The sequence below is a fragment of the Flavobacterium lacustre genome, assembly GCF_027474525.2.
Taxonomy (GTDB): Bacteria; Bacteroidota; Bacteroidia; order Flavobacteriales; family Flavobacteriaceae; genus Flavobacterium; species Flavobacterium lacustre.
In genome coordinates, this window is record NZ_CP114882.2 from 1,556,235 (window position 1) to 1,671,577 (window position 115,343).

Consider the following 115,343-nt stretch of genomic DNA (forward strand, 5'->3'; position numbering starts at 1 on the left):
GAGTGAAAAAGGAATTTTTCCTCCGTATGCATGGCATCTTCATAATCGCCAAAATGAGGTAACAAATGGGTACAGAAATATTCTAGAACGGCTAAACATTCGGTTCTTGAAGTAGGCCAATTAAAACATTCTTCCTTTATATTTCCTATAGTTTGTATTCCTGCGTGTTTAATTTCGAGCAGAATTTCCGTTACATTTGTATTAAAATTTTTCTCTTTAGGTACGGGAATTTCACCTTTGTATTTTTTGCGATTGTCGTGGTCAAAATTCCATTGATTGCCTTCCGGGGTTGACCCATTCATGAGCAAATGGTGTTTTTTGCGCATATTGCGATAGAAATTTTCCATCAACAATAATTTCTTTCCTTTATAAAAAGTGGCAAGTTCATCACATGTTGTATAGAAATGTTCCGAGTCGAATGCTTCGGTTGGTATTTTTAGATTTGAAGCAATTGTTTTGAGTTGTAAATCAAGTCGGTATTCATCAGGAAGTTGATATTCAAATTTTTCGATTTGTTGTTTTTCGAGGCAAACTGTAATGATTTTTTCCAGATTTTGCGGATTGTTTTCATCTGTAATTTGATAATAAATGACTTGATGTCCTTTTGATTTCAAGGTCATTGAAAAGTTTCGCATTGATAAAAAAAAGGCCACTACTTTCTGGATATGATGTTTTGTATAGGTAGCCTCTTGAAGCATTTCTGCTAGTACATACACAACATTTTCATCAACTTCATTGAACCAAGAGTGATTTGAGTTAAGCTGATCGCCAAGTATTAATCGTAATTTTTTCATTTTTTTTAGAAAAAAGATTTCGTTGGAACTTCTTTTCGGGCATATTGAAAACGGTCTACTAATTTGGGTAAACAATACCCATCAAGTCCGTTCAATGCCACAACATTTCCTTTGTCAATTTGCAACCAACCGTCTTTATGTTCTAAATCTTCGTTGAAGAATAAATGTTCTATTGACGCTATAATATGAATTGTATCATTTTCCTTGATGTAATATTCATTTATATACTTGCAATACAATTGAACCGGACTTCCTTTTACGAAAGGAATTTGAATGTTGTTTTTATATTCTTCCTCCAGATTGGTTTTGTCAAATTCAGAAATTCCAAGTTCATAATTTGCAGAGGTGTGATGTGCATCGGCAATCATATCAACAGTAATGTGATTCACGGTGAAAAAACCAGTTTCTCTTATGTTTTTGTAGGTATCTCGCGGAACGGTTGTTGGTCGCATTATAAATCCAATCAGCGCAGGATTGCTTCCTAAATGGGTTATGCTACTAAAAATAGCGACATTAGATTTTCCGTCGATAGATTTTGTTGCGAGTAAATTAGCGGATTTATATCCTGTACAAGAATTGATTAAATTCAGACGTTCAATTTTTTCCATTTGGGAAATATCGTCTCTTGAAATGTGTTTCATGTTATTTAAATTTAAAACAAATATACTTTTTGTTTAATAAAATATGTTATTTATTAAACAAAATAAATGTATTTTTAAATCCTTTTAAATTTTAGGTTGTAATCCATTAGAAAACAAATAGTTTAAAATAACTACTAAATCCTATATATTTGTTAATCAAAACGTATTCAAAATGAAAAAAATGAAAAAAGTACTTCTCGGTTTACTTGCTGTTGTTGTTCTCCTTGTGTTGGGGTTATGCATTTATGGTTTTTATTTGAAACCCAAATACGAAGGCGAAGTACAATTGAAAAATATTGAGAAAGAAACAACCGTTTATTTTGATGAGTTTGGTGTGCCACACATTTACGCTGATAATTCAAAGGATGCTATGGAAGCTTTGGGTTACGTACATGCGCAAGATCGATTGTGGCAAATGGAGTTGATGCGTCGTATAGCACCCGGACGATTATCAGAAATTTTTGGTTCGGTTGCCTTGAAAAACGACACCTTTTTTGCAGGATTAGGAATCGAAGAAGCTTCGGCTGTAGCAATTGCAGCTTTGGATAAAAAAAGTCCAAGTTACCAATTGACTTTGGCTTATCTTGACGGAATAAACCAATATATCGAAGAAGGAAAAACGCCTGTTGAGTTTCAGTTAATTGGTGTGAAGAAAGAAAAATTTACCTTAAAAGATGTCTATAATATTTTTGGATATATGTCTTTTAGTTTTGCCATGGCGCAGAAATCAGATCCGTTATTAACAGATATTCGGAATAAATACGGAATCGATTATCTCAAGGATTTTGGTATTGATGGTTCTTTTAACACAACTCGAATTAAAAATGCCAAAGAAAAACCACAGGAATACAGTGCCATCGCAAAATCGATTGCTTCACTTTTAGAACAATCGCCAATTCCACCTTTTATAGGAAGTAACAGTTGGGTAATTGCGCCCGAAAAAACGAAAAATGGAAAAGTGATTTTTGCCAATGATCCACATATTGGATTTTCGCAACCGGGAACTTGGTATGAAGCACATTTGGTAACGCCGGATTTTGAATTGTATGGCTGTTATTTGGCGGGAACTCCATTTCCTTTGTTAGGACATAACAGGGATTATGCGTATGGTTTGACGATGTTCGAAAATGATGATATTGATTTGTATCAGGAGGAAAACGATGCAAAAGATGCTAAAAAATACAAAACACCAACAGGTTTCAAAGATTACGAAATCAGAAAAAAAATTATAAAAGTAAAAGATACTTCGGATGTGATTTTGAATCTAAAAGTGAGTCGACATGGTCCAATTGTAAATGATTTGATAGATGGTTTAAATAAGAATCAACCGGTGGCTTTGTCTTGGATTTATACGCAACAGCCCATACAGATTTTGGACGCTGTTTATATTCTTTCACATGCAAAAAATAAAGATGAATTTCATAAAGGAGTCGCGCTCATTGCTGCACCCGGATTGAATGTAATGTATGGCGATGCCAAAGGAAATGTGGCTTGGTGGGCAACGGGTAAATTGTATAAGCACAATGAAGGTGTAAATACCAACTTTATTTTGAATGGTGCCAACGGACATGATGATATTACAGAATATTTGGATTTCTCCAAAAATCCTTCGGCAGTAAATCCAGATTGGAAATATGTGTATTCGGCAAATAATCAGCCGGAACCAATAGACGGATTTTTGTATCCTGGATATTATCTTCCAGAAGACAGAGCCAGAAGAATTATGCAATTATTAGATCCAAAATCCAATTGGGATAAAGAAGCGGTGAGTAAAATGATGTTCGATAATACTTCGGCAGTTGCTCCAGAGGTGGTTCAAGAATTGATTTCAACTGTAGATTACAACGCTCTTTCTAAGAATGAAAAAGAAGCGATTACTATTTTGAAAGCTTGGAAAGGTTCTAATAATCTGGAAGATGTTGCGCCAACGATTTACAACAAATGGATTTATTTGTACTTAAAAAATACTTTTGAAGACGAATTAGGTTCGGCTAATTTTAAGCAGTTTTTAGGAACTCATATTATGAAGCAAATAATTGCAAAACAAATGGCAAATGAAAATTCACTTTGGTGGGATAATATAGCTACCAAAGGAAAGAAAGAAACCAGAAGTCAAGTGCTGTCGAAATCTTTCAAAGAATCTATTTTAGCTTTAGATAAACAGTTGGGTAATTCCGTTTCAGGTTGGACTTGGAATAAAGTCCACACTTTAGAACATCAGCATCCTTTGGGGAAAGTGGCCGCTTTAAGACCTTATTTTAATGTTGGCCCATTTGCTGTTTCGGGATCAACGGAAGTGATTAATAATTTGTTTTTTGATTTTACCGAAGATGGAAAATATGTGGTTAAAGGCGGTCCTTCGACTCGAAGAATCATTGACTTTTCGGATGTTGAAAACAGTTGGAGTATTTTGCCAACAGGACAATCAGGAAATCCGCTTAGTTCACATTATAATGATCAAGCGGAACTTTATAATGCTGGAAAATTCAGAAAGATGAAAATGAATAAAGAAGAAATTATAAAAACGTCAACAAAATTGGTTTTTATTCCACATTAATCTGTCCACAGAAAGCTGTTGATTTTAAAAAGACAACCACAAAAGATTTTAATTTGTGGTTGTCTTTTTTTACTTTTTAAAAATAAAGTAAACCGCTAAAACCAAAAATAGTAACCCAACAGCGTGATTCCATCTAAAGGTCTCATTTTTAAAAAAGAGTAAGGAGAAAACAACAAAAATGACCAAGGTGATTACTTCCTGAATTACTTTGAGCTGCATTAATGAGAATGGACCACCGTTTCCTTCAAAACCAATTCGGTTAGCGGGTACCTGAAAGCAATATTCAAATAAAGCCAATCCCCAACTAATTAGGATTATGCTGATTAATCCGGCGTTTTCAAACCATTTCAATTCTTTGAATTTAAGATGACCATACCATGCCAATGTCATAAAAAGGTTTGATAAGACTAAAAGTCCAATAGTAGCGTAAGTTTTCATTTTATTTTTTAAGCATTTTTGATAAAATACCAAATGCACCTCGAATAAAAGAGGCGCTGGTAACAACTTTTAAAACTGATTTTGTGACAACACTAGCGGTACTTGGTTCGCTGTTTTCCTGCTTTTGGTCTTGCGTTTCAGAAACTTGCTCTTGAGCAACAGCAATTTTTTTGATGAGCATTTCATAAGCACTTTCACGATCAATAACCTCGCTATATTTTTTTACAAGTTTCGATTTTGAATTAATTTCCTGAATTTCACTTTCAGTCAAAATGTCCATTCGGCTCATCGGTGCACGCATCATTGTGGCTACCAGAGGTGTTGGAATTCCTTTTTCGTTCAAAGCCGTAACTAATGCTTCTCCGATACCAAGACTGGTAAGCACTTCGTCCGTTTTATAATACTCTGATGTTGGGTAATTATCAGCCGTTTGTTTGATAGCTTTTCTGTCATTAGCGGTAAAAGCTCTCAAAGCATGTTGAATTTTTAATCCTAATTGCGCCAAAACGCCGCTGGGAATGTCCATTGGATTTTGAGTAATAAAATAAATACCAATTCCTTTGGAACGAATTAATTTTACAATAGTTTCAATTTGTTCCAATAATGCCTTACTGGCTTCGTTAAAAATCAAATGGGCTTCGTCTATGAAAATGACTAATTCCGGTTGGTCAGAATCTCCTTTTTCTGGCATTTGTTGGTATATTTCGGCCAAAAGACTCAACATAAATGTCGAGAATAATTTGGGTTTGTCCTGAATATCAGTAAGGCGAATGATATTAATATATCCTTTTCCGTTTTCATCAATGCGCATTAAATCATCAATCTCAAAAGACTTTTCGCCAAAAAATAAGTCGGCACCTTGTTGTTCTAGTTCGATTATTTTTCTTAAAATTGTTCCCGTCGTTGCAGTAGAGATTTTTCCGTAACTAGCGGTGATTTCGTCTTTTCCTTCTTCGGTAATATAATTGATGACTTTTTTAATGTCTTTTATATCTAATAAAGGAATTGTGTTGTCATCGCAGTATTTAAAAATTACTGAAATCACTCCGGCTTGAGTATCATTTAAATCTAAAATCCGAGAGAAAAGAACTGGTCCAAATTCGGATATAGTCGCTCGTAGACGTACGCCGTTTTGCTCTGATAAAGTCAGTAACTCAACTGGAAAACCGGAAACGTGATATGGAATGTTTATTTTTGCGTGGCGTTCCGTGATAAAAGATTTTTCTTCTCCTTCTTTTGCAATTCCACTAAAATCACCTTTAATATCCATCATCAAAACAGGAATTCCAAACGAAGATAATTGTTCAGAAAGCACCTGAATAGTTTTTGTTTTTCCGGTTCCTGTGGCTCCGGCAATTAACCCATGGCGGTTTAATGTTTTTAAAGGTATTTTTACAGGAACATCTGCAATTGCCTCGCCATCAAGAATTGCTCCGCCAAGAATAATGCTTTCTCCCTTAGAAAGGTACCCATTTGTAATGTCTTCAATAAATGTTGTTTTTGTGCTCATAGTAATTTGAATTTAAAGACGCTGCAAGATATTATTCTTATCTTGAAAGTGATGGTTTATTATAATAACCGTAAAATTGAACCTTATTTATTGTTAATAGTTAAAATATTTATCTCTTTAGTTTTACCCCTTTTTATTGAGGGATTATTCTAATAATCATCCAAATCGTGTTTTATTGGTATTAAAAAATTAATTTACTTGAGTTTTTTCAAATAAATCCCGTCAAATAAATCCCGACTCATTTTTCTTTGAATAAAATTAACTATAATTAAATTAAAAAAAGTTTTTTTATTTGAACTAAAAATATAAATTTGCTCTACTACAAGTTTATTTAAACATAAAATAAAATTATTTAAAACTATTAAAATTAAAAAAAAATGGCAAACGTTAAAAAAGAAAGCAGTTCAAACGGAGGAGGAATGATTTCAGGAATCATCATTGTAGCATGTATTACAGTTGGATGGATAATATGGAATTTCATCATGGGTGCAGGGTCAAATTTTGAAGGCGGAGTAAATACAGGTCATCCACTACCAGGAAACTATTTGGCAATGGTATACAAAGGAGGTCCAATTGTACCGATATTATTAGGATGTTTATTGATGGTAATTGTTTTTTCTTTCGAAAGATATTTTGTTATCTCTAAAGCTTCAGGAAAAGGAAGTTTAGATGTTTTTATGAAAAAAGTACAAGTAAGCATCAATGGTGGTAACATCGACGAAGCTATCGCTGCTTGTGACAAACAACAAGGTTCAGTTGCAAATGCAATTAAATCTGCTTTGGTAAAATACCAAGATGTGAAAAAAGAAGGTTTTGATAGCGAAGTAGCTTCAGAAATGATTCACAAAGAAATCGAAGAGGCAACTTCATTAGAAATGCCAATGTTAGAAAAACACATGACTATTCTTTCTACATTAGTTTCTTTAGGAACTCTTGCAGGATTATTAGGAACAGTAACAGGGATGATTAAAGCGTTTGGTGCATTAGCATCTTCAGGTACTCCAGATCAGGCTATGCTTGCAAACGGTATCTCAGAAGCACTTATCAACACTGCAACAGGAATTTCTACTTCTGCTTTAGCAATTGTTATGTACAACCTGTTTACTTCAAAAATTGATACTTTAACTTACTCTATCGACGAAGCAGGTACAGCAATTGTAAATACTTACAGAAAATACAGAGGAAGTTTAAAATAATTAATAATAGTTTATTAAATGATATCGCTTTTTAGAGAAGTGTACTCATTGATAAATATTAAAAAAAAACAATAAATGGCTAAAATAAAAATGTCCAAAAAGGCAGCGTCTATTGATATGACTGCCATGTGTGATGTAGCTTTTCTATTGCTTACTTTCTTTATTTTAACTGCAACAGCTAAAGTACCTGAAGCATTGCCGGTAGATACACCGCAATCTACAAATAGTGCAAAATTACCAACATCAGATTTGGCGATTATCACTATTGGTAAAGGGAAAGGGGTAGTATTTTATGATCTAAAAGGGAGAGAAGTTCGTAAAAGAGCTCTTGAATTGATGGGGCAAAAATATGGAGTTACTTTTACAGAAGATGAGTCTGCTAAATTTGCTTTAATGGATGATTTCGGTGTTCCTTTAGAGAACCTGAAAAGTATCATTGCAATGAAAGCTGCTGACAGAAGTAAAGCAGATCAGCCGGGTATACCAAAAGATTCTTTAAATAATCAATTGGCAGAATGGATTCAGAATTCTCGTATAGCAAATATTGAGCTTAACGATAAAGAGTTACAATTTGCTATCAAAGGGGATGCTAAAGAGCAGTATCCTGCGATTAAGAAAGTGATGGATGTCTTGCAGAATCAAAAAATCAATAATTTTAATTTAGTTACGGGTTTACGATCTAAGAATTTTTAATTAAAAAATATACACTAAAATGGCTGAATTAAATACCGGCGACGGTGGTGGTGGCAAAGGTGGAAAAGTAAGAAGTAAAAAGCAAAATTCAAAAGTAGATTTAACTGCTATGGTGGATTTGGCATTCTTATTGATTACATTCTTTATGCTTACGACAACGTTGTCTAAACCTCAATCCATGGATTTGGCTTTGCCAGATAAAGAAACTGATAAAGATCCTACTAAAAAAGATGTTAAAGTTGATGAGAATCGTACAATGACAATTTTAATGGGTGAAAACAATAAATTAGTTCGTTACGTAGGGATTTTAGCGACTCCTGTTGCAGGAGGAGCTCCTAAAGATTTTGCTTATGGTAAAGAAGGAATTCGTAAAGAATTAATTGCTAGAAAGAAATTAGTTCTTGCTTATTCTACTGCAAAAGGAAAACCAAAAAATGGAATCATTGTGATTATCAAACCAGGTAAAAAATCCAACTATCGTAACCTTGTTGATGTGTTAGATGAGATGGCTATTGTAGGAGTTGATACTTATGCAATCGTTAATGAAATTTCTCCAGAAGAACAAAAATTGTTAGAAGGAAAATAAGAGCAATCTTATGACTCAATAACCTAATAATTATTAAAAATGAAATTAGATATATATAAAAAGCAGTGGCTTGATATCGTATTTGAAGGTCGTAACAAACTTTACGGAGCTTATGAGTTACGAAAATCAAATCCAAAAACGATGTGGAGATCACTTGTGATAGGATCTTTAATTTTTGCTCTTACTGTAAGTGCACCAATGATTGCTAATTTACTTCCGGATGCATCAGCTGATGATGAAGCTTTGAACGTAAAATTAACTGCAATCAAATTGCCACCTAAGAAAGAAAAACCAAAAGAAAATCTTCCACCACCTCCACCACCTCCACCAAAAGTAGATCAAGTGAAATTTGTGAAGCCAGTAGTGGCAAAAGCAGAGGAAGTTACAGAAGAACCGCCTAAAATCACCGAGATTAAAGACAAGAAAATTGGTAGTGAAACAATAAAAGGTGATCCAGATGCTGAATTAACTGTTGAACCTGTTGGTACAGGTACAGCAGCGGTTGTAGAAGAAGTTGATAACACGATTTATAATACTGCTGGTATTGAAGTGAAACCTGAATTTCCAGGTGGAATGGAAAAATTCTATTCTTATGTAGGTAAGAATTATCAAGCTCCCGAAGAAGAAGGTTTAAAAGGTAAAGTTTACGTGACTTTCGTTGTTGAAAAAGACGGATCTTTGACAGATATTAAAGTAATCAGAGATATAGGTTACGGAACAGGAAAAGAGGCTATACGCGTTTTAAACAAATGTCCTAGATGGAATCCAGGAGAGCAAAATGGTAAAAAAGTTAGGGTACTTTACTCTCTGCCTATTACTATTCAATCTGCAGAATAATGATTAAAAACTTAATTGATAGTTTTCAGAAGAAATCGCTTAAAGGGCGATTTCTTCTCGTTATAGGAATTTTGTTTTTTCTCATTTATTTAGTTTTAGGTTTATTTATTATCTTTATGAAGAATTTCCCAATTCAAATGCAATATGGGTATAGAATAGCTTTTGGTGTTGTTCTTATTGTGTATGCATTTTTTAGGTTTGTGCGAATTATTAACGATAATAATGATTAGACTATGAAAAATTATGCAAAATTCTCGTATTTTATTGCCGTATTAGTGGTTGTTATGTTTTTTGCTTGCAACCAGTCAAGTAATTCAAAAGACAATAAAGAAACTATACTTAAAGGAACTACAACTGTTTTAGTTGATGAAACATTAAAGCCAATAATCGAAGATCAAATTGAAGTGTTTGAGAGTAGGTATGTTGGGACCACAATTAACTTGGATGCTAAATCTGAGAATGAAGTTATTCGGGCACTTGTTAAGGATACAGCGAGTATAGCTATTTTATCAAGAACATTGACCAGTGACGAAATGAACGTTTTTGCAAATAAAAAAATTACCCCAAAAGTAACCAAATTTGCTACAGATGCCGTCGCTTTCATATCCAGTAAAAATACTAATGATACTTTAGTTGCGTTAAATGATATAGTTGCTTTCATGCAAGGCAAACCTGTAACGGCTATCAAAGGGTTGGTTTTTGATAATCCAAATTCAAGCACAGTTAGGTATATGAATGCATTAGCTGGAATTAAATCAATTCCTAAAACAGGCGTTTTTTCATTTAAAACTAATGATGAAGTTATTAAGTTTGTTTCCCAAAATGAAGGTATGATTGGAATAGTTGGCGTTAATTGGTTGTCACAACCTACACCAGCGATGAAAGAGGTTGTTGATAAAGTGAATATATTGAGTGTAAAAGGGAAGTTAGATTCAAACTATTATTCTCCTACTCAAAATAATATTGCAGAAGGAAAATATGCTTTGGCACGCGATTTGTATATTATCAATTGTCAGGGGTATTCTGGTTTAGGAATGGGGTTCGCTTCTTTCGTAGCAGGAGACATCGGTCAGAGAATTGTTTTGAAATCAGGATTGTTGCCTGTTAGAATTCCTCCAAGAAAGCTTAATATCAGAAAAGAAATCAACAATGATAAAAAATAAATTAATTATATTAAAGATGAATAAATTTAAAATTTTTGGAATAGCTCTTATGGCTGCGGTATCCGTTGGTCATGCTCAAGATATAAACCAAGCAAAAAAGGCAATTGATGCCGAACAATTTGAAAAGGCAAAATCGATATTAAAATCTATTATTCAAGCAAAACCATCTAATGGAACAGCTTCGTTTATTTTAGGGAATGTATACCTTACACAAAGTGTTGAGGATTCAGCCAAGATTTATTTTAATAATGGATTGAGCGCTACTGAAGGAGCTAAACTAAATTATATTGGTTTAGGTCAAATGGATTTGGACAAAAATGATGTTACAGCTGCTCAAGCTAAATTTCTTTTGGCAACAAAAGATATGAGAAAAAAAGATTTTGAAGAGTATGTATATGTGGCAAGAGCATACATGAATGCTGCAAAACCGGATTATAAAAGCGCAATTGCTATTTTGAACCGTGCTGTTGTTAATAATTCTCAAGATGCTCAAGTTCAGTTAGCATTAGGAGATGCTTATTATGGTGATAGTAAGCAAAATGAGGCTTATGTTGCTTATAGAAATGCTTTTCAAGCAGATAATACTTTGCTAAGAGCCAAAATGCAATTAGGTGTTTTGTTGAAAGGAGCAAAATCTTATGATGAAGCTTTGAAAGCCTATAATGAAGTAATTGCAATAAATCCAAACTACGGTCCAGTTTATAGAGAACTTGCAGAAACGTATTATAAAATTGCTAGAAATAAACCATCAAAAGCTCCTGAGAATTTAAAAACTGCTATTGGTTATTACGAAAAATACATGACTCTTACCGATTATTCTATTCACTCTAGAATGCGTCGTGCAGATTTTCTTATCCTTGTAAAGGATTATGCCGCTCTTGAAGTTGAAGCAAATAAGATGATTGAGTTAGATAAAGTTAACCCTAGAATCTTTCGTTATTTAGGATATGCTGCTTATGAAAACGGAAATGTTGATGTAGCTATTAAATCATTGGAAAGTTTTACATCTACGCCTACAAATAAAATAATTGCTAAAGATTTTTTATATTTAGGATTATCTAAAATTAAAAAAGGAACTAGTGCTGACGGTTTGACAATAGATCCAGCTGCTTTTGAAACAGGATTTGCTGATATCAAAAAAGCTATAGAAATGGAACCTTTGGCAGTTGAGGATTTAAACGAAATTGGTAAAAAATTATTTAGTCAGAAACTTTATAAAGAAGCTTCTCTTGTATTTGAACTTGGAGCTAATAATCAAGAATCTAAAAATTATTTAGATGATAATGTTTATTACGGTTTAGCGCTTTATTATGCTAATAACAAGAAAGATGCAGTTTTAGATCCTATCGCTTTACAGAAAGCAGATGACGCTTTTGCTAAAGTTTTGGTAGCATCTCCAACGTATCATGAAGCATATCTTTTTAGAGCCAGAGTTAATAGACTGCTTGAAAAAGATGATTTAATGACTGGTTTTTACCAAGAGTATGTTGCTAAAGTTACTGAAAAAGGTGCTGAAGAATTAGCAAAACCTGCTGTGAAAACTAAGTTTATCGAATCTTATAATAATATCGCAGCCAGTTATGCAAATACTGATAAAGCTAAAGCTATTGAGTATTTCAATAAAACTTTATTGTTAGATCCAACAAATGCTTATGCTACTGCTTCTTTGAAAACATTGAAGTAATTCAACTCTAATTTTATAAAAAAAACCGATAGTTTTATTAACTATCGGTTTTTTTGTTTTTACAAGATTCGTGTGATGGTTTGATTGAAAGTAATTATGTTTATTGATAGCCAATAAGCATTTTCTAATTAACTATCTTTGCGCTTTAAATTAAAAAAATGTTATCAAAAGAAATACAATTAGAAGTCAACAAAGGAGCGATGCTTCCATTAATGGAAGAGTTTTATACGATTCAAGGGGAAGGCTTTCATACGGGAACTGCTGCTTATTTTATAAGAATTGGAGGTTGTGATGTAGGTTGTCATTGGTGTGATGTAAAGGAAAGTTGGAATGCTGAATTGCATCCTCCAACGAGTATTGATTTAATTGTTGCTAATGCAAATAAATATGCGGATACAGTTGTGGTTACAGGTGGAGAACCTTTGACTTGGAACATGACATTATTAACACAGCGGTTAAAGGAGCAAAATTTGAAAGTTCACATAGAAACTTCCGGCGCTTATCCGCTTACTGGATCTTGGGATTGGATTTGTCTTTCGCCAAAGAAAAATAAATTACCTACTCAAACCGTTTATGATAATGCTCATGAGTTAAAAGTTATTATCTATAATAAACACGATTTTATTTTTGCCGAGGAACAAGCCGAACAAGTAAATAAAAACGCTATTTTATTTCTTCAGCCAGAATGGAGTAAAAAAGAAGAAATGACACCACTTATCGTTGATTATGTGATGAATAATCCCAAATGGCGAGTGTCGTTGCAAACACATAAATATTTAAATATCCCTTAAAAAATTAAAATCCCAAATAATATTATTTGGGATTTTTTTTTAAATAAGATAATGAATACTAATTTATAGCCAATTTTTTCTTTTTTTTAATTCGGTTATATGTGCTAAATGATGGTTTCCGTGCCAGGCATAAGTTCCTATAATTTCCTTTAGTTGAAATTCTGCATTATGTTCTGGATGAATAAAAGATTTGTTTAAATCAGTTTCGCTTAAACTTTTCATCAAATAAGCCAATCGGAAATGGAGTCCTTCTAGGAAAGATAGAGTTGGTTGAATCGGCATAGTCAGGTTATCATGTAATTCTGCCCAGCGATCTTCATAATAAAATTTTATTATTGGTTTTTCTTCAGTTAATGTCCATTTTATTCTCATGAAACAATTCATGTGACTGTCTGCACAATGTTGGATCACTTGGCGAATGGTCCAGCCTTCATTGCGATATGGTGTGTCAAGCTGTTCTTCTGATAAATGCAGAACTTCTTTTTTTAATCGCTCGGGAAAACTGCTTATTTCTACTATTTTTTCTTCTAGATAGCTCTTCGAATAACAATCTGGCGCTATAAATTTTCCAATAGGATATTGTAATTTTTCTAATACAGCGTTTTCCATTTTCTAAATGATTTAATTTATTTTTTAGATTGAAAGTTTAGCAAGATAATCGTAATGTTCGCCTTCAAGAATCATTTCACAATGCAGTCCATTGGCGAAAGCTGCATTTTGTAATGTATTATAGTCTAGATATAGCCAAGGAAATTCCTCTTCTTTCTGGTTTTTGTACCGCAGAGTAAAAGTCAATTCACCATAATAACCATCTCCGGGAATCCATTTACCTCCATCTTCATCGTCATCAAACATATATAAAATATCGGATGAGTCTATAAGAATTTGACCATTTGGATTTAGTAAATTTTTTAATTTTTGCAAGAATTTTGCAGTTTGTTTGAGTGTGCCAAAAATACCTGTTCCATTCATCAATAATAAAATGGTGTCATATTTTTCATTTTCTAATACCATTATATCTTGCACTTTTGCATTTTTCAAACCACGAAGAGTGCAAGTCTGAATTGCGTTTGGTGAAATATCAATTGATGTAACCTCCAGATTTCGATCGTTTTGTAACGTCAAACTATGGCTTCCGGCACCACATCCTACATCTAGAACCCTGCCTTTAGAAAGTTGCAAGGCTTTTTGTTCGATTAAAGGCATTTCGGCATAGGAGCGAAATAGGTAAGCTACTGACATTTCATCTTCATCAGAAATAGAGGTTTCAGTAATTAAATCTTCGGGAGAATTATTAGTTTGATAATCGAGTATGGCTTTTCCAAAAAGGTCTTTCATTGTTTTTTGTTTAATGTTTAGAGTTTAAAGGTTACTTTTGTGGTTCAACTTTAAACTTTAAACTTGAAACCACCTTTAAACGAATTAGGAAAACTAGCCAAAGATAAGCATATCGAAAACAAAAAGTATTTTGATAAGCTGAAAAAGAAGACGCCAAAGAATATTGATTATGTTATGCAGGAATTGCATGATACTGAATTTAAAAAAACAGATTGTTTACAATGTGCTAATTGTTGTAAAACTACAGGGCCGTTATTTACTTCAGCAGATATTGAGCGAATTTCAAAACATTTGCGTCAAAAACCACAGCAGTTTATTGAACAGTATCTTCGTATTGATGAAGATAAAGATTATGTATTGCAGAACGTTCCCTGTACATTTCTTGATAATGATAATACATGTTTTATTTATGATGTGCGTCCAAAAGCATGTAGAGAATTTCCCCATACCGATAGGAAAAAGTTTCAGCAAATAGCAGACATCACTTTAAAAAACATTCCAATTTGTCCCGCGGCGTATAATATTGTAGAAGAAATGAAGAAGAAAATGCCTTTTTAGAAATTTAAAAATGTATCGCTTCTTGTTTTTTTAGCTCATTGGGATAAATCAAGTATTTAGCTCTAGTGGTTTTAAACTCTTCTAAATTGGTTCTCCAACCTTTTCTTATTTTTCTTTCGGAGATGCCTTCCTCAATTTGCTCTTGTAGTTTTTTGGTACCTGCCAGTTTTGTAAAGAATGGATTAAAGAATTTAGTTTTATCTTCTGTATTTTCATAGGCTTTTATTAGCCACTTTAATTCTAATTTATGCACTTTTGAATGTGTAGATAAATCTTCTCCAAAACATTCAATGCCGTTGTAAACAGGATTTTTGGCTCCTGAATTAGGTTTTGGAGTGAAACTAAAATCGCTTTTTGGTAAGTAAGGAGAACCGTATATCTGGAATTGTTTTTCTGTTCCGCGTCCAACGCTCACATTTGTTCCTTCAAAAAAGCATAAACTAGCATATAAATTTATGGCTTGATCGTTAGGTAAATTTGGAGAAGGCTTTACAGGTAATATGTAAGACATTTTTCTGTTGTAATAAAGGCAAGGAATAACGGTGAGCTTACATTCAATGCTGTCTTTTAACCATTTTTCGCCGTTTATCATTTGTGCATATTCGCCTATTGTCATGCCATGTAAAACCGGAATTGGATGCATTCCTACAAAACTGCTGTATTCTTTCTCTAATAATGGTCCGTCTACAATATTTCCATTAGGATTTGGTCTGTCAAGAATTATAAGCGGAATATTGTTTTCGGCGCAAGCCTCCATTACATAATGTAAAGAAGATATATAGGTATAAAATCGGGCGCCAACATCTTGAATGTCAAAAATCATAAGGTCAATTCCTGATAATTGCTCACTTTTTGGTTTTTTGTTGTCGCCGTATAGTGAAATGATTGGCAAGCCAGTTTTATAATCTTTACCATCAATTACAAGTTCGCCTGCATCAGCTGTACCACGAAAACCGTGTTCGGGAGCAAATATTTTTTCGACAGCTATATTTTTTTCTATTAGAAAATCGATCAGGTGTTTTTGTTCTTTTTTACCCCAAATGCCATTTAACTTCTCTTGGATTAAAATAATTCCGGTTTGATTGGTTACAACTCCAATTTTTTTTTCCTTTAATAAAGGTAAATATGCTTCATAGTTATCTGCGCCAGTTTTACTCGAATGGGTATAATTAGCCTCACTCATTAATAATTCTTCTTCTGAATATAAAGCGCTGACTGCTACTGAATCGTGAATTGATTCGTTGGTAGTTCCTTTTTTTCTGTTCAAAGCGCTAGTACAAGAGACTAAAATTATCAGTAGAAATAAAAAAAGCAGTAATTTTTTTAAAATTGGAAACATATATAAGATTAATAAAATTAATGTCAATTAGTGTAATTCGTGTTTTAGCTGTATTTTTGACACAAGCGAATCAAATCCAAAAATTAGAAACCTATCAATTTGAATTTAGAATATTTTATTGCTAAACGACTCATAACTGCTAAAGATTATAAAAGTAGTATATCTTCACCAATTATAAAAATTGCGATTTCGGCAATAGCCATCGGAATGGTAATGATGATTGTTTCGGTTGCAACAGGAATTGGTTTGCAACAGAAAATCCGTGAAAAAGTTTCTGCTTTCAATGGACATATTATTATCTCTAATTATGATAACAATCAATCCGAAGTTACTTTGGCTCCAGTTTCTAAAAACCAAGATTTTTATCCAAAGTTCACATCAGTTTCTGGAATAAGCCATGTTCAAGCTATAGCCAGTAAAGCGGGCATCATAAGAACTGAAACGGCTTTTGAAGGAATAATTTTCAAAGGTGTAGGTAAAGATTATCAGTGGGATAATATAAAAGAATATTTGGTTTCGGGTAAATTGCCTAATTTGAATAACGAAGTCAATCAAGAAGTATTGATTTCTCAGTTTCTTGCCGATAGGCTTAACTTAAAAGTAGGAGATGCATTCAATACTTTTTTTATTAAAGAAAATCAAAATCAACTGCCCAATATACGAAGATTCAAAATCACGGGCATCTTTAACTCAGGATTTCAAGAATTTGATGCAACCTATATAATAGGAGACATTCGTCATATTCAACGAATCAATAAATGGACTTCGAACCAAATTGGAGCTTTTGAAGTTTTCGTGTCTGATTTTGATGAGATAAAAAGTAAGGGAGAAGAGGTATACGAACAAACAGCTTCCACATTAGATAGTAAGACAATAATTGAGAAATACAGTTATATCTTTGAGTGGCTTCAATTATTTGATTTTAATATTATCGTTATTTTAGTTGTCATGATACTCGTCGCGACCATCAACATGGTAGTTGCGTTGTTAGTTCTTATTCTTGAACGAACTCAAATGATAGGAATTTTAAAAGCTTTAGGCGCTAATAATTGGTCAGTCAGAAAAATATTTCTTTATAATGCTTTTTATCTTATAGTGAGAGGATTGGTTTGGGGCAATAGTATCGGTGTTTTATTATTGTTAGTTCAGGAGCATTTTGGGATTATCAAACTCAATCCCGAAAATTATTATGTAAATCAAGCTCCAGTATATCTTAACCTCGGTTATATATTAGTGTTAAATTTACTGACCATCACAGTTTGTTTCTTAGTGTTGTTAATTCCTTCCTATATAATAACCAAAATTTCTCCAGTAAAAGCTATTCGGTATGATTAGATTTTTCTAGGAGCTATTTCCTGCTATCCGTTACAATCTTATGTGCCGAACGCCGGCACATAAGGATTTTCACTTCTATCGGGGCTAGGGTATTTGTTTTTATTAAGAATCTCCTTTTATAAAAAACGCCTTTTCTTATATATAGAATAACTTTTTCAGAATATAAATCCTTCAATCACGACCTAATTAGACGTTTTTAAATCAAACACAATCACCAAAACAGGCAAAAACTGATCAAATTGTCAAAAATACCTATGTCTAATTCATAAAATGGCAAAAAAGACATTCTGTAAATATCAAAAAGTCAGTGAATTAAAAAATACAATAGAAAAAAGGATTAAAAATGTTTGTAAAAGCGGATAAAGGTGTTACTTTTGCACCCGCAACAGCGCATAGGTTCATTAATAAGTTGACAAGTAAAAGGAATAAAACTAGAAGATTTATTTTCTAAAAAAGATTCAAAAAAGCTTGTAGAATTAGAAAAGAGGTTGTAGTTTTGCACCCCGCAAACGGGCTAAGTTCATTGAGAGACTGATAAGGGAAAGAGGAGAAAAGGGGATTAAAATAATCTCAAAAAAACTTCAAAATTTTCTTGCCAGTTAAAAAGATAATTTATACTTTTGCACCCGCTTCGAGAAACACGCTAAGTGAATTGAGAAGGGAAAAATAAGATAAGACACGTTCCTAGACATATTGAATTGACAGCCGTTTTGAAAGAGATTTCAAAACAAATAAAATAAGAGTAATAGAATCGATAGATTTGAAAAAACCACTAGAATTTGAGTCGAATAAATAAAGAGAGAAGATTTATCTAATCTCAAACAATATACGATGAAGAGTTTGATCCTGGCTCAGGATGAACGCTAGCGGCAGGCTTAACACATGCAAGTCGAGGGGTATAGTTCTTCGGAACTAGAGACCGGCGCACGGGTGCGTAACGCGTATGCAATCTACCTTTTACAGAGGGATAGCCCAGAGAAATTTGGATTAATACCTCATAGTATAATGAGTTGGCATCAACACATTATTAAAGTCACAACGGTAAAAGATGAGCATGCGTCCCATTAGCTTGTTGGTAAGGTAACGGCTTACCAAGGCAACGATGGGTAGGGGTCCTGAGAGGGAGATCCCCCACACTGGTACTGAGACACGGACCAGACTCCTACGGGAGGCAGCAGTGAGGAATATTGGACAATGGGCGCAAGCCTGATCCAGCCATGCCGCGTGCAGGATGACGGTCCTATGGATTGTAAACTGCTTTTGTACAGGAAGAAACACTGGTTCGTGAACCAGCTTGACGGTACTGTAAGAATAAGGATCGGCTAACTCCGTGCCAGCAGCCGCGGTAATACGGAGGATCCAAGCGTTATCCGGAATCATTGGGTTTAAAGGGTCCGTAGGCGGTCAGATAAGTCAGTGGTGAAAGCCCATCGCTCAACGGTGGAACGGCCATTGATACTGTCTGACTTGAATTATTAGGAAGTAACTAGAATATGTAGTGTAGCGGTGAAATGCTTAGAGATTACATGGAATACCAATTGCGAAGGCAGGTTACTACTAATGGATTGACGCTGATGGACGAAAGCGTGGGTAGCGAACAGGATTAGATACCCTGGTAGTCCACGCCGTAAACGATGGATACTAGCTGTTGGGGGCAACTTCAGTGGCTAAGCGAAAGTGATAAGTATCCCACCTGGGGAGTACGTTCGCAAGAATGAAACTCAAAGGAATTGACGGGGGCCCGCACAAGCGGTGGAGCATGTGGTTTAATTCGATGATACGCGAGGAACCTTACCAAGGCTTAAATGTAGATTGACCGGTTTGGAAACAGATCTTTCGCAAGACAATTTACAAGGTGCTGCATGGTTGTCGTCAGCTCGTGCCGTGAGGTGTCAGGTTAAGTCCTATAACGAGCGCAACCCCTGTTGTTAGTTGCCAGCGAGTCATGTCGGGAACTCTAACGAGACTGCCAGTGCAAACTGAGAGGAAGGTGGGGATGACGTCAAATCATCACGGCCCTTACGCCTTGGGCTACACACGTGCTACAATGGCCGGTACAGAGAGCAGCCACTGGGTGACCAGGAGCGAATCTACAAAACCGGTCACAGTTCGGATCGGAGTCTGCAACTCGACTCCGTGAAGCTGGAATCGCTAGTAATCGGATATCAGCCATGATCCGGTGAATACGTTCCCGGGCCTTGTACACACCGCCCGTCAAGCCATGGAAGCTGGGGGTGCCTGAAGTCGGTGACCGCAAGGAGCTGCCTAGGGTAAAACTGGTAACTAGGGCTAAGTCGTAACAAGGTAGCCGTACCGGAAGGTGCGGCTGGAACACCTCCTTTCTAGAGCTTTAGTGTTAGCTTAATGCACGCTAAAGAAAGAAGACGAAAAGACTATTGGAAACAAAAAAGGACATTATATTACTCTTGCTGTTAGTTCAAATAATACACGTTAGAGACGTTGCAAAGCAGCGGCTTTATTTTTAAGAAAAGAGTGTCTCGTAGCTCAGCTGGTTAGAGTACTACACTGATAATGTAGGGGTCGACAGTTCGAGTCTGTCCGAGACAACTATTTTAGACTTAAAAAAAGGAAATTTTAGAAGTATGAGTATGAATTACTGTAATTCAAAATTCAACATTCATAATTTAAAATTAGAAATGGGGGATTAGCTCAGCTGGCTAGAGCGCCTGCCTTGCACGCAGGAGGTCAACGGTTCGACTCCGTTATTCTCCACAATATGCTGAAATAAATTCAGCATAAAAGTTCATTGACATATTGAGATAAGAAATAATAAAAAGTAGAAAGCATTTTTTGCTTGTTTATCATTAGACAAGTAAAAGAAACGGCACATTTTAATTAATGTGTTGGTACAATAAGCAAAATAAGGGCGTATGGGGGATGCCTTGGCTCTCAGAGGCGATGAAAGGCGTGATAAGCTGCGAAAAGTTACGGGGATTGGCACACACGATACGATCCGTAAATACCTGAATGGGGCAACCCACTATGTTGAAGACATAGTACACCGATAGGTGGGCAAACCCGCTGAACTGAAACATCTAAGTAGGCGGAGGAGAAGAAAACAAAAGTGATTCCGTAAGTAGTGGCGAGCGAACGCGGATTAGCCCAAACCAGTGTTGTTACGGCAATACTGGGGTTGTAGGACCACGATATTTGTTGCGGATAGAATTAGAATCTACTGGAAAGTAGAGCCAAAGAAGGTGATAGCCCTGTATAAGTAATAGAAGATAACGATAGTGGTATCCTGAGTAGGGCGGGGCACGTGAAACCCTGTCTGAATTTGGCGGGACCATCCGCTAAGGCTAAATACTCCTGAGAGACCGATAGTGAACCAGTACCGTGAGGGAAAGGTGAAAAGAACCGTGAATAACGGAGTGAAATAGATCCTGAAACCATACGCTTACAAGCGGTCGGAGCCCTTTCGTGGGGTGACGGCGTGCCTTTTGCATAATGAGCCTACGAGTTAACGTTGCTGGCAAGGATAAGTGGTTAAGCCACGGATCCGTAGCGAAAGCGAGTCTGAATAGGGCGCTTTAGTCAGTAGTGTTAGACGCGAAACCGTGTGATCTACCCATGGGCAGGATGAAGCTGTGGTAACACATAGTGGAGGTCCGAACCGGTTGACGTTGAAAAGTCTTCGGATGACCTGTGGGTAGGGGTGAAAGGCCAATCAAACTCGGAAATAGCTCGTACTCCCCGAAATGCATTTAGGTGCAGCGTTATGCGTAAAGTTATATAGAGGTAGAGCTACTGATTGGATGCGGGGGCTTCACCGCCTACCAATTCCTGACAAACTCCGAATGCTATATAATGTTTCATAACAGTGAGGGCTTGGGTGCTAAGGTCCAAGTCCGAGAGGGAAAGAACCCAGACCATCAGCTAAGGTCCCCAAATATATGTTAAGTTGAAAGAACGAGGTTTGTCTGCCCAGACAGCTAGGATGTTGGCTTGGAAGCAGCCATTCATTTAAAGAGTGCGTAACAGCTCACTAGTCGAGCGGACGAGCATGGATAATAATCGGGCATAAACATATTACCGAAGCTATGGATTTGTAATTTATTACAAGTGGTAGGGGAGCATTCTAACAGGGTAGAAGGTGTGTTGTAAAGCATGCTGGACTGGTTAGAAAAGAAAATGTAGGCATAAGTAACGATAATGCGGGCGAGAAACCCGCACACCGAAAGACTAAGGTTTCCACAGCTATGCTAATCAGCTGTGGGTTAGTCGGGACCTAAGGCGAACCCGAAAGGGACAGTCGATGGACAACGGGTTAATATTCCCGTACTAGTTATTACTGTGATGGGGTGACGGAGTGATGAAAGCGCCGCGAACTGACGGAATAGTTCGTTGAAGTACCTACCTATAAGCTGCGCAGGCAAATCCACGCGGCTTGGGGAAATACGATAGTACTCGGAGTCTTCGGACAAAGAGATAGTGCGCCTAAGGGCTTCCAAGAAAAACCTCTAAACTTCAGGTAATAAGTACCCGTACCGCAAACCGACACAGGTAGTCGAGGAGAGAATCCTAAGGTGCTCGAGAGATTCATGGCTAAGGAATTAGGCAAAATAGACCCGTAACTTCGGGAGAAGGGTCGCCAGCAGCAATGCTGGCCGCAGTGAAGAGGTCCAGGCGACTGTTTATCAAAAACACAGGGCTCTGCAAAATCGTAAGATGAAGTATAGGGCCTGACACCTGCCCGGTGCTGGAAGGTTAAGAGGAGATGTTATCTTCGGAGAAGCATTGAATTGAAGCCCCAGTAAACGGCGGCCGTAACTATAACGGTCCTAAGGTAGCGAAATTCCTTGTCGGGTAAGTTCCGACCTGCACGAATGGTGTAACGATCTGGACACTGTCTCAGCCATGAGCTCGGTGAAATTGTAGTAACGGTGAAGATGCCGTTTACCCGCAGTGGGACGAAAAGACCCTGTGCACCTTTACTATAGCTTAGTATTGACCTTGGATAAATGATGTGTAGGATAGGTTGGAGACTGTGAAGTGGCGTCGCTAGGCGTTGTGGAGTCATTGTTGAAATACAACCCTTTGTTTATCTGAGGCCTAACCCCCAATCGGGGGGACATTGCTTGGTGGGTAGTTTGACTGGGGTGGTCGCCTCCAAAAGAGTAACGGAGGCTTCTAAAGGTTCCCTCAGTACGCTTGGTAACCGTGCGTAGAGTGCAATGGCATAAGGGAGCTTGACTGAGAGACATACAGGTCGATCAGGTACGAAAGTAGAGCATAGTGATCCGGTGGTTCCGCATGGAAGGGCCATCGCTCAAAGGATAAAAGGTACGCCGGGGATAACAGGCTGATCTCCCCCAAGAGCTCATATCGACGGGGGGGTTTGGCACCTCGATGTCGGCTCGTCACATCCTGGGGCTGGAGAAGGTCCCAAGGGTTGGGCTGTTCGCCCATTAAAGTGGCACGCGAGCTGGGTTCAGAACGTCGTGAGACAGTTCGGTCTCTATCTACTGTGGGCGCAAGAAATTTGAGTGGATCTGATTCTAGTACGAGAGGACCGAATTGGACAAACCTCTAGTGTATCTGTTGTCACGCCAGTGGCATGGCAGAGTAGCTACGTTTGGAAGGGATAAGCGCTGAAAGCATATAAGCGCGAAACCCACCACAAGATGAGATTTCTTTTAAGGGTCGTGGGAGATGACCACGTTGATAGGCTATAGATGTAAAGGCAGTAATGTCATAGTCGAGTAGTACTAATAACCCGTAAGCTTATGTACGCTTTTCCTGCCGAGCAATCGGCAGGAAGAAACTTTCTTAGGTCCTGAATCAAGTTCAGGATAAACTTTTTATTTTCTTTATCTCAGTATGTTAAGATATTTGCTCGACGCAAGAGCAGTCCAAAGACGAAAGTCAACAGTCCAAAAGGCAACTTTAGACTTTAAGACCTTCGACTTTAGACTAACAACCTTAAGGTGGTTATTGCGGCGGGGCTCACCTCTTCCCATCCCGAACAGAGTAGTTAAGCCCGCCTGCGCAGATGGTACTGCAGTTATGTGGGAGAGTATGTCGTCGCCTTTCTTTTGAAAGCCTATCTGAAAAGATAGGCTTTTTTGTTTTATAGGAACGACGTGTTCGGCTAAAGCCTCGGTTCGTCGACTTTCTTTTGAAAGCCTATCTGAAAAGATAGGCTTTTTTTGTTTTTAATAAGTATTTAAATACCTGAAGCACACTGGGATTCCTCCTCTTACTATCAAATGTCGACTTTCTTTTGAAAACCCTATTCCTATCGGAATAGGGTTTTTTGTTTTATAACTGTATTTTATCTCATTGCGTTTTTCATTCTTTCTAAATGCTATCGTTCGAGAGAACAAGCTGCAATAATCTTCTGAAATGATACTTGTTTTGCTTCGAAAAAAAAATGAATCCTAAATAGCACCGAATTCTTTTAGATAAAAACGTAGCTTGATTATTTTAGATCGCAAAAAAAAGGCTTAAATTTAATTTAAGCCTTTCCCTTTAGTAGATATTTCTATATTATTTGTTCTTGTCTTTTCTCTTTTTATCTCTCGTTTTTGCTTTACTACTATTGCTCTGTATCTTTTGTTTCTTCTTATTCTTCTGTTTTTCGTCTTATTTTAATTTTTGGATTCTCTTTGTTTCCTGTTATTACTAATGTAATACCGATGATTCCTAAAGACGGTAATCCTAATCTCATTTTGAGGTTTAATTTACCATCAAAGCTTGTAGTATTTTCTTGTCAGAAATATAAATATATAATTTGCTTCTCCCTTTTTATTGATTTTGATCAATATTTATTAATTTGTTAAAAATCAGACTTCGAACATTGATTCCAAAAGAGATTTCTTTGGCAGTAATGAATTTTTCTTTTTCATATGGAGCCGAATCTTTAAGATTAAAACCATTCAAGTCCAATGTTAAAGAAGGGAAATGGTGGAAAAATGAAACATTAGCATTAGAATAATCAAGCTCCCCATTTAGTTTTGTATTTGCATATTTTTTAATTTCTTCTTTTATCTTATCGGAATATACAAATGGAGTGATGAACATTAAGCTAATTATACTGCTAAAAGTAATCCCAGATATTTAAGTATTTTATAAAATATTGATTTGTATTTTGGGGGTTGGCATCAAAAAAGGGGGATTAAATTATGGTCTTATTTAAATTCGAAATTTACATATTATTATAAAAATTGTCAAATATAATTATTGAATAATTTTCTCTTTTTTCATCATATAGAATAGTTTAACCATGAAAATGATTGTTTACATTTTTTTAAACTTTGCTTGATGTTTCTTTTAGTTATTGTAGTAATATTATTATGTTTGCATCTCGTTCTTTAGTGCATATATAACTTAACATAAAAAATCAGTTGTAGTAAATCAAATTTTTAGCGATCTTCAATTGTATTTTTTGTAGGTGTTTTACTTGTGTGCATTGTCTTAGTTACCTTTTCTTTTAATTGTGAAAATTTAGTTAAAATTTTAATTTACTTGATGGAAATAAATGCTTATTTTTATTTTTTTTAAAATTTTTAATATTTTTTTTGAAATTATTAATCATTATTCCTATTAACAACAAAATAAGTTCTATGAAAAATAAATTACTTTTATTTTTACTCTTTCATTTATTAATCGGCAACCAATTAATTGCAAAAAGTTTTGAAGATGTCGTATCTATAAGAAAAATAGATTTTGATTCATCAATAACGATTCATTCACTTGATTCTATCAAAAAGAATAAAAAGAAATTAAGAGCCTCCAGAGTTAGAGCAGTTTTGCCTCCTCCAGTAGTGATTGCTGGAAGTTCTTGCGGGAATGGTGTTAATTCAGTTCAGGTTAACCTCTATGCGAATGGAGTCAATACTGGTGAAACAATAGAGTGGTATGCAAGTCAGGTTTCGGTGACACCTATTTTTACGGGTAGTAATTTTAGTCCAAGTATCGTTAAAACCAGAACGTATTATGTGCAGAGTAAATCTGGTGCTGATACTAGTATTAGAGTTCCTGTAGTTGCATCAGTCTATAGTACTCCGCCCGCAGTAACTTTGACAGTTTCACCTGAGAATAATATTCAAAATCCATTGTGTTTGGGCACTTCAGTAACTTTTACGGCAAGTGGTGGAGCTGATTTGTTTGAGTTTTCAGTTGATGGTGTTGTGAAACAAGCGATGTCAACCAGTAGAATATTCACAACAAATACATTGACTAATGGTCAGGAAGTTAGTGTACGTTCAAGATATGCTATAAGTTTAGATGGTACAATTACTGAAAAAGCATGGGGTACTGATCCTATGGAAGATAATTTTCTCTCTGCAGCTTTGTCGCCAAACGCATCCGGAGGTTATTTAAATTCTATAAAAATCAGCCCAACAGAAGATAAATTAGTTTTTGGTATAGCGGGAAAATTAATTAACAACAGAAGCATATTGTTGTTTTTAGATACTAAATCAGGCGGATTTCCACTTTCAGATTATGGTACTGACGGAGATCCACTTGCTCAGTTTAAGGCATTTAATTTATTTAATAAAAATCCAAGTACATTTGATTCTTATTTTGCAGCAGATTATTGTATAGCTATTACAACTGATGCCGGCGAAACGAATTATTATGCTGATATAATTGAATTAAAATCTGGGAATTCTATAAAAACATCTTTGGGTAGCGCAGCAACTGGATTGCCTTCGGCCTTGATGGGTATTAATAAGAATAATACAGGAATTTCAGATTATAGTTTAGGTTTTGAAATAGAGGTTTTGAAGGCACTGATTGGTTATACAACAGGTGATATCAAGTTTTTTGCATTGACCATGCAAGATGGTGATTTATCAAATTATAATGTTACTAATTCTTTTTTAAGTCCAGAAAGAACAAGTACTTTAGATTATGGAAGTGGTGCTGTTGATTATAATCTAAAAGATCCAAATTCGGTAATTGTTTCTGCATTGGCATTGACTCCTTGTTATTCAGAATCAAATATTACAATGAATTTTGTTGATAACCCAACTATCGCTACTGTTGGAGGAAATCAGTTTAAATGTGGATTGACTAGTGATGCCCTTGGGGGTAATACACCTTCTGTTGGTATAGGCGCTTGGACATTAAAATCCGGACCAGGGACTGTTAATTTTAATGATAGTTCAAGTGGTTCTTCTACGGCAACGGTTAGTGTTGAAGGTATTTATGTTTTTACTTGGACAATAACGAGCGGTGCTTGTATTGCTTCGTCAGCAGATGTAACTGTAGAATATAAGGTTACTCCACCACCAATAGTTGATGAAATTACGCAGCCTACATGTGCTGATAATTCGGGCAGTGTATTATTCAGTGGTTTACCTGAAGGTGCTTGGACAATAACTCCATCAATTGGAAGTGCAGTTTCTGGAACAGGAACAACATATGAATTCAAAAATTTGTTGGCCGCAACTGATTATACATTTACAGTTACAAATCCAAATACGAGTTGTACATCTGAGCCTTCAATACAAGTTACTATCAATGCTGTTCCGTTGCCACCGGTAGTTCCAACTACAGTAAGTTTGGTTCAACCGACTTGCGCAATTCCAAGCGGTACGATAACAATAACCACACAGTCCGGAGTAGAGTACAGTTTAGATGGTACTACTTATCAAGAATCAAATGTCTTCGGTTCATTGGCACCAAAAAACTATACATTATATGTAAGAAATAGTGCTGACGCTACTTGCGTTACGCTTTCACCAACTCAGGTTACTATCAATGCCGTTCCATTGCCACCGGTAGTTCCAACTACAGTAAGTGTAGTTCAACCGACTTGCGCAATTCCAAGCGGCACGATAACAATAACCACACAATCGGGAGTAGAATACAGTTTGGATGGTACTGCTTATCAAGAATCAAATATTTTCGGTTCATTGGCACCAAAAAACTATACATTGTATGTAAGAAATAGTGCTGACGCTACTTGCGTTACGACTTCGCCAACTCAGGTTACTATCAATGCTGTTCCATTGCAACCAGTAGTTCCAACTACAGTAAGTGTAGTTCAACCGACTTGCGCAATTCCAAGTGGCACGATAACAATAACCACACAGTCCGGGGTAGAGTACAGTTTAGATGGTACTACTTATCAAGAATCAAATATTTTCGGTTCATTGGCACCAAAAAACTATACATTATATGTAAGAAATAGTGCTGACGCTACTTGCGTTACGACTTCGCCAACTCAGGTTACTATCAATGCCGTTCCGTTGCCACCGGTAGTTCCAACTACAATAAGTTTGGTTCAACCGACTTGCGCAATTCCAAGCGGTACGATAACAATAACCACACAGTCCGGAGTAGAGTACAGTTTAGATGGTACTACTTATCAAGAATCAAATGTCTTCGGTTCATTGGCACCAAAAAACTATACATTATATGTAAGAAATAGTGCTGACGCTACTTGCGTTACGCTTTCACCAACTCAGGTTACTATCAATGCCGTTCCATTGCCACCGGTAGTTCCAACTACAGTAAGTGTAGTTCAACCGACTTGCGCAATTCCAAGCGGCACGATAACAATAACCACACAATCGGGAGTAGAATACAGTTTGGATGGTACTGCTTATCAAGAATCAAATATTTTCGGTTCATTGGCACCAAAAAACTATACATTGTATGTAAGAAATAGTGCTGACGCTACTTGCGTTACGACTTCGCCAACTCAGGTTACTATCAATGCTGTTCCATTGCAACCAGTAGTTCCAACTACAGTAAGTGTAGTTCAACCGACTTGCGCAATTCCAAGTGGCACGATAACAATAACCACACAGTCCGGGGTAGAGTACAGTTTAGATGGTACTACTTATCAAGAATCAAATATTTTCGGTTCATTGGCACCAAAAAACTATACATTATATGTAAGAAATAGTGCTGACGCTACTTGCGTTACGACTTCGCCAACTCAGGTTACTATCAATGCCGTTCCGTTGCCACCGGTAGTTCCAACTACAATAAGTTTGGTTCAACCGACTTGCGCAATTCCAAGCGGTACGATAACAATAACCACACAATCCGGAGTAGAGTACAGTTTAGATGGTACTACTTATCAAGAATCAAATGTCTTCGGTTCATTGGCACCAAAAAACTATACATTATATGTAAGAAATAGTGCTGACGCTACTTGCGTTACGCTTTCACCAACTCAGGTTACTATCAATGCCGTTCCATTGCCACCGGTAGTTCCAACTACAGTAAGTGTAGTTCAACCGACTTGCGCAATTCCAAGCGGCACGATAACAATAACCACACAATCGGGAGTAGAATACAGTTTGGATGGTACTGCTTATCAAGAATCAAATATTTTCGGTTCATTGGCACCAAAAAACTATACATTGTATGTAAGAAATAGTGCTGACGCTACTTGCGTTACGACTTCGCCAACTCAGGTTACTATCAATGCTGTTCCATTGCAACCAGTAGTTCCAACTACAGTAAGTGTAGTTCAACCGACTTGCGCAATTCCAAGTGGCACGATAACAATAACCACACAGTCCGGGGTAGAGTACAGTTTAGATGGTACTACTTATCAAGAATCAAATATTTTCGGTTCATTGGCACCAAAAAACTATACATTATATGTAAGAAATAGTGCTGACGCTACTTGCGTTACGACTTCGCCAACTCAGGTTACTATCAATGCCGTTCCGTTGCCACCGGTAGTTCCAACTACAATAAGTTTGGTTCAACCGACTTGCGCAATTCCAAGTGGCACGATAACAATAACCACACAGTCCGGGGTAGAGTACAGTTTAGATGGTACTACTTATCAAGAATCAAATATTTTCGGTTCATTGGCACCCAAAAGCTATACATTATATGTAAGAAATAGTGCAGATGCAACTTGCGTTACGACTTCGCCAACTCAGGTTACTATCAATGCTGTTCCATTGCAACCAGTAGCTACGATTAGCAGTATAGTACAGCCAACTTGTGCTGTGCAATCAGGTACTATTGTGATTACACAACAAACGGGAATGGAATACAGTTTAGATGGTACTACTTATCAAGGATCAAATACTTTTACGGGATTAATACCAGGTAGCTATACTTTATATGTAAGAAATAGTGGAGATCATACTTGTGCAATAGTTTCTTCTTCTGTTGTGACTATTAATGCCGTTCCTACTCCGCCAATTGCGCCAACCCTGTTTAGTGTGGTACAACCAACTTGTGCTATACCATCCGGTACAATTACTATAGTGACTCAAACCGGAGTAGAATATAGTTTAAACGGGACGACATATCAGACGAGTGAAATGTTTTCAGGATTAGTGCCTAATACGTATACATTATATGTTAGAAACATTGCAGATCATACTTGTTCTGTTCAAAGTGTATCTAGTGTATTAGTTGATGCACTTCCGCCATTACCTGCAGTACCAACTTTGGTACAGATAATTCAACCTACCTGTTTAGAGCCTACAGGAAGTATTGAAATTACTCCTCAATCAGATGTTCAATATAGTATTGGAAATGGTTATCAAGACAGTAATGTGTTTGAAAACGTAGCGCCAGGAAATTATATATTAAGTGTTCGATTTACAAGTAGTATAGCTTGCATTTCTTCCGGGACTTCACAAACAATAAATCCAGTTCCTCCACAAATTCAATTTGAAACAATTGAGGATTGTGATAATAAACAATTCACTTTAACAGCAAGTCCATTAGAGAATTCATATGATCCTAATACTGTTTCTTATGTATGGACAGATAAAAATAATGTTTCAGTAGGAACGAATTCAAATGTTTTGAATGTGTCTGAAGCAATTGAGTCTTCTTTAGAAACGGAAACTTTTCCATTAGAATATACTTTGACTATTACCTCTGCAAGTACAGGTTGTGAAACATCAGAGAAAGTAACCGTTGAGTCTATTTATTGTAATTTACAAAAAGGGATTTCGCCTGACGGTAACGGATTAAATGACTATTTTGATTTAAGATTAATGGATATCAAAAAACTAGAAATATTCAATAGATATGGTATAAAAGTGTACAGTCAATCTAATTATACAGATCAATGGAAAGGTCAGTCGGATAATGGCAATGAACTTCCAAGTGCTACTTATTATTATGTGATAGAAATGAATAACGGACAATCAAAAACAGGTTGGATTTATCTAATCAGAGAAAAATAATAGCTTAATATATTTATGAAGATCTTTATGTAGCTCTTCAAAAAACAAAAAAAATAGATATGAATAAAATATTTTTAACTTCTCTGGTAGTTGTCTTTATGACTTTCATGGATGTGCAAGCACAACAAAATCCTCATTACACACAGTATATGTATAATATGAATGTCATAAATCCAGCTTATGCAGGATCTAAAGAAAGTATTTCTTTTGGACTTTTATACAGAAAACAATGGGTAAATATAGAAGATGCGCCTACAACATTTAGTTTTTCCGGACATACGCCAGTAGGAGATAATGTAGGAGTTGGTTTGTCGTTAATTTCAGATAAAATCGGACCGGTAACAGAGCAGAATGTTTTTGGAGATTTCTCTTATACCTTAAAATTAGGAGATACTCAGCGATTAGCATTTGGTTTGAAAGCAGGATTTTCATTTCATAAAGTAGGATTAAGGGACATTCAGTCGAGTTTGCCAGATCCTTCAGAAGGTATTTTTGGAGAAGATATCAGCGATACTTCTTTAAATTTAGGAACAGGTGTTTTTTATTATACCGATAAATATTATGTTTCCTTTTCGGTTCCTAATATGATAAAATCAGCGCATTTAGATTATAACGGGAGAGAATATGGTTCTGATGTGTCACATTATTTTTTAACGGCAGGTTACGTATTTGATGTTAATTATGAATTAAAATTCAAACCTTCTTTTATGTTGAAATCCGCATTTAATGTGTCACCTTCGCTAGATGTTTCGGCTAATTTTTTATACAAAGAAAAATTTGAATTGGGAGCCACTTATCGATTAGAAGACAGTTTTGGAGCTATGGTGAATTTTGTTGTAACACCTGAATTGCGTATCGGTTATGCATACGATCATATCGTTTCAGATTTGAATAGGACTTCGCCGTCTTCTCATGAATTTATTGTTTTGTATGATTTATTTGTGCCAAAAAAAGTTTCACGTTCACCAAGGTTTTTTTAACATCAAAATTAATAGTTAATGAAAATAAATACGATACTATTGTTTTTTGTGGTTGCTGGATTTTCTCTTAGCGCACAAAATAAAAGTACAAAAGGCGCTGATAAATTAGTTGAAAGATACGAATACGTTCAGGCTGTACAAGAATATTTGGCTTTGGTTGAAATCGGAAAATCAGACGGATATGTTCAAAAGCAATTGGGGGATTGTTATTATAATATGCACAATACAGTTGCGGCCGAAAAGTGGTATAGCCAAGCGGTTAAAACCAATCAAGCCGCAGAAACATATTATAGATATGCTCAAGTGCTTAAATCAAACGGGAAATATGCAGAGGCTAATGAGCAAATGAAAGCTTTTGCCACGATGGTGCCAAACGATCAAAGAGCCAAAGAATTCATAGCAAATCCGGATTACCTTTCGGAGTTAATCAATAAAGAAAAACTTTTTGAGGTGAATAAAATTTCACTGAATTCAAATCGATCTGATTTTGGCGCAGTGCTTTACGGAGACGTTCTTTATTTTGCAAGTGCCAGAAATGAAAGTAATAAAACTTATGGATGGAATGACGAGCCTTTTTTAGATATTTATCAATCTACTTACAACGAAAATAAAAAATATTCAGAGCCAATTCCTGTAACAGAATTAAATTCAACTTTCCATGAGGGGCCTTTGACAATGACTAAAGATGGGAACACCATTTATTTTTCGAGTGAAAGTCTAAAAGATAAATTATTTGAGAAAGACAGTGCCAAAAAATTAAAATTTGGTCAAGTAAATCTTTATAAAGCAAGCAAAGAAAATGGAAAATGGGGAGCAATTACTCCGTTACCATTCAATAGTAAAAGCTTTTCAGCAGGTAATCCGTCAATAGATAAGGAAGGCAAAACCCTTTATTTTGCCTCTAATATGCCAGGTTCTATTGGAGGAACAGATATTTGGAAAGTGGCTGTAAATGCTGATGGAACTTTTGGAACTCCAGAGAATATGGGAGATAAAATAAATACTTTTGGAGACGAAAATTTTCCATTCATCACAGAAGATGCTATTTTATATTTTTCGTCTAATGGGTTAGCCGGTTTTGGAGGATTAGATGTCTTTTCTGTAGATTTAAATCAAAATGGAGCGCCTAGTAACATTGGTAAACCTGTAAATACTGAAAAAGATGATTTTGCATTTACATACAATAAAGAAAAAAATATTGGTTATTTATCCAGTAACAGAGCTGGAAGTGATGATATTTACAGCACAGTTCCAGTATGTAAAGGGCAAGTGCTAACGGTTGTACAAAATGCAAAAACTGAAGCACTTATTCCGAATTCTAAAGTAGTTATCCTAGACGAAAACGGAACCGTTTTAGACACTCAATATTCTAATGAAAAAGGAGAAGTGCTTTATGATTTAGAATGCCAAAAAGCATATGCAATAGAAGTTTATAAAGATGGTTTTGTAACCGGAAAATTTCCAATAGCAAAATTAAAAGGAGGAAAAGTGTTCATTAATGCTGTTGTGACTCCAATAGAAGTGATTGTAACGGAGACTGAAATTGTTTTGAAACCTATTTATTTTGAAAATGATAAAAGTACCATTACAAAATGGGGTGCGGCAGAGCTGGATAAGTTGGTTTACATAATGTCCCAAAATAAAAATTTGATTATTTATGCTAAATCGCATACGGATTTCAGAGGAACGAATCAATATAATTTGAAGCTTTCAGATCGAAGAGCAAAATCGACAGTTCAATATATAATCTCAAAAGGAATTGATGCCAGCAGAATATCAGGAAAAGGTTTTGGAGAATCAGATCCAAAAGTAAACTGCAAGAAATGTTCTGAAGACGAACATACATTAAACCGACGTTCAGAGTTTATGATAGTTAAATAGTAAACGTAAAATTTAAAAACAAAAGAGGATGTTCGGTAAAACATCCTCTTTTGTTTTTAATAGGTATGATATCAGTATTTATTTATCCATGTACGGTTTCATTTTTTCCGTAATTTACAATGATAGAAGTTTCAAAGTCAATCCATGCGGCCCAACGTTTATCAACATCAATATTATCAGCATATTTTCTGGCAAAGCCCAAAAAAGTAGTGTAATGACCCGCTTCAGAAATCATGAGATCACGATAGAATTTAGCCAATTCCGGATCTTTAATATTTTCAGATAATACTTTAAATCGTTCGCAACTTCGTGCTTCGATCATGGCCGAAAACAATAATCGGTCACATAACGCATCTTTGCGGCTCCCGTCTTTTTTCATGAATTTAAAAAGTTCATTTACATAATGATCTTTTCGTTCACGGCCTAAAGTCAATCCTTTTTTCTTGATTAATTCATGAACTAATTGCAAGTGGTCTAATTCTTCTTTGGCGATGATTAACATTTCGGTTACTAATTCTTCCAGTTCAGAGTTATAGGTGACGATACTAATCGCGTTTGAAGCCGCTTTTTGTTCGCACCAAGCATGGTCGGTAAGTATTTCTTCGATATTCGATTCAACGATGTTTACCCAGCGTGGGTCTGTAGCTAATTTTAATCCTAACATGATATTGGAATTTGTTGTGTGACAAAATTAGTGTTTTCTACTCTATTTTCTCTTCAAATGATACGATTGCCATCAAAATAGTATTATTTTGCAAATAGAAATTTTATACAATTATGAATTCAGTTCGAAAGCTTTTAATTATTGGTTTTGTTTGGCCAGAGCCCAATTCATCGGCAGCAGGAGGAAGAATGATGCAATTGATTTCGCTTTTTAAAGCAAAAAGATTTCATATTACGTTTGCGAGTCCAGCTCAAAATAGCGATTTTATGGTTGATTTAGCTGAATTTGGAGTTGAAAAAAAGACTATTGAATTAAATAATTCGAGTTTTGATATTTTTATAAAAGAACTGAATCCTACAGTGGTTTTATTTGATCGTTTTATGATGGAAGAGCAATTTGGTTGGCGTGTAGCCGAAAATTGTCCGGATGCTTTACGATTATTAGATACCGAAGATTTACATTGTTTGCGTTTGGCAAGACAAAATGCATTTAAAGAAAATCGAGACTTTTTAACCTCCGATTTACTGTCTGAAGAAGTAGCGAAACGAGAAATAGCCAGTATCTTACGCTGTGATTTGTCTTTTATGATTGCTGAATTTGAGATGGAATTACTAGAGTCCGTTTTTAAAATTGATAAAAATATTCTGTATTATCTACCCTTTTTAGTTGAGCCGACGCCAATTGAATCTCTTCAAAAATTACCGGCTTTTGAAGAACGAAGCAATTTTATTTTTATCGGAAATTTTCTTCACGAACCCAATTGGAATGCGGTTCAGTATTTGAAAGAAATAATTTGGCCTTTAATTAAAAAACAAGTTCCGGGAGCTGTTTTACATGTTTATGGCGCTTATCCTTCACAAAAAGTTTTGCAATTGCATAACGACAAAGAGGGTTTTTTAATAATGGGTCGTGCGCAAAATGCTCAAGATGTAGTCAAAAAAGCCCGTGTTGTTTTGGCGCCTTTGCGTTTTGGCGCAGGTATTAAAGGAAAATTATTGGAAGCCATGCAATGTGGAACGCCAAGTATAACGACGAATATTGGTGCTGAATCTATGCATGGTAATTTGCCTTGGAATGGTTTTGTTACAGATGATGTACAAGTTTTTGCAGATAAAGCAGTACAATTGTATCAAGACAAATCCATTTGGCTAAAAGCCCAAGAAAATGGTTTTGAAATTATAGAAAAACGTTATTTTAAATCCTTGTTTGCGGATGATTTTGTCAAGCATATTTTAAAAGTTCAAACTCATTTAAAGCAACATCGACTGAATAATTTTATGGGATCACTATTGCAACATCATACTTTGACCAGTACAAAATATATGTCGCGGTGGATTGAGGAAAAGAATGGGAAAGGTTAGGAGTTTCAATCAATTATTTCATTATATCTCATCAATCAATTCGGCAACAATTCGTCCTGATTTCATTGCTGCGTTTATCGAACCGTTCAATAAATGATCTCCGCAAATAAATAAATTGTCGTTTATTTTAATTTGGGAATTAGGCACTTCATTGGATACATTTTCTTGATTTGGTAGCGCATAATTGATGCGATAGGTTTTTAACATTTTCCAATCTTGTACTTGGTTTCCGTACCATTTTTTAAGTTCGGTTTTCATATTTTCGGCAAGAGTTGTATCGTCAATTGCTGGAATACCGTTGTATGATATGGAAATCAAAACCTTTCCTATTGGTGCATATTTATTCGAGATATTGGACATTACTGTCAAATTATTGACCCATTTTTTATCGGTGGAAGCATTTAAAACCACAACCGCTTTTTTGGTAGGAGCTATTTTGGCTTCAAAATAAACATTGGTCACTTGATGGAAGTTTTGTTTTGTTTTCGAAATGTAATTCCCAGCAAGTCCGATAGCTTCTGTAGCAATAACTATTTTATCCGCTTCAAGAATTGTTCCGTCTTCACAAATAATTTTGTTCTTTTCGATTGCGTTAACTTTTACGTTGTATTGAATTGAATTTGCAGGCAGCATCGCCACCAATTGTTTAGGAATTTCTTCCATACCCAATTCTGGAATAGCAGCATCGCCTTCGGAAAACATTTTCATTACAAAATCAAACATATTGCTCGATGTTTTTAAATCGTTTTCCAGAAAAATGCCCGAAAAGAAAGGTTTGTAAAAACGGTCAATCATTTTTTGACTGAAACCATACTTTTTGAGTTGAGAAATAGTATCGACTTCAAGTTGTTTGAATACATCAGAAACGGCAATTTTAACCAATTTATTTTTCAAAAAAAAGGTGTTTATTTTATCTTTTAGAGAACCAACGGGCGCAAATAATGTTGCAAATGTTGCCGTTGGGCGCCTAAATGGATCGGCAATTTCGAATTGTCCTTTATCATAAAGTACAGTTGCGCCTGGTAAAAATCGTTTTAGATTTAATTTTTTATAATCCAACAACGCTTTGGTTTCGGGATATTCAGTCAATAATACCTGAAAGCCTCTATCGAGTTGAAAACCATCAATTATGTCGGTTTTGATTCGTCCCCCAGCACGTTCACTTGCTTCAAGAATTTGAACGTTGTATCCTTTTTGATATAAATAAACTGCTGCGGTTAAACCTGAAATCCCTGCGCCTATAATTGTGATGGTTGGTTTCATTGTTTGGATTTGAATGAGGTTTCAAAATTAAGGATTTTAACTCTTGAAAAATCAAAAATCCCGTTCTGATTGTTCAAAACGGGATTTCTATTATAAAGTTACAAGCTATTTAAGCAAGCATTGTAACTGGGTTTTCAATATATTGTTTCAATGTTTGTAAAAATTGTGCTCCGGTTGCTCCGTCAATTGTTCTGTGATCGCAAGCTAAAGATAACATCATAGTATTTCCTACTACAATTTGTCCGTTTTTTACTACTGGTTTTTCTACAATAGCTCCTACAGAAAGGATGGCAGAATTCGGTTGGTTGATGATAGAATTGAATTCTGTAATACCAAACATTCCAAGATTAGAAACCGTAAAAGTACTTCCTTCCATTTCGGTTGGCAGTAATTTTTTGTTTTTTGCTCTTCCTGCAAGATCTCTAACGTTTCCTCCAATTTGTGAAAGACTCATAGCATCTGTAAAACGCAGTACAGGAACTACTAATCCGTCTTCAACAGCTACAGCTACACCAATATTTACATGATGGTTTATGATTATAGCATCTTCTCTCCATTGAGAATTTATTTTTGGATGTTTTTTCAAAGCTAATGCGCAAGCTTTTATTACCATATCGTTAAATGATACTTTTGTATCAGGAACGCTGTTAATGATAGCTCTGGATTTCATTGCTTCATCCATAGTTACCTCAATTACTAAGTTGTAATGTGGCGCTGTAAATAAAGATTCTGCTAAACGCTTCGCAATGATTTTACGCATTTGCGAATTCTTGATTTCTTCAGTGAAAACTTCTCCTGCAGGAACAAATACTTTTGGCGCAGCCGCAGTTTCTGTTTTTCCTGAAGCTATAGTTGTCGTTGCTGGAGTAGTAGCAGTTTGTGGTGTAAAGTTTTCAATATCGCTTTTTACGATACGTCCATTTTCTCCAGAACCTTTTACTTGAGTTAATTGAATTCCTTTGTCACTTGCAATTTTCTTTGCTAATGGTGATGCTAGAATTCGTTGTCCGTCAGTTGATGCTTCTTGAACAATTGGAGCTGCTTTTTCATCGGGTGCTGCTTTCGCTTCTTCAGTTGCAACAGCAGCTTGAGGTGCTCCTCCGTTTGTGTAATTTTCGGCAATACCGGTGATATCAGTTCCTGCAGGTCCTATGATAGCCAAAAGACTGTCAACAGGAGCAGTATTTCCTTCCTGGATTCCTATGTATAATAATGTTCCTTCATTGAAAGATTCGAATTCCATTGTTGCTTTATCGGTTTCAATTTCAGCAAGAATGTCTCCTTCGGCAACAGTGTCGCCTACTTTTTTTAACCAAGTGGCTACAGTTCCTTCAGTCATTGTATCGCTTAGGCGAGGCATAGTGACAACAACAACTCCTTTTGGTAATGCAGAAGCTGCTGGTACAGTAGTTGCTTCTTCTTTTTTAACTTCAGTTGCAGGTGTTGCTTCAGCTGAGGCAGCTGCTTCTGGTTTTCCGGCTATTAATGCTGAAACATCTTCGCCTTCATTTCCTATAATTGCCAATAAAGAATCTACTGGTGCAGTTTCTCCTTCTGGGATGCCTATGTATAAAAGTGTTCCTTCATTAAAGGATTCGAATTCCATGGTTGCTTTGTCAGTTTCAATTTCTGCAAGGATATCTCCTTCGCTGATTTTGTCTCCTACTTTTTTTAGCCAAGTTGCTACCGTTCCTTCTGTCATCGTATCGCTCAAACGAGGCATTGTAATAATTGTTGCCATAATAGATTTTATAATTTATGAGGTAAAAATGGGTAGTCTTCTTGTGCGTACACTACATCGTATAATTGTTGAATTTCAGGATAAGGTGATTCTTCTGCGAATTTCACACATTCTTCCACTAAATCTTTTACCCTTTGGTCAATTACTTCAATTTCAGCTTCGGTTGCATATTTTTGATCTATAATTACATCTAAAACTTGTGTAATTGGATCTATTTTTTTGTATTCTTCCACTTCATCTTTCGAACGGTATAATTGTGCGTCAGACATAGAGTGACCTCTATAACGGTAGGTTTTCATTTCAAGGAAAGTTGGTCCGTCACCGCGACGCGCTCTTTCGATAGCTTCTGTCATAGCTTCAGCCACTTTTACAGGATTCATTCCGTCAACTGGTCCGCAAGGCATTTCGTATCCTAAACCTAATTTCCAAATATCAGTATGGTTTGCTGTTCTTTCTACTGATGTTCCCATTGCATAACCGTTGTTTTCAACGATAAAAACCACAGGAAGTTTCCATAACATAGCCATGTTAAAAGCTTCATGCAAAGAACCTTGTCGTGCAGCACCATCACCAAAATAGGTCATGGTAACACCGCCTGTTTCAAAATATTTATCTGCAAAAGCTAATCCAGCTCCTACAGGAATTTGTGCACCTACAATTCCGTGACCACCATAAAAACGGTGTTCTTTTGAGAAAATGTGCATAGAACCGCCCATTCCTTTTGAAGTACCGGTTACTTTTCCTAAAAGTTCGGCCATTACGCGTCTTGGATCTACGCCCATCCCAATTGGTTGCACGTGGTTTCTGTAAGCCGTAATCATTTTGTCTTTAGTCAAGTCCATAGCATGTAATGCTCCAGCTAATACAGCTTCTTGACCGTTGTATAAGTGTAGAAATCCTCTAACCTTTTGTTGTATGTATAATGCTGCAAGTTTGTCTTCAAACTTTCTCCAAAGGAGCATGTCCTCATACCATTTTAAGTAAACTTCTTTTGTAACTTCTTTCATCTGAATAGTTTTCTTTTGCTAAAGTGTTATTGTGTTATCAATTGTGACCTATAACGCAAAATAGTTTCCTCCCACAAATTTGCGAAAGGCAAAAATAAGACATTCCAACTAAGAAGTAAAATTTATAAGCTAGTTTTTGGGTTTTTTACAAGAAGTTTTTGTCAAACATAAAAGGAAGTAAGTTTTTTAGGGATGCTGATTTATAAATAGCACCGATTTCTCCCATGAAATATATTTCAATAGGGGTGTTTTGTTTTATTTCGTATTCGGCAATAGATTGCCTGCAGGAACCGCATGGCGGAATTGGAGTAGTAGTTTTATTATTATCTGAAGCAGCGGTGATTGCCATTTTTAAAATTTTGGCTTCCGGATAGATTGCTCCTGCTTGAAAAATAGCAACCCGTTCCGCACAAAGTCCCGAAGGATAGGCGGCATTCTCTTGATTGGAACCCAAAACTATTTTTCCGTTGTCTAAAACTAATGCTACACCAACTCTAAATAAGGAATAAGGAGCATAAGCATTTTTTCGTATGGCAACGGCTTGTTGCATTAAATCTTGAATGTCAGTTGGTAATTCCTGAACGGAATCGAAAACGGAGAATTGTGTGGTTATTGTTATTTCTTTCATTATTGTTTAAGGAAAAAAAATCCAAATTTTGGTTTGTCAAAATTTGGATTTTCATACTATAAATTAGTGTTTATTAATATTCGTCATATTTATCTCCAAAATTGAAGGTCAATGAAAATCGAAGTGTGTTTTCTAAAGGGTTTTTTACTTTAGAAGCTGAAAACAAATAAGAAACATCTACTTTGATGGTAGTGTATTTAAAGCCTGCTCCAAGGGAGAAAAATTGTCTTGCTCCTTTTTCCGGGCTTTCATGAAAATAGCCCATGCGCATGGCAAATGAATCTTGGTATAAATATTCAGCACCTAAGGCGTAGGTGAATTCTTTTAATTCTTCGCTCATGCCGTCTGGCGCATCACCAAATGATTTTAGCACTCCTGAAGTCCAGCCGATAGATTCATAATCAGATTTTGCTATTGTGGAATCTTCGGAATCAACAATTCCATCTCCATTTAAATCAATTCCTCTTTGTGGCGTTGGAACTAATAATTTGTTGAATTCAACATTTACGGCTATTTTATTGAAATCATCAAAAATGAAATCAAAACCGGTTCCAATTTTTAAATTTGCCGGTAAAAAATTGCTGTTAAATTCTGAATTGTCATAACTGATTTTTGGTCCTAAATTCTGAATGTTAAAACCCGCTCTCCATCTTCCGTTAAAGTCAGAATAAGCAATTTCTTCCGATTGAAAGAATCCAGCAACATCTACCGCAAATGAATTTGCAGCCGAAGCATCATTGTTGTCAGCAGCGACTTTTAAGTTTGAACGAATATATCTTCCTGCTACGGCCATCGAAAATTTTTCGCTTAATTTTAAGGAATAAGATCCGTCAAATGAAAACTCATTTGGAGAAACTATCCTTGGATCGTCAAAGGCATTTTCGCGTAATTCAATTTCGCCTAATCCAAAATAACGAAGGGTTCCTGCAAAGGCACTTTTTTCATTAATTCGATTATAGTAGGTTATTTGCCCTAATGAAATATCGTTTACTAAGTCTGTTAGGTAAGGAGTGTAGCTTATAGAAAATCCTTGTTTGTCTATTGCAAATGCATATTTTGCAGGATTCCATTGTTGTGAAAAAGCATCGGCAGAGGTTGCAACACCCATATCAGCCATACCTGCAGCTCTTGCATCGGCAGCAACTAATAAGAAAGGAACTCCGGTCGTGATCACTCGGTCTTGTGCTTTTGCCAAAGAAATAATAAATAAAAAGACAAAAAGTAATTGGATTTTCTTCATTCTAAAAAAGAGATTTATTAAACAAATATAGTATAATATTAAAGTATTACAAGTTTTTCAAACTTTTCACTTTTAGTGTTGGTCAGGCTTGATTTAACGGTTAGTTTATATACGTAAACGCCTTTTCCTAATCGGTCTCCAAAATCATCTTTACCGTCCCAGGTAATTTCTTTTGATAAAAAACCTTCGGTTGTAATGATTTGATTTTTAGTCCAAACCACTTTTCCGGTTATTGTAATTACTTGAACCTGAACATCCAAAGGCTCAAAAGGCCTGTTGTGTGTAAACCAAAATTCAGTGTAACTAACAAATGGATTGGGATAATTTAAGACATGTGTCAAAGTTATTCCGTCATCTCCAACGACTATAAATTGTATCTCGGCAGTTATCGGATTATTGTACACATCCCAAGCTTTGAAGGTGATTGTGTGTAATCCTACTGTTAAATTCCGCAAAGGAAACCGAAGTGTTCCATTTGTATAATCATCTAAATCGGTTTGGTAATAATCATTTAATATAAAAGGATTACTCACATCACCGTCTAAAACAGCAACAATATCATGACCTATTCCGCTGGCTGTATTTATGCCGCTTTCATCTTCAAGAAATGCTACCAGAAAAGGAGATTCATTAGTTGTTCCGCCGGAAACAAAATTTTCATCGTTCATATATAACTTCACTCTTGGATTTATATTGTCTGCGATGGCATTTTCGTTTATCCCTCCTACTTTTATAGTTATATCATGTCCCGTTTGATTGTCTAATTGCTGATTGTTTTTAGCATAAAAGCTTATTTTTCCGTTTGCTACCGGAACTCGAATATCTCTGGGAACTACAAAACTGAATTCAAATTGGCCATTGGTAACCGATGCATTTCCTCTGAAAATAGTTTCGCCAAGCGTTGTAAACGGTATTGCAGGGCTGTTTCCGTCATTGTTTAAAGTTGTTCTTGAAATTGTTTTGTCAAAAACAGCAGTGGCGATTTCGCCATTATAATTAGGTAATGAATTGTTATTTTCATCTGTTATTTCACCCGTCAACTTCATTTTTGCCAATGATTTGAAATCATCAATAGGTTGCGAAACTGGAATGTCATTTACTTTTGTAAGTCTTATTTTGGGTTTGGCTATGGCTAACATTAAAGCAGGATCGCCAATATAAAAAACGACATTGGTAGACGAATTTGGATTACTGTTTTTGGAAATTCGTAAAGCTTCCGCGATAGATGTGTATTGATTGGAATCGTAGGACAATAAATTTTTTGAAAGTAAGTCATTAAAATTTTCGGCGCTATATTGTCCAATGGCACGAATGGTTGTAATCATTGCGATTGCACCGCCTTTTGGATTCCAATACGTATATTCTCCGGCGGTTGGCCGGGATGGATTGTCAAAACGGGAGAATTCACAGGTGATTGTTATAAATAAAGGATATTTATATTGATTGCTTAGATTTTGTCCGTCTGATTTTTCCCAAATTCGTTCTGCCGATAAGCCATCTTCCCCGCCATGACCTAAATAATTGAAGATTAAAGCCCCTTTTTCGAAAGCATTAAAGAAATCCGTTCGCGCTTTCGGATATCTGGAACCTCCGGCAGAAGCTTCCTGAACATAAGAATCTAATATGATTTTATTGACGTTCAAAAATGGTTTTTTTACAGTAATAAGGTCGGCTAAACTATTTTGTCGGTCTTGCAAAGATGCGTCCGAAGCAATATCAGAATCGTCACAAACTATTGCGAGGTTATTTCTCCAGCTTCCATAAGATTTTGCATCATGATATTCGATGACTTTGTTGACCATTTCATCGGCTTGTTTGCTGTCATTTACCAGCATTCGACCTACTGCAATATCAATTCCTCCAAAATAAGAAATGATATTTCCTTCATTGCTATCCATTAATCCAAAGAAATCATCAGACGCAAAAGAAGCTTCTCCTGATGTATTACTGTTTAAAGAATGATAAATAGGAACAATATTGCTGTTATTTTGTATTCTGTTTTTAAAATCATAGGAAGCGTCACCAAATAGATTGACATATTTTAGTTTTTTTTCAGATGAAGATCCATTTTCGTAAATGTATTTGACGCAATTTCTTATAGCCGAAACATCTTGTTTTCCAGACGAAAACTCTTGATAAATAGATTCGAGCGTGATTACTTTGACGTTCAGGTTGGAGTTCGTACGATGAAAATTAGCCAGTTTTTCGGCTTGTGTTGTTAAAAAAGCGGGAGAAATAATTACATAATCAATGTCTTGAAATTGGCCTGCTGCGTTTTTAAAAAGTGTTCCTTTTAGATTTTGATTGGTAATTTTAGATTTATTTTCTTTTAAAGGAATGTAATAATCGGATGCGTCAAGGGCAATGTATTTTCTAAGTTCTCCCAGATTTGCTTTGAATGAAAAAGAACTCTGATTTTGATTTTCTACTTTGGTTACGTTGTAAATATCAGTAATATCCCAGATTTGGTTGATTCCTGCAGCATTAGAAATAGTATAATTGGCTATTTCCAAACTTGAATTTGATAAGTCGTATTGAAAATGAAATTGTTTTCCGTAGCCTTGTAATTTTCTTTTGGCGATAAGCCTGATGTTATCTAAATATCCTTTAGAACCCGGAACGCCGTTGTTGTTGTAGGTTAGTTTTATTTTAATATTTTCAGCTCCATTAAACGAGGTGTTGTTGGGTAATGAACTTAAATTGAATTCTACATCAGAATTCGGATTTAGTGCTGAAAAGGATAAAGTTCCTACTTCTTGTCCATTTGCGGAAGCTACGAAAGATGTTGGGGTAAAGGCTGCAGAAGCTCCCGTAATCATTATTTTAACCGGCGTTGAAGTATCGAAATTCGGGAAGTTAAATTCAAAATCTTGTTCTTGGTTAATATCAAATGATTCGCCAAACCAACGACGTCCTAAATGAGCAATATTTACAAGGTCTAATTCATGGTATTGATGATCGTCAAAAGTAGATAAAGTTAAAGTACTGCTTCCGGAAGGTTGCGTCATCTCTGCGATTCTTTTTCCATCACCGCCTTGTGCCGTTACATAATAATAGGATTTTGTGTCATACAAGTTGGTGTTCGTTTGGCTTTCTTCGTTCCAAGTGTCGATTCCTTCTGCGTAAAAAAGGATGTAATCCTCATTATTAAAAATTCCGTCTTCTTCTCCTATTATAGTAATGGCATTTTCGGTCAGATCAGATGGGTAATAGGTACTGTTCAATAAAGGAAGCATTCTTCCTCCGTTACCGTAAATTTTTATTTTTTGTGGATTAATTCCGTTGATGTCAAGGCCTAATTGTTGTAAAAAGCTTCTGGAGATTTTATAAACTCCTGATTTTTCGATGTAAAAACGATACCAATCGCCCGATGCTAAAATAGAATTTGACAGGGCAGCGGTACTCTTAAATGGTTCAGAAATTCTGGAAGTGTTAGGAATTGTTGTATAAGAGAAAGATTTAATTCGTTTGTATCCAAAATCGTCTTTTAGTATTGGCGAAAGCGTAAGAAAAAGTTGTTTTACATCTCTGGACAAGTATGTTTTTAAAGATTCGTTAGTTTTTTTTGGAATATTTTCTAAAGCTAAATCACCAAGTTGATCGATAGTGATGGTTTCATAAACAATGTTGGTAACTTGTATGCTGTTTTCATTGAAAGCATTCGATTCAGAAAGTTTCAAGGTATAAAACAACATTTTTTTATTAGGGTCATAATCATAAGCATTCCCATAAAACTGAGGAATGTTCATCTTAAAATCGCCAAAAGCCATTTCTTTTTTTTCAAGCCATTCTATACTAATATCTCCTTTAATTTGAGCAAAAGAAATAAAAGGAATCAGGCTTAAATAAACTAAAAGTAGTTTTTTCATTGTTTTTTTAACGGGATTAAGCGCGAATTATTACTGCGAGTAAAAATAAATTATTTAGTATAATAGTAAATAATAAAAAGTATAAATTTGCGTTCGTGTAATGTGATTGGTTTTCTATAATCAGATTATGCAAATTTATTCAAAAAATGTTGTTGCAGTTAATGGTTAATTATTATATTGCGGCACCAAAAATTATTACCTACCAAAGAGTATGAAAGTAAACAAAATTATGGCCTTTCGATTGATGTTGTCAATGATGTTGATTGTAGGTTTTGCAAGTTGTAGCAAAAAATCCAATTCAAAAGGCTCTTCCAGAGCTACAGGATGGAATGTAGACAGTAAAAAAGCGGGCTCAAATAAGAAGCAAGAAGCAGGACCAGGTTTGGTTTTTGTTGAAGGTGGAACTTTTACTATGGGTAAAGTTCAGGATGATGTAATGCATGATTGGAATAATACGCCAACTCAGCAACACGTTCAGTCTTTTTATATGGATGAAACTGAAGTAACCAACTTTATGTACTTAGAGTATTTAGATTGGTTAAAAAAAGTATATCCTCCAACAGAAGAAAATTACAAAGACATATATGAAGGCGCTTCTCCTGATACTTTGGTTTGGAGAAACAGATTAGGGTATAATGAAACAATGACAAACAATTATTTGAGACATCCGTCATATGCGGATTATCCTGTAGTTGGGGTAAACTGGATTCAGGCAGTTGAGTTTAGCGATTGGAGGACCCAACGTGTAAATGAAGCTCTTTTGGAAAAAAACGGATATCTTAAAAAGAATGCAAAAACATTAGAGGTAACTGCAGAAAGTAATTTTGATACCGAAACTTATTTGAATTCACCAACATTAGCTTATGGTGGGAATGAAGAGATTGTTTTGAAAGGAAAAAAAGGAGCAAGAAAAACTCCAAAAGCCGGGAAAGATGGTAAAGTAGTTGAAGCAAAAAATATATATGCACAACGTTCTTCAGGAATTATTCTTCCTGAATACAGACTTCCAACAGAAGCAGAATGGGAATATGCTGCTGCCGCTGATGTAGGTCAAAGAGAATACAACATCTATAAAGGTCAGAAAAAATATCCTTGGTCTGGAGATTATACTCGTTCCGGTAAAAGACAAAGTAAAGGAGATCAATTAGCCAATTTCAAACAAGGAAATGGTGATTACGGCGGAATTGCAGGTTGGTCTGATGATGGAGCTGATATTACAGATGCTGTTAAAAAACATCCGGCAAATGATTTTGGTTTATATGATATGGCAGGTAACGTAGCAGAATGGGTTCAAGATGTTTACAGACCTATTATCGATAATGAAGCGAATGATTTTAACTATTTTAGAGGAAATCAGTACACCAAAAATAAAATTGGATCCGATGGTAAAGTAGAAATAGTTACTAAAGAAACTATGAATTATAAAACTTTAAGTAACGGTAAAAAAGTTGCAACTAGTTTTCCAGGCCAAATTGCACAAGTCCCAGTTGATGAAAATGAAACTTATTTAAGAACAAATTTTGACAAAAGTGACAACGTAAACTACAGAGATGGTGATAAACAATCATCCAGATATTATGATTTTGGAGCTTCAGAATCTGCTAATGAAAAACAAGATAAGATTATGTACAATTCTCCTAAACACAATGTTACTACAGATAGTTTAGGTAAAATGGTTAGAAAATACGACAAGTCAAGTAAAAGAACTACTTTAATCAATGATGAGGTTCGTGTTTATAAAGGTGGATCTTGGAGAGACAGAGCGTATTGGTTAGATCCAGCTCAAAGAAGATACTTCCCACAAGATATGGCTACAGATTATATCGGATTTAGATGTGCAATGTCTAGAGTAGGGCCAAAAGCTGATAAAAGAAGATCAGCAAGAAATTAATATTTTTATATAATTGTAATAAAAGCCCTTTCATTAGGGCTTTTATTTTTTAAATCACTTTTCGTATGGATATTACTTACATTCATAGTTTGTTTTTGAAGTGTCAATCCGTTTCGATTGACACTCGTAAAATAGAAGCAGACTCTTTATTTGTCGCCATCAAAGGAGAAAATTTTGATGCGAATACTTTTGCTAAAGAAGCTTTAGAAAAAGGAGCGGCATATGTTATCATTGACAATAATGATTATTATATTGACCAAAGAACGATTCTGGTAGATGACAGTTTAATTGCATTACAACAGTTAGCAAAATTTCATCGGGAATATTTGAAATTACCAATAATTGCATTAACGGGAAGTAACGGAAAAACCACAACTAAAGAATTGATTCATGTGGTACTTTCAAAAAAATATAAAACAAAAGCAACTGTAGGGAACTTGAATAATCATATTGGAGTTCCTCTCACTTTATTGTCTTTTAATTCCGAAACTGAAATTGGGATTGTAGAAATGGGTGCTAATCACAAAAAAGAAATTGAATTTTTATGCGAATTAGCAAAACCGGATTATGGCTATATAACTAATTTTGGGAAAGCGCATTTAGAAGGTTTTGGAGGTGTGGAAGGAGTTATTGAAGGGAAAAGTGAAATGTATCTTTACCTTTCGCAAAACAACAAACAGGCATTTATAAACTTAGAAGATCCCATTCAAGTTGAGAAATCTAAAACATTGCAATCCTATTCTTTTGGAGTTAATAAAGCAGAAGCCAATGTGAATATTTCTGCTGTCAGTGCCAATCCTTTTGTCGTAATTACATATTCTGACATGACGATTTCAACCCATTTAATTGGACTGTATAACGCTAATAATATAAATGCCGCACTTACAATTGGTAAGTATTTTGATGTTGCTGACACAGCGATTAAACAAGCTCTGGAAAGTTATATTCCGGAAAATAATCGCTCCCAACTTTTGACAAAAGGGACTAACCAAATTATTTTGGACGCCTATAATGCGAATCCTAGTAGTATGGCGGTTGCAATTGAGAATTTTGTTCAGCTAGAAAACCCTAATAAGATTATGATATTAGGGGATATGTTCGAATTAGGACAAGAAAGTGCTGTTGAGCATAAATCTATAGTAAGTTCGCTTTTAAATCAGGAAAAGGTTGTGTGTCACTTTGTGGGAGCTGCTTTTTTTGCGAATAAAATCAGTAAAGATAATTTTAGTTTTTACGAGAATTTTGAGTCTTTTTCGGCGTATTTAAAAGAAACAAAAATTGATAATAGTACTATTTTAATAAAGGGTTCCAGAGGAATGGCTTTAGAACGAACATTAGATTTCTTGTCATAAAAATAAAATAAGCGCAATAAAAACGCCATCTTAGATAAGATGGCGTTTTTGTATTAAATACTCATTAAAAAACCAATAAGGTTCTCTTTTTTGTTCAGATTTAATTTTTTTCGTAATCGATAACGCGCTAATTCCACACCGCCATTCGAAATATTCATGATTTCTGCAATTTCTTTCGTAGACATATTCATTAATAAATAAGTCGATAAATCCAGTTCCCGAGGAGAAATTGTCGGATATTTTTCTTTCAGTCTTTTCAGGAAATCAAAGTGTACGTTCTTGATGTGTTTTTCTAAATCTTTCCAGCTTTTATCGGTATTTACTTCTTTTACAATGCTTTTGTTGAGCTTGTTAAATTGAAATTTAGTCGATTCATCAAAAGAGTCTACATTAATGTCTTTGAGTTTATGAATAATTCCATTTAGGATTTTATTCTTTTTTACTACTTGTAGCGTGTTGTTAACTAGTTCTTTATCTTTTGATAGGATTTTAATTTGGAGTTTGTCACTTTTTAACCGTTCGATTTCTTTTTCTAAATCATATTGTTCTTGTCTAATTTTTGACTCTCTTTCTAAATAAAGCCTTCTTTGTTCTATAGTTTCGTAATATTTGTTTTTTCGGATCTTCATTTTTATTCGTCTTCGAATGTAATGTGTAGTTACTATAATAAGTATTAAGTAACATAAATAGGCTATAAAATGTCTGTACCAAGGTGGTGAAATTGTAAAAAGAACCTGAGTTGCATCGGATTGAATTCCATAGCTGTTTCTTGCTTTTAAACTCATTTTATAATCACCCTCTCTTAAGTTTGTATACTCTTTTATAGCAATAGGGGACCAGTTGCTCCATCTGTCATCAAAACCTTCTAATTGATATGAAAACTCAATATTGTCTAAGTTTTCATAGCTGGGAGAAGAAAAAGTGAACTTTACTCTATTTGATTTATAAGGGATTTTTTGTGATTCAATTTTGTTTTGGCTATTGCCAAAGATTAAGGTGTCGCCTGGAAATGAAAAACTTCGTATGAATGCAGTTGGTTTTTCAACAGAATTTTTCAACAGTTTAGAATCATAATGAGCTAATCCATCTGTTAATCCAATAAACATATTCTTTGGGTCAATGGTGTTAATAGACATGTAATTGTTGACTAAATTACCAGTTAAACTCGAAAAAGGGGCCAAAATATTTTTGTATTTTCCATCGGTAGTTTTTGATAAAACTCCTAATGATTCTTTAAAAATATACCAAATATTTCCTGCTGAATCCTGTGATAAAGAATATATTTTCGGGATATTTTTAAACAATGTTGTTGTTGTTTTGTCTTCAAAAAATAAATCCTGATCTTGAGAGTATTTATAGAAACGATTGTTCGTTTGGAAATAAACAGTATTATTTAGAGTTTGAATGCTGCCAATCCCTTTAACTGTATTAGATAGGTTTGAGTATGTTTTTATAGTGTTGAATTTTTTTAAATCTCCTGAAATATCCATTTGATAAATTAAATCATCCTTTTTTAACCATAAATAAGAGTTATCCATTTCGAAAGAGCTAGATGGTTTATCAAAACCGGCGATTTGATTTCGGAATTTCAAGCCATTTGCTCCTTTTTCAAAAACAGCAAAACCATTGTAATTAGAACCAATAATGAGATTAGGTTGATTTGGGATTTTTTTGAAACCAAAGTAACCTCTGCTATCAAGGGTTTTAACGGAACGGTTGTTCTCAATTATCAGAGCACCATTGTTATTCCCGCAAATTAATTGCCCGTCAATCACCTGAATATTCCACGCCTGACCGGTTGTTCCTTCTACTAAAGAAAAATTATCTTCTCTGAAAGGCGTGTTCCATACATGGTAAAAAACACCTTGATTGGTGGCGACATACAAATTTCCTTTATGAACCACAGAGGCATATACCGTACTAATGTCGTAACTGAAACCAAAGTAAGTGAAAGGTGAATTTTCATTTATAAAAGCAATACCATTGTCAAGACCAAGCCAGAGATTATTTTTATTATCTAAAAAAGAGGTTAGTACTGTGTTGTTCTGAAGTCCTTTTTTATGGTTAATGTGTTGAATTATTTTTCCATTGGTGTCACAAATAATAATTCCATTCAAAACAGAATTTAATACAATAAATTTGTCTTTGATGGTTACACCTCCCAGTGAGCTGTTTTTCTTGATAAAAGTATTTGCTTCTGTATTCCAAGGAATTGCTTTTTCATGATTATATACAAAAAGCCCTTTGTTTAGAGTAGCAATAAGTAGTTTGTTTTCAGGTAAAGGAAACATACCCCAAATTTCGGTATTATTGAAAGCTGTTGTTCCTTTTAGCGGGTATAATTTACCATTTTTATATTCGACTATTCCTGCAGAAATGTCTTGTAGGTAAAGATGGTTTTTTACCTGAAAGGAGAATTGGAATCGATTGGGTGCTTCAACTATTTTTAGTTTATTGTTTTTATAAATGTAGATTCGTGCAAATGACTGAAAGATAACTTCGTTTTTGAACAGGTGTATTTTCCAAATAAAATCAATTATCTTTTTTTTGTTCACCATTTTTGATAGGGAAACGTATTCTAGTTTTCCTTTTGAATTTGTTTTGAAGTATCCAAATTCGCTGTAACCTCCTATGAAAATTTTTCCGGAAGAGTCAATTTTTACACATCGAGTATCTGGAGAATTGGGCAAAGGATATTTACGCCATGCTGATCCGTCAAATTGGAATAAACCATTGTTATTGGCAAAATATAAATTTCCGTTTTGATCTTGATCAATATTCCAGTTTTGGGTGCCTCCTTTATAGTCCGTTCTTTTATAATTTCTTATTTCAGGAAGTCCAATGTTTTTTACTTGACCTAAAAAAGGTGTTGTAAATAACAATAATATTAGAATGTTTAATTTTAAATGACGCATAATTAAGTTCAAAATGTAATAGTTTGATTTGTAAGCGAAAACGTTTTTGTTTAAGCAAAGATTACTAGAATTTCCTCTTTTTTTATTTAAAAATTAATTTCGAAAGCTAAATTACTCGTTTTTTAGGAATGTAGGGTTTGTTTTTAAAAAAAACGTTTTCGTTTATAACATAAATTTAAAATTAAAATATTGTTAATCAATTTATTAAAATTTATTTGATGTGTTTTTGTAAAGCTTAAAAATAAAGTTTGATGTGTTTTTGTAAGGAATTTTTAATGCTAAAAGTGAAATAATAATTCTATCATTGCATTAAATTACTAATTAATTAACCAAAATTTTAGAAAAATGAAATTATCAAAATTACTTATTTTTTGTTTTTTATCTGTTCTATTCTCAGTTTATGGGCAAGCACAAGATGTTTCCATAAAAGGGAAAGTAATAGACGAGAGCGGATTACCCATTCCGGGAGTAATCATTCTAATTAAAGGGACTACCAAGGGAGCATCTTCGGACTTTGATGGAAATTTTGAAATAAAGGCTGCTTCAAACGGTACTTTAGTATTTAGTTATTTGGGATATACTTCTGTTCAGGAGCCTATTAACGGAAGAACTAATATTAATGTTAAACTTCGTGCAGAGACACAATCCTTACAAGAGGTTATAGTCAATGTAGGTTATGGAACTCAAAAGAAGAAAAATTTAACTAATGCAGTTTCTACAGTCAAGTCGGATGTGTTTGAAAATCGTCCTATTTTATCTGTTGCTCAAGCCATACAAGGTAATGCTGCAGGTGTAAATGTTGTTCAAACTTCCGGGAAACCTGGAGCAAGTTTTGATGTAAGGATTAGAGGACTTAGTTCTATAAATTCTGAAAACTCACCTTTATATGTTGTTGATGGAATCCAGACTAAAGATATTTCTGGTATAAATACAGAAGATATTGTGGATTTATCCATTTTAAAAGATGCTACTGCAACAGCTATATATGGTGTTAACGGCTCATCTGGTGTGGTAGTTATTACAACCAAAAAAGGAAAATCAAATAAAAATGATTTTCAATTTAGTTCTTATCTAGGTTTATCAAAAGCTGTAAGCAATGTAGATGTTTTAAATTTAACAGATTATAAAACATTAATAAATGAAATTAATCCAAGTTATTTAACAACTGCTAATGATGCAAAATATGCAGGAATAAATACGAATTGGCAAGATGAAATTTTGAGAACTGGTATTGATCAAAATTATAATTTTTCATATGCTGGAGGTACTGATAAAGTAAAATTCTACGGAGCTTTAGGATACCAAGTGGTAGAGGGAATAATAAATCCATCAAAATATAACCGGTTTTCTGGGAAAATAAATATGAATGCTACTCTTACTTCATGGTTGAAAGCAGATGTAAGCATGAATGTTATTCAATCGGATGGTTCTTATATTAGTGATAATAATAGTGTAGGACAAGGTGGTGCAGTTATGAGTGCTTTAGTGACACCTTCATTTTTACCTATTTGGGGTTCTCAATTAAATATTAGAGAAACAAATACAGATGGGTCTTATAAAGATGGATATAAAGATGGTCAATATGCAGAAAACCCCTATCAATCAGGATGGGAAAATCCAGTTTCATTATTGTCAAGAAAGAATACAACAGCTGTAAACAGATATTTGAGCAGTGTTAGTTTTGATGTTAATATTTTGAGTAATTTGGTTTGGAAGCCAATGGTATCTTTTGATTTGACAAGATCAAATAACGTTCAGTTTGTAGATCCATATAGTAATGTTTGGGGAAGAAATGGAGATGACAACCCTGATTCTGACAAAGGAAGAGGGAGTAATACGGTAGATAATAATAATAATTGGAATTTTGAAAATACTTTAAACTATACATTGAAATTTGATGATTCAGAATTAAATGTATTAGGAGGTATGTCAATGCAGAAAAATAATTATACTAAAGAAGCCAATTCTGGAACTGGTTTTTCTGTAGACCAAACTAGTTATGATATTAATGCTGCCGAAAATAAATCTTTCGAAAGTAGAGAAAATGAAGTAAGAAGCCTTTCTTATTTTGGTAGAGCAACCTACAATATTAAAAACAAATACATTTTGAATGGTGTATTTAGAGAAAGTGGAGCATCTCAATTGGCATCTAATCATAAATGGGGATTTTTTCCGGCAGTTTCTGCCGCTTGGATTGTTTCTAATGAAAATTTCTTGAAAGATGTAAGTACTATAAGTGAATTAAAACTTAGAGGTGGTTGGGGAAAAACAGGTAATTTATCAGGATTACCAGCCTATTCAAGCTTTGATTTAAATTATACAAACCCTTTGACAAATGCTACAACATTAGATCAAATAGGGAACCCTGATTTGAAATGGGAAACAACTACTGATATTAACTTAGGGGTAGATTTAGGATTATTTGAAAATAGAATAAGATTTGTAGCAGATTTATATAAAAAGAATACAAAAGACTTGCTTCAAATAATTTATTTCCCAGGTTTCACAGAGCCATATTATTATAATGCTGGAGAGATTGATAATAAAGGATTGGAATTAGGTTTAAATACAAGAAATTTTACAGGTGATTTTAAATGGAATTCTAGTTTTAATATTTCATTTAATGATAATAAAGTAGTTAAATTAGGGTTACTTAAAAAATTACCGTTTCAAAATTTAACTTCAGTTGGAGAAAGTGTAATTCTATTAACAGAAGGAAGTGCTTTAGGAAGCTTCTACGGTTATAAAGTGGATAAAGTTGATTCCACTACTGGTACATTATTGTACAAAGATATTAATGGAGACGGAAAAGTTACTACTGATGATAGAACTAACATAGGAAATCCTAATCCAAAATACACATTTGGTTTCAGTAATGATTTTAGCTACAAAGGATTTAGTTTAGATGCTTTAATTACGGGTTCACAAGGTGGAGATGTTTTCAATGCTTCAAGAATGGATTTAACGTTGATGAATAATTATAACAATCAATCCACGGAAGTAATAAACAGATGGACTACTCCAGGTCAAATTACAGATGTTCCAAAAGCTAATGACTCGAATGCTTTACACGTTTCTGACCGATTTGTAGAAGATGGCTCTTATATCCGATTGAAAGCCGTTACATTAGGGTATCAATTTAAATTGGAAAAATTGAAATTAAATTCAATAAAAGTATATGTAACAGGACAAAACTTATATACAATAACTAATTATAAAGGATTTGACCCAGAAGTTGGAGCTTTTAATAATGCTACAGGTATTGGTCAAGGCATTGATTTAGGAACATATCCTCAAGTTAAAACATTTGTTTTTGGACTAAAAGCCAATTTTTAATACTAAAATATAAATACTATATAATTATGAAATTATTTAAAAATTATTTAAAAATATTCTCGGCATTGATGATGTTGTTTTTAACATCCTGTTCAGATTATTTAGATACAGAGCCGATTACAGAAGAAGCAACTTCACTAAATAATGATATTGTAATAAAAGATGCTGCTGCTGCCGAATCTAGAATGAATGCAGTATATGGAACTTTTGGTTCCGGTTATTGGCAATTGGATTTTTTATTGGCTGGAGACGGACAATCTGATAACGCTTATATGGGCGCAGACAACCCTGCAATATTTCAATATGAAACCTATGAAATGTTGTCTACTAATTCCCAAATGAAAGGCGATTGGAATGATCTGTACAACAACATAAACACTTGTAATATCGTGATTAATTATGTTAATCAAGCAACAGATTTAAGCGCAACCCGAAAAAATGAAATGATTGGTGAAGCTTCGTTGATAAGAGCTTTAAATCATTTTCAAGCAGTCCAATTATGGGGTGATTGCCCAATTGCAAAAGAAGCAATCTTTTCAATTTCAAGCGAGAATTTTGATGAAGCATTTGACGCACTATTTCCAGCAAGAAAACCAGTTGCCGAAGTATATGCACAAATCATTGCCGATTGTTTAATTGCAATCGAAAAAGCACCAGATGCTTCTAACAAATTTAAGGCAAACAAAATGGCGGCCAATGCTCTTCTTGCAAAAGTATATGCTACGATGCCAAATCCTGATTGGGCAAAAGTAAATCAGTACTGTGATGTGGTAATTGGAGGTGGTTATACACTTTTACCAACTTTTGATCACCTTTTTGACAGTGCACACGAAGGAAATGCAGAATCAATCTGGGAAGTTAATGGAGACGGATGGGGCAGTCCAATCGGTGCTTGGAACACTTTCATGTTTTTAGGAACAGATTGGAAAAAATTCAATGCGCCTTCTCATACTTTAGTTGAAGCTTTTGCGAATAATGGCGATACTCAAAGGTTGGCATCTACTGTTACCAGAGCAAAAGTTACTTGGTCTGACAATTATTGGGCTTCAGCAGATTATCCTTTTGCCTTTAAAATGAGAGATACGAATGGTAATCAAAACTTCTATATTGCACGTTTAGCGGATATTTTATTATTGAAAGCTGAAGCTTTAGTAAGTACTGGTGATGTTTCTGGTGCTATGTCATTAGTAAATCAAGTTAGGGCTAGAGCTGGAATTGCTTCAATTAGCGCTTCAACTCAATCTGATGCAGTAGATAAAGTTCTTGAAGAACGATTAATGGAATTAGCTTTCGAAGGGGATCGTTGGTTTGATTTAAAAAGAATGGGTAAAGCGATTCAATTATTATCTCAACAAAAAGACGGTAATGGAAATGTTTTACCTTTTGCATCCAATATTAATCAAAATAGACTTTTATGGCCTATTCCTCAAGATAAATTAGATGCTAATGCACTATTAACTCAAAATCCTGGATACTAATAGTAAATCAGCACTTTAATATAAGATGCTAAAATAAGCTCGGGACAATCAAAAAGTCCTGAGCTTAATTTTATAACGATAACATTTATAAAGTCTTAACGAAGAAATTAAAGAGATAAAAATGGAAATGTTACTTATAGATATACAACATCAGGTATACTACTCGTGTTATATATGTATCTGCATACAATTTAGACCGTTTTATTTTTTTTCAATATTTTAGATTAGAGTTTTTAAATATTGGGTAGTGCGTTTGTTTAGTTAGTTCTTCATAAGGAGCTTCTATTTGTAGTTGGGTAGAAGCTTCAATGAAGAATATTAATTGTAATTTTAAAGAATGAAAAAATCAAAACAAGGAATTATTTCTGTAGTTTTTGCCCTGATAAGTTTGTTCTCTTATGGTCAAAAATTAAAATTAATGACCTACAATATTAGACTTGATGTAGCCAGTGACGCAGAAAACGATTGGACACATCGAAAAGATTTTTGTACTTCCCAAATTCAGTTCTATGGACCAGATATTTTTGGAGTCCAAGAGGCAAAACCCAATCAGGTAATTGATATTGAAAATGCTTTACCAGAATACAAGAATGTCGGTATAGGAAGAGAAGGCCTTGGCAAAGGGGAATCTTCCAATATTTATTATAAAAAAGAACGATTTTCGATACAAGAAAGCAATACATTCTGGCTTTCTGAGACCCCAAATCAAATTTCTAAAGGATGGGATGCCGCCTTCAACAGGGTTTGTACCTATGCGCTTTTTAAAGAGTTGAAAACAAAAAAAATGTTTTGGGTTTTTAATACGCATCTGGATCACATGGGGGAAGAAGCAAGAACCAAAGGAATTGAACTGATAGTTTCAAAAATTAAAACCTTAAATACAAAAGGATATCCGGTGTTTTTTATGGGAGATTTTAATTCGGAACCTAACGAAGACAGAATTTTGTCATTAAAAAAAATAATGAATGATAGCCGCGAAGTGTCCCATGAAAAACCTTTTGGACCATCCGGAACTTTTAATAATTTTAATTATAACGAACCGGTTACCAAGTTAATCGATTACATTTTTGTTTCTAAAGAAAATGGTATAAAAGTAAAAAAATATGCTATTTTAACCGATTCAAAAAATTTACATTACCCATCGGATCATTTTCCGGTTTACATTGAAATTAATTTTAAATAAAAATATGAAAAATAAAAATAATAGTACAAAGGTTTTTCTTATTGCTGTTTTATCAGTCATTTTAGTCCAATGTTCGCCTGCTACTGATCCTGTAAAACAGAAGCCTACAACTCCAGTAGTTACCAATCAAGTTGATTTTTGGTTGACCAAAGGAGACCAATCCTCTCGTCTTCAAAAGCAATCTTCTGTTTTAGCATTTGGTTCAGATAAAAATGTGTACACAAATATTGAAGTAGATGATACACAAACTTTTCAAACTGTTGACGGATTTGGTTTTACGCTCACCGGAGGAAGCGCTGAAGTCATAAACCAATTGAATGCTACAAAAAAACAAGAGTTGTTACAAGAATTATTTGGTGCAGATGAAAACGCAATAGGCATAAGTTATTTGCGAATTAGCATTGGAGCTTCAGATTTAAATGCCACTCCATTTACTTATAATGATTTACCAATCGGACAAACTGATGTCAATCTGGAGCAGTTTAGTTTGGCACCAGACAAGAATAATCTGATACCAATGTTAAAACAAATTGTAGCGATTAATCCCAATATTAAAATTATGGCAACCCCATGGTCTCCGCCAGTTTGGATGAAAGACAATGCAAATTTTATTGGTGGAAGTCTAAAACCGGAATATTATAGTGTATACGCACAATATTTTGTCAAGTACATTCAAAAGATGAAAGAAGAAGGAATTACTATTGATGCGATTACACCACAAAATGAACCTTTGCATCCGGGAAATAATCCAAGTATGTTAATGTTGGCAGAGCAACAAGCAGATTTTATAAAGAATCATTTAGGACCTGCTTTTAAGGCAGTGAATAGTACCGTTAAAATTGTTGTTTATGATCACAATTGTAATAAACCGGAATATCCAATAGCAATATTAAATGATGCTGAAGCATACCCATATGTTGATGGCTCAGCATTTCACTTATATGAAGGAGACATAAGCGCTTTATCAACAGTACACTCAGCTTTTCCTAATAAAAACATCTATTTTACCGAGCAATATACCGCTTCTACAGGAAGTTTTGATGGGGATTTGAAATGGCATATAAAAAATGTTATTATAGGTTCGATGCGTAATTGGAGTAAAACAGCATTAGAATGGAATTTGGCCAATGATGGTACTTTTGGTCCTCATACCCCAGGAGGTTGTACTACTTGTAAAGGGGCATTGACTATAAACAGTAGTGAAAGTTTTACCAGAAATGTAGGGTATTATATTGTGGGACATGCTTCAAAATTTGTTCCTACAGGTTCTGTAAGGATTTCAAGCACAATTTCTGGGAATTTAAATACGGTAGCTTTCAAAACTCCTGCCGGTAAAAAAGTATTGATTGTAGAAAATGACGGTAATACTACTCAAACTTTTAATATTAAACACAAAGGTGTTTGGGTTTCAACTTCATTAGGTGCAGGTTCAGTAGGAACCTATATTTGGTAAATAAATAATATAATAAACACATCATGAAAAAAATAACAACAGCAGTATTTCTGGCGCTATCACTTTTTGCTTTTTCCCAGCAAAAAAATAAAATACAATCTAAAATATTTTCTACAAAAGATAGAAAAGTAACCGTTTATACTACAGCGGACAGTACAAAATTAAGATTGACACCAACAGATAATTTAGTTTTTTCGGCTTCAAAACAACCGTTAGAAACAGAAATCTCCGTTTTTGTAGAACCAACAAAAACCTTTCAATCCTTTATGGGAATTGGAGGTGCAATAACGGATGCCAGTGCTGAGGTTTATGCAAAATTATCCAAAGATAAACAGCAAGAATTCATCAATGCCTATTATAACCCAGAAAAAGGAATCGGTTATTCATTGCTAAGAACTACAATCCATAGTTCTGATTTTAGTAGTGGAAGCTATACTTATATCAAAGAAGGGGATAAGGAATTGAAGACTTTCAATATTGACCATGACAGACAATACCGTATTCCGATGCTCAAAGAAGCGATAAAAACGGCTGGTGGAAAATTATTGCTTTATGTGTCACCATGGAGTCCGCCTGCTTTTATGAAAAGTACCAATAATATGCTAAGAGGAGGTACCTTGCTTCCGGAATATTACCAATCTTGGGCTAATTATTATGCAAAATTTATCAAAGCATACGAAAAAGAAGGAATGCCTATTTGGGGACTCACAATTCAAAATGAACCTATGGCCACTCAAACTTGGGAATCTTGTATTTATACAGCTGAAGCAGAAAGAGATTTTTTGAAAAATTTCTTGGGACCAACACTTAAAAAAGAAGGTTTAGGGAACAAAAAAATTGTAGTTTGGGATCATAATCGTGATTTAATGAATCAAAGAGCCAATACCATTTTCTCAGATCCAGAAGCGTCAAAGTATGCATGGGGAATGGGATTTCATTGGTATGAAACTTGGGCTGGAGGAATGCCAATGTTTGATAATGTTCGAAAAGTACATGAGGCTTATCCAACTAAAAATTTATTATTTACAGAAGGTTGTGTCGAAAAATTTGATGCCAAGAAATACCAATTTTGGGCAAATGGAGAACGTTACGGAACTTCAATGATTAATGATTTTAATAACGGAACTGTGGGCTGGACGGATTGGAATGTTTTATTGGACCAAAATGGTGGTCCAAATCATGTGGGTAATTTTTGTTTTGCACCAATTCATATGGATACCAATTCAGGGGAATTAATTTACACACCAAGTTATTATTATATTGGTCATTTTTCAAAATTCATCCGTCCCAATGCTAAACGAGTGAGTTCAGCGGTAAGCAGAAGCAGTTTGTTAAGCACTTCATTCCTGAATACAGATGGTAAAATGGTAACGGTAGTGATGAATCAAAGTAGCAAAAGTGTAACTTACAATTTGATTATAGCCTCAGAAAAAACAGTAGTAACCATTCCGGCTCATGGAATTCAGACATTGGTATATTAAACGTAAAAAGAGCATACATTATGAAAAAACTACTTTTAATTGTATTTGTTTTACTGTCAATTTCAACTTTCGGTCAAGGATTTTTACACCGTGATGGTCAAAATATTATTGATGGTAATGGGAAAAATATAGTTTTAAGAGGTTTAGGACTAGGTGGTTGGATGGTTCAGGAAGGCTACATGCTGCAAACAGGTGCTTTTGCCGGTCCGCAACATAAAATTAAACAAAAGATTACTGATGTAATTGGTGCCAAAAACACCGAAGAATTCTATCAGGCCTATAAAGCAAACGGAATTACCAAAAGAGACATAGATTCATTAGCAGCTTGGGGATTCAATTCAATTCGTTTGCCAATGCATTACAATTTATATACACCATCTCTCGAAACCGAAAAAGAAGGCGAAATTACCTGGCTTGAAGAAGGTTTCAAAATGACTGATGATCTATTAAGTTGGTGCGCCGATAACAATATCTATTTGATATTAGACTTGCATGCAGCTCCCGGTGGTCAAGGAAAAGATGCTGCAATATCTGACTATGATGATTCAAAACCATCGCTCTGGGAGAGTGCTGCAAATCAAGATAAAATGGTTGCATTATGGAAAAAGTTAGCAGAACGTTATAAAGATAATCCTTGGATTGGAGCCTATGATATTATCAATGAGCCCAATTGGAATTTTACAGGAACGAATCAAAACGGCTGCGACGAAACGTCTAATGCGCCTTTGAAAGCTCTGCAAGTTCGAATTACAAATGCAATACGAGAGGTAGATAAAAACCATTTGATTTTTATCGAAGGCAATTGTTGGGGTAATAATTATAATGGGATGTTTCCGTTGTGGGATGAAAATATGGCCTTAAGTTTTCACAAATATTGGAATACTAATGGTACCGCTTCTATTCAAAATATGTTAGATTACAGAACCCGATACAATGTACCAATTTGGTTGGGCGAAAGTGGTGAAAATTCTAATGTGTGGTTTGAGCAAGCCATTTCTTTAATGGAATCTAATAATATTGGTTGGGCTTTTTGGCCAATGAAAAAGATTGAAAATTTAGCCGGAGTTACTTCGGTTACAAAAACACCGGACTACGATAAATTATTGAAATATTGGCAAAACCAAGGCGAAAAACCAAATACTGATTTTGCCAAAAAAACACTAATGCAGATTGCTGAGGACTATAAAATGGAGCACCTGACTATCAGATATGATGTGATTGATGCCATGTTCAGACAAGTGCAAACAAATGAAACCAAAAAATACAAAGACCATCCGCTTCCTGGTAAAATTTATGCTGCCGAATATGATTTAGGACAGAACGGATATGCTTATTGGGATAAAGATATTGCTAATTATGACGGCACTAAATTTACTAAATGGAACAAAGGCGGATTCATGAGAAATGATGGTGTTGATATCGAATTGTGTAATGACACAACCACCAACGGATTTCATGTAGCTTATATCGAAGACGGGGAGTGGTTGCAATACACGGTTGATGTAGAAAAGCAAACTACTTTTGATGTTGCTATTCGTTATGCAAGTAATGTTGCAGAAGGAAAACTTTACTTAGAAGATAAAAAAGGAAGACTTTCTAAAAGCATTACAATTCCTTCTTCGGGTGGATTAAATAATTGGAAAACCGTTATTCTAAAAAAGGTAATTTTGAAACCTGGAATCCATAAAATCAAAGTGCATTTCGAAAAAGGGAATTTCAATTTAAACTATATGGAATTTAGAAATTCAAGAAAATAAAATTATTTTGTTTTCTTTACAACATATAATGGTTTGTTTATAAAATAATAAAAATATATAAAATGAAAAAAAACGTGTCTATAACACTTTTATTAGTTTCCTTTCTGTCCTTTTCACAACCAAAAACGATAGATCAAAAAGTGAATGCTTTGCTGAAGCAAATGACACTCGAAGAGAAAATAGGTCAACTTAATCAATATACGGGGGATAATGCGGCAACAGGTCCTATAACGATAAATCCGAATAAACAAGCGGAAATTAAACAAGGTTTAATAGGTTCGATGTTGAATATTTTGGGAACACAACACACCCGACAATATCAAGAATTAGCCATGCAATCCCGATTAAAAATCCCGTTGTTGTTTGGTCAGGATGTTATTCACGGATACAAAACGACATTCCCACTTCCTTTGGCGGAAGCCGCAAGTTGGGATTTGGATGCAATGGAACTTTCTGCAAGAATCGCAGCAATCGAAGCTTCTGCCAGCGGAATTCATTGGACATTTGCGCCTATGGTTGATATTTCCCGCGATCCGCGTTGGGGACGTGTTATGGAAGGCGCCGGAGAAGATACTTATTTAGGGTCTAAAATTGCGTACGCCAGAGTCAAAGGATTTCAAGGGAAATTAGGAGATGTAAATTCGGTAATGGCTTGCGTAAAACATTTTGCTGCTTATGGAGCTGCAGTTGGCGGTAGAGATTACAACTCAGTTGATATGAGCGAAAGAATGCTTTGGGAAACGTATTTGCCTCCTTTCAAGTCTGCCTTAGATGCTGGTGCGGCTACTTTCATGAATTCGTTTAATGATTTGAATGGAATTCCGGCAACCGGGAATAAATATTTACAAAGAGATATCCTGAAAGGGAAATGGAATTTTCAAGGTTTTGTAGTTTCAGATTGGGGGTCGATTGGCGAAATGGTCAGTCACGGATATTCAAAAGATAATAAAGAAGCTGCGTTACAAGCCATAACCGCCGGAAGTGATATGGATATGGAAAGCAATGCGTACCGATACCATTTGGCAGAATTAGTAAAAGAGAAAAAGGTTTCCATCACTTTGATTGATGATGCTGTAAAGCGAATTTTACGCAAGAAATTCGAATTGGGATTGTTCGATGATCCTTTTAAATATTGTAATCCGGAACGTGAACAAGCAGCGTTGAATAACCCAGAACATAGAAAAGCAGCAAGAGATATAGCGGCAAAAAGTATTGTATTGTTGAAGAATGAAAACAGAATTTTACCACTTTCAGAAGAAACAAAAACAATTGCTTTTATTGGTCCTTTGGTCAAAGAGCGCAAGCAAAATATGGGATTTTGGTCGGTTGAATTGCCAGAAGTAGATTATGACAAACATGTTATTTCGCAATGGGAAGGAGTTCAAAATAAAGTTGGGAACTTTGCTAAATTGCTTTACGCCAAAGGTTGTGAAATCGAAGGAGATAACAAAGACGGTTTTGCCGAAGCTGTAGCTGTTGCCAATCAAGCAGATGTTGTGATTTTGAGTATTGGTGAAAGAAGAGACATGAGCGGAGAGGCTAAAAGCCGCAGTAATCTTCGTTTGCCCGGCGTTCAGGAAGAATTGATAAAAGCGATTCAAGCCACGGGAAAACCAATTGTGGTTTTGATTAATGCCGGAAGACCGCTTATTTTTAATTATACTGCCGATACCGTTCCTGCAATTTTATACACCTGGTGGTTAGGTACCGAAGCCGGTAATGCCATTGCCGATGTGTTGTTTGGCGATTATAATCCATCGGGGAAATTACCGATGTCTTTCCCTAGAGAAGAAGGTCAGATTCCTATTTATTACAATCATTTTAATACCGGAAGACCCGCAGCAAATGAAACGGCTACGAATTATGTTTCGGCTTATACAGATTTAAAAAACAGCCCTAAATTTCCTTTCGGATTCGGGTTGAGTTACACGACTTTCGATTATTCTGATTTGAAATTGTCTAAAAATAAGATGAAAAGTACTGAAACCATCGAAGTTTCGATGACGATTACTAATTCAGGAAAAGTCGCTGGTGAAGAAGTCGTTCAGTTGTATTTGAGAGATAAAGTAGGTTCAGTTGTTCGTCCGATAATTGAACTGAAAGATTTTCAAAAAATAAAATTGAATGCCGGAGAAACTAAAACGGTCAAATTTACTATTGATAAACAAAAATTATCTTTTTATAATTCTGATTTAAAATGGATTACAGAACCCGGAGATTTTGACTTGATGATTGGTTCTTCTTCTTCTGATATCCGCTTGAAAGCTACTTTTGAACTAAATAATTAATTAAAAAAACTATACTATGAAATCTGTTTTAATACTTCTTGTAATGCCTCTTTTGCTTTTGGCACAACAAAAAAAAGATAGTATCAGGGTGTTTTATTTGGGCGGTCAGTCCAATATGGAAGGGTTTGGCTATGTAAAAGGATTGCCGGATTCTTTAAAAAAGAATAAAAATGTTTTTATATATCAAGGAAATCCTGTTGGCGATAATGATAAAACCGGAGGTTTGGGAAAATGGGATTTGCTGCAAGCCGGACACGGAACCGGTTTTTCATCTGATGGAAAAACGAATGTACTTTCTGATCGATTTGGAGTTGAGCTTTCGTTGGCTAAAAGGTTGCAAGAATTATATCCAAATCAAAAACTCGCTTTTATAAAATATGCCAGAAATGGTTCCTCAATTGATAGTATCGGAACTGCTGGATTTGGTGCTTGGGAACCTGATTTTAAAGGAGGAAAAGGAAAGAATCAGTACGATTATTTTCTAAAAACGGTTAATAATGCCATGGCTGTAAAAGATATAAATGGCGATGGAGTTGAAGATGTTCTGATTCCAAGTGGTATTATTTGGATGCAAGGCGAAAGCGATGCGGATAAAACAGAGCAAATTGCAAATCAGTATTATTCAAATTTAAAGAGATTAATGGACCTTATGAAAGCTGCTTTTAGAGACGATGATTTACCTGTTGTAATCGGGAAAATTTCGGATTCTGGCGATGATACAGACGGAAAAGTTTGGGATTTTGGCGAATTGGTTCAGTATAGCCAAGAAAAATTTGCGGCAACAGAACCTAATGCAGCCATTGTAAGAACTACAAATAACTATAAATATTCAGATAAATATCACTATGATAATGCCGGATTTATTGACTTAGGCAAGCAATTTGCCAATGCAATTTTTCTTCTGAACAATAAAAAAACGAGTAAACTCTAAAAGTATTTTTGAATTAGAGCACTAAAACGGATTGTTAGAAAAACTAGTGTTAGAAAACAGATTTGTTGGATTTTGATATTTTGAAAAAAGAAAAGAAACGCAATTCCTTACTTTCAATATTTTTAAATTCAGAGTGTTATGATTTTTTTTTTTTTGATTTTAAAAAAAAAATTCATTTAAGAATCTTGAATTAAAATTCTTAGATGAAATAAAATAAAGGCTTTATAATTCTAAATTAATATATTTGAACCTGTATTTTTAATTTATGTTCAAAATGATGGGAAAATGGATGTGAACATAAAATAAAAAAGTATTGACTCTGTCAATTTTCCTAATAAACTTGTAGTTATGGTATTTAAATTAGGCGACTAAAATTGATTAAGAGAAAATTTAAAATAGAGGTTGTCCTTATCGGGCAACCTCTTTTAAATTTGGTTTCAATACTTTTTTCAACAACAATTTCTAACTAACAATTTTTTTTAATTCTGGTTCACTGCTTTTAATATAGCTTCCAGACTTTCTTCTGTAAATTTTCCTCCTGATAATAACATGAATTTGTTTATTGGCATATCAGCTAGCATGGCCTCAAAGAAAGCTGCTGCTTTTTTCTCATCTTCTGTTTCTGCTTTTTTAGTAGAACCTGTAAAACTTTGAACGATTTGTGCGTAGATAGCCACGCTGTTTGGAGCTTTTTTAAATTCTTTAAATAATGATTCACGAGTAAAAACTACTTTGACTGGTTTTGTAGATTGAATATCTATGGTTTGTTTTAAAGGTAAGTTACGAGAAGAACTTCCAACTAGAACATCAAATTTTCCTGATTTTATAACCCAATCATGAGATTTTGTATTGTAATAAGCAAAGTCACGAGAAGTCAATTTGAAGCTAACTGTTTTTTCTTCGCCAGGAAGTAAGCTTACTTTTTCAAAATGTTTCAATTCATTTTCTGGTCTTGCAACTTCACTTTCTTGTTCGTGAACATACAATTGAACCACTTCTTTACCAGCTACTTTGCCTGTATTTTTTACTTTTACAGCAATTGTAATTTCATCAGAATCTTTGGCAGATGTAGTATTTGCAGTAATGTCAGAATAGTCGAAAGTAGTGTAACTCAAACCGTATCCAAATGGGAAGTTAGGTTCAATTTTCTTTTTGTCATAATAACGGTATCCGATAAAAACACCTTCGCCATAAATTGCATTTCCGTCTCTTGATGGGAAATCCATTGCAGTTGGAGTATCTTCTAAACGTGCAGGGAAAGTTTCAGATAATTTTCCGGAAGGATTTACTTTTCCTGTCAATACATCGGCAATAGCTCCACCACCTGCTTGTCCACCAAGATAGGCTTCAACAATAGCAGTTACATCATTTTTCCAAGGCATAGAAACCGCAGCTCCATTCATCAAAACGACTACAATATTAGCATTTGCTTTTGCTACTTCGGCAATCAATTTGTTGTGACCAGCAGGCATATCCAGATTGTTTCTGTCGTACCCTTCAGATTCGTAAGAGTCTGGTAAACCAGCAAAAACAATAACTAATTCAGCATTTTTTGCGTTTTGAACTGCTTCAGCAATTTGTGCGTCATTTGTTTCTCCTGCGGTATTATATCCGGTTGAAAAGCTAAATTGAGTTCCTTTGGCTAATTTTTGTAATTCAGTAAGCGCATTTAGAATTTGAGTAGGACGAACTTGTGAACTACCGGCTCCTTGGTAACGAGGATTTTTTCCAAAATCACCTACAATAGCTATTTTCTTCAAAGATGATTTTAGCGGTAAAATTGCATTGTCATTTTTTAATAATACAATACATTCACTACTTACTTGTCTTGCTAATTCGTTATGTTTTATTTTATCGACAACAATTCCTTTTTTATGACTGTCTTTTGCTTTTAGCGTAACGGCTAAAACATCAATTACAATTTCATTTAATCGGGCTTCGGATAAAGTTCCTTTTTTTACGGCATCAACAATTTTTTTGTCATTAAAACCACCGCTTGCTGGCATTTCTAATCCTAAACCGGCATCAACTCCAGCAGCTCTTTCATTTACAGCTCCCCAATCAGAAACTACAAATCCTTTGAAACCCCATTGTTTCTTTAGAACATCATTTAATAAATAAGGACTTTCAGAAGCGTATACTCCGTTTAATCTGTTATAAGAACACATTACGGTCCATGGTTGTGCATTTTTTACAGCCATTTCAAATGCAGGAAAATAGATTTCATTCAGAGTACGTTCATCAACATTTGAACTGTTAGACATACGTTCCGTCTCTTGACTATTTGCAGCAAAATGTTTCATTGAAGTACCTACACCTTGACTTTGAACTCCATTAATATATGCAGTTGCAATAGTTCCTGCTAAAATAGGATCTTCAGAAAAATATTCGAAATTTCTTCCTCCAAGCGGAGAACGTTTCATGTTTACTCCCGGACCTAATAATATTTGAACATCATTGGCTTGAGATTCGACAGCTAATGCTTCGCCCATTTTTTGAGCCAATGCAGGATTCCAAGAAGAAGCAAGCGCAGATGCTGTTGGGAAACAAGTTGCAGGAACACTATTTGTGAAATCAAAGCCTTCTGCTTTACGCAAACCGTGAGGTCCATCTGTCATAAAAATGGAAGGAATGCCTAGTCTAGCAATTGCTTTTGTTGACCATGCAGTTTCTCCAGAACACAAAGAAGCTTTTTCTTCGAGTGTCATTTTTGCAACTAATTTGGCTGCTTTTTCTCTATAATCTACACTTTGGGCATACGATTGAGATGACAATGTAAGTCCGATGAGTAGTAAAATGATTTTTTTCATAAATTCTTAATTTGGTAATTTTATTGACTATTTTTAGTTTTTAAAACTATGTGTGTTATTTTGACGCAATGTACATATTTTTTTGATTCGAGATACATATAACATATTATTTTTGGTTATTTTTTTTACATATCATTTTTTTAAATGATTTTTAAAGGGAAATTCTTTGTTTTTTATGTAAAGTACTGTTTCTATATTTTATTCGGAAAGAGTAAAAAGAAGCGTTTGTACTGCTAATGGATTTTTGTATTCATTTTTTAGAAAAAAATGAACTAAATTGCACCTCAATAGTTATATTTATAAAGAAAAAAGAATACATATAGTATGCTGAACTCCGTATTGAAAGACTCTGAAAAATACCAGCCGGGCTTGTCTATAGACTGTGTTATTTTTGGATTCTATGATAACCAATTAAAAGTTTTATTAATAAAAACCGCCTATAGTGATCAATGGGGATTACCGGGAGGTTTTATTCCTAAGGATGAAGATTTAGATCTTGCTGCTAATAGTGTTTTGTTTAAAAGAACAGGATTAGAAGGTATTTTTCTTAGACAATTTGGCACCTTTGGAGCTGTAAAAAGGAATAAAGGACATTTTAATGATGGTATTTTTGATGCTTTGGATACGCCTTTGGAAGAAAGGAATTGGTATTTGCAACGGTTTATAACGATTGGTTATTATGCTTTGGTCGATTTTTTAGAAGCTGTTCCGCAGCGAAAAAAAGATACTGAAATTGTAGAATGGATTGACCATAAAGCGGTCCCGGATTTAATTTTGGATCACCAAAATATTTTAGATAAAGCTCTAGAAACACTTCGTATGGAATTGAATTTGATGCCCGTTGGATATAATTTACTTCCTGAAAAATTCACCATACCTGAATTGCAAAAACTATATGAAACTATTTTGGACAGAAAGCTTGATCGCAGAAATTTTCTACGCAAAATAACGGCTATCGGAATCCTGACTAAACTAGATGAAAAGAAAAGTAATGTGGCTCATAAAGCACCAAACTTATATAGTTTTGATAAGGAAAAATATGAAGAAGTCGTAAAAAATGGATTGCACCAGGGTTGGTAAAGCACATAATTATATCTTTTGTTTTTGTTGTTTTTAGAATAAATACTAGTTTTTTATTCTAAATAATAAATTATGTAAAATTTAGATCAATATTTTTTGTACTTTTTATAAAATAATTAAAATAATGAAAGAAGTATACCTAATTAAAAAACTCTTTTTTTTTAATTTCTTGATAACTACTACAGTTGCGGTCTGTCAAGAAAATTCAGTTCAGAAAGATTTAATTACTGTCATTAATCAATCCAAAAAATTTGATAGGATTAAAAAAGCTGAAATTGATAGTTTTAGGATTAAACTGAAGAGAACAAATCAGAACGATTTAATTTCAAAATATCGGTTGAATGCTGAGTTATTTTATAGGTATAAGTTTTTTAAAAGGGATTCTGCATTCCATTATGGTATACAGTCAAAAATTTTAGCAATTAAAATCAAAGATAAATCACTTATTGCAAATGCAAATATTAATCTTGCAGATATTTGCGTTTCTTCTGGAATGTACAAAGAAGCTATTGATTTTCTTGAACCTTTAATTAAGAATGAGTCCAAGGAAAATTATGGTACATTGTATTATGGTCTCTTGGGAAGATGTTATGGTGATATGGCTGAATATAGCAATAATTTATATTTTCAAAGTGAGTATAATAAAAAGGCTCGTAAGTATAGAGAAAAAGCACTTTCATTAACAGAAGATGGATATTTTTTTCATTATTTTCTAAAAGCGTTTAATAAGTCCAAAAATCATCAAATAGAAGAAGCTGTTTTTGAATTTGAGAATTTGTTAAAATTAAAAAAACCACCTCATGACCAAGCATTAGTTCATTATATGTTAGGAGAGCTATATCAGCAATTAGGTAGAAATGATCAAGCAATAAATCATTTGAAAGAAGCAGTAATTCATGATATTTCAACTTCAACAAAAGAATCATTAGCCATAATTAAGTTATCCGAACTATTATTTAAAAAAGGCGATATTCAAACCGCATCAATTTTAATTCATAAAGCTAATGAAGATGCACTCTTTTATGGAGCGCAACAGAGAAAGATTCAAATCAGCGCTATTCTGCCTATAATTGATCAAGAGATTGTTAATATAGTTGAAAAGGAAAAGGATCGTATACAATGGCAATATATTGTAGTCAGCTCTTTTTTAATTCTAGCGATTTGTTTCATTTTAATTGTTTATTACCAGTATCTCAAATTAAAGAAAGCCAAGAGGCTAATTGCGGATGCGCACGATAATCTGAAAAAAATAAATAATCAATTACACAAGGTAAATGAAAAGATTAATTTAAAAAATATTGAAATAAAGCAGGTTAATAAATTATTGTTAGAAGCCAATAAAATCAAAGAAGAATATTTAGGGTTATTTTTTACACAGTATGATGGTATTTTTGAAAAATTTAATTCGTTTATAATCTCAATGAAAAAAAGTATTGAAGATGAGAATTATGATAAGGTAAAGCGAATCATTTTAAGCTATAATTTGAAACGTGAAAAAGATAAACTTCTTGAAAATTTCGATTTAGCTTTTATTAATCTGTTCCCAAATTTCATTACAGAGTTTAATGCTTTGATGAAAGACAAAAATAAAGTTGAAATAAAAAATGGTGAGGTTCTAACTAAAGAGTTGCGAATTTATGCTTTAATCAGATTAGGTATAACACAGAATGAGATTATAGCTCAAATCTTGGGTTACTCAGTAAATTCGATTTATGCTTATAAGACCAAAATCAGGAATAATTCGATCCTAAATAAAGGTGATTTTGATCAAAAATTATTGAAAAAAACTACCCTGAAGCTGTAAAATATCTTTATTTTTCTATATGGTTTTTTTGAATAATATTTATATAAGTGTTTGATAATTAATATATTTATGTATTATTTTTTATTACAAATGCTTAATTTTTTCTATACTTAATTTTTTAGCGGTTTTCTCTGCTAGTTATTTAAGCAATTTTGTACTGAATGTTTTTTAATAAAACGCATTCAATTGCTATTTAACTAACCAAAATTAATGTATTATGAAAATTTCTTCATTCGGTAGGGCTAAATGGGCCCTATTATTAATTTTTCTTGTCGCCCCATTTATAATGGTGGCGCAAACCGGAAAAATTAAACTATCGGGTAAGGTTGTGGATGAAACTAACCAACCTTTGCCAGGAGCTACAATCACACTAAAAAATTCAAGCCAAAGTCTTGTAACTGATCTTGATGGAAAGTTTGATTTATTAGTTCCTCAACAAAATTCAGTTCTAGTTGTCTTTTATATGGGATTTCAGAGAAAAGAGGTAGCCACTAATGGGAATAGTTTTATTGAGATTAAACTGCAACAGGAATCGGAAACATTGAATAATGTAGTGGTTATAGGCTATGGGCAAGTTAGGTCTAAAGACTTAACAGGTTCTATTTCTACAATTAAATTATCTGATATTAGTAAACAACCAGTTGCAAATATAGGTGATGCAATACAAGGAAGAGCTGCCGGAGTTCAAGTAATTACTTCTGGAAAACCTGGGGACAATCCCACTTTTAGAATTAGGGGAACTGGTACTATAGGGAATAATGATCCTTTAATTGTAGTAGATGGAATGCCTTTAAATGGCGGGCTTAATCAAGTAAATATGAATGATGTAGAGAGTTTACAAGTATTAAAAGATGCTTCTTCTACAGCAATCTATGGTTCACGAGGTGCTAATGGAGTTGTGATTATCACTACTAAAAGAGGAACAGTGGGTAAGTCTACTTTGTCGTTAGATGTTTCTTCGGGAATTTCAGAAGCAACAGATGTTCTTCAGGTTTTAAATGCTAGTCAATTTGCGAGTTTGCATAATGATATATTGAATAATGCAGATTTAACTCCTAATCCCGCTTTTCAGAACCCAGCTACTTTAGGTGTTGGAACAAACTGGGTTGACGCTTTTTTCAGAAAAGGAATTCAGAATAATTACACTTTATCATATTCTTCTGGAAATGAGAAATCTAAAGTATATACCTCTTTGAACGTTTTTGACCAAAAAGGGATTATTATTAATACTGATTACAAACGTTATAATTTTCAATTTAATAGTGATACAAAAGTTTCAGAGAATTTGAAATTTGGGAATAGTATAAAATTAAACCATGATGTAAAATCACAAGGAGAGTATAGTATTCAAAACGCATTACTTTCATTACCAACACAACCTATTTATAGAGAGAATGGTGATTTTTCAGGGCCTATAGGGCAAGCAATTTATTCGGGTGATATTGATAACCCAATTGGAAAAGCTTTAATAATTGATAATTCAATAAAAGGATATAATATTCAAGGAAATTTATTTGGAGAGCTTACTTTTTTGAAAGATTTTAAGTTTAAAACTATTCTAGGTGCTGAAGCTAATTTGTGGAAAAATAGAACATGGGCACCAACTTATAATTGGGATACTAAAGTGGGACAAAATGCATTTTTGTCTGAATCTTCTAATCAATCAATTACATTATTGTGGGATAATACTTTAACATATCAGAAAAAATATGATAATGGGATTAGCGTTACAGGAGTTGTTGGTACTAGTGCTCAACAAAACAAATTTGAATATATAAGCGGTTCGATTCAAACTTTTCCAAGTGAAAGCACACAGACACTTAATAATGGGCTTAACCAACCGTCATTACATGGTACAGGTTCTGAATGGGCTATTTTTTCAACATTTGCTAGAGCTAATTTTGATTACAAAAATAAATACTATGCGACTGCAACAGTTAGAAGAGATGGATCTTCTAGATTTGGTTCAGGAAATAAATATGGAACATTTCCTTCAGGATCATTAGCATGGAGAATATCCAATGAAGAATTTTTCAAATCAAAGTCAATAGATGATTTAAAATTACGCTTAGGTTATGGTATCACAGGAAATCAAGAAATAGGAAATTATTCATTCTCTTCAAATTACAATACTTATTTATACAATTTTAATGGAACATATGTAAGTGCTGCAATTCCAACAGTTCTTCCAAATTCAAATGTTAAATGGGAAGCTCAAGAACAGTATAATATTGGTTTAGACGCATCACTTTTTAATCAAAGAGTTAACTTGACTTTAGATGCCTATGTTAAAAATACTAATGATATGTTAGTGCCACAATCTGTGCCAGTTACTTCAGGTTACTCAGATATTTATGTGCCGTATATTAATGCTGGAAAAATCCAAAATAAAGGGATTGAACTTATAATTAATACTAAAAATATTCAGAGAGATAAGTTTGCTTGGACTACTGATTTTGTTTTTTCATTGAATAGAAATAAAGTTCTTGATTTAAACAGAGATGCTCCATTGGTTACAGGTGGGCTAGGGTTAAATTACAATGTGTCAAGAATTCAAGAAGGATATCCGATAAATGTTTTCTACGGATTTGTTCAAGACGGTCTATTTCAAAATCAAGCGGATGTAGATAATCATGCAGTACAAGTTCAAGGTACCTCATCTGGTAATAGTACCTCTCCGGGCGATGTTAGATTTAAAGATTTGAATAATGATGGTTTAATTACAGATGCAGATAGAACTTTTATTGGAAATCCTAATCCAGATTTCTCAGCATCTTTGAATAATACTCTTACTTATGGTAACTTCAATTTAAGTATCTATTTACAAGGGGTATATGGAAATGATATTTTTAATGCCAATAGACTTTATACAGAAGCAATGTCCATTACAACTAATCAATCTACAGCAGTATTAGATAGATGGACGGCTTCAGGAACTAGTAATAGTATGCCTAGAGCAGTATATGGTGATCCTAATAACAATAATAGAGCTTCATCACGATATATTGAAGATGGTTCTTACATCAGAGTTAAAAATGTAACACTTTCTTACAATGTGCCAAATAATCTGTTTGGTAAAAAGATTTTCGATAATGCGAAGATATATCTGTCTGGTCAAAATTTATTGACTTTCACAAAATATACTGGATTTGATCCAGAGGTTTCAACTAATGGTATAGATAATAATATTTATCCCGTAACTAGAATAGTATCTCTTGGTTTAAATGTTGGATTTTAATAAATAGAAAATATGAAATTTATAAAAAAAATAGTTTATGTATCAGCAATTTTTGCTTTTACTCAGTGTTCAAATGATTTCCTAGAAAAGGCACCATTGGACACTATAAATACTTCTAATTACCCAACTAACGCAGCCGAATTAGTTACATTAGTTAATGGTGCATATCAACCACTTCAATGGCCTAAGTTGTACAATATGAGAATGTGGACATCTGATATTATGGCTGGTAATAGTATTGTAGGTGCTGGTGGTGGATCTGATGGAATTGAAACTCAAGACAATTCTAATTTTGTTACTACTACCGATAATCAAGGTGTTTTGGATATTTGGAGAGGACCATGGCCAGGAATTTTAATGTCAAATATGGTATTAAAAGTAGCTCCAAATCTATCGATCGATGAAGACATCAAAAACCGCTCAATGGGCGAAGCATATTTTTTAAGAGCACATTATTATTTTATTTTGGTACGTTATTTTGGTGATCTACCTTTAATTACCACTCCTCAAAGTTCAGATAGTGATTTGTATCCAGAACGAGTTTCAAAAGACTTAATCTATGATCAAATAATTTCAGATTTAGAAAAAGCTGCTGAATTATTGCCTAATAAAAGTGAATATACTGGTGCTAATGTTGGTAGAGCTAACAAAGGAGCAGCTCTAGGTGAATTAGCCGAAGTGTATCTTACACTTGGAAATAATTGGCAAAAAGTGGTTGATTTGACTACTCAAGTTGAAGGTTTGGGTTTTAGCTTAAACACTAATTATGCAGATAATTTTAATCCTTCAAATGAAAATTCTGTAGAATCTCTATTTGAAGTACAGTATAATAGTAATGGTGGATTTAGTTTTTGGAGCAATGAAAATCAGGCTTCATGGACTAGTACTTTTATGGGACCAAGAGGAAGTAATTTTGTAGGCGGAGGCTGGGGTTGGAATCAACCTACTCAAGAATTTATTGATTCTTATGAACCAAATGATAGCAGAAAAGATATTACTGTTTTGTATACAGGTTGTCCTGCATTTGATGGTAAAACATATCAAGCAACCTATTCAACAACGGGATATAATGTTAGGAAATTTTTAGTGCCTCTTAGTGCTGTGTCATCTTATGATAATAGTCCATTGAATTTTCCAATTTTGCGTTTTTCGGATATTTTATTAATGAAATCAGAAGCCTTGAATGAGTTAGGACAGACTTCTCAAGCTGAAGTGCCACTAAATAAAGTAAGAAATAGAGCTGGTTTATCTAATATCGCTTCAGGATTGAGTCAAGAGGAATTTAGAAATGCAGTGTTGAAAGAAAGAAGAGTTGAATTAGCTTTTGAAGGGCAAAGATGGTTTGATTTGATACGTGTTAATAAAGGGCAATACGGTCTTGATTTTCTTCATTCAATTGGAAAGAATAATGCGACATCAAAACATTTATTATTTCCAATACCACAGATAGAAAGAGATAGAAATCCAAAATTAACCCAAAATCCAGGGTATTAAAAAATACTATTATGAAAAATATTTTTATAAAAAAACTTTCAATTCTTAGTGTCCTATTTATGGCACTTATGAATACATCATGTGAAGATTTATTGAGTGACTCAATTTTTAATTACAATGATGAATTAAAGCTAACTACTTCAAATGAAGAAGTAGTTTTAGATGAACGTAAACCAAATGAAAACGTAACATTCAAATGGACTACTGGAACAAATAAAGGCACAGGAGCTGCAATTAGTTATGTTCTTCAAATTGATAAAGAAGGTAATGATTTTGCAACACCTTTGGAATATGAAATGGGAAAAAATGTTTTTTCTTATTCATTGAATTGGGCTACACTGAATTCTATTTTGATAAATACATTTGGAGTGCAAGCGGGTACAACCCAAATAATGGAAGCTAGAATTATTGCAACAGTCTCCAGCCCAAATGTGGAAAAACAAATTTCAAAAATAGCATTTACAATCACAACCTATGTGCCTGTTTCTTCTCAATTATACATGGTTGGTAGTGCAACTTCTGTAGGCTGGAATGTTTCTGATGCTTTATCAATGACACTTTCTACAACTAAACCGGGGACTTTTATTTATCAAGGGCCTTTGAGTTCTGGGTCTTTCAAACTACCAGTAAGTAGAGATGGGTGTTGGTGTCAAGATTTTTATACTAAAAGCTCAACCGATGCTAATATAATGGTTCATAATATTGGAGGTAGCGGTCAAGATTTACAATGGCAAATTACACAAGCGGGGCAATATAAAGTAACTGCAGATTTATTAAATCTTACCATTACTATTGAATCTATTGTAGGGTCATCTTTTTCTCAAATTTGGATTGTGGGTGATGCTTCTCCGAGTGGTTGGGATATTGATAATCCTAAAGCATTTACTCAAAGTCAAACGAATCCATTTATATTCACATATGAAGCTAATTTTACACAAGGAGATTTTAAAATTCTTGCTGGTGCAAAAGGGAATTGGTGTGGCGAATGGTATCGACCATTAACAAATGGTCAGAGTTTGTCATCAACAGATGTTGAACAAAATTCGGGCTGTGGTACTGATAATAAATGGACAATTGGCTCAGCTGATGTTGGTAGATATAAAATTACCCTAAATACTCAAAACAATACTATTAGTATAAAAAAAGTTGAATTGTATATTATAGGTGATGGTGGTCCAAATGGTTGGAATATAGGAAGTCCTTCAGCGATGACTTATAGTAATGGTAGTTTTGTTTATACTGGCGCTTTAAATTCAGGAGAATTTAAAATTGCTAAATTTAAAGGAGACTGGTGTGATGGAGACTGGATTAATGCAGCTACTGCAAATCAAAATATAACAGATGGTAATTACATTATAACACATGGTTGTGATGGACCAGATAATAAATGGAAATTACAATCAGGTGATGCAGGGAATTACGAAATTTCAATCAATTTAGATAATGGAACGATGACAATTGTGCATCAATAAATTAATTATTGGCCAATTTTTTAATGAATTGGCCTATTTAAAATATAGATTATTATGAGCGTTTTTAAATATTTATTATTTGCTTTAATTTTAGTAAATTGTAGTAATAGTGATAATAGCATCCCCGTAGATCCCGTGCCTCCTGTTGAGACAATTCCATCGATCACAATTAGGTCAGATAAAGCAAAATACAATCCTGGCGAATCGGTTGTTTTTAAGATTGACAAACTTCCCAAAAATAGTACCGTTAGGTATAAATATTTAAATGTGACTTTGTCTGAAGAGCCGTTAACTAATGCAAGTTGGAGTTGGACACCTCCAACTCAAGATTACAAAGGATATATGGTAGAGGTGTATTCGGTAGCTAATAGTGTTGAAACTATTTTGGGAACTATTGGTGTTGATGTTTCTTCTGATTGGACTAAATTTCCTAGATATGGGTTTCTTTCTAATTTTGGAAGTATTAGTGATAGTCAAATGTCTTTAATACTTGATAATCTTAAAGATTACCACATTAATTCGTTGCAATTTTATGATTGGGGAAACAAACACCATCAGCCATTAAAAATGGATGGTAGTTTACCTGCTTCAACTTGGTTAGACATATCTGGAAGACCAATGTCATTTAATACAGTCAAAACTTATATTGACAAAGCACATAGTGTGAATATTGCTTCGATGAGTTATAATTTACTTTATGGAGCTTGGAATGATTATAATGTTGATGGAGTTTCAAATCAATGGTTTTTGTATAATGATCAAAATCATAGTAATATAAATAAACATGTTTTACCAAGTTCTTGGCAAAGTGATATTTTGGTAACTAATCCAGCAAATACATCTTGGCAAGATTATATTTTTGATAAAACAAACACTGTGTATCAGAATTTAAATTTTGATGGTTGGCACTTAGACCAACTAGGAGACCGCGGTAATGTTTATGATTATAATGGAAATTCTGTTCGAATTAATGAAACATTTGGGCCTTTTCTTCAAAACTTGAAACAAAGATTTTCTGCTAAAAAAGCAATCCTAAATGCAGTAGCACAATACGGTCAGTCAAATATATTGACTGCGCCAGTTGATGTTGCTTATACAGAAGTATGGGCTCCAAGGGATAGTTATAAAGATTTAGCCGATATTATTCAAGAAAACAATACGCTTTCAAATGATAGGTTAAACACGGTTCTTGCAGCTTATATGAATTATGATAAAGCTAATAGCTCAGGTTTTTTTAATACTCCAGGAGTTTTATTGACTGATGCTGTAATTTTTGCATTTGGTGGATCCCATCTAGAATTGGGTGAACATATGCTGGCTAAAGAATATTTCCCTAATAATAATTTGCAAATGAATGGGGAATTAAAAAAATCTTTATTTGAATATTATGATTTTTTAGTAGGATACCAAAATTTATTGAGAGATGGTGGGGTTTTTAATTCACCAATACTGTCTTCAGGAGATGGCAAAGTGAATTTAAAAAATTGGCCACCCTCTTATTCTAATGTTGCCTTTGTAGGAAAAAAAACTTCAAACAAACAGATTATTCATTTAATAAATTTTTCTAATGCTACTAGTTTAAATTGGAGAGATACAAATGGCGAGCAAGCTACGCCAACTAGTAAAAGTAATTTTATTTTAAATCTTCAGAATGCTCAAACGGTAACAAAAGTCTGGTATGCTTCTCCAGACTTAGATGGTGGAGCATCAAAAGATTTAAGTTTTAACCAGGTTGGCAATAATTTAGTTTTTAAAATCCCATTGCTACATTATTGGGGTATGATAGTTATTGAATATTAATTTTTATACATTTTGCTGCTTGTCTTCACTTGTTTTGTCTCTTTCATCTGCTTTTCAATATTAATTTAGGTTAATAGTTTGTTTAAATAAAGTGGTGCGGTTGAATTAGTATATGTATTAGGTTTTTTTAATCAATTGAAGAACAGTAAGACGAGTGGCTTTTTATTAACCCCAGATTTAGTAATAGTATTCTATTACTGTATCTGGGTTATAAATTGACGAATAATTCGTTTTTAAATTTATCTTTGTTAGTACAAAATCCTATTTTTTGGAATAATTGTATTAAAAAGTCTTCAAAATAATAATACCTATATATTTACCATGAAAATTAAAATTAATCTTTCTGCTATGACAATTATAGCCGCCAGTATCCTTGTTTCTTCATGTAAAAGTGATGCGCCAGTTTTGTATCAATCACCAAGTTTTAGTATACACCATAATAAAGTGGTTCAAGGTCAAAATGTAGCCGAAGTACTTTCGCCAATCGCTATCAAATCCAATTATAAAAGCAAGGAAAATGAGCTTTACTCTAATACAATAACCTTCAAATTCAGCATCAACGAAAAAGATAATGATTTGGCACAAGGAGTGAATCGCCAGATTGTAATAACAAATCAAAAAGAATCTGAGGTTTATGTTTTTGGCCAGCCACAAAAAGAGACTTTTGATTCCTCTAAAGAAATGCTGCCGGCTGATACTGATTTTACCTTTAAACTGGATATGAGAGCAGTTTTTCAACAGTTCAAAGAAAAAGGATTTTATGAGTGTCAGGATGGTTCAAAAATTGCCCAAGCTGATTTCAAAGGCGTTTATATTGCAGGTGGTGCTTTGCCGATGACTTGGGATTTTGTGAATTTAGAGGAGCGTGGACTCCAAATGACCGATGCTAATACTGACGGTATTTTTGAAATTACACTACGACTCAATCCGTTGATTCCTGTTGAGGATAAAACTTGGGCGCTTACTCAGGATATTTCTACCAAAGCGACTTATACTTCACAGCAGCCTATCGTGGATGCCTTGTATAATCTTTCGTTAGAGGAAGCTAAATTGGCCATTGAACCAGATCGTACTTTTAGAACCGGAGCAAAGTGGGCAGGCGTTTGGACCAGAGATATTAGTTATAGTATCGTTTTGGCATTCGCTTATTTAGAGCCAGAAGTAGCCAAAATCAGTTTGTTGAAAAAAGTAAAGAGAGACCGAATTATTCAGGATACAGGTTCTGGTGGCGCTTGGCCGGTTTCTTCGGATAGAACGACTTGGGCATTAGCAGCTTGGGAAGTCTATAAAGCCACTGGCGATAAGGATTGGTTGCAAAAAGCCTATACGATTATCAAGAATTCAGCAGATGATGATTATAAAACCATTCGTTCGTCACAAACCGGTATGTATTCCGGAGAATCTTCGTTCTTAGATTGGCGCGAGCAAACCTATCCGAAATGGATGTCCAACATGGATATTTATGTGTCACAGAATTTAGGTACGAATGTGGTGCATTACCAAACCCATCAAATTTTATCGAAAATGGCTGCGATTTTGGGCGAGCCAACAGCACCGTATGATGCCATTGCTTTGCAAATAAAAAAAGGAATAAATGAACAATTATGGATGGAAGACAAAGGCTATTATGCACAATATCTTTATGGCAGAAATTTCCTGACGCCATCTAAACGATACGAAGCTTTAGGAGAAGCTTTGGCTGTTTTATTTGATGTTGCCGATGCTGAGCAAAGTAAATCGATTATTTCAAAAAGTCCTTTGACAGAATTTGGTGCGACTTGTATTTATCCACAAATCCCGGGAATTCCGCCGTATCATAACAATGCGATTTGGCCTTTTGTTCAATCTTATTGGAATTTGGCTGCCGCCAAAGTTGGAAACGAAAAAGTGTTGGAGCACGGGTTGGCTTCTGTTTATAGAGCAGCTGGTTTATTTTTGACGAATTATGAAAATATGGTCGCAGAAACGGGTGATTTCAAAGGAACCGAAATCAATTCTCACCGTATGCTTTGGAGTATGGCGGGTAATTTATCGATGGTATATCGCGTTTTTATGGGAATGCATTTTGAAGAAGATCAATTGGTTTTTGCGCCGGTAATTCCAAAAAATTATGGAGGAAACCGAAGTCTGGTTAATTTCAAATACCGCGATGCCATTCTGGATATAACTGTAGAAGGCCATGGAAATAAAATAGCCTCTGTTACGATTGATGGAAAGGAAGTCGAAAAAGCAATTATTCCGGCAACTTTTACAGGGAAACATACCGTAAACATTAAAATGAGTAATGCTGATTTCTCTGGAGACGCGATTAATCGGGTGGAGAATAAATTCACTTTGGCAAATCCAAATGCGACTCTTATAGGAAATAAAATAACATGGAACAACGATAGTAATGCTAAAGCGTATTATGTTTATAAAAACGGAAAATTAGCCGAAAAAACTACGGTTCCTGCCTATCAAATTACAGATGATGCGTATGCTGAATATGCAATTACTGCTGTTGATGCATCCGGAGAAGAGTCTTTCTTGAGCGAGCCTTTGGTTTTTAGTAAATCACAGCCAATTATTGTTGAACCGGAACATTTTGTAACTAAATCAGATTTGGATTATGTCAACTATTCCGGGAATGGTTTTGTCGAAATTTCGAATGATAAAAATACAAAATTGAGTGTGCCAATTGTTGTTGATGAAAGTGGAGAATATTTTATAACTATAAAATATTCTAATGGAAGCGGCCCTTGGAATACAGATAATAAATGTGCTATTCGTTCTTTATATCTTAATGCAGCTTATGCCGGTGTGATGGTTTTTCCTCAAAGAGGAACAAATGAATGGTCGGATTGGGGTTTGTCAAATTCCCATAAAGTCAATTTAGTAAAAGGGAAAAATCAATTAGAGTTGGTTTTCGAAGAATGGAATAACAATATGAATGTGGAAGTCAATCGCGCCATGATCGATTACATTCGTTTGTATAAAGTGAAATAAATTAAAATCAAGATATTAAAAACGAAAGGCTGTCAATACGATGGTCTTTCGTTTTTTTTTATAGGGTAGATTTTATTTAAAGATGTTTTTGTCCAATTTTTTTATGGAATGCATTTTTTTATTATATTTCAAAACATTTTTTGATTTTGGACAAAAATGGAAAATACCTAATAAATTGTAGTACAAACAAGCAATCTTTATAAAAATATGCAGCAAGCTGAAAAGTTATCAAAATTGAATATTTTCTTGGAAAACGTAAAAGTTAAAGACAAGAATTTTCATTTACGATTGGGAGCAAATTTCCCAATTATTAGTGACTTATACCATAAGTTATATTCGAACAGTCCTTATAAAGAGGAAGCTTTTGAATCACTGTTAGCATCTTTGGTTAAGAATTTTGAAGAACGTTCTGCCTTGCAAAAAAAGCGAGATATGACCCGTATTTCTTCTCCAAACTGGTATTCCAGCGAGAAAATCGTGGGGATGATGTTGTATGTAGATCTCTTTAATATTGATTTTAATGGGTTGAAAGAGAAGATTCCGTATCTGTTAGATTTGGGAATTAATACGGTTCATTTGATGCCTTTTTTGGATGTGCCGGAATTTGAAAATGACGGTGGATATGCTGTTCGTAATTATCGCGAAGTAAATCCAAAATTCGGAACTATGGAGGAATTTGAAGCTTTGGTCAAGGAGTTTCAAAAAAATGATCTCAATTTAGTTATGGATTTTGTGCTGAATCATTGTGCAGATCAGCATGAATGGGCTGTTGAAGGGCGAAAAGGACATCCTAAATACAAAGATTTTTTCTATTTTTTTCCAGACAGAAATTTACCAAATGAATACGAAAAAACCATGTTGGATATTTTTCCGGACACAGCACCAGGGAATTTTACGTATTTGCCAGAAAATAATCAATGGGTAATGACTTTGTTCTATGGATACCAATGGGATTTGAATTACAAAAATCCGATGGTTCTGGTTGAAATGATTGACACAATGTTGTTTTGGTCCAATAAAGGAATCGATATTTTCCGTTTTGATGCCGTTGCTTACATGTGGAAGGAAATCGGGAAGTTCAATCAAAATTTACCCGAAGTTCACTCTTTATTGCAGCTCTTTAAATTATGTGGTCAAATTGTAGCTCCCGGCGTGGCTTATATTGCCGAAGCGATTGTGGCTCCCGAAGAAATTATAAAATATTTTGGCGAAGATTTAGCTCAAGGCGACGAATGTGACATTGCATATAATGCTAATTTTATGGCGCTGAGTTGGGAAGCTTTGGCAACAAAAAGCACCAATTTGCTTAAAAAGTCAATGAAAGCAGTTCCTACAAAACCCAGAAACACCACATGGATAAATTATGCCCGCTGTCACGATGATATAGGTTTGGGGTTTGACGATAAATTAGTGTCTGAAATGGGCTTGAGTAGTTTGCAGCACCGTTTGTATATTTTGAAACACTATTGTGATGGATTTAATGGAAGTTTTGGACTTGGACAACGCTTTATGATTGAGCACGAAACAGGAAATGCGCGAATTTCCGGTTCTATGGCAGCATTATGTGGTTTTGAAAGGGCAGTAAAAGAAAATAATGATAAAGAGATTCAATTGGCTATAAAACGAATCAATTTACAACATGCCATTATTTTATCTTTAGGCGGTTTGCCAATGATTTATAGCGGTGATGAGGTTGCTTTACCTAATAATTATGAGTATCTAAATGATGAAACCAAAAAGTATGATAACCGCTGGTTGCATCGTTCAAAAATGGATTGGAATTTGGTCGAAAATAAAGATATTCCTGAGTCACCACAAGGGCAGGTCTATCGTAAATTAAAAAAAATGATAGCAATCCGTAAGCAAACAAATGCTTTTGCCGATTCGAATGATTTGCGCTATGTCGATTATGAAAACAGTCATTTATTGATATTTAAAAAAACAGATAATAAAGGAAAATCCGTTTATGTGATTGCCAATTTCTCTGAATATGATACTTTCTTTGAGCGAAGTATATTTGGGGATTTGAATCCAAATAAATCCTATGATTTACTAACGGAAACTAATATTGATATTCAGGAAAGAAATTTTATAAGTGCTTACGATGTGTTGTGGCTTAAATAGGTTTAGTAAATAATTTCGCCATAAGGCATAAAAAAACTCCATTATTTCTAATGGAGTTTTTTGTGGGCGATGAGGGGTTCGAACCCCCGACCCCCTCGGTGTAAACGAGGTGCTCTGAACCAGCTGAGCTAATCGCCCTAAACAATTCGGTCGTTTTTATTTCCTTATTGCGAGTGCAAATATACACCACTTTTCTTGATTTGCAAGAAAAATATAAAAAAATTATAAAATTTCTGCAACTACAAATGTGCTTCCGCCAATGTATATAAAATCGGATTTTGTGGCAACTTGCAGTGCTTTTTTATAAGCCTCTGAAACAGAATTAAATACTTCTCCGTGTAATTCGAATGTTGTGGCTTTTTGGTATAAAATAGCAGCGTCTAAACCGCGAGGAATATTGGGTTTACAAAAATAATAAATAGCATTTTTAGGAAATAAAGGTAAAACTTCGTCTAAATCTTTGTCATTTACTACTCCTAATATAATATGTAAAGTATCAAATTTCTCTTTTTGAATTTGGTGCATCACAATTTCAAGTCCGTTTTTATTGTGTGCAGTATCGCAAATCACTTTTGGGCTGTCGCCTAATTGTTGCCATCTTCCTTGTAATCCTGTGTTTTTTACAACTTGCAACAAACCGGATTTAATATCTTCTTGAAATATTTTAAATTCTTTTTGACTATTTAAAACAGCAATAGTTTGAAGCACCGTTTTTTTATTGTGTGTTTGATAATCGCCCATTAAATCAGAACGAAATTCTTCTGAAATCAAATCGGAGGCAAAATAAATCTCAGCCTGATTCGCTTTGGCTTTTGCTAAAAAAACAGGCTGCGTTTCTGCAGTATATTCTCCTATGACGACAGGAACATTGGGTTTTATGATTCCCGCTTTTTCACCTGCGATAGCTTCGAGCGTGTTTCCTAAAAACTGAGTATGATCGATTCCGATATTTGTTATTACAGAAACGAGTGGTGTAATAATATTAGTAGCATCCAATCTTCCGCCAAGTCCTACTTCGATAACGGCGATATCTACTTTTTCTTTGGCAAAATAATCAAACGCTAAACCAACAGACATTTCGAAAAAACTCATGTCATTTTCTTCAAAAAAAACTTTGTGCGTATTGATGAACTCACAAACAAAATCTTCTGAAACCGCAACGCCATTGATTTTGATTCGTTCTCTGAAATCTTTCAAATGTGGCGAGGTATATAAACCTACTTTGTAACCCGCTTCCTGAAGAATTGAAGCTAGCATATGCGAAGTTGACCCCTTACCGTTTGTGCCCGCTACGTGAATGCATTTTATTTTTTCCTGCGGATTGTTGAGGTGGTTTACCAATAAGATGGTGTTCGTTAAATCTTTTTTGTAAGCCGAAGCGCCATGAGTTTGATACATCGGGAGCTGGTTAAACATCCAGTTTGTTGTTTCTTGGTAGTTCATTTTTTGGATAAAAAAAGTGGGTGTTTAAAATATTTTTCGATTTTTTTAGTTTAATATTGGAGCGAAAAGTATCTTTATTGCAAAATTGAAATATTTTTTAGAATTAATGCGTAAAAATCAATAATAATATATGTTTAGTTTTATACAATTACAAGCCGACACGATTACTAATGCTGCGTCAAACGTAGTTATAGAAAAAATTGCCCCAAATACCGAAATCTCTGTTTTGGAATTTATTTTTAAAGGAGGGTTCTTTTTAATTCCAATTTCCATTTTATTATTCTACACCTTTTATTTAATTATTGAGCGCTATTTGTACATTCATAAAGCGTCAAAAATTGATAACCATTTGATGGTTGATATTAGAGATAATCTCAATTTAGGTAAGTTAGATTTGGCCAGAACTATTGCTGAGCGCAGTAATTCGGCTTCTGGTAATATTATAAAAGAAGGGATTTTAGTTATCGGCAGACCAATTACCGAAATTGAGTCGAATATGGATCGTGCTGCAGATATCGAAATTGGTGAAATGGAAAAACATTTGGGACAACTGGGACTTATTGCCGGAATTGCACCAACATTAGGATTTATTGGAACTATTTCTGGAGTTATTAAAATATTTTACAGCATTTCGGTTACCGAAAACATTAGTATCGGAAATATCTCCGGTGGGTTGTACGAAAAAATGATTAGTAGTGGTTCCGGACTTATAGTGGGTATTATCGCCTATAGCGCATACCATTTATTAAACGGAAAGATTGATAATTTTGCTTTGAAAATCCAAAAGCAAATATTGGAGTTTGTAAACATTATTCAAAGATCATAAAGTATGTCAATTAAGAGAAAAAGAAGATTTCATGCCGAAGTGGCTACTTCATCATTGAGTGACATTATGTTCTTTTTGTTGTTGTTTTTTCTAATTATATCTACGTTGGCAAATCCTAATGTTATAAAAATGACATTGCCAAAAGCTAAAACCAACGAAAAAACAAACAAGCAATACATTAGTTTATCCGTAACCGAAGACAAAAAATTCTACATCGATAAACAGCCTGTTTCTTTTGAAGAATTAGAAACGACATTAATGTCAAAAATGAATACCGAAAAAGACCAAACGGTTATTGTAAGAATCCCGTTTAATTTGCAAGTTCAAGACTTAGTTGATGTTTTGCAAATTGGTGTCAAAAACAATCTAAAGTTTGTGATTGCTACCAGTCCTAAATAAATCGGTTTTTATTTTCTGGTTAGTATTAATTAGACAGTAAATAAAAGCAATAACAGCCACCATAAAACAGGAATACTTTCTGTCCAAAAGGAAGTGTAATATTTTGATTTTTTTTCATTGGCAAAAGCCAAAAGTAAACCAATTGTGCTGATTAAGGCAATTGATAAATAGTGGTTTTTGTTGTTGAAACTGTTGTTTGAAAATTCTAATCCGCAAAAAATTAGTAATAGAAAATAACCTAATTGTTTTGTTCTTTGGATTCCGATTTGCTGAGGGACGGTTTGTAAATTCGGGTCATCTTGTTTCAAATCAATAATTTCGAAAATAAGAATCAATACAAAAATCACAATAAACCGCTGAATCGCAGTGCTGAAAAAATCAGTTCCAATAGTTGTATTGGCATTCAAAACGGGTAAAATTACTGTCACACCAACCCAGCACAAAGCCACAATATAAATTTTTACTCCTGCCCAATTTCGGGCATTTTTTTTATTTGGAAAAAACGGAAGCGTGTACAATAATGTTAATCCCAAAACAAGAATAGAAAATAGTTGCGTTGTTTTTTGTAAACAAAAAAAATAATAACCGGCCAATAGCAACGAACAAAAACTAAAAAGAGCAATCGTTTTTAATTGATTTCGCATTTCTAATTTTTTGGTTCTGGCCAAAGCGTCATATTTTACAAAATTATATCCTACAATTGTTCCAAAAAGAGCAAAATTAGCCATAGATTCATCATGGGAAATGTGGAACCTCATTTGTGTAATCCGTACCAAGGCATAGCAGGATAAACCCACATGAATGCTGCTGTTGATGTAAAAATCGATTATGGTTTTGAAAATCTTCATTAGACAAATTTAATCAATTGTGAACAAATCAGTGATTTGGTTGAAAAATCCCTATAAAATCAATCCAAAAAAGGAGATTATTAGGAGATTAATATTTATTTTTGCACCACAAAAAACAACACTTTTATTTCTTTATGAAAACAGATGCTTTTGCTTTAAGACACATTGGGCCAAGAGAAAATGACCTTCAACATATGTTGAAAACAATCGGAGTTGATTCTATCGAGCAACTCGTTTATGAAACGCTTCCAAATGATATTCGTTTAAAGGCACCTTTAGCTTTAGATCCGGCCATGACAGAATATGAATTTGCAAATCACATTCAGGCATTAGGAAATGAAAATAAAATGTTCAAAACGTATATCGGTTTAGGTTACAATCAAGCGATTGTTCCAGCGGTTATCCAAAGAAATGTTTTCGAAAATCCAGGATGGTACACGGCATATACGCCTTATCAGGCAGAAATTGCTCAAGGTCGTTTAGAAGCAATTTTGAATTTTCAAACTATGGTTATCGAATTAACCGGAATGGAAATTGCCAATGCTTCTTTATTAGATGAAGGAACGGCAGCCGCCGAAGCGATGGCATTATTGTTTGATGTAAGAACTCGCGATCAAAAGAAAAATAATACTAATAAATTCTTCGTTTCTGAAGAAATACTACCACAAACACTATCTGTTTTACAAACGCGTTCTACGCCAATCGGAGTGGAATTAGTTGTTGGAAATCATGAAAATTTTGATTTTTCAGCGGATTATTTTGGAGCCATGCTTCAATATCCGGGGAAATTTGGACAAGTTTATGATTATGCCGATTTTATTGCTAAAGCAGCTTCAAACGAAATAAAAGTAGCCGTAGCTGCCGATATTTTGAGTTTAACAAAATTGATGCCTCCGGGCGAAATGGGAGCAGCGGTTGTATTAGGAACCACTCAACGTTTCGGAATTCCGTTAGGATATGGTGGGCCACACGCAGCTTATTTTGCTACCAAAGAGGAATATAAACGCAGCATGCCGGGAAGAATTATCGGTGTTACTGTAGATACAAATGGAAATCGTGCTTTGCGTATGGCTTTGCAAACGCGTGAGCAACACATCAAGCGTGATAAAGCGACTTCAAACATTTGCACGGCGCAAGTTTTATTGTCAGTTATGGCAGGAATGTATGCGGTGTATCATGGTCCAAAAGGCTTGCAATATATTGCTGATAAAGTACATGCTTCGGCTGCGACATTGGCAAATGCATTAGAAAAATTAGGATTCCAGCAAAGCAATACCGCTTTTTTTGATACCATCGTTGTAAAAGCTGATGCTCAAAAAATACGCGCTATTGCAGAACAAAACGAAGTAAATTTCTATTATATCGATGCGAATACAGTTTCTATTTCTTTGAACGAAACCACAAGCATCGCTGATTTGAATGCGATTGTTGGTGTTTTCGCTTCCGCAAATAATACGCAGACAACTACAATTGAAGCGTTGACAGAAACCAATCATTTTCCGGAAAACCTAAGCCGAACTTCATCATTTTTGCAACACGATGTATTTAATAAATACCATTCGGAAACTGCTTTGATGCGTTACATCAAAATGTTGGAGCGTAAAGATTTAGCGTTAAATCACTCTATGATTTCGCTTGGTTCTTGTACTATGAAATTGAATGCAGCTGCTGAAATGTTGCCTTTAAGCAATCCGCAATGGAATAACATTCACCCTTTTGTACCATTAGATCAAGCGCAAGGATACCAAGAAATGTTGACTAAGTTAGAGCAACAATTAAATGTTATCACCGGTTTTGCAGGAACCACTTTACAGCCTAATTCTGGTGCGCAAGGAGAATATGCCGGATTAATGGTTATTCGCGCTTACCACCAATCAAGAGGAGATCACCACAGAAATATCGCTTTAATTCCATCATCGGCACACGGAACAAATCCAGCTTCGGCAGCTATGGCGGGAATGAAAGTTATCGTAACTAAAACATTAGAAAACGGAAATATTGATGTTGATGATTTGCGTGAAAAAGCAATTTTGCACAAGGACAATCTTTCTTGTTTGATGGTTACTTATCCTTCAACTCACGGAGTTTTTGAAAGTGCGATTAAAGAAATTACTCAATTAATTCACGAAAATGGGGGCCAGGTTTATATGGACGGAGCCAATATGAATGCGCAAGTTGGTTTAACCAATCCAGCGACTATTGGTGCTGACGTTTGTCACTTGAACTTACATAAAACTTTTGCTATTCCTCACGGTGGAGGTGGACCAGGTGTGGGCCCAATTTGTGTGGCACCGCAATTAGTTCCGTTTTTACCGACAAATCCTGTAATTGCAACTGGTGGAGAAAACGCTATCACAGCAATTTCTGCAGCACCTTGGGGTTCTGCTTTGGTGTGTTTGATTTCTTATGGATACATTTCGATGTTAGGAGCTGATGGTTTAAAAGAAGCTACCGAATATGCTATATTGAATGCTAATTATATCAAAGAAAAATTAAGCGGTCATTACGATACGTTGTATTCAGGAGAAATGGGTCGCGCGGCACACGAAATGATTTTAGAATGTCGTCCGTTCAAACAAAAAGGAATCGAAGTAACAGATATCGCTAAACGTTTAATGGATTATGGTTTCCACGCACCAACGGTTTCGTTTCCGGTAGCAGGAACTTTGATGATTGAACCAACAGAAAGTGAAAATCTGGAAGAATTAGACCGTTTTTGCGATGCGATGATTTCTATCAGAAAAGAAATAGAAGTGTCTACTTTAGAAGATAAAAATAATGTTTTGAAAAACGCTCCTCACACATTAGCAATGCTGACAAATGATGTTTGGGATTTTCCATACACCAGAGAACAAGCCGCTTTCCCATTAGAATATATTGCCGAAAACAAATTTTGGCCTACAGTTCGTAGAGCAGATGATGCATACGGCGATAGAAATTTAGTATGTAGTTGCGCTCCAATTGAAGCGTATATGGAAAGCTAGTATTTCAAAAAAAACTTAAAAAATGCCTCGATATTCGGGGCTTTTTTTTTGAAATAAAATGCTAATAATAAACTTTAGAAATAATGGTTTTGTTGCTTTAAATGAAATTAAAATGAAAAACGACCGAATTAACAATTGTAACAATTTTAAAAATAAAAATGTAGCGATTATTGCATTTCCTTAAAAAATAATCAATATTTTTGCTAATAAATTAGTATTCTACAATTATATGCATGCATAGTATGTTTTGTTGTTCTATTCAATTTTTTATAATTAAATTAGCATAAAATTTTTGGAAAAATAGCCATGAAAATAAAAATAACTGGAATAGGAAGTTATATTCCTGAGAAAAAAGTAAGCAACACCGACTTCGACAAACATGTATTCTTAAACGAAGATGGTTCTCTTTTTAATTACCCAAATGAAGTCGTAATCAGTAAATTCAAAGGAATTACCGGTATAGAACACAGGCGTTATGCCGAGGATGAATACACTTCGTCTGACTTGGCTTTTTTCGCTTCCCAGAAAGCAATAGAAAATGCGGGAATTGATCCCGAAACTATTGATTATATTATTTTTGCCCATAATTTTGGAGATGTAAAATGCGGAACAACCCAATCGGATATGATTCCGAGTCTGGCCACACGTGTAAAACATAAATTACAAATAAAAAATCCTAAATGCGTAGCATTTGATATCCTTTTTGGTTGTCCGGGATGGATTGAAGGCGTGCTTCAAGCAAATGCTTTTATCAAATCCGGCATGGCCAAAAAATGTTTGGTAATAGGTGCAGAAACTCTTTCCAGAGTTGTTGATGCACATGACCGCGATTCCATGATTTATTCAGATGGTGCCGGCGCATCAATAATTGAAGCTTCAGAGGACGAAACGGGAATGTTGTCTTATGAGAACGCCACTTTTGCAAACGACGAAGCCAGTTATTTATTCTTCGGGAAATCGTACAATCCGGATTTAGATCCAGACATACGTTACATCAAAATGTTTGGTCGCAAAATCTATGAATTTGCATTGAGCCAAGTTCCTGCCGCCATGAAAAGCTGTTTGGACAAAAGCGGAATTGCAATCGATGATGTCAAAAAAATTCTGATTCATCAAGCCAACGAGAAGATGGATGAAGCCATAATTCACCGTTTTTACAAATTATACGGCAAAACACCGCCCAAAGATGTAATGCCCATGAGCATTCACGAACTCGGAAACAGCAGCGTAGCAACCGTACCAACGCTTTTTGACTTATTAATACAAGGAAAAATCGAAAATCAGGAAATCCATAAAGGCGACGTGCTAATCTTCGCATCCGTTGGTGCCGGAATGAACGTCAACGCCTTTGTTTACAGGTATTAAATGAAAGCCAGAATTAGCTTTTTTAGTAGCTAATCCAGCTGTACACTACAATTCCTCACCGCAAAATGTGTTTTTCTCAGGTAAAAAAAAGCTTCTTTTAGTCGCTTTTTTGTATCCGGAAAAACTACATTTTGCGGCTCCGGGATTTTCGCTTCCATCTGGGCTAAAAAATGTGCTGTCAATACAATTTTATTTATAAATTTGTGCCTTCCTGCCGTTAAGGCAAAATCAAAAAAAATGTACGAGAAAACCTTTCCAAATAAAAGATTCAAACTTACTTTAGAGTTTCTAAAAAAACACAGCACTACATCAGAAACCATTTTAGATTTAGGTGTAGAAAACCCTTTTTCTAAAATCATGAAAGCCGAAGGGTTTTCGGTAAAAAACACCACCGGTGAAGATTTAGACAACAATCAATCTGTATTTGCTGCCGAAAAAACAGATGTAACAACTGCCTTCGAAATATTCGAACATCTACTCAATCCATACACTATTTTAAACGAAATAAAATCCGATAAACTTTTTATTTCTATCCCGATGCGTTTGTGGTTTTCACCGGCTTATCGCAGCAAAACGGATATGTGGGACAGACATTACCATGAATTTGAAGATTGGCAATTGGACTGGCTTTTAGAAAAAACAGGTTGGAAAATCATCGACAGACAAAAATGGACCAATCCCGTTAAAAAATTCGGAATTCGCCCCTTGTTGCGAAAATTCACCAACAGGTATTATATTGTTTACGCTGAAAGAATCAAATAATGAATTATTACATTGTCATTCCGGCTTACAACGAAGAAGCATTCATTAGTTTAACGCTTCAATCTTTGATATCGCAAACGGTTTTACCCAAAAAAGTAGTGGTTGTCAATGATAATTCTACAGATAAAACTGCCGAAATTGTTTTGGCTTTCGCCAAAGAAAATCCATTCATCACTTTAGTAAACAAAACGTCGAGTGCGATACATTTGCCGGGAAGTAAAGTGATTCAGGCCTTTCATAAAGGATTCGAAACATTAGACAACGAATATGATATTATAGTGAAATTAGACGGCGATTTAATTTTGCCCAATAATTATTTCGAAACAATTCTGAATATTTTCAAAAGTGATTCAAAAATTGGAATGGCCGGAGGTTTCGCCTATGTAGAAAAAAATGGAGAATGGATTCTGGAAAATCTTACCGATAAAGATCACATTCGAGGCGCTTTCAAAGCCTACAGAAAAGAATGTTTTTTACAAATAGGAAATCTAAAACCAGCCATGGGATGGGATACAGTAGATGAACTATTGTCTAAATTTTATGGTTGGAAAGTAGTTACTGATGCGTCATTAATTATAAAGCACCTTAAACCAACAGGTGCAAATTATAACAAAGCAGCCCGTTATAAACAAGGGGAATCCTTTTATACGTTGGGTTACGGATTTTTTATTACCTGTATTTCATCAGCTAAATTAGCGATGATGAAAAAGAAACCATTACTTTTCTTAGATTATATTCAAGGTTTCTGGAAGGCTAAAGCAGCAAAAACTCCTTTATTGGTTACAAAAGAACAAGCGCAGTTCATCAGAAAGTATCGTTTGCAAAAAATGAAAGCAAAGATTTTTTAAATTCTTCTTTCAAAAAACAGCCAACTGCAAACAGTAAACTGCAAACTAATCCTTAATTTAGCCATTAATTATTTGTAAAACTATGATGATCATTCGCTATATATCGCAGACAGGGAGATACTTCCTGATGCTGAAAGAAATTTTCAATAAGCAAACCAAATGGTCTGTGATGAGAAGTCTCATCTTTAAGGAAATAGATGATTTAATAATAGGTTCATTGGGAATTGTAGCTTTCATTTCATTCTTTGTGGGTGGAGTTGTGGCGATTCAAACGGCATTAAACCTTACCAATCCTTTAATTCCAAAATACCTTATTGGTTTTGCTACCAGACAATCCGTAATTTTAGAATTTGCTCCTACTTTTATTTCGATAATTATGGCAGGTAAAATGGGTTCTTTTATTACTTCAAGTATTGGTACAATGCGTGTTACAGAACAAATAGATGCATTAGAAGTTATGGGTGTAAATGCCCTTAACTATCTGGTTTTTCCTAAAATTATCGCTTTATTATTGTATCCATTCGTTATCGGAATCAGTATGTTTTTAGGTGTTTTAGGCGGTTGGATGGCTGCTGTTTACGGTGGTTTTACTTCGAGTGATGAATTTATTAATGGCGCTCAAATGGATTTTATTCCGTTTCATATTACCTATGCTTTTATCAAAACCCTAATATTTGCCATGTTGTTAGCTACAATTCCTGCGTTTCACGGGTATTATATGAAAGGTGGCGCACTAGAAGTGGGAAGAGCGAGTACGGTTTCTTTTGTATGGACATCAGTTTCGATAATTTCTTTTAATTATATACTAACGCAATTGTTATTAGGCTCATGATAGAAATAAAAAACATAGAAAAATCATTTGGCGAAAGCAAAGTGCTCAAAGGCATTTCGACCGTTTTTGAGGCTGGAAAAACGAATTTAATTATTGGTCAAAGTGGTTCCGGAAAAACAGTGCTACTCAAAAGTCTTTTAGGAATATACGCACCGGATTCAGGAACTATTTCTTTTGATGGCAGAATTTATTCCGAGCTTAGTGCCGATGAAAAGCGAGAATTACGAACTGAAATCGGAATGGTTTTTCAAGGGAGTGCTTTATTTGACTCGTTGACTGTAGCCGAGAATGTTGGTTTCCCTTTGCGAATGTTTACGCATGACAACAAATCAAAAATCCAGCAACGGGTAGATTTTGTTTTAAAAAGAGTTAATTTGGTAGACGCACATAATAAACTGCCTTCTCAAATATCTGGTGGAATGCAAAAACGAGTTGCTATCGCCCGAGCCATTGTAAACAATCCAAAATACTTGTTTTGTGATGAACCTAATTCAGGATTAGATCCTAATACGGCTATTTTGATTGATAATTTAATCAAAGAAATTACCGAAGAATACAATATTACCACCGTTGTCAATACGCATGATATGAACTCGGTTATGGAAATTGGAGACAAAATTTTATTCCTGAAAAATGGAGTGAAAGCTTGGGAAGGTACCAAAGAAGAGATTTTCAGAACGGATAACGAAGCAGTTGTAGATTTTGTTTATTCTTCTGAATTATTCAAAAAAGTGAGAGAAGCGTATTTAAAAGAATAAGCAAGCCGTATAATGATATGTAAAGCTTTCTGTTTCAGGAAGCTTTTTTTGTTTTCTAAAAAGGGGATTATGAATTCAGTAATTCTACTTCGGCATTTGGATTAAATAAATAGGTCTTTCCGGAACTGATTTCCAGGCATTCGAATCGTTTCGTTCGAATAGCGATTTTTTTAAAAATTTTTCCGTTTCCAATTCTAAAAATACTTCCGTAAGGAATTTCGAAAATATAATTTTTATCGTTCTGTTGGTCAAATTGTTTTAAAGCTAATGACAAAGTTGTATCCGTGTCGCTACTTGCGGTAGGATTCTTGAAATGTCGGGCTAATAATGGCAATAAATGATTGGGGAAAATTTCCGGACGAATAAACGGAATCATCAACCGCTGAAAAGAATATTTCCATTCGTTTCCATGAGGTTTAATGTTTCTTCCAAATTTTTCAAAAGCAACTAAATGTGAAATCTCATGAATTAATGTGATGAGAAACTTGTATTTATTGAGACTTGAATTAACAGTGATTTCATGTTTCCCACTTAATCCTTTTCGGTAATCGCCATGACGGGTCACACGCTCGTTTACAATTTTAAGATGCACCTGATTGCTGACAATCAGTTCAAAAACTGGTTTTACGGCATGTTCCGGAATATATCTGGCTAGTGTTTCGCTCAAAACAATTTTTAATTAGTTACGGATTGGTAGATGAAACCTGCAATACTTTTCCGTTGAAATATTTATTTCCGGTCAAAGTAAAATCATAAATATAATTAGCCATTTCACCAGCCGAAATTGGTGCTTGATATCCTGGGAATGCTTCGGCTAACATTTCGGTTTGTACAGAACCTAACGCTAAAACATTAAATGAAATTCCTTGTTCTTTATATTCTTCGGCCAATAATTCGGATAATGTTATAACAGCGCCTTTGCTTGAACTATATGCAGCCAGTCCGGCAAATTTCAGGCTGCCTTGAATACCGCCCATAGAACTTATTGTTACCACATGACTCCCTTTTTGTAAATAAGGTAAGCAAATACGAGTCAAGTTGGCAACTCCAAATACGTTGACTCTATAAATATTTTCAAAATCGGTTTGCGTCGTTTCTGAGAAAGGTTTCAATAGTAAAGCACCGGCATTGTGAACCACTGCATCTATTTTTTTCCAAGATGAAGTCAGGAAATCAGTTACTTTTTGTAATTCAGATTCTTCGGATAAATCAACCGAAAGGCAGGTTATGTTTTCGTTTCCTAAAAGACCTTGAGGAACTTTTCTGGAAAGTGCTAAAACCTGATGTCCTGCGTTAGCAAATAATAAAGCTAATTCAAAACCTATTCCTCTGCTGGTACCTGTTATAATAATGTTTTTCATGTGACAAAAATAAACAAAAGCCTTAAAAAGAAATAATGTTTCCGGTTTTGAATTGAATCACCGCAAGTATTTTTTGTATACTTTAAATATTTGAAGGCAAGCCAAAACTACAAAAAAGAGCGGGATGACTATTGGCATAATATATTTTGAAAAACCGACGGTATTTTCGGATAAGGTTTGCAAAAATAAAACTAAGGTAAGCATACCTAAAAAAGTGCCTAGTACCGTTCCGAAGATATAATAATACTTCTCTTTTTTTTCGATCGAAATGTAATTCCCATTCATCAAATAGAGATTCCAACCGGTCCAGAACGGCAATTGAAGAAAATTTAAACAGTTCAAAAAGAAGCCTGCCAGAAACGGAGAATATTTTAGATATACTTCTAAATTGGCTTTGCTTTCGGTCGTTTGATTGGCATGAGAATAAAAAGAATACGCTAAAAGCAGTAAAAACAAAATCCCGAAAACATCAATCGCTTTCATTAATTTTTGGTTGGCGACTAACTTTTTGGCAAATAGTAACGTAAAATAAATTACAAAAACTTCCACGGAAATAACGCCCAATAAATAGAAAACAAGGGATTTCATTCCTAACTTAGCTTTGATTTCAAATCCAATAATATTCAAATAGCCAAGCGGAATTGAGCCAATAAAGCTGACCAAAAAACCAACGATACTATTTTTTAATTTTGTCATCGGGTTAAAAATTGACGATTTTTTTGCTTTGTTCCAGATGTAATCGGTATTGCTTCATTCCGTTTTTTCGAGTCAGATACGGAAACCCATTTTTATGGTTTTGTATACTTATTTCGTACATATACTTAATGTGTCGGGACAATTCTTTCCAAGCAAAAAACAAAGAATGTTTGGGGTCGTAAATATGCGTGGGCTCACTACCGGCGCCATTTAACTCAACAATAGAAAAATGGATGCCGTTCTCTAATTCTTCAAAAGTATGGTACATAATATCTAATCTGCCAAAATAGAAACCTTGAATTTGCATACACATTTCATCAATGGTTTTGGTCAATTTTGGTGTTATCCAATGGCTTCCGTCTATGAATTTTGCGCCTCTGGCATGATTTCCGTAGGGCACTAGATTTAGTTTTTCGCCTTTTGGCAAAATAGCAAATAATTGCTTACCGTATTCTCGCTTTAGGGATTGTAATTGCAATTCGTAACGTGGATTTTTTCGAATTAATTCTTCAACTGTAGCAATACCATCTCCTGTAACAATTAGAAATTCTTTGGAGACAATTCCAGTTATTTTTCCTGATTTTTCGTTGGGATACCGGACATAAAAAATACCAACTTCCTTTTCGTAAGGAATCAAATCTTGTATTACATAATCAAAATTAGCTTTTTGGGCATACTTTGTTAAATCGGTAACAGCATTTATTTTTCTAACTCCTGAGCCGCGTAATCCAATATCCGGTTTGGCTATTAATGGGTATTTAATGCCTGATTTTTCAATTATTTTCAGAATCTCTTTGACGGAAGTCCCTTCTTTTATGAGTGCTGTTTTTGGATAATAGTGTTGCGGAATCAAGTCATAAATCTCTTTTTTAGATTCCATCATAAAACCTCCATTTTTTATGGTTGGATTTGAGGCATTAAAGAAAAAAATAGATTTTGCTCTAAGCGAATAATACGCCCAAAGAAAATATATTGGAATATAAACAATCTGAAAAGGCCAATATTCCCAATGGAAAATTTTATGAAAAAAAAGTCTCATTCTTGGTTTTTAAACGGTGATAAATGAAGTTGTAAATTCTTGTTCAGCAATTAAATCGTAATGCAATATAGTTCCTTTATTTTTTTCAATAACCGATTGTGTGATACTTAACGTTTTCATTTGTTCGTTGCGATTGATGACTAATCCATTTTGTTGATTTTCTTCCTCTGTGTAGCGATGAAAAGAAAGCATTTTTGTTTTTGAAATCACAGGATTTGCTTCCAAAAAAGTATAAAACCAATCGGCTCGTTGTTTTCTAATTACTTCAGGATACAATGTTGATGATGACCAAACGTGATTTTTATGGATGTCTAATTCAAGAGTTTCTTTCTTTATTCCGTTCCATCGCAACTGAAAAAGAGCTTGATTTTGGAATAAAACTAAGGTAAAAGGTTCAATGTTTTCTAAATTAATTTCTTTCCAAAATTCCTTAGGCGAAGGATTGCTAATCATATCCAAGACAATCAATCCGCGACTTTTTCGGTAAGGAAGCTGTACTTCATGTTTTTCGGCAGCTCCATTCAGTAACACCAGAACAGTTCCCTGCGTATCGACTGCGTACCAAGTTCCACCAGCTTTTGGATCTTTTGGAAAAAGAATATCTTTTCCGTTAATATGATATTTTTTTGGAGGAATAGCGCTTGGCCGAATCACTTTTTCATCCCGATTTGAGGTGATGATAACAGCGTCATTTGTGGCAACAAAACTTACTGTGCACATTGTCTTCTATATTCGATTGTAGAACGGGCAACGCCAAAATCAGGGTCAATTGTGACATTTTCGAATTGTAAAACAGCCACTTTTATCAAAGCTTGATGATGAATACAGTGTTCTAAATTGTATAATAATTCTCGGAAATAATTACTTTCAATCCGGATTTCCTCTTTGTCAATAATTTGTACTAACGTAAGATTTTTGTTTTCTTTTTCGAGATTATTTTGAATGTTCAAAATTTGATTCTGGGCAAAATCCGTATCAGTTTGTATCAAGATATTGCGCGCTCTTTTGTCATAATTCACAATTCCGGAATCGTATTGGTTTTCTAAACATTGAAACATCTCAACAATATGTCTTGTGTGTTCGCCGATGCTGGCTTGACTCAATTCACGACATGGATTTGAATAGTTTACGTTTGATAATTGATTCAGTAAAAGAATCAATTCGTTTAAATTTTTATTTATAGAAGGAATCAGCATATTAGAATTTTAATTTCAACAAATTTTGGATTTGACTTTTATTTAAAAAAATTAAGAGCCCACAACAAATTAAGTTAATTAATGCTAAAATAAAAAGTGTTTTGTGATTTTGAACTTCAATTAAAGCTTTGCCAAAATACTAAAAACCCTTTCAAAGCGAAAACTTCAAAAGGGTTTTTAGGACTTTAATTCTGAAATTATCCTGCGATAACCGATCTCGAAATTACAATTTTCTGTATTTCGGAAGTGCCTTCATAAATTTGAGTGATTTTGGCATCGCGCATCATTCGTTCCACATGATATTCCCGCACATATCCGTTTCCGCCATGAATTTGAACCGCTTCAATCGCAGTGTCCATTGCAGTTTGCGAAGCAAAAAGTTTTGCCATTGCGCCACTGATATCGTAATTATTGTGATTGTCTTTGTCCCAAGCCGCTTTCATACAAAGATGACGAGCCGCTTCGATATTTACCGCCATATCGGCAAGTTTGAAAGCTATTGCTTGATGATTGCAAATTTCTGTTCCAAAAGCTTTGCGTTCTTTCGAATATTTCAAGGCCAATTCATAAGCTCCAGAAGCAATTCCTAAAGCTTGAGAAGCAATCCCGATTCTTCCGCCAGCCAAGGTTTTCATGGCGAATTTAAATCCAAATCCGTCTTCACCAATTCTGTTTTCTTTTGGAACTTTCACGTCAGTAAACATAAGTGAATGCGTATCGGAACCTCGAATTCCCATTTTGTGTTCTTTTGGACCAATGGCAAAACCGGCCATATCTTTGGTCATAATCAGCGCATTAATTCCTTTACTTTTTTTCTCTACATGCGTTTGTGCAATTACAATATATACCGAAGCCGTATTACCGTTAGTAATCCAGTTTTTTGTTCCGTTTACCAAATAATAATCGCCCATGTCTATAGCCGTAGTTTTTTGCGAAGTCGCATCACTTCCTGCTTCGGGTTCGCTCAAGCAAAAAGCGCCGTGAATTTCACCTGAAGCTAATCCTGGCAAATATTTTTGTTTTTGTTCTTCGGTTCCAAAAGCCTGTAACCCCCAACATACTAATGAATTATTGACAGACATCACTACCGAAGCTGAAGCATCGATTTTCGAAATTTCTTCCATCGCTAATACGTAAGAAATCGTATCAAGTCCACTGCCTCCATATTTTGGATCGACCATCATTCCCATGAATCCCAGTTGTCCCATTTTTTTGATTTGTTCGGTAGGGAAAATTTGCTTTTCATCTCTTTCAATGACACCGGCTAATAACTCGTTTTGGGCAAAATCCCGAGCTGCTTGTTGCACCATTAGATGCTCTTCAGTTAGATTGAAATCCATATTTATATAAAATAAAAGTTGCTTTTTGTTAAAAAAATATGCTCAAAGGTACTTTTTTATACTGAAATTTTCAATTTTGAATCGTAAATTTGGCTTATGAAAGAAGATTACTATAACGTTATCGGAGTAATGTCAGGAACTTCGCTGGACGGGGTGGATTTAGCACATATAAAATTTAAGGTAAACCAAAAAAAATGGGAATTTGAAATCATCGAAAGTGAAACTATTTCCTATAATTCAGCTTGGATCAGTACTCTCAAAGCGGCTTTAGATTTCTCTGAAACAGCACTTGAAGACTTAAATCAGGAATATACGAAACTTTTGGCGAAGATTATTTCGGATTTCATCCAAAGAAATAAAATCGAAAATATTGATGCCGTTTGTTCACACGGACACACGATTTTACATCAGCCACAAAACGGATTTACATTACAAATTGGCAATTTGCCTCAAATCGCTACTTTGCTTCATCAGAAAGTAGTTTGTGATTTCAGAGTACAAGATGTAAAACTCGGCGGACAAGGAGCTCCATTGGTTCCTATTGGTGATCAGATTTTATTTTCACAATATAATTATTGCATGAATTTAGGTGGTTTTTCAAATGTTTCTTTTGAAGAAAATGATAAAAGAATTGCCTTTGATATTTCGCCGGTCAATACCGTTTTGAATTTTTATGCTAACCAACTCGGATTGGATTATGATGATAAAGGGAAAATTTCAAAATCAGGAAGCAGTAACGAAGAATTATTTATAGCATTAAATGCTTTAGATTTTTATAAAAAAACACATCCAAAATCATTAGGTTTTGAATTTGTCAAAGAAACGGTTTTGCCATTGATAGATTATTTCGATATTTCAATTCAAGACAAAATGCATACTTTCACTGAGCATGTTGCTTTTCAAATTGCATTGGCTTTGCCCAATAAAAAAGGCAGTCTTTTTATAACCGGTGGAGGTGCTTATAATGACTTTCTTATCGAACGCATTCAATACTATTTACCTGAAATGAAAATTATTATTCCATCATCTGAAATTTTAGAATTCAAAGAAGCTTTAATTTTTGCTTTGTTGGGTGTTTTAAAATTAAGAAATGAAATCAATACTCTGAGTAGCGTGACTGGCGCCAAAGAAGATCATAGTTCGGGATATATCTATAGTTTTTAAATAAATATAAAAAATACATAATTCGCATTATTGTATTTTTTATATTTGTCAAAATTAAACATATCGCAACAAATGAAAGACTTATTAAAGAAATTCGAAAATAAAGAGCCTGAAATAGTTTTTCATTGGAAAGATGCCGAAACAGAAGCTGAAGGCTGGACAGTAATCAATTCGCTTCGAGGCGGTGCTGCCGGCGGAGGAACACGAATGCGTAAAGGATTAGATAAAAATGAAGTTTTGTCATTGGCGAAGACCATGGAAGTAAAATTTTCGGTTTCTGGTCCAGCGATTGGTGGGGCTAAATCCGGAATTAATTTTGACCCGAACGATCCCAGAAAAAAAGGGGTTTTGCAACGCTGGTACAAAGCAGTTTCTCCGTTATTGAAAAGTTATTATGGAACCGGAGGCGATTTGAATGTGGATGAAATTCATGAAGTGATTCCCATGACCGAAGAATGTGGCGTTTGGCATCCGCAAGAAGGGGTTTTTAATGGTCATTTCAAACCTACCGAAGCTGATAAAATCAATAGAATAGGGCAATTGCGTCAGGGCGTAATCAAAGTGATTGAAAATCCAAAGTTTTCTCCGGATGTAACCAGAAAATATACAATTGCCGATATGATTACGGGTTTTGGCGTCGCACAAGCCGTTCGTCATTATTACACAATTTATGGCGGCGATGTAAAAGGCAAGAAAGCCATTGTTCAAGGTTTTGGAAATGTAGGTTCTGCAGCAGCATTTTATTTGGCTGAAATGGGTGCAAAAATCATTGGAATTATTGACAGAGACGGAGGTTTAATTAACGAAGACGGCTTTACTTTTGAAGAAATAAAAAGCTTATTTCTCCATAAAGACGGAAATAAATTGGTTAGTGAAAATATGATTCCTTTTGAAGAAATTAATCAAAAAATTTGGACTATCGGAGCCGAGATATTTACGCCTTGTGCTGCTTCAAGATTGGTTACTCAGTCTCAAATTGACAGCCTGATTGCGAATGGACTTGAAGTAATTTCCTGTGGTGCAAACGTTCCTTTTGCTGATACTGAAATCTTTTTTGGCCCAATTATGGAACAGGTGGATCACAAAGTAAGCTTGATTCCTGATTTTATTTCGAATTGTGGAATGGCTCGGGTTTTTGCTTATTTCATGGAAAAGAAAGTCCAAATGACCGATGAGGCAATTTTTAATGATACTTCAGAAGTTATAAAGAAAGCAATACAAAAAGCGCATGATTTGAATCCGTCAAAAACAAATATTAGCGCAACTGCTTTTGAAATAGCGTTAAAACAATTGACTTAAAAACTTTTTTTTCTTTAGTCAACTTAATACAATGCGGATTAAATTGGTTTTTTTTAAATCAATTTAGTCCGTTTTTTGTTTTGTAATAATGGTTTGCGAAAATTTATTTTTCTGTAAAAGAAATTGAAATTTAATATCAGTACACCAGACTTGTTAATATTGAAGCGGTCGCTTTCTACTCTAAACAATTTTTAGTACTTTTCAACGTTTTTATTCATACACTTTTTTAAATTTAAAATCCAAATGAGTTCCACCATTTCATCAGACCAAAAGAAATCATTATTGTTCTCTTTTCTTTTGTATGCAACGATGTTGTTGATTCTGTTCTTCGTCCGATTTTGGCCGCCTGCAAACTTAGCTGAATTAACCGGCGGTGGAGGTGGAGGCGGAGTTACCGTAAATTTTGGTGACAGTGATTTAGGTTCCGGAACCAATTATAAAAGTGAAGTTTTGGAGGTGAAAAACCAAGCCAAACAAACTCCAACAAGAACAACTCCAGAGGAAGCTATTTTGTCTCAAGAAAATTCTACAGAAGAAAGCGTTGTGATTCCACAAAAAGAAAAACCTAAAAAACCGGTTGTGGCTGTCAAAGAAGAACCAAAACCTGTTGTTGTAAAACCTAAAGTTTCAAATAATACGAATGATGCTTTGTCCAGCATTCTGAAAGGCTCTAATAAAGGAGGAGATGGCGATGATAAAACGGCTGGAAACAAAGGAAAAGCAAACGGAAGTTTAAGCGCTACCGGCTATTATGGAACGGGTGGCTCCGGTGGAGGGACTGGCGGAGGGACTGGAACTGGTACCGGAATAGGAAACGGAAGTGGTTATGGAGCAGGAAGTGGCGGCGGATCAGGAAATGGATCTGGTGGCGGCTATTCTTTAGGCAATAGAAAAGCACTTTCTAAACCAGCACCAAAATATACTTGTAATGAAGAAGGAAAAGTGGTAGTTGAAGTTTCTGTTGATAGAAACGGACGGACTATTAATGCTGTTGCCGGAATAAAAGGAACTACAAATACAGCAAAATGTTTATTAGATCAGGCAAAAATTGCAGCGATGAATACCAAATGGGATGCCAGCAGCGATGCGCCTGAAAAACAAATTGGTAAAATTGTTTATAATTTTAATTTAAATTAAAAGCTGATTTTCCCCTTTTTAACGTGTATTAAAAAAAATGAAATAAAAAAACCGAAGTAATTTACTTCGGTTTTTTAGTTATAATTATAACAATCCAGCACGTTTCAATAACGCATCTGGTTTAGGTTCTTGGCCTCTAAAGCGTTTATACAAAATCATAGGATGTTCAGTTCCGCCTTTAGAAAGGACATTGTCTTTAAATTTTGTAGCCACTTCTTTATTGAAAATGCCGCATTCCTGAAAATATTCAAAAGCATCAGCATCTAGTACTTCCGCCCATTTATAGCTATAATAACCCGAAGAATAACCACCTTGAAAAATATGAGAAAAAGAAGTACTCATCGCGTTTTCCTTTACATCCGGATACAATTGTGTGGCTGCAAATTGTTCGGTTTCAAAAGCTTTGATGTCTTTGATGTTCGAAGGATTTTGTGCATGCCAACCCATATCTAATAATCCAAAACTCAATTGGCGCATTGTTGCCATTCCTTCTTGGAAACTTGCACTTTCTTTGATTTTATGGACTAATTCCATCGGAATCATTTCGCCAGTTTGGTAATGATATGCAAACAAAGCCAAAGCTTCCGGCTCGTAACACCAGTTTTCCATAATCTGGCTTGGTAGTTCCACAAAATCCCAGTATACTGAGGTTCCCGATAAACTTGGATACGTTGTATTGGCCAACATGCCATGTAAAGCGTGACCAAATTCATGAAACAAAGTCGTCACTTCGTTAAAAGTTAATAACGATGGTTTTGTTTCGGTAGGTTTTGTGAAATTACACACAATAGAAATGTGTGGTCTTTCGTTGCTTCCTTTTTTGATGTATTGTGATTTAAAAGACGTCATCCAAGCACCGTTTCGTTTGCCTTTTCTTGGAAAAAAATCAGCATAGAAAACCGCAACCAGTTGGTCGTCTTCATCTTTTACTTCATATGTTTTTACTTCTTCGTGGTATTTATCGACTTCAAAAGTTTCTTCAAAAGTGATTCCGTATAATTTTTGTGCTACTGCAAAAGCGCCGTCCAGAACTTTTTCTAATTGAAAATACGGTTTTAATATTTCGTCATCCAAACTAAATAATTGTTGTTTCAGTTTCTCCGAATAATAAGCGCCATCCCATTTTTCGAGCAGCTCAATTCCATGAAGTTCTTTTGCGAAAGCGGCTAATTGTGCAAATTCTTTCAAAGCTGCCGGCTTGGCTTTTTCTAATAAATCAGTCGAAAATGTTTTTACTTTCTCGGGACTTTCGGCCATTCGTTCTTCAAGAACAAAATGAGCATGAGATGCATATCCTAAAATTTGAGCTCTGTCAAAACGTAATTTGGCAATTTTAAGTACGATTTCCTGATTGTCGAATTCGTTGTTTTGAAAACCTTTGGCACCAAAAGCAATTGCCATTTTTTTGCGCAATTCGCGATTGTCAGCATAGGTTACAAACGGAACGTAACTGGGATAATCCAAGGTGAAAATCCAGCCTTCTTTTTCTTGGCTTTTCGCCAAAGAACGAGCTGCTTCAACAGTTCCTTCGGGCAAACCGGCCAATTCGGATTCAGATGTTATATGTAATTGATAGGCTTGCGTTTCGGCCAAAACATTTTCGCCAAACTGCAAACTCAATTTCGATAATTCTTTGTCGATGGCTCGCAATTGATTCTTTTTATCTTCCGATAAATTGGCTCCGTTTCTAGAAAAACTTTTATATTTTTTGTCCAAAAGCGTAGTTTGCTCCGCATTGAGATTTAGTTTTTCTCGTTGCTCATAAACTGTTTTTACTCGGGCAAATAAATCTGGATTAAGACGAACATCGTTTCCAAATTCAGATAATAAAGGAGAAACTTCTTGAGCAATTTTCTGAATTTCGTCATTGGTTTCTGCTGAATTCAAATTGAAAAATATACTTGAAATTCGGTCTAAAACATCTCCGCTGAAAGCTAATGCTTCAATCGTATTTTCGAAAGTTGGTTTTATAGGATTCCTTACAATAGCATCGATTTCGGCTTTTGCCAATTCGATTCCTTTTTGAAAAGCAGGAAGGAAATCTTCGTTTTTAATTTTCGAAAAAGGCGCAGTATTGTGCTTTGTATTGAAATGGTGGGTTAAGATGCTCATTTGTTTTTTGATAAAAATAATTGATGTTTAAAGGTAACAAAGGTACGGATTTATTGAAAAATATAGGATTGCTAATAGAATTGATTTGACCCAAAATAGCGAAGATGATTGTGTTATATAAATGTTATTTATTTCGGGACACGGCATAAAAAGCCTAAATTGTAAAAAAAGATTGGTTTTATACAGAACCGAATCGAAGAAACAGTAAATATTTAAAAATCTTATGAATTATCAAATCACAATAAAAAGCGCAAATACAGTAGATCAAATTGAAGCATATTGGACTAATGAAGACTATGTTAAATTATTAGAAAAATTCGATTATCCGGATGCTTCCGATGCTGATCCGGCCAGTTTAAGAGAACTTCTTTTTATGGCGATCACGGATTTTGAACCCAAAGATTCTGCCGTAATTGTATTAGAATATAAATTATCAGAACAGTTGAATGAAGGGCAAATTCAGCAAATTTCAAATGATATGTTTTTGGATAAAGTCTGTGAAGAATATCCGGAAATAGGGCTGCATTCGGCTTTGTTTCATGTTAATCAATTGCTTTTTAAAGCATACAATGGTAAATTTCCTAATGCAAAAGCGATAATACTAACAGCTAGTTTTGTGCCTTCCGGAGTTGAAAATGCTACGGAATTGACTAAAGAAAATATCTTGAAATTGTTAAGCAATGGATTGTCAGAAAGTAATCTTATCAAAAGATTATTTGATGCTGCAATGAATGAAAATGCTCCTTTTCCGGAAGCGGAAGCAATTTTGTGGGAAGTAACGACTCCAGATGCTGTAAATTATACAATAACCACATCAGAATATTGGTTGAATAAAGAAGACATAATTGCTTCAGAATTTGAAGGAATTCTGGAAGAAATAGTGATTGTTGCTTAAGTAATTTAAAATTTACATTAAAAAAAGCTCCGTAATTGGAGCTTTTTTTGTTATTTTTTTAGACTTTCAGAAGCTACATTAACAGCCTCTTTTAATCCTGTTTTGTATTTAATGACTTTTTCTAAGACATTTTTGTTATGACTTCCAATGATTTGCACGGCCAAAATCCCTGCGTTTTTGGCACCGTTTAAAGCTACGGTTGCAACAGGAACGCCACCCGGCATTTGAAGAATGGATAAAACACTATCCCAACCATCGATAGAATTACTGGATTTTATAGGAACGCCAATTACTGGAAGGGGAGACATTGAGGCCACCATTCCTGGTAAATGTGCTGCGCCGCCAGCTCCGGCAATGATTACCGAAATACCGCGAGTATGTGCATTTTGACTAAAATCAAATAATTTTTCCGGTGTTCTGTGTGCCGAAACGATATCAACTTCTATTTCTATGTCAAATCCTTTCAGGATGTCTATTGCTTCTTGCATTACGGGCATATCCGAGATACTTCCCATTATTACGGCTACTTTCATTTTGTTGTTATTTAAAGATTACTTCGTCCGTTCGCCTTTTTTGGCTTTGGTGAAAAATTTAAAGATTGAAAAATTACATAAAACTACTTTATAATTGTCGTAATTTTTAAATTATTAAATCGTTTAATTATTTGATTTAGTGCTAATTACTCGAATCGTATTCTTTACATCCTCGGCAATTCTACGGGCTTCTTTAATATCATCATTTACGATGGTGACATGTCCCATTTTTCGGAAAGGACGGGTTTGTTTTTTTCCGTAAATGTGTGGTGTAACACCGTTCCAACCTAATATTTTTTGAATATTTTCATAAACTACATCTCCTGAAAATCCTTCTTCGCCAGAAAGATTGACCATAATTCCTGCTACCTTACTATCGGTATTTCCAAGAGGCAGGTTGAGAATTGCCCGTAAATGATTTTCAAATTGTGAAGTATAACTGGCTTCGATGCTGTAATGACCTGAATTGTGCGGACGTGGAGCGACTTCGTTAACCAGAATTTCATCGTCTTCGGTTTGAAACATTTCAACGGCTAATAATCCTACATGGTTGAATTTTTCGGAAACGGTCAAGGCGATGGCTCTTGCTTTTTCGGCTACTGTGTCGTCAATTCGTGCGGGACAAATTACATATTCGACTTGGTTGGCTTCGGGATGAAACTCCATTTCAACCACAGGATATGTTTTTATTTCGCCCGATGGATTGCGACAAACAATAACGGCCAATTCGTTTTTGAACGGAACCATTTCTTCTGCGATGCATTCTACATTGGCTAAATTTTCTAAATCAGATAGTTGTCGGATGACTTTTACGCCGTTTCCATCATAACCAAATTCAGTGCATTTCCATACAAAAGGCAGTTTTAATTTAGATTCTAAAACATCGAAAATTACACTTTTTATATTTTCGAATCGTTTATAATTTGCTGTTGGAATAGCATGATGTGCGTAAAAATCTTTCTGAATTCCTTTGTTTTGAATCAGTTTCAACGTTTTTGGCGAAGGATATACTTTGATGCCTTCGTTTTCTAATTTTTCTAAAGCTTCAAGATTAACCAGTTCAATTTCAAAAGTCAAAACGTCTACTTTTTTACCAAAATTATAAACTGTTTCAAAATCCATTAAGTCGCCTTTAAAAAATTGATTGCATGCAATTTTGCAAGGTGCTTCGTCGCTTGGATCAAGAACGTAAGTTTGTATATCGAATTTTCGGGTATCAAACAAAAGCATTTTGCCGAGTTGTCCGCCGCCAAGAATTCCTAATTTAAAATCGGAAGAAAAATAATTCATCGGTGTATAGAAATTTATCTGTAAAAAATGATTTCACAAAGATACTTTTAAATGATTAATAATAAAAAATTACGAGTTGTAAAATAGTCAGAGATGTATTTCTATTGATAGGTTTTTATCTTCGGACTATTACTTTTTTAGAAAAATTCCCATTGGTGGTCTCGATTTTTAAAGTATAGAATCCTGAGGGTAAATTTTCAACATTTATTGAAAACTGACTGCTGTTTAAAGGGTTTCTGTATTTTCCAATAAATTTCCCGTCTATAGAATGAATTAAAATGGTATAAATTTCATTGTTATTTGGAGCATTTACCGTGATGATTTCTGAAGTTGGATTTGGATAAACGATAACTTCAGAGGTGTTTTTGAATTCATTTACAGAGAGTAGCTTGTCAGTATAACAGGAGGAATTAACTGTGTTTTGAGCTTTTATAAAATCAGCTATTTTAATATTTGAAAATCCAGTATTGGTCGTGTTATTGTAAAAAGTTAAATCTAATGTTTGATTGCTTGCTCCAAACCAATCTTGAAGGATTGTACTGAAAACCCTTCTGTTGTCATGCTGAATTGTTCTAACCTGATAATTATTAGCAGATACTGCTTCTGATAAATTAATGTTTGTCCCTGAGATGCCAGGATTTATTGCGTTTCCAAAAACAAACATTGGTGCAATTTCGCCATGATCAGTTCCTAGACTGGCATTTTCTCCTGCTTTTCTTCCAAATTCTGAAAAAGTTACCGAAATAACATCATTTCCCATGTTTTGATTATTTAAATCTGTAATGAAAGTATTAATCGCGTCAGAAACCTGAGTCAAAAGAGAAGCGTGATTACCTAAATGGGTTGTGTTGTTTGCAGCAACTTGCATATCATGTGTGTCAAATCCTCCTACTTTTACTAAGTAGACTTTGGTTTGAAGGCCACCTGAGATAAATCGAGCTACAGTTTTTAATTGATTGGATAAACTTGTATTAGGATAGATCAATGAATTAGATCCTGAATTAAAGGAATTTGAAATACTTTGCGCATAAGAATTTGTTGAAGTATCATTGTTAATAATGTATTGAAGTAAATTGCCGTATTCTGAATCAGGAATGTTTGCCGGAGGTTCCCCGCTCAAACCATTCACAACAGAATAAAACCCTGATAAATCTTGGCCGCTAATGTTTAGAGACATGCCATGTTCTATTTCTCCATGGAAACCAAGTGAATTATCACTGCTACCGAGTTGAATTCCCAAGGGGAAGTTTGAGTTTAAAAAATTTGTGTAGTAGTTCTCAAGAAAACGTCCCGTCCATCCACTGACTAAATTATTATTGGCTATAGTTCCATCACCTCCGGTTAGCCATAAATCAATAGATTTAAAATGAGATTTGTTTTGGGAAGGATAGCCAACTCCTTGAATAATTCTCATAAAACCTTTATCATAAAGATTTTTAAATCCAATGAGAGAAGGATGTAATCCTACCTGATCTTTTAAGGCTAAAGTTGAATCCAGATTAATAATGCCATTTGTCATGCCAATATTATTAAGCTTTATGTTCGGTCGTAACGTTGCATAAGTATCATATTGATTGATGGGTACAATGGTATTTAATCCATCATTAGCTCCTGCGAATTGAATCAACACTATTTTTTTTGAACTGGAATCAGGGCACTCTGTCATGCCGGCTGATTTAAAAAGAGCAAAAACTTCTGTAGGCAACAATGAAAGTGCACTAGCTGTTGAAGTCAATTTAATAAAATTTCTTCTTCTCATGATATTTGTTGTTTTGTTATTAATTATGGGAAATAATACTAAAACATGCGAGATTTGGGGTCTCTTAATACCTTGGCTGATGCCCGAATTTTTGAAAATACCAAACACTTGAGACTTAAATTTTCTTAAATATATTGGTAGTAAAATGGATTATGAAAATAATATTAAAACACTTGAGATTCGGGTGCCCTTAATATTTTGGTTACTAGAAGCTTTAATCGAGATTCGACAACCGAACTATTATTAGTGCTAATGAAATTATTCCAAGCTTCAGTCCAATAATAATTAGAATTCCCTTGCAGGATAAAAGAATTCATAAAGTAGTTAATTCGATCTATGTTTGTTTCCTGAGCGAATAGAGCATTGCATAATTCGGAAGTCAATATAAAAGGATCCGAAGGATTAGACACAATTCCAGCATTTTTTATCACATCTGAAATACTTATTTTAGCAGCAATAGTACTATTGCCACTAATCCTGTTTACTCCGTCAAGTAGGGATTCTCCTAAACGGTATTTTGCAATTAATGTAGAGGAAGATATCCAGTTTTTATCAAAATCGGGAGCCTGATAATAAGCTGCGTGACCGGCGACATTTTCAGGGTTAAATAATCCCATATTTGATTTTACTAAAAATGTATTGTATGTAAAAAGATACCAAAAAGTATTGTAGAAATCCAATGGGTTAGTAATAGGATCTGGAATAGTAGCCTGTAAATAAGTACATATTTCAGATAATTGTTGAATAGGTGATTTAATTATTCCTCCAATAGTTTCATCGGTTGCATTACTATCATCCAAATCATAAAAATGCTGACTTTCTAATAATTTTTTAATAATTGGAACAATTTCATAACCATTATCAAAGAGTTCTTGTGCCAAGGGAATTATGATGTCATTTTCTGCCTCAGCCGTAATATTGCTTTTTACAAAATAAGTATATATTTTTCTGCAAATATTTTGGGCTGTTGCCGGTTGGTTAAAAACCATTTCAATATAATTATCTAATTCAATATCCATCGAAGCAGCATCAGTTGCTGAAGAGATTATTTTGTTGTTAAAAGCGCCACTAAATGTTTTAGAACTTGTGTGGTGATCTGAAAATTGATTGTAACCTTTTGGGATTCCGGTTTCAGTATCTATTAGATTTCGTTCATATTTTCTTTTAAATCCTGTTAATACTCTTGCTGCCTGGATGATATCGGATTCGGTGTAGTTTGTATAATTACCGGGAGCAATTTGTATCCCTTTACCAATAGTAAATAATTCTAGGAATTCCCGGGCATAGTTTTCATTTGGAGCATTTTTTAAATTTGAAGAATTATTTAAAAAACAAAGCATTGAATTATTAAGCGTCATTTTTTTTGCTAACTTTTTATAGTTCCCATAGGAATAAAATAAAAGCAATCTTATATAGTCATAAAACTCTGTAGCTGATCCAGATACTTCGGTATTTCCTATTACTGTAAATCGAGTTGACAAAAAATGAGAAAGTTTAAATTTTAGTGTTGGATTATTTATAGAATTATACCACCACCAACCCGTTACAATTATAGCTTTCCTGTTTTGATCAGGAAATGTTGTTGCTAAATTAGTAGACTCAGTCCAATAGCTATCCGGAGCGGTCAATGGTAAAGGGTCGTATGGTAAATTAACGGCAAGAGGTGTATCGGTTAATAATAAATCTAAAGCTTGGTTTGGAGTCAATATAGAATATTGGTCTATCAAGACTTTGGTGTAAACAAAAGTTGCTCTTCGCAATAAATGTTTAGCGTTTTTGATACCTAAAACTGTGGTATTTGGATTTAGTGAAGCCATAATTATATTATTTTCAATATCCTTTAGTTAAATTTAGGAATAATTAAATTTAATACAATTTTTTTTCGATTAACAGGTCTTTAGGAGCGTCTAAATACCTGTTTATTAATAAATTATGTTTTTAGACTGAAATTTTATGGTTGTATTATTAAGATAAATAGTGCATTAAATCACCTTTTAAAAATTGATTTCAGGCAATTTTGAAGGTGCTTCATTATTTGGGTCAATCACATAGTTTTATGTCGAATTTTCGGGTGTCTGACAATAGTATTTTGCCTAATTGTCCACCGCCGAGAATTCCTAATTTAAAATCAGAAGAAAAATAATTCATTATGATAATGTTTGTTTTTCTGTCTTTTAAGGGATACATTCTGCAAATGTAAATAATGATTTATTAATGGTTGCTTTTGAATTTTTATTTTATGGATTGTGAGAATAAATTGATTTTTCTTCAAACTCTTAATTTTCTATTAAATAATGTGGTAAGAGATTATTCTTTTGCTGCTAAATAATAAACTTATGTTTTTTATATATAATGAATTTTTTATTTTTTTTTGTATTTTTGCGAAAAATTTGTATTTATTTTAACATAAATACTTCTAATTAAAGAATTATATGGTTTCATTTAGTCGTTATATTTTAATTGTACTTTTAATTGCTACAAGTATTGGTTACTCCCAAACCAAAGGTTTGATTTATAAACCTGCAGGGGACGCATTAGGTAAAAGTGTTCTGGATCCTAATGGAGATGGGTACACTTCATTAACAACCGCTGGGTTTAGTGGTACTGATTATGGTTCTGCATCTGAGCTTAATATGGTGCCTTTGCCAATAATTGGAGCTGAACCTACAGGGGATTTGACTACAGGAGGTTCAGGAGGAGCTACGGATATTGTTAGTGTTGGAGAAAACAGTAATCAGTCTTGTTATATTCTTTACAAGACAGTTGGTGGAATTGATTATTTAATTATCAGGTTCCGGTTAGGAAGTGCTTCGACTGCTGCAAAAGGGTATTCTCTTTTAATGGACACGGATGGGACTTTTGGCTCGCAATATACTGATCCAAAGAATCCTGGATATGAGAGAGAGATTGTTTTAAATACAGGAAGTTCGAATGCTGTAGTTGTTAATACTTTTTCGGGTTTAGCAGGAGGAATTACATCTGCTGTAAATTTTAGTAATGAAAATTATACGCAACGCTCTATTGCTTTGACTACTGTAAGTGGGGATTCCGATTATTTTTATGATTTTTTTATACCGTATTCTGCTTTAGGGTTGACTACACAGCCGGTTAGAATTGCGGCGGCAACAATTAGCTCTGCGGGAAGTGGTATAACAGGAACCAAATCTGATTATAACGGTGTTAATGATAAGTTGTATGGTAATAATTCAACGGCTATTGCAAATGCATTAATTTCAACTTTTCCTGCTACTTCTTTGACTTCTTTGACTTCGGGTACGAGTTTTGCAAATCCTATTACATTGTCTCCTGTAGTTAATAGTGGTGTTACTGCTTCTAGCACCAGTATTTCGGGTACTAGTACGGAAACAAACGGTACAGTAATAACGATATACAAAAATGGAACATCTATTGGTACTACAACTGTAACATCAAATTCGTGGACATTAACAAGTGTAAGCGGTCTTGCAGCGGGAAATATTATTACCGCAAAAGCGCAAGCCGTAGGTAAAGATTTATCGTTGGTTTCTAATAGTATTACAGTAAATGTTGCTGCAATTTGTTTTACTCCGGCACCGACAAACTTGGTGAGAACCAATGGTTCTCAGGTTGTTACTGGAAGTTGGTCTCCTGTGAACGGAACGATTACTGCAAGTACGGTTCAAATTCGTTTGTGGGAACAATCAGCAACAAATACTTTTAATGAACTTCCATCTTCGGTTTCAGTATACGTTGCTACAAACGGGACTTGGTCTTTTACTGTAACTACTACACAAAGTACTTTTAATGGAATGAACGTTTATGCTACTGCTACCTATAATGGTTGTTCATCGGCATATTCAAATGTTGCAATGAAGACTTCTGGAAGTGGTAGTACTAAAACAGTCAAGCCAACAATGGTAACTTCAACAATTTTGGCTTCGCCAACAGTTGCAAGGACGGTTCAGGTTACAAACGTGGATACAAGTGCTTCTTATTTGATTTTATATATTAATGGGTATGAGGTGGCAAGAACGACTTCAACTATAGCTTCCAATGCTTCTTATGATTTTAGTTATACTGGATTTGTTGAAGGCGATGTTGTAGTTGCAAGAGCACAATCGGCATCAGCAAGTTATTTGTTGTCGGATATTTCTACTAGTGTAACTGTTAGTATTACATCAAGTCCATCAACAGCGCCAGTTATCTCTGGGACCTATATTGCAGGATCTGGAAAAACAGTTACTGGAACGAGTACTGAAAGTGCAGGAACTGTAATATACCTGTATAAAGGGGCAACATTATTAGGGTCAACTACGGTAGATGCTTATGGCAATTGGTCAATTTCTGGTTTGACATTGACA

Annotated in this window: 76 protein-coding genes, 3 tRNA genes, 3 rRNA genes and 1 pseudogene (2 of these 83 cut by a window edge); 50 read left to right on the top strand and 33 right to left on the bottom strand. The window is 34.6% G+C overall.

Annotated features, from left to right (window positions below):
* Together O6P34_RS06870 and O6P34_RS06875 are read right to left on the bottom strand one after the other, a co-directional pair.
* Nucleotides 1-794, bottom strand: the 5' portion of a protein-coding gene (locus tag O6P34_RS06870) for a cryptochrome/photolyase family protein (protein WP_269686586.1). It extends 739 nt beyond the left edge of the window; 794 of the gene's 1,533 nt are visible here — the first part of the coding sequence; the start codon lies at nucleotides 792-794; the stop codon falls past the left edge of the window.
* A 5-nt stretch (nucleotides 795-799) separates the two neighbouring features.
* Nucleotides 800-1,435, bottom strand: a complete 636-nt coding sequence (locus O6P34_RS06875) for a flavin reductase family protein (RefSeq protein WP_269686587.1) — start codon at nucleotides 1,433-1,435, stop codon at nucleotides 800-802.
* Nucleotides 1,436-1,607: 172 nt separating this feature from the next.
* Here O6P34_RS06875 and O6P34_RS06880 point away from each other — a divergent pair, with 172 nt between their 5' ends.
* Nucleotides 1,608-3,992 (top strand): penicillin acylase family protein, encoded by a 2,385-nt coding sequence (locus tag O6P34_RS06880; protein ID WP_269686588.1) that lies wholly within the window; start codon nucleotides 1,608-1,610, stop codon nucleotides 3,990-3,992.
* Between the two features lie 69 nt (nucleotides 3,993-4,061).
* Here the strand turns inward: O6P34_RS06880 and O6P34_RS06885 are convergent, their stop codons facing one another.
* Nucleotides 4,062-4,430, bottom strand: coding sequence for a DMT family protein (locus tag O6P34_RS06885; protein ID WP_269686589.1), 369 nt, complete (start codon nucleotides 4,428-4,430; stop codon nucleotides 4,062-4,064).
* Nucleotide 4,431: 1 nt separating this feature from the next.
* Nucleotides 4,432-5,940: a helicase HerA-like domain-containing protein gene (locus O6P34_RS06890; protein WP_269686590.1), complete on the bottom strand. Its 1,509-nt coding sequence runs from the start codon at nucleotides 5,938-5,940 to the stop codon at nucleotides 4,432-4,434.
* Between the two features lie 377 nt (nucleotides 5,941-6,317).
* Between O6P34_RS06890 and O6P34_RS06895 the strand changes: the two genes are divergently transcribed.
* The 7 genes from O6P34_RS06895 (at nucleotide 6,318) to O6P34_RS06930 (ending at nucleotide 12,890) form a co-directional block, all read left to right on the top strand.
* Entirely contained in the window at nucleotides 6,318-7,136 is an 819-nt protein-coding gene (locus O6P34_RS06895) for a MotA/TolQ/ExbB proton channel family protein (RefSeq protein WP_269686591.1), read from the top strand.
* A gap of 75 nt (nucleotides 7,137-7,211) precedes the next feature.
* The gene (locus O6P34_RS06900) at nucleotides 7,212-7,829 is read left to right on the top strand and encodes an ExbD/TolR family protein (RefSeq protein ID WP_269686592.1); all 618 of its coding nucleotides are present in this window, start codon (nucleotides 7,212-7,214) and stop codon (nucleotides 7,827-7,829) included.
* A 19-nt stretch (nucleotides 7,830-7,848) separates the two neighbouring features.
* On the top strand, nucleotides 7,849-8,415 hold the full coding sequence (locus O6P34_RS06905; protein ID WP_269686593.1) for an ExbD/TolR family protein: 567 nt from the start codon (nucleotides 7,849-7,851) through the stop codon (nucleotides 8,413-8,415).
* 39 nt (nucleotides 8,416-8,454) lie between these two features.
* Nucleotides 8,455-9,252 carry an energy transducer TonB gene (locus O6P34_RS06910; RefSeq protein ID WP_269686594.1) on the top strand — a complete coding sequence of 266 codons (798 nt, stop codon included), beginning with the start codon at nucleotides 8,455-8,457 and terminating at the stop codon, nucleotides 9,250-9,252.
* Between the two features lie 233 nt (nucleotides 9,253-9,485).
* On the top strand, nucleotides 9,486-10,415 hold the full coding sequence (locus tag O6P34_RS06920; protein ID WP_269686596.1) for a PstS family phosphate ABC transporter substrate-binding protein: 930 nt from the start codon (nucleotides 9,486-9,488) through the stop codon (nucleotides 10,413-10,415).
* Between the two features lie 16 nt (nucleotides 10,416-10,431).
* Nucleotides 10,432-12,099 (top strand): tetratricopeptide repeat protein, encoded by a 1,668-nt coding sequence (locus O6P34_RS06925; RefSeq protein WP_269686739.1) that lies wholly within the window; start codon nucleotides 10,432-10,434, stop codon nucleotides 12,097-12,099.
* Nucleotides 12,100-12,257: 158 nt separating this feature from the next.
* A complete protein-coding gene (locus O6P34_RS06930; RefSeq protein ID WP_269686597.1) occupies nucleotides 12,258-12,890 on the top strand; it encodes a 7-carboxy-7-deazaguanine synthase QueE in 633 nt (210 codons plus the stop codon).
* A 63-nt stretch (nucleotides 12,891-12,953) separates the two neighbouring features.
* Here O6P34_RS06930 and O6P34_RS06935 read toward each other — a convergent pair whose 3' ends face one another.
* Nucleotides 12,954-13,499, bottom strand: coding sequence for a YfiT family bacillithiol transferase (locus O6P34_RS06935; RefSeq protein WP_269686598.1), 546 nt, complete (start codon nucleotides 13,497-13,499; stop codon nucleotides 12,954-12,956).
* A gap of 24 nt (nucleotides 13,500-13,523) precedes the next feature.
* Entirely contained in the window at nucleotides 13,524-14,228 is a 705-nt protein-coding gene (locus O6P34_RS06940; RefSeq protein ID WP_269686599.1) for a class I SAM-dependent methyltransferase, read from the bottom strand.
* Nucleotides 14,229-14,291: 63 nt separating this feature from the next.
* Between O6P34_RS06940 and O6P34_RS06945 the strand changes: the two genes are divergently transcribed.
* Nucleotides 14,292-14,786 carry a YkgJ family cysteine cluster protein gene (locus tag O6P34_RS06945; RefSeq protein ID WP_269686600.1) on the top strand — a complete coding sequence of 165 codons (495 nt, stop codon included), beginning with the start codon at nucleotides 14,292-14,294 and terminating at the stop codon, nucleotides 14,784-14,786.
* Nucleotides 14,787-14,790: 4 nt separating this feature from the next.
* Here O6P34_RS06945 and O6P34_RS06950 read toward each other — a convergent pair whose 3' ends face one another.
* The gene (locus tag O6P34_RS06950) at nucleotides 14,791-16,125 is read right to left on the bottom strand and encodes an exo-beta-N-acetylmuramidase NamZ family protein (protein ID WP_432419586.1); all 1,335 of its coding nucleotides are present in this window, start codon (nucleotides 16,123-16,125) and stop codon (nucleotides 14,791-14,793) included.
* A 99-nt stretch (nucleotides 16,126-16,224) separates the two neighbouring features.
* Here O6P34_RS06950 and O6P34_RS06955 point away from each other — a divergent pair, with 99 nt between their 5' ends.
* From O6P34_RS06955 to rrf, 6 genes are all read left to right on the top strand, one after another.
* The gene (locus tag O6P34_RS06955) at nucleotides 16,225-17,460 is read left to right on the top strand and encodes an ABC transporter permease (protein ID WP_269686601.1); all 1,236 of its coding nucleotides are present in this window, start codon (nucleotides 16,225-16,227) and stop codon (nucleotides 17,458-17,460) included.
* An 828-nt stretch (nucleotides 17,461-18,288) separates the two neighbouring features.
* Nucleotides 18,289-19,802, top strand: a 16S ribosomal RNA gene (locus O6P34_RS06960).
* A gap of 152 nt (nucleotides 19,803-19,954) precedes the next feature.
* A tRNA-Ile gene (locus O6P34_RS06965) sits at nucleotides 19,955-20,028 on the top strand.
* 91 nt (nucleotides 20,029-20,119) lie between these two features.
* A tRNA-Ala gene (locus O6P34_RS06970) sits at nucleotides 20,120-20,193 on the top strand.
* Between the two features lie 137 nt (nucleotides 20,194-20,330).
* Nucleotides 20,331-23,213: ribosomal RNA gene (locus O6P34_RS06975) — 23S ribosomal RNA — on the top strand.
* A 191-nt stretch (nucleotides 23,214-23,404) separates the two neighbouring features.
* A 5S ribosomal RNA gene (gene rrf / locus O6P34_RS06980) occupies nucleotides 23,405-23,514 on the top strand.
* The 16S, 23S and 5S rRNA genes sit together here with 2 tRNA genes alongside, the layout of an rRNA operon.
* Nucleotides 23,515-24,228: 714 nt before the next feature.
* Here the strand turns inward: rrf and O6P34_RS06985 are convergent.
* Nucleotides 24,229-24,504 carry a hypothetical protein gene (locus O6P34_RS06985; protein WP_269686602.1) on the bottom strand — a complete coding sequence of 92 codons (276 nt, stop codon included), beginning with the start codon at nucleotides 24,502-24,504 and terminating at the stop codon, nucleotides 24,229-24,231.
* 542 nt (nucleotides 24,505-25,046) lie between these two features.
* Between O6P34_RS06985 and O6P34_RS06990 the strand changes: the two genes are divergently transcribed.
* Genes O6P34_RS06990 through O6P34_RS07000 form a run of 3 tightly spaced genes read left to right on the top strand, consistent with a single transcriptional unit; the run spans nucleotide 25,047 to nucleotide 33,472 of the window.
* The gene (locus O6P34_RS06990; protein WP_269686603.1) at nucleotides 25,047-30,611 is read left to right on the top strand and encodes a T9SS type B sorting domain-containing protein; all 5,565 of its coding nucleotides are present in this window, start codon (nucleotides 25,047-25,049) and stop codon (nucleotides 30,609-30,611) included.
* Between the two features lie 59 nt (nucleotides 30,612-30,670).
* Nucleotides 30,671-31,591, top strand: a complete 921-nt coding sequence (locus O6P34_RS06995; protein WP_269686604.1) for a PorP/SprF family type IX secretion system membrane protein — start codon at nucleotides 30,671-30,673, stop codon at nucleotides 31,589-31,591.
* Between the two features lie 18 nt (nucleotides 31,592-31,609).
* Complete coding sequence (locus O6P34_RS07000; protein ID WP_269686605.1) at nucleotides 31,610-33,472, top strand: OmpA family protein; 1,863 nt, start codon at nucleotides 31,610-31,612, stop codon at nucleotides 33,470-33,472.
* Nucleotides 33,473-33,554: 82 nt separating this feature from the next.
* Here the strand turns inward: O6P34_RS07000 and O6P34_RS07005 are convergent, their stop codons facing one another.
* Nucleotides 33,555-34,136, bottom strand: a complete 582-nt coding sequence (locus tag O6P34_RS07005) for a MiaE family protein (protein ID WP_269686606.1) — start codon at nucleotides 34,134-34,136, stop codon at nucleotides 33,555-33,557.
* 113 nt (nucleotides 34,137-34,249) lie between these two features.
* Here O6P34_RS07005 and O6P34_RS07010 point away from each other — a divergent pair, with 113 nt between their 5' ends.
* Nucleotides 34,250-35,497 carry a glycosyltransferase gene (locus O6P34_RS07010; protein WP_269686607.1) on the top strand — a complete coding sequence of 416 codons (1,248 nt, stop codon included), beginning with the start codon at nucleotides 34,250-34,252 and terminating at the stop codon, nucleotides 35,495-35,497.
* A gap of 21 nt (nucleotides 35,498-35,518) precedes the next feature.
* Here the strand turns inward: O6P34_RS07010 and O6P34_RS07015 are convergent, their stop codons facing one another.
* The 6 genes from O6P34_RS07015 to porU all read right to left on the bottom strand — a co-directional run bounded on the left by O6P34_RS07015 (nucleotide 35,519) and on the right by porU (nucleotide 45,245).
* Entirely contained in the window at nucleotides 35,519-36,760 is a 1,242-nt protein-coding gene (locus O6P34_RS07015) for an NAD(P)/FAD-dependent oxidoreductase (protein ID WP_269686608.1), read from the bottom strand.
* A gap of 109 nt (nucleotides 36,761-36,869) precedes the next feature.
* Nucleotides 36,870-38,501, bottom strand: a complete 1,632-nt coding sequence (locus O6P34_RS07020) for a dihydrolipoamide acetyltransferase family protein (protein ID WP_269686609.1) — start codon at nucleotides 38,499-38,501, stop codon at nucleotides 36,870-36,872.
* Between the two features lie 8 nt (nucleotides 38,502-38,509).
* The gene (gene pdhA, locus O6P34_RS07025) at nucleotides 38,510-39,508 is read right to left on the bottom strand and encodes a pyruvate dehydrogenase (acetyl-transferring) E1 component subunit alpha (RefSeq protein WP_269686610.1); all 999 of its coding nucleotides are present in this window, start codon (nucleotides 39,506-39,508) and stop codon (nucleotides 38,510-38,512) included.
* A gap of 145 nt (nucleotides 39,509-39,653) precedes the next feature.
* A complete protein-coding gene (gene cdd, locus O6P34_RS07030) occupies nucleotides 39,654-40,136 on the bottom strand; it encodes a cytidine deaminase (RefSeq protein WP_269686611.1) in 483 nt (160 codons plus the stop codon).
* A gap of 73 nt (nucleotides 40,137-40,209) precedes the next feature.
* Nucleotides 40,210-41,376: a type IX secretion system outer membrane channel protein PorV gene (gene porV, locus O6P34_RS07035; RefSeq protein WP_269686612.1), complete on the bottom strand. Its 1,167-nt coding sequence runs from the start codon at nucleotides 41,374-41,376 to the stop codon at nucleotides 40,210-40,212.
* Nucleotides 41,377-41,414: 38 nt separating this feature from the next.
* Nucleotides 41,415-45,245: a type IX secretion system sortase PorU gene (gene porU / locus O6P34_RS07040; RefSeq protein ID WP_269686613.1), complete on the bottom strand. Its 3,831-nt coding sequence runs from the start codon at nucleotides 45,243-45,245 to the stop codon at nucleotides 41,415-41,417.
* A gap of 211 nt (nucleotides 45,246-45,456) precedes the next feature.
* Here porU and gldJ point away from each other — a divergent pair, with 211 nt between their 5' ends.
* Entirely contained in the window at nucleotides 45,457-47,136 is a 1,680-nt protein-coding gene (gene gldJ / locus O6P34_RS07045) for a gliding motility lipoprotein GldJ (protein ID WP_269686614.1), read from the top strand.
* A gap of 65 nt (nucleotides 47,137-47,201) precedes the next feature.
* Nucleotides 47,202-48,488 (top strand): UDP-N-acetylmuramoyl-tripeptide--D-alanyl-D-alanine ligase, encoded by a 1,287-nt coding sequence (locus O6P34_RS07050; protein WP_269686615.1) that lies wholly within the window; start codon nucleotides 47,202-47,204, stop codon nucleotides 48,486-48,488.
* Nucleotides 48,489-48,541: 53 nt separating this feature from the next.
* Here the strand turns inward: O6P34_RS07050 and O6P34_RS07055 are convergent, their stop codons facing one another.
* Nucleotides 48,542-51,415 (bottom strand): triple tyrosine motif-containing protein, encoded by a 2,874-nt coding sequence (locus tag O6P34_RS07055; protein ID WP_349293444.1) that lies wholly within the window; start codon nucleotides 51,413-51,415, stop codon nucleotides 48,542-48,544.
* A 333-nt stretch (nucleotides 51,416-51,748) separates the two neighbouring features.
* Between O6P34_RS07055 and O6P34_RS07060 the strand changes: the two genes are divergently transcribed.
* From O6P34_RS07060 to O6P34_RS07095, 8 genes are all read left to right on the top strand, one after another.
* Nucleotides 51,749-54,739: a SusC/RagA family TonB-linked outer membrane protein gene (locus O6P34_RS07060; RefSeq protein WP_269686616.1), complete on the top strand. Its 2,991-nt coding sequence runs from the start codon at nucleotides 51,749-51,751 to the stop codon at nucleotides 54,737-54,739.
* Nucleotides 54,740-54,765: 26 nt separating this feature from the next.
* Nucleotides 54,766-56,217 (top strand): RagB/SusD family nutrient uptake outer membrane protein, encoded by a 1,452-nt coding sequence (locus tag O6P34_RS07065; protein WP_269686617.1) that lies wholly within the window; start codon nucleotides 54,766-54,768, stop codon nucleotides 56,215-56,217.
* Between the two features lie 337 nt (nucleotides 56,218-56,554).
* Nucleotides 56,555-57,400, top strand: coding sequence for an endonuclease/exonuclease/phosphatase family protein (locus O6P34_RS07070; protein WP_269686618.1), 846 nt, complete (start codon nucleotides 56,555-56,557; stop codon nucleotides 57,398-57,400).
* A gap of 4 nt (nucleotides 57,401-57,404) precedes the next feature.
* Nucleotides 57,405-58,853: a glycoside hydrolase family 30 protein gene (locus O6P34_RS07075; protein WP_269686619.1), complete on the top strand. Its 1,449-nt coding sequence runs from the start codon at nucleotides 57,405-57,407 to the stop codon at nucleotides 58,851-58,853.
* Between the two features lie 23 nt (nucleotides 58,854-58,876).
* Nucleotides 58,877-60,334: a glycoside hydrolase family 30 protein gene (locus O6P34_RS07080; RefSeq protein ID WP_269686620.1), complete on the top strand. Its 1,458-nt coding sequence runs from the start codon at nucleotides 58,877-58,879 to the stop codon at nucleotides 60,332-60,334.
* 20 nt (nucleotides 60,335-60,354) lie between these two features.
* Nucleotides 60,355-62,091, top strand: coding sequence for a cellulase family glycosylhydrolase (locus tag O6P34_RS07085; protein WP_269686621.1), 1,737 nt, complete (start codon nucleotides 60,355-60,357; stop codon nucleotides 62,089-62,091).
* A 62-nt stretch (nucleotides 62,092-62,153) separates the two neighbouring features.
* The gene (gene bglX, locus O6P34_RS07090) at nucleotides 62,154-64,379 is read left to right on the top strand and encodes a beta-glucosidase BglX (RefSeq protein WP_269686622.1); all 2,226 of its coding nucleotides are present in this window, start codon (nucleotides 62,154-62,156) and stop codon (nucleotides 64,377-64,379) included.
* Between the two features lie 16 nt (nucleotides 64,380-64,395).
* A complete protein-coding gene (locus O6P34_RS07095) occupies nucleotides 64,396-65,310 on the top strand; it encodes a sialate O-acetylesterase (RefSeq protein WP_269686623.1) in 915 nt (304 codons plus the stop codon).
* 479 nt (nucleotides 65,311-65,789) lie between these two features.
* Here O6P34_RS07095 and O6P34_RS07100 read toward each other — a convergent pair whose 3' ends face one another.
* Nucleotides 65,790-68,120, bottom strand: a complete 2,331-nt coding sequence (locus O6P34_RS07100) for a glycoside hydrolase family 3 C-terminal domain-containing protein (RefSeq protein WP_269686624.1) — start codon at nucleotides 68,118-68,120, stop codon at nucleotides 65,790-65,792.
* 324 nt (nucleotides 68,121-68,444) lie between these two features.
* On the opposite strand from O6P34_RS07100, the gene O6P34_RS07105 reads away from it, so the two are divergent.
* From O6P34_RS07105 to O6P34_RS07140, 8 genes are all read left to right on the top strand, one after another.
* Complete coding sequence (locus O6P34_RS07105; protein ID WP_269686625.1) at nucleotides 68,445-69,200, top strand: NUDIX hydrolase; 756 nt, start codon at nucleotides 68,445-68,447, stop codon at nucleotides 69,198-69,200.
* A 124-nt stretch (nucleotides 69,201-69,324) separates the two neighbouring features.
* Nucleotides 69,325-71,004 (top strand): SusR family glycan utilization regulator, encoded by a 1,680-nt coding sequence (gene susR, locus O6P34_RS07110; RefSeq protein ID WP_269686626.1) that lies wholly within the window; start codon nucleotides 69,325-69,327, stop codon nucleotides 71,002-71,004.
* 217 nt (nucleotides 71,005-71,221) lie between these two features.
* Complete coding sequence (locus O6P34_RS07115) at nucleotides 71,222-74,242, top strand: SusC/RagA family TonB-linked outer membrane protein (RefSeq protein WP_269686627.1); 3,021 nt, start codon at nucleotides 71,222-71,224, stop codon at nucleotides 74,240-74,242.
* Nucleotides 74,243-74,254: 12 nt separating this feature from the next.
* The gene (locus tag O6P34_RS07120) at nucleotides 74,255-75,736 is read left to right on the top strand and encodes a RagB/SusD family nutrient uptake outer membrane protein (protein ID WP_349293445.1); all 1,482 of its coding nucleotides are present in this window, start codon (nucleotides 74,255-74,257) and stop codon (nucleotides 75,734-75,736) included.
* A 68-nt stretch (nucleotides 75,737-75,804) separates the two neighbouring features.
* Nucleotides 75,805-77,208 (top strand): SusE domain-containing protein, encoded by a 1,404-nt coding sequence (locus tag O6P34_RS07125; RefSeq protein ID WP_269686629.1) that lies wholly within the window; start codon nucleotides 75,805-75,807, stop codon nucleotides 77,206-77,208.
* A gap of 54 nt (nucleotides 77,209-77,262) precedes the next feature.
* Nucleotides 77,263-79,008, top strand: a complete 1,746-nt coding sequence (locus tag O6P34_RS07130; RefSeq protein ID WP_269686630.1) for an endo-dextranase — start codon at nucleotides 77,263-77,265, stop codon at nucleotides 79,006-79,008.
* 321 nt (nucleotides 79,009-79,329) lie between these two features.
* Nucleotides 79,330-81,993, top strand: a complete 2,664-nt coding sequence (locus O6P34_RS07135) for an alpha-L-rhamnosidase-related protein (RefSeq protein WP_269686631.1) — start codon at nucleotides 79,330-79,332, stop codon at nucleotides 81,991-81,993.
* A gap of 207 nt (nucleotides 81,994-82,200) precedes the next feature.
* Nucleotides 82,201-84,117, top strand: coding sequence for an alpha-amylase family protein (locus tag O6P34_RS07140; RefSeq protein WP_269686632.1), 1,917 nt, complete (start codon nucleotides 82,201-82,203; stop codon nucleotides 84,115-84,117).
* 63 nt (nucleotides 84,118-84,180) lie between these two features.
* Here the strand turns inward: O6P34_RS07140 and O6P34_RS07145 are convergent.
* Together O6P34_RS07145 and O6P34_RS07150 are read right to left on the bottom strand one after the other, a co-directional pair.
* Nucleotides 84,181-84,255, bottom strand: a tRNA-Val gene (locus O6P34_RS07145).
* An 84-nt stretch (nucleotides 84,256-84,339) separates the two neighbouring features.
* On the bottom strand, nucleotides 84,340-85,560 hold the full coding sequence (locus O6P34_RS07150) for a bifunctional folylpolyglutamate synthase/dihydrofolate synthase (RefSeq protein ID WP_269686633.1): 1,221 nt from the start codon (nucleotides 85,558-85,560) through the stop codon (nucleotides 84,340-84,342).
* A gap of 130 nt (nucleotides 85,561-85,690) precedes the next feature.
* On the opposite strand from O6P34_RS07150, the gene O6P34_RS07155 reads away from it, so the two are divergent.
* Nucleotides 85,691-86,386 (top strand): MotA/TolQ/ExbB proton channel family protein, encoded by a 696-nt coding sequence (locus tag O6P34_RS07155; RefSeq protein WP_269686634.1) that lies wholly within the window; start codon nucleotides 85,691-85,693, stop codon nucleotides 86,384-86,386.
* Between the two features lie 3 nt (nucleotides 86,387-86,389).
* Nucleotides 86,390-86,785: an ExbD/TolR family protein gene (locus O6P34_RS07160; RefSeq protein WP_269686635.1), complete on the top strand. Its 396-nt coding sequence runs from the start codon at nucleotides 86,390-86,392 to the stop codon at nucleotides 86,783-86,785.
* A 29-nt stretch (nucleotides 86,786-86,814) separates the two neighbouring features.
* On the opposite strand, the gene O6P34_RS07165 is transcribed toward O6P34_RS07160, so the two are convergent.
* A complete protein-coding gene (locus tag O6P34_RS07165) occupies nucleotides 86,815-87,633 on the bottom strand; it encodes a UbiA prenyltransferase family protein (protein ID WP_269686636.1) in 819 nt (272 codons plus the stop codon).
* A 134-nt stretch (nucleotides 87,634-87,767) separates the two neighbouring features.
* Between O6P34_RS07165 and gcvP the strand changes: the two genes are divergently transcribed.
* The 6 genes from gcvP (at nucleotide 87,768) to O6P34_RS07195 (ending at nucleotide 95,182) form a co-directional block, all read left to right on the top strand.
* Entirely contained in the window at nucleotides 87,768-90,617 is a 2,850-nt protein-coding gene (gene gcvP / locus O6P34_RS07170) for an aminomethyl-transferring glycine dehydrogenase (protein ID WP_269686637.1), read from the top strand.
* Between the two features lie 306 nt (nucleotides 90,618-90,923).
* On the top strand, nucleotides 90,924-91,982 hold the full coding sequence (locus tag O6P34_RS07175; protein WP_269686638.1) for a 3-oxoacyl-ACP synthase III family protein: 1,059 nt from the start codon (nucleotides 90,924-90,926) through the stop codon (nucleotides 91,980-91,982).
* Nucleotides 91,983-92,219: 237 nt separating this feature from the next.
* Nucleotides 92,220-92,744, top strand: coding sequence for a methyltransferase (locus tag O6P34_RS07180; protein ID WP_269686639.1), 525 nt, complete (start codon nucleotides 92,220-92,222; stop codon nucleotides 92,742-92,744).
* The gene (locus tag O6P34_RS07185; RefSeq protein ID WP_269686640.1) at nucleotides 92,744-93,592 is read left to right on the top strand and encodes a glycosyltransferase family 2 protein; all 849 of its coding nucleotides are present in this window, start codon (nucleotides 92,744-92,746) and stop codon (nucleotides 93,590-93,592) included. Before O6P34_RS07180 ends, O6P34_RS07185 begins: the two co-directional genes overlap by 1 nt.
* Before the next feature lie 82 nt (nucleotides 93,593-93,674).
* The gene (locus O6P34_RS07190) at nucleotides 93,675-94,424 is read left to right on the top strand and encodes an MlaE family ABC transporter permease (protein WP_269686641.1); all 750 of its coding nucleotides are present in this window, start codon (nucleotides 93,675-93,677) and stop codon (nucleotides 94,422-94,424) included.
* Complete coding sequence (locus tag O6P34_RS07195; RefSeq protein ID WP_269686642.1) at nucleotides 94,421-95,182, top strand: ABC transporter ATP-binding protein; 762 nt, start codon at nucleotides 94,421-94,423, stop codon at nucleotides 95,180-95,182. Before O6P34_RS07190 ends, O6P34_RS07195 begins: the two co-directional genes overlap by 4 nt.
* Nucleotides 95,183-95,249: 67 nt before the next feature.
* Here O6P34_RS07195 and O6P34_RS07200 read toward each other — a convergent pair whose 3' ends face one another.
* From O6P34_RS07200 to O6P34_RS07230, 7 genes are all read right to left on the bottom strand, one after another.
* Nucleotides 95,250-95,849, bottom strand: a complete 600-nt coding sequence (locus O6P34_RS07200; RefSeq protein WP_269686643.1) for a SprT-like domain-containing protein — start codon at nucleotides 95,847-95,849, stop codon at nucleotides 95,250-95,252.
* A gap of 16 nt (nucleotides 95,850-95,865) precedes the next feature.
* Nucleotides 95,866-96,543, bottom strand: coding sequence for an SDR family NAD(P)-dependent oxidoreductase (locus O6P34_RS07205; protein WP_269686644.1), 678 nt, complete (start codon nucleotides 96,541-96,543; stop codon nucleotides 95,866-95,868).
* A 57-nt stretch (nucleotides 96,544-96,600) separates the two neighbouring features.
* Nucleotides 96,601-97,239, bottom strand: coding sequence for a LysE family transporter (locus O6P34_RS07210; protein ID WP_269686645.1), 639 nt, complete (start codon nucleotides 97,237-97,239; stop codon nucleotides 96,601-96,603).
* A gap of 4 nt (nucleotides 97,240-97,243) precedes the next feature.
* A complete protein-coding gene (locus tag O6P34_RS07215; protein ID WP_269686646.1) occupies nucleotides 97,244-98,278 on the bottom strand; it encodes an ATP-grasp domain-containing protein in 1,035 nt (344 codons plus the stop codon).
* Nucleotides 98,279-98,287: 9 nt separating this feature from the next.
* On the bottom strand, nucleotides 98,288-98,998 hold the full coding sequence (locus O6P34_RS07220; protein ID WP_269686647.1) for an NRDE family protein: 711 nt from the start codon (nucleotides 98,996-98,998) through the stop codon (nucleotides 98,288-98,290).
* On the bottom strand, nucleotides 98,986-99,474 hold the full coding sequence (locus tag O6P34_RS07225; RefSeq protein ID WP_269686648.1) for a DinB family protein: 489 nt from the start codon (nucleotides 99,472-99,474) through the stop codon (nucleotides 98,986-98,988). Before O6P34_RS07225 ends, O6P34_RS07220 begins: the two co-directional genes overlap by 13 nt.
* Nucleotides 99,475-99,671: 197 nt before the next feature.
* Nucleotides 99,672-100,814 (bottom strand): acyl-CoA dehydrogenase family protein, encoded by a 1,143-nt coding sequence (locus O6P34_RS07230; RefSeq protein WP_269686649.1) that lies wholly within the window; start codon nucleotides 100,812-100,814, stop codon nucleotides 99,672-99,674.
* 96 nt (nucleotides 100,815-100,910) lie between these two features.
* Between O6P34_RS07230 and O6P34_RS07235 the strand changes: the two genes are divergently transcribed.
* The 3 genes from O6P34_RS07235 (at nucleotide 100,911) to O6P34_RS07245 (ending at nucleotide 104,414) form a co-directional block, all read left to right on the top strand.
* Complete coding sequence (locus O6P34_RS07235; RefSeq protein WP_269686650.1) at nucleotides 100,911-101,978, top strand: anhydro-N-acetylmuramic acid kinase; 1,068 nt, start codon at nucleotides 100,911-100,913, stop codon at nucleotides 101,976-101,978.
* Between the two features lie 72 nt (nucleotides 101,979-102,050).
* Nucleotides 102,051-103,277 (top strand): Glu/Leu/Phe/Val dehydrogenase dimerization domain-containing protein, encoded by a 1,227-nt coding sequence (locus tag O6P34_RS07240; RefSeq protein ID WP_269686651.1) that lies wholly within the window; start codon nucleotides 102,051-102,053, stop codon nucleotides 103,275-103,277.
* Between the two features lie 243 nt (nucleotides 103,278-103,520).
* A complete protein-coding gene (locus tag O6P34_RS07245) occupies nucleotides 103,521-104,414 on the top strand; it encodes an energy transducer TonB (protein ID WP_269686652.1) in 894 nt (297 codons plus the stop codon).
* Nucleotides 104,415-104,498: 84 nt separating this feature from the next.
* On the opposite strand, the gene O6P34_RS07250 is transcribed toward O6P34_RS07245, so the two are convergent.
* Complete coding sequence (locus tag O6P34_RS07250) at nucleotides 104,499-106,526, bottom strand: M3 family metallopeptidase (protein WP_269686653.1); 2,028 nt, start codon at nucleotides 106,524-106,526, stop codon at nucleotides 104,499-104,501.
* Between the two features lie 223 nt (nucleotides 106,527-106,749).
* On the opposite strand from O6P34_RS07250, the gene O6P34_RS07255 reads away from it, so the two are divergent.
* Nucleotides 106,750-107,421: a hypothetical protein gene (locus tag O6P34_RS07255; RefSeq protein WP_269686654.1), complete on the top strand. Its 672-nt coding sequence runs from the start codon at nucleotides 106,750-106,752 to the stop codon at nucleotides 107,419-107,421.
* A gap of 50 nt (nucleotides 107,422-107,471) precedes the next feature.
* On the opposite strand, the gene purE is transcribed toward O6P34_RS07255, so the two are convergent.
* The 5 genes and pseudogenes from purE to O6P34_RS14940 form a co-directional block, all read right to left on the bottom strand.
* Nucleotides 107,472-107,954 (bottom strand): 5-(carboxyamino)imidazole ribonucleotide mutase, encoded by a 483-nt coding sequence (purE, locus tag O6P34_RS07260; RefSeq protein WP_269686655.1) that lies wholly within the window; start codon nucleotides 107,952-107,954, stop codon nucleotides 107,472-107,474.
* A 123-nt stretch (nucleotides 107,955-108,077) separates the two neighbouring features.
* Nucleotides 108,078-109,244, bottom strand: coding sequence for a 5-(carboxyamino)imidazole ribonucleotide synthase (locus O6P34_RS07265; RefSeq protein ID WP_269686656.1), 1,167 nt, complete (start codon nucleotides 109,242-109,244; stop codon nucleotides 108,078-108,080).
* A gap of 115 nt (nucleotides 109,245-109,359) precedes the next feature.
* On the bottom strand, nucleotides 109,360-111,003 hold the full coding sequence (locus O6P34_RS07270) for a DUF1501 domain-containing protein (protein WP_269686657.1): 1,644 nt from the start codon (nucleotides 111,001-111,003) through the stop codon (nucleotides 109,360-109,362).
* A 164-nt stretch (nucleotides 111,004-111,167) separates the two neighbouring features.
* Nucleotides 111,168-112,820 (bottom strand): DUF1800 family protein, encoded by a 1,653-nt coding sequence (locus O6P34_RS07275; RefSeq protein ID WP_269686658.1) that lies wholly within the window; start codon nucleotides 112,818-112,820, stop codon nucleotides 111,168-111,170.
* A 157-nt stretch (nucleotides 112,821-112,977) separates the two neighbouring features.
* A pseudogene (locus tag O6P34_RS14940) lies at nucleotides 112,978-113,151 on the bottom strand (5-(carboxyamino)imidazole ribonucleotide synthase); the annotation flags it as partial.
* A 284-nt stretch (nucleotides 113,152-113,435) separates the two neighbouring features.
* Between O6P34_RS14940 and O6P34_RS07280 the strand changes: the two are divergent.
* Nucleotides 113,436-115,343, top strand: partial view of a DUF8693 domain-containing protein gene (locus tag O6P34_RS07280; protein ID WP_269686659.1) — the 5' portion only. 2,652 nt of this gene lie beyond the right edge of the window; 1,908 of the gene's 4,560 nt are visible here — the first part of the coding sequence; its start codon is at nucleotides 113,436-113,438; its stop codon lies off the right edge, out of view.

Bases quoted from the DNA above. Each gene is read 5' to 3' on its own strand.
- O6P34_RS06875 (WP_269686587.1), bottom strand. From the start codon at position 1,435: ATGAAACACATTTCAAGAGACGATATTTCCCAAATGGAAAAAATTGAA.
- O6P34_RS06880 (WP_269686588.1), top strand. From the start codon at position 1,608: ATGAAAAAAATGAAAAAAGTACTTCTCGGTTTACTTGCTGTTGTTGTT.
- O6P34_RS06885 (WP_269686589.1), bottom strand. From the start codon at position 4,430: ATGAAAACTTACGCTACTATTGGACTTTTAGTCTTATCAAACCTTTTT.
- O6P34_RS06890 (WP_269686590.1), bottom strand. From the start codon at position 5,940: ATGAGCACAAAAACAACATTTATTGAAGACATTACAAATGGGTACCTT.
- O6P34_RS06895 (WP_269686591.1), top strand. From the start codon at position 6,318: ATGGCAAACGTTAAAAAAGAAAGCAGTTCAAACGGAGGAGGAATGATT.
- O6P34_RS06900 (WP_269686592.1), top strand. From the start codon at position 7,212: ATGGCTAAAATAAAAATGTCCAAAAAGGCAGCGTCTATTGATATGACT.
- O6P34_RS06905 (WP_269686593.1), top strand. From the start codon at position 7,849: ATGGCTGAATTAAATACCGGCGACGGTGGTGGTGGCAAAGGTGGAAAA.
- O6P34_RS06910 (WP_269686594.1), top strand. From the start codon at position 8,455: ATGAAATTAGATATATATAAAAAGCAGTGGCTTGATATCGTATTTGAA.
- O6P34_RS06920 (WP_269686596.1), top strand. From the start codon at position 9,486: ATGAAAAATTATGCAAAATTCTCGTATTTTATTGCCGTATTAGTGGTT.
- O6P34_RS06925 (WP_269686739.1), top strand. From the start codon at position 10,432: ATGAATAAATTTAAAATTTTTGGAATAGCTCTTATGGCTGCGGTATCC.
- O6P34_RS06930 (WP_269686597.1), top strand. From the start codon at position 12,258: ATGTTATCAAAAGAAATACAATTAGAAGTCAACAAAGGAGCGATGCTT.
- O6P34_RS06935 (WP_269686598.1), bottom strand. From the start codon at position 13,499: ATGGAAAACGCTGTATTAGAAAAATTACAATATCCTATTGGAAAATTT.
- O6P34_RS06940 (WP_269686599.1), bottom strand. From the start codon at position 14,228: ATGAAAGACCTTTTTGGAAAAGCCATACTCGATTATCAAACTAATAAT.
- O6P34_RS06950 (WP_432419586.1), bottom strand. From the start codon at position 16,125: ATGTTTCCAATTTTAAAAAAATTACTGCTTTTTTTATTTCTACTGATA.
- O6P34_RS06985 (WP_269686602.1), bottom strand. From the start codon at position 24,504: ATGTTCATCACTCCATTTGTATATTCCGATAAGATAAAAGAAGAAATT.
- O6P34_RS06990 (WP_269686603.1), top strand. From the start codon at position 25,047: ATGAAAAATAAATTACTTTTATTTTTACTCTTTCATTTATTAATCGGC.
- O6P34_RS06995 (WP_269686604.1), top strand. From the start codon at position 30,671: ATGAATAAAATATTTTTAACTTCTCTGGTAGTTGTCTTTATGACTTTC.
- O6P34_RS07000 (WP_269686605.1), top strand. From the start codon at position 31,610: ATGAAAATAAATACGATACTATTGTTTTTTGTGGTTGCTGGATTTTCT.
- O6P34_RS07005 (WP_269686606.1), bottom strand. From the start codon at position 34,136: ATGTTAGGATTAAAATTAGCTACAGACCCACGCTGGGTAAACATCGTT.
- O6P34_RS07010 (WP_269686607.1), top strand. From the start codon at position 34,250: ATGAATTCAGTTCGAAAGCTTTTAATTATTGGTTTTGTTTGGCCAGAG.
- O6P34_RS07015 (WP_269686608.1), bottom strand. From the start codon at position 36,760: ATGAAACCAACCATCACAATTATAGGCGCAGGGATTTCAGGTTTAACC.
- O6P34_RS07020 (WP_269686609.1), bottom strand. From the start codon at position 38,501: ATGGCAACAATTATTACAATGCCTCGTTTGAGCGATACGATGACAGAA.
- pdhA (WP_269686610.1), bottom strand. From the start codon at position 39,508: ATGAAAGAAGTTACAAAAGAAGTTTACTTAAAATGGTATGAGGACATG.
- cdd (WP_269686611.1), bottom strand. From the start codon at position 40,136: ATGAAAGAAATAACAATAACCACACAATTCTCCGTTTTCGATTCCGTT.
- porV (WP_269686612.1), bottom strand. From the start codon at position 41,376: ATGAAGAAAATCCAATTACTTTTTGTCTTTTTATTTATTATTTCTTTG.
- porU (WP_269686613.1), bottom strand. From the start codon at position 45,245: ATGAAAAAACTACTTTTAGTTTATTTAAGCCTGATTCCTTTTATTTCT.
- gldJ (WP_269686614.1), top strand. From the start codon at position 45,457: ATGAAAGTAAACAAAATTATGGCCTTTCGATTGATGTTGTCAATGATG.
- O6P34_RS07050 (WP_269686615.1), top strand. From the start codon at position 47,202: ATGGATATTACTTACATTCATAGTTTGTTTTTGAAGTGTCAATCCGTT.
- O6P34_RS07060 (WP_269686616.1), top strand. From the start codon at position 51,749: ATGAAATTATCAAAATTACTTATTTTTTGTTTTTTATCTGTTCTATTC.
- O6P34_RS07065 (WP_269686617.1), top strand. From the start codon at position 54,766: ATGAAATTATTTAAAAATTATTTAAAAATATTCTCGGCATTGATGATG.
- O6P34_RS07070 (WP_269686618.1), top strand. From the start codon at position 56,555: ATGAAAAAATCAAAACAAGGAATTATTTCTGTAGTTTTTGCCCTGATA.
- O6P34_RS07075 (WP_269686619.1), top strand. From the start codon at position 57,405: ATGAAAAATAAAAATAATAGTACAAAGGTTTTTCTTATTGCTGTTTTA.
- O6P34_RS07080 (WP_269686620.1), top strand. From the start codon at position 58,877: ATGAAAAAAATAACAACAGCAGTATTTCTGGCGCTATCACTTTTTGCT.
- O6P34_RS07085 (WP_269686621.1), top strand. From the start codon at position 60,355: ATGAAAAAACTACTTTTAATTGTATTTGTTTTACTGTCAATTTCAACT.
- bglX (WP_269686622.1), top strand. From the start codon at position 62,154: ATGAAAAAAAACGTGTCTATAACACTTTTATTAGTTTCCTTTCTGTCC.
- O6P34_RS07095 (WP_269686623.1), top strand. From the start codon at position 64,396: ATGAAATCTGTTTTAATACTTCTTGTAATGCCTCTTTTGCTTTTGGCA.
- O6P34_RS07100 (WP_269686624.1), bottom strand. From the start codon at position 68,120: ATGAAAAAAATCATTTTACTACTCATCGGACTTACATTGTCATCTCAA.
- O6P34_RS07105 (WP_269686625.1), top strand. From the start codon at position 68,445: ATGCTGAACTCCGTATTGAAAGACTCTGAAAAATACCAGCCGGGCTTG.
- susR (WP_269686626.1), top strand. From the start codon at position 69,325: ATGAAAGAAGTATACCTAATTAAAAAACTCTTTTTTTTTAATTTCTTG.
- O6P34_RS07115 (WP_269686627.1), top strand. From the start codon at position 71,222: ATGAAAATTTCTTCATTCGGTAGGGCTAAATGGGCCCTATTATTAATT.
- O6P34_RS07120 (WP_349293445.1), top strand. From the start codon at position 74,255: ATGAAATTTATAAAAAAAATAGTTTATGTATCAGCAATTTTTGCTTTT.
- O6P34_RS07125 (WP_269686629.1), top strand. From the start codon at position 75,805: ATGAATACATCATGTGAAGATTTATTGAGTGACTCAATTTTTAATTAC.
- O6P34_RS07130 (WP_269686630.1), top strand. From the start codon at position 77,263: ATGAGCGTTTTTAAATATTTATTATTTGCTTTAATTTTAGTAAATTGT.
- O6P34_RS07135 (WP_269686631.1), top strand. From the start codon at position 79,330: ATGAAAATTAAAATTAATCTTTCTGCTATGACAATTATAGCCGCCAGT.
- O6P34_RS07140 (WP_269686632.1), top strand. From the start codon at position 82,201: ATGCAGCAAGCTGAAAAGTTATCAAAATTGAATATTTTCTTGGAAAAC.
- O6P34_RS07150 (WP_269686633.1), bottom strand. From the start codon at position 85,560: ATGAACTACCAAGAAACAACAAACTGGATGTTTAACCAGCTCCCGATG.
- O6P34_RS07155 (WP_269686634.1), top strand. From the start codon at position 85,691: ATGTTTAGTTTTATACAATTACAAGCCGACACGATTACTAATGCTGCG.
- O6P34_RS07160 (WP_269686635.1), top strand. From the start codon at position 86,390: ATGTCAATTAAGAGAAAAAGAAGATTTCATGCCGAAGTGGCTACTTCA.
- O6P34_RS07165 (WP_269686636.1), bottom strand. From the start codon at position 87,633: ATGAAGATTTTCAAAACCATAATCGATTTTTACATCAACAGCAGCATT.
- gcvP (WP_269686637.1), top strand. From the start codon at position 87,768: ATGAAAACAGATGCTTTTGCTTTAAGACACATTGGGCCAAGAGAAAAT.
- O6P34_RS07175 (WP_269686638.1), top strand. From the start codon at position 90,924: ATGAAAATAAAAATAACTGGAATAGGAAGTTATATTCCTGAGAAAAAA.
- O6P34_RS07180 (WP_269686639.1), top strand. From the start codon at position 92,220: ATGTACGAGAAAACCTTTCCAAATAAAAGATTCAAACTTACTTTAGAG.
- O6P34_RS07185 (WP_269686640.1), top strand. From the start codon at position 92,744: ATGAATTATTACATTGTCATTCCGGCTTACAACGAAGAAGCATTCATT.
- O6P34_RS07190 (WP_269686641.1), top strand. From the start codon at position 93,675: ATGATGATCATTCGCTATATATCGCAGACAGGGAGATACTTCCTGATG.
- O6P34_RS07195 (WP_269686642.1), top strand. From the start codon at position 94,421: ATGATAGAAATAAAAAACATAGAAAAATCATTTGGCGAAAGCAAAGTG.
- O6P34_RS07205 (WP_269686644.1), bottom strand. From the start codon at position 96,543: ATGAAAAACATTATTATAACAGGTACCAGCAGAGGAATAGGTTTTGAA.
- O6P34_RS07210 (WP_269686645.1), bottom strand. From the start codon at position 97,239: ATGACAAAATTAAAAAATAGTATCGTTGGTTTTTTGGTCAGCTTTATT.
- O6P34_RS07215 (WP_269686646.1), bottom strand. From the start codon at position 98,278: ATGAGACTTTTTTTTCATAAAATTTTCCATTGGGAATATTGGCCTTTT.
- O6P34_RS07220 (WP_269686647.1), bottom strand. From the start codon at position 98,998: ATGTGCACAGTAAGTTTTGTTGCCACAAATGACGCTGTTATCATCACC.
- O6P34_RS07225 (WP_269686648.1), bottom strand. From the start codon at position 99,474: ATGCTGATTCCTTCTATAAATAAAAATTTAAACGAATTGATTCTTTTA.
- O6P34_RS07230 (WP_269686649.1), bottom strand. From the start codon at position 100,814: ATGGATTTCAATCTAACTGAAGAGCATCTAATGGTGCAACAAGCAGCT.
- O6P34_RS07235 (WP_269686650.1), top strand. From the start codon at position 100,911: ATGAAAGAAGATTACTATAACGTTATCGGAGTAATGTCAGGAACTTCG.
- O6P34_RS07240 (WP_269686651.1), top strand. From the start codon at position 102,051: ATGAAAGACTTATTAAAGAAATTCGAAAATAAAGAGCCTGAAATAGTT.
- O6P34_RS07245 (WP_269686652.1), top strand. From the start codon at position 103,521: ATGAGTTCCACCATTTCATCAGACCAAAAGAAATCATTATTGTTCTCT.
- O6P34_RS07250 (WP_269686653.1), bottom strand. From the start codon at position 106,526: ATGAGCATCTTAACCCACCATTTCAATACAAAGCACAATACTGCGCCT.
- O6P34_RS07255 (WP_269686654.1), top strand. From the start codon at position 106,750: ATGAATTATCAAATCACAATAAAAAGCGCAAATACAGTAGATCAAATT.
- purE (WP_269686655.1), bottom strand. From the start codon at position 107,954: ATGAAAGTAGCCGTAATAATGGGAAGTATCTCGGATATGCCCGTAATG.
- O6P34_RS07265 (WP_269686656.1), bottom strand. From the start codon at position 109,244: ATGAATTATTTTTCTTCCGATTTTAAATTAGGAATTCTTGGCGGCGGA.
- O6P34_RS07270 (WP_269686657.1), bottom strand. From the start codon at position 111,003: ATGAGAAGAAGAAATTTTATTAAATTGACTTCAACAGCTAGTGCACTT.
- O6P34_RS07275 (WP_269686658.1), bottom strand. From the start codon at position 112,820: ATGGCTTCACTAAATCCAAATACCACAGTTTTAGGTATCAAAAACGCT.